At 70.9% G+C, this 112846-nt stretch carries 107 protein-coding genes and 4 pseudogenes (2 of these 111 running past the window's edge); 62 read left to right on the forward strand and 49 right to left on the reverse strand.

Features of this window, described 5'->3' with window-relative positions; all coding sequences use genetic code 11:
• The 4 genes from OG870_RS43575 to OG870_RS43590 form a co-directional block, all read left to right on the forward strand.
• Positions 1-741, forward strand: the 3' portion of a protein-coding gene (locus OG870_RS43575; protein ID WP_266587385.1) for a branched-chain amino acid ABC transporter permease. 141 nt of this gene lie to the left of the window's left edge; 741 of the gene's 882 nt are visible here — the last part of the coding sequence; the start codon falls outside the window, past its left edge; it ends in the stop codon at positions 739-741.
• Positions 738-1904: a branched-chain amino acid ABC transporter permease gene (locus tag OG870_RS43580; protein WP_266526179.1), complete on the forward strand. Its 1167-nt coding sequence runs from the start codon at positions 738-740 to the stop codon at positions 1902-1904. Before OG870_RS43575 ends, OG870_RS43580 begins: the two co-directional genes overlap by 4 nt.
• Positions 1905-1909: 5 nt before the next feature.
• A complete protein-coding gene (locus OG870_RS43585; RefSeq protein ID WP_266526177.1) occupies positions 1910-3187 on the forward strand; it encodes an ABC transporter substrate-binding protein in 1278 nt (425 codons plus the stop codon).
• 645 nt (positions 3188-3832) lie between these two features.
• A complete protein-coding gene (locus tag OG870_RS43590; protein ID WP_266841840.1) occupies positions 3833-6253 on the forward strand; it encodes a SpoIIE family protein phosphatase in 2421 nt (806 codons plus the stop codon).
• A gap of 73 nt (positions 6254-6326) precedes the next feature.
• Here OG870_RS43590 and OG870_RS43595 read toward each other — a convergent pair whose 3' ends face one another.
• Entirely contained in the window at positions 6327-6551 is a 225-nt protein-coding gene (locus OG870_RS43595; RefSeq protein ID WP_266842315.1) for a hypothetical protein, read from the reverse strand.
• Between OG870_RS43595 and OG870_RS43600 the strand changes: the two genes are divergently transcribed.
• A complete protein-coding gene (locus OG870_RS43600) occupies positions 6474-7544 on the forward strand; it encodes an NADP-dependent oxidoreductase (RefSeq protein ID WP_266841841.1) in 1071 nt (356 codons plus the stop codon). The genes OG870_RS43595 and OG870_RS43600 overlap by 78 nt on opposite strands.
• Positions 7545-7916: 372 nt before the next feature.
• On the opposite strand, the pseudogene OG870_RS43605 reads toward OG870_RS43600, so the two are convergent.
• The 3 genes and pseudogenes from OG870_RS43605 to OG870_RS43615 all read right to left on the reverse strand — a co-directional run.
• Positions 7917-8358 (reverse strand): annotated as a pseudogene (locus OG870_RS43605) (phosphatase); the annotation flags it as partial.
• Between the two features lie 22 nt (positions 8359-8380).
• Entirely contained in the window at positions 8381-9115 is a 735-nt protein-coding gene (locus OG870_RS43610; RefSeq protein WP_266587393.1) for a TetR/AcrR family transcriptional regulator, read from the reverse strand.
• A gap of 25 nt (positions 9116-9140) precedes the next feature.
• Entirely contained in the window at positions 9141-10346 is a 1206-nt protein-coding gene (locus tag OG870_RS43615) for a serine hydrolase domain-containing protein (RefSeq protein ID WP_327692097.1), read from the reverse strand.
• 196 nt (positions 10347-10542) lie between these two features.
• On the opposite strand from OG870_RS43615, the gene OG870_RS43620 reads away from it, so the two are divergent.
• Positions 10543-11388, forward strand: coding sequence for an SDR family NAD(P)-dependent oxidoreductase (locus OG870_RS43620; RefSeq protein ID WP_266841843.1), 846 nt, complete (start codon positions 10543-10545; stop codon positions 11386-11388).
• Positions 11389-11816: 428 nt separating this feature from the next.
• Positions 11817-13061 carry an MFS transporter gene (locus OG870_RS43625; RefSeq protein ID WP_327692098.1) on the forward strand — a complete coding sequence of 415 codons (1245 nt, stop codon included), beginning with the start codon at positions 11817-11819 and terminating at the stop codon, positions 13059-13061.
• Between the two features lie 291 nt (positions 13062-13352).
• Here the strand turns inward: OG870_RS43625 and dctA are convergent, their stop codons facing one another.
• The gene (gene dctA / locus OG870_RS43630; RefSeq protein WP_266526163.1) at positions 13353-14795 is read right to left on the reverse strand and encodes a C4-dicarboxylate transporter DctA; all 1443 of its coding nucleotides are present in this window, start codon (positions 14793-14795) and stop codon (positions 13353-13355) included.
• Complete coding sequence (locus OG870_RS43635; RefSeq protein WP_327692099.1) at positions 14792-15910, reverse strand: PrpF domain-containing protein; 1119 nt, start codon at positions 15908-15910, stop codon at positions 14792-14794. Before OG870_RS43635 ends, dctA begins: the two co-directional genes overlap by 4 nt.
• Before the next feature lie 132 nt (positions 15911-16042).
• Between OG870_RS43635 and OG870_RS43640 the strand changes: the two genes are divergently transcribed.
• On the forward strand, positions 16043-16951 hold the full coding sequence (locus OG870_RS43640) for a LysR family transcriptional regulator (protein WP_266526159.1): 909 nt from the start codon (positions 16043-16045) through the stop codon (positions 16949-16951).
• 740 nt (positions 16952-17691) lie between these two features.
• Here OG870_RS43640 and OG870_RS43645 read toward each other — a convergent pair.
• The 4 genes from OG870_RS43645 to OG870_RS43660 all read right to left on the reverse strand — a co-directional run bounded on the left by OG870_RS43645 (position 17692) and on the right by OG870_RS43660 (position 22658).
• Positions 17692-18471: a polysaccharide deacetylase family protein gene (locus tag OG870_RS43645; protein WP_266923106.1), complete on the reverse strand. Its 780-nt coding sequence runs from the start codon at positions 18469-18471 to the stop codon at positions 17692-17694.
• A gap of 317 nt (positions 18472-18788) precedes the next feature.
• A complete protein-coding gene (locus OG870_RS43650; RefSeq protein WP_266587405.1) occupies positions 18789-19490 on the reverse strand; it encodes a LuxR C-terminal-related transcriptional regulator in 702 nt (233 codons plus the stop codon).
• A gap of 166 nt (positions 19491-19656) precedes the next feature.
• A complete protein-coding gene (locus OG870_RS43655) occupies positions 19657-21108 on the reverse strand; it encodes a purine-cytosine permease family protein (protein WP_266841846.1) in 1452 nt (483 codons plus the stop codon).
• 104 nt (positions 21109-21212) lie between these two features.
• Entirely contained in the window at positions 21213-22658 is a 1446-nt protein-coding gene (locus tag OG870_RS43660) for a glyceraldehyde-3-phosphate dehydrogenase (RefSeq protein WP_266587409.1), read from the reverse strand.
• A 205-nt stretch (positions 22659-22863) separates the two neighbouring features.
• Between OG870_RS43660 and gndA the strand changes: the two genes are divergently transcribed.
• Positions 22864-24303, forward strand: a complete 1440-nt coding sequence (gene gndA / locus OG870_RS43665; protein ID WP_266526149.1) for an NADP-dependent phosphogluconate dehydrogenase — start codon at positions 22864-22866, stop codon at positions 24301-24303.
• Between the two features lie 95 nt (positions 24304-24398).
• The gene (locus OG870_RS43670; protein WP_266526147.1) at positions 24399-24881 is read left to right on the forward strand and encodes a hypothetical protein; all 483 of its coding nucleotides are present in this window, start codon (positions 24399-24401) and stop codon (positions 24879-24881) included.
• On the opposite strand, the gene OG870_RS43675 is transcribed toward OG870_RS43670, so the two are convergent.
• Positions 24833-25090, reverse strand: a complete 258-nt coding sequence (locus tag OG870_RS43675; RefSeq protein ID WP_266526145.1) for a PLDc N-terminal domain-containing protein — start codon at positions 25088-25090, stop codon at positions 24833-24835. The genes OG870_RS43670 and OG870_RS43675 overlap by 49 nt on opposite strands.
• A gap of 264 nt (positions 25091-25354) precedes the next feature.
• Here OG870_RS43675 and OG870_RS43680 point away from each other — a divergent pair, with 264 nt between their 5' ends.
• The 4 genes from OG870_RS43680 (at position 25355) to OG870_RS43695 (ending at position 28649) form a co-directional block, all read left to right on the forward strand.
• Complete coding sequence (locus OG870_RS43680) at positions 25355-26854, forward strand: purine-cytosine permease family protein (protein WP_266587411.1); 1500 nt, start codon at positions 25355-25357, stop codon at positions 26852-26854.
• Positions 26851-27420 (forward strand): cysteine hydrolase family protein, encoded by a 570-nt coding sequence (locus tag OG870_RS43685; protein WP_266587413.1) that lies wholly within the window; start codon positions 26851-26853, stop codon positions 27418-27420. Before OG870_RS43680 ends, OG870_RS43685 begins: the two co-directional genes overlap by 4 nt.
• Positions 27421-27626: 206 nt before the next feature.
• Positions 27627-28028: an SseB family protein gene (locus OG870_RS43690; protein WP_266526139.1), complete on the forward strand. Its 402-nt coding sequence runs from the start codon at positions 27627-27629 to the stop codon at positions 28026-28028.
• 186 nt (positions 28029-28214) lie between these two features.
• Positions 28215-28649 (forward strand): VOC family protein, encoded by a 435-nt coding sequence (locus OG870_RS43695; protein WP_266526137.1) that lies wholly within the window; start codon positions 28215-28217, stop codon positions 28647-28649.
• Positions 28650-28738: 89 nt separating this feature from the next.
• Here OG870_RS43695 and OG870_RS43700 read toward each other — a convergent pair whose 3' ends face one another.
• Positions 28739-28990: a hypothetical protein gene (locus OG870_RS43700; RefSeq protein ID WP_266526135.1), complete on the reverse strand. Its 252-nt coding sequence runs from the start codon at positions 28988-28990 to the stop codon at positions 28739-28741.
• Positions 28991-29014: 24 nt separating this feature from the next.
• Here OG870_RS43700 and OG870_RS43705 point away from each other — a divergent pair, with 24 nt between their 5' ends.
• The gene (locus OG870_RS43705; protein WP_266526133.1) at positions 29015-29428 is read left to right on the forward strand and encodes a nitroreductase family deazaflavin-dependent oxidoreductase; all 414 of its coding nucleotides are present in this window, start codon (positions 29015-29017) and stop codon (positions 29426-29428) included.
• A 33-nt stretch (positions 29429-29461) separates the two neighbouring features.
• Complete coding sequence (locus OG870_RS43710; protein ID WP_266526131.1) at positions 29462-30574, forward strand: hypothetical protein; 1113 nt, start codon at positions 29462-29464, stop codon at positions 30572-30574.
• 25 nt (positions 30575-30599) lie between these two features.
• On the opposite strand, the gene OG870_RS43715 is transcribed toward OG870_RS43710, so the two are convergent.
• Positions 30600-31517, reverse strand: a complete 918-nt coding sequence (locus OG870_RS43715) for an oxidoreductase (protein ID WP_266526129.1) — start codon at positions 31515-31517, stop codon at positions 30600-30602.
• 100 nt (positions 31518-31617) lie between these two features.
• Here OG870_RS43715 and OG870_RS43720 point away from each other — a divergent pair, with 100 nt between their 5' ends.
• Positions 31618-32226 (forward strand): TetR/AcrR family transcriptional regulator, encoded by a 609-nt coding sequence (locus OG870_RS43720; RefSeq protein ID WP_266526127.1) that lies wholly within the window; start codon positions 31618-31620, stop codon positions 32224-32226.
• A 122-nt stretch (positions 32227-32348) separates the two neighbouring features.
• Here the strand turns inward: OG870_RS43720 and OG870_RS43725 are convergent, their stop codons facing one another.
• Both OG870_RS43725 and OG870_RS43730 read right to left on the reverse strand, forming a co-directional pair.
• Positions 32349-32768, reverse strand: coding sequence for a MarR family winged helix-turn-helix transcriptional regulator (locus OG870_RS43725; RefSeq protein ID WP_266587416.1), 420 nt, complete (start codon positions 32766-32768; stop codon positions 32349-32351).
• A gap of 91 nt (positions 32769-32859) precedes the next feature.
• A complete protein-coding gene (locus OG870_RS43730; RefSeq protein WP_266587418.1) occupies positions 32860-33210 on the reverse strand; it encodes a VOC family protein in 351 nt (116 codons plus the stop codon).
• Between the two features lie 429 nt (positions 33211-33639).
• Between OG870_RS43730 and OG870_RS43735 the strand changes: the two genes are divergently transcribed.
• On the forward strand, positions 33640-33927 hold the full coding sequence (locus OG870_RS43735; RefSeq protein ID WP_266526123.1) for an ArsR/SmtB family transcription factor: 288 nt from the start codon (positions 33640-33642) through the stop codon (positions 33925-33927).
• A gap of 59 nt (positions 33928-33986) precedes the next feature.
• On the opposite strand, the gene OG870_RS43740 is transcribed toward OG870_RS43735, so the two are convergent.
• Positions 33987-34832, reverse strand: a complete 846-nt coding sequence (locus OG870_RS43740) for a ribonuclease BN (RefSeq protein ID WP_266526121.1) — start codon at positions 34830-34832, stop codon at positions 33987-33989.
• Positions 34833-35005: 173 nt separating this feature from the next.
• Between OG870_RS43740 and OG870_RS43745 the strand changes: the two genes are divergently transcribed.
• The 10 genes from OG870_RS43745 (at position 35006) to OG870_RS43790 (ending at position 44297) form a co-directional block, all read left to right on the forward strand.
• Complete coding sequence (locus OG870_RS43745; protein ID WP_266588595.1) at positions 35006-35965, forward strand: SMP-30/gluconolactonase/LRE family protein; 960 nt, start codon at positions 35006-35008, stop codon at positions 35963-35965.
• Positions 35966-36115: 150 nt separating this feature from the next.
• Positions 36116-36577 carry a fluoride efflux transporter CrcB gene (crcB, locus tag OG870_RS43750; RefSeq protein ID WP_266587420.1) on the forward strand — a complete coding sequence of 154 codons (462 nt, stop codon included), beginning with the start codon at positions 36116-36118 and terminating at the stop codon, positions 36575-36577.
• Positions 36574-36954: a DUF190 domain-containing protein gene (locus OG870_RS43755; RefSeq protein ID WP_266526117.1), complete on the forward strand. Its 381-nt coding sequence runs from the start codon at positions 36574-36576 to the stop codon at positions 36952-36954. The genes crcB (OG870_RS43750) and OG870_RS43755 overlap by 4 nt, the downstream gene beginning before the upstream one ends.
• On the forward strand, positions 36951-37328 hold the full coding sequence (crcB, locus tag OG870_RS43760; RefSeq protein ID WP_266526115.1) for a fluoride efflux transporter CrcB: 378 nt from the start codon (positions 36951-36953) through the stop codon (positions 37326-37328). Before OG870_RS43755 ends, crcB (OG870_RS43760) begins: the two co-directional genes overlap by 4 nt.
• 68 nt (positions 37329-37396) lie before the next feature.
• Positions 37397-38233, forward strand: a complete 837-nt coding sequence (locus OG870_RS43765; protein ID WP_266526113.1) for an undecaprenyl-diphosphate phosphatase — start codon at positions 37397-37399, stop codon at positions 38231-38233.
• Positions 38234-38610: 377 nt separating this feature from the next.
• Positions 38611-39288, forward strand: a complete 678-nt coding sequence (locus OG870_RS43770; protein ID WP_266588597.1) for a FadR/GntR family transcriptional regulator — start codon at positions 38611-38613, stop codon at positions 39286-39288.
• Positions 39285-40742, forward strand: a complete 1458-nt coding sequence (locus OG870_RS43775; protein ID WP_266587422.1) for an amino acid permease — start codon at positions 39285-39287, stop codon at positions 40740-40742. Before OG870_RS43770 ends, OG870_RS43775 begins: the two co-directional genes overlap by 4 nt.
• A 31-nt stretch (positions 40743-40773) precedes the next feature.
• On the forward strand, positions 40774-41790 hold the full coding sequence (locus tag OG870_RS43780) for an asparaginase (protein WP_266587424.1): 1017 nt from the start codon (positions 40774-40776) through the stop codon (positions 41788-41790).
• Positions 41791-41906: 116 nt separating this feature from the next.
• The gene (aspA, locus tag OG870_RS43785) at positions 41907-43319 is read left to right on the forward strand and encodes an aspartate ammonia-lyase (RefSeq protein WP_266526107.1); all 1413 of its coding nucleotides are present in this window, start codon (positions 41907-41909) and stop codon (positions 43317-43319) included.
• A 36-nt stretch (positions 43320-43355) separates the two neighbouring features.
• The gene (locus tag OG870_RS43790; protein WP_266587426.1) at positions 43356-44297 is read left to right on the forward strand and encodes a glutaminase; all 942 of its coding nucleotides are present in this window, start codon (positions 43356-43358) and stop codon (positions 44295-44297) included.
• Between the two features lie 23 nt (positions 44298-44320).
• On the opposite strand, the gene OG870_RS43795 is transcribed toward OG870_RS43790, so the two are convergent.
• A complete protein-coding gene (locus OG870_RS43795) occupies positions 44321-45091 on the reverse strand; it encodes an alpha/beta fold hydrolase (protein WP_266587428.1) in 771 nt (256 codons plus the stop codon).
• 189 nt (positions 45092-45280) lie between these two features.
• Between OG870_RS43795 and mptB the strand changes: the two genes are divergently transcribed.
• Complete coding sequence (mptB, locus tag OG870_RS43800; protein ID WP_266526101.1) at positions 45281-46675, forward strand: polyprenol phosphomannose-dependent alpha 1,6 mannosyltransferase MptB; 1395 nt, start codon at positions 45281-45283, stop codon at positions 46673-46675.
• An 8-nt stretch (positions 46676-46683) separates the two neighbouring features.
• Complete coding sequence (locus tag OG870_RS43805; protein WP_266588599.1) at positions 46684-48033, forward strand: glycosyltransferase 87 family protein; 1350 nt, start codon at positions 46684-46686, stop codon at positions 48031-48033.
• Between the two features lie 83 nt (positions 48034-48116).
• Here the strand turns inward: OG870_RS43805 and OG870_RS43810 are convergent.
• The 5 genes and pseudogenes from OG870_RS43810 to OG870_RS43830 all read right to left on the reverse strand — a co-directional run.
• A pseudogene (locus OG870_RS43810) lies at positions 48117-48947 on the reverse strand (D-alanyl-D-alanine carboxypeptidase family protein); the annotation flags it as partial.
• 381 nt (positions 48948-49328) lie between these two features.
• Positions 49329-51029, reverse strand: a complete 1701-nt coding sequence (locus OG870_RS43815; protein WP_266588601.1) for an L-aspartate oxidase — start codon at positions 51027-51029, stop codon at positions 49329-49331.
• Positions 51030-51183: 154 nt separating this feature from the next.
• Entirely contained in the window at positions 51184-51693 is a 510-nt protein-coding gene (locus OG870_RS43820; protein WP_266526099.1) for an Ohr family peroxiredoxin, read from the reverse strand.
• Between the two features lie 90 nt (positions 51694-51783).
• The gene (locus tag OG870_RS43825; protein WP_327692366.1) at positions 51784-52680 is read right to left on the reverse strand and encodes an RNA polymerase sigma-70 factor; all 897 of its coding nucleotides are present in this window, start codon (positions 52678-52680) and stop codon (positions 51784-51786) included.
• A 182-nt stretch (positions 52681-52862) separates the two neighbouring features.
• Positions 52863-53336, reverse strand: a complete 474-nt coding sequence (locus OG870_RS43830) for a carboxymuconolactone decarboxylase family protein (protein WP_266526095.1) — start codon at positions 53334-53336, stop codon at positions 52863-52865.
• A 270-nt stretch (positions 53337-53606) separates the two neighbouring features.
• On the opposite strand from OG870_RS43830, the gene OG870_RS43835 reads away from it, so the two are divergent.
• From OG870_RS43835 to OG870_RS43865, 7 genes are all read left to right on the forward strand, one after another.
• Positions 53607-56291: a helix-turn-helix transcriptional regulator gene (locus OG870_RS43835; protein ID WP_405662960.1), complete on the forward strand. Its 2685-nt coding sequence runs from the start codon at positions 53607-53609 to the stop codon at positions 56289-56291.
• 113 nt (positions 56292-56404) lie between these two features.
• Positions 56405-58021 carry an MFS transporter gene (locus OG870_RS43840; RefSeq protein ID WP_327692100.1) on the forward strand — a complete coding sequence of 539 codons (1617 nt, stop codon included), beginning with the start codon at positions 56405-56407 and terminating at the stop codon, positions 58019-58021.
• A 30-nt stretch (positions 58022-58051) separates the two neighbouring features.
• Positions 58052-58570 (forward strand): hypothetical protein, encoded by a 519-nt coding sequence (locus tag OG870_RS43845; RefSeq protein WP_266526089.1) that lies wholly within the window; start codon positions 58052-58054, stop codon positions 58568-58570.
• 27 nt (positions 58571-58597) lie between these two features.
• Entirely contained in the window at positions 58598-58795 is a 198-nt protein-coding gene (locus OG870_RS43850) for a hypothetical protein (RefSeq protein ID WP_266526087.1), read from the forward strand.
• Positions 58796-59075: 280 nt separating this feature from the next.
• Positions 59076-59738: an HdeD family acid-resistance protein gene (locus OG870_RS43855; RefSeq protein WP_266526085.1), complete on the forward strand. Its 663-nt coding sequence runs from the start codon at positions 59076-59078 to the stop codon at positions 59736-59738.
• A gap of 471 nt (positions 59739-60209) precedes the next feature.
• Positions 60210-60677 carry an SHOCT domain-containing protein gene (locus OG870_RS43860; RefSeq protein WP_266526083.1) on the forward strand — a complete coding sequence of 156 codons (468 nt, stop codon included), beginning with the start codon at positions 60210-60212 and terminating at the stop codon, positions 60675-60677.
• Between the two features lie 32 nt (positions 60678-60709).
• Positions 60710-61156, forward strand: a complete 447-nt coding sequence (locus OG870_RS43865; protein WP_266526082.1) for a DUF7144 family membrane protein — start codon at positions 60710-60712, stop codon at positions 61154-61156.
• 43 nt (positions 61157-61199) lie between these two features.
• Here the strand turns inward: OG870_RS43865 and rho are convergent, their stop codons facing one another.
• Both rho and OG870_RS43875 read right to left on the reverse strand, forming a co-directional pair.
• Positions 61200-62342: a transcription termination factor Rho gene (gene rho / locus OG870_RS43870; protein WP_266587440.1), complete on the reverse strand. Its 1143-nt coding sequence runs from the start codon at positions 62340-62342 to the stop codon at positions 61200-61202.
• 280 nt (positions 62343-62622) lie between these two features.
• Positions 62623-63450, reverse strand: coding sequence for a class I SAM-dependent methyltransferase (locus OG870_RS43875; RefSeq protein WP_266587442.1), 828 nt, complete (start codon positions 63448-63450; stop codon positions 62623-62625).
• A gap of 231 nt (positions 63451-63681) precedes the next feature.
• Here OG870_RS43875 and OG870_RS43880 point away from each other — a divergent pair, with 231 nt between their 5' ends.
• The 6 genes from OG870_RS43880 (at position 63682) to OG870_RS43905 (ending at position 68309) form a co-directional block, all read left to right on the forward strand.
• Positions 63682-64191: an SRPBCC family protein gene (locus OG870_RS43880; protein ID WP_266526076.1), complete on the forward strand. Its 510-nt coding sequence runs from the start codon at positions 63682-63684 to the stop codon at positions 64189-64191.
• Positions 64192-64372: 181 nt separating this feature from the next.
• On the forward strand, positions 64373-65095 hold the full coding sequence (locus OG870_RS43885) for a YciI family protein (protein WP_266526074.1): 723 nt from the start codon (positions 64373-64375) through the stop codon (positions 65093-65095).
• A complete protein-coding gene (locus OG870_RS43890) occupies positions 65095-65430 on the forward strand; it encodes a YciI family protein (RefSeq protein WP_327692101.1) in 336 nt (111 codons plus the stop codon). Before OG870_RS43885 ends, OG870_RS43890 begins: the two co-directional genes overlap by 1 nt.
• Positions 65427-66683: an RNA polymerase sigma factor gene (locus OG870_RS43895; RefSeq protein WP_327692102.1), complete on the forward strand. Its 1257-nt coding sequence runs from the start codon at positions 65427-65429 to the stop codon at positions 66681-66683. Before OG870_RS43890 ends, OG870_RS43895 begins: the two co-directional genes overlap by 4 nt.
• A gap of 49 nt (positions 66684-66732) precedes the next feature.
• Positions 66733-66867 (forward strand): hypothetical protein, encoded by a 135-nt coding sequence (locus tag OG870_RS43900; RefSeq protein WP_266526068.1) that lies wholly within the window; start codon positions 66733-66735, stop codon positions 66865-66867.
• 2 nt (positions 66868-66869) lie between these two features.
• A complete protein-coding gene (locus tag OG870_RS43905) occupies positions 66870-68309 on the forward strand; it encodes an MFS transporter (RefSeq protein WP_327692103.1) in 1440 nt (479 codons plus the stop codon).
• Between the two features lie 6 nt (positions 68310-68315).
• On the opposite strand, the gene OG870_RS43910 is transcribed toward OG870_RS43905, so the two are convergent.
• Entirely contained in the window at positions 68316-68723 is a 408-nt protein-coding gene (locus OG870_RS43910) for a nuclear transport factor 2 family protein (RefSeq protein WP_266526064.1), read from the reverse strand.
• An 83-nt stretch (positions 68724-68806) separates the two neighbouring features.
• Here OG870_RS43910 and OG870_RS43915 point away from each other — a divergent pair, with 83 nt between their 5' ends.
• Positions 68807-69532 (forward strand): class I SAM-dependent methyltransferase, encoded by a 726-nt coding sequence (locus OG870_RS43915; RefSeq protein ID WP_327692104.1) that lies wholly within the window; start codon positions 68807-68809, stop codon positions 69530-69532.
• Positions 69533-69550: 18 nt separating this feature from the next.
• Here OG870_RS43915 and OG870_RS43920 read toward each other — a convergent pair whose 3' ends face one another.
• Positions 69551-71635, reverse strand: a complete 2085-nt coding sequence (locus OG870_RS43920; RefSeq protein WP_266526060.1) for an ATP-binding protein — start codon at positions 71633-71635, stop codon at positions 69551-69553.
• Between the two features lie 105 nt (positions 71636-71740).
• On the opposite strand from OG870_RS43920, the gene OG870_RS43925 reads away from it, so the two are divergent.
• Positions 71741-72670, forward strand: coding sequence for an MEDS domain-containing protein (locus OG870_RS43925; protein ID WP_327692105.1), 930 nt, complete (start codon positions 71741-71743; stop codon positions 72668-72670).
• Positions 72667-73140, forward strand: coding sequence for an ATP-binding protein (locus tag OG870_RS43930; RefSeq protein ID WP_327692106.1), 474 nt, complete (start codon positions 72667-72669; stop codon positions 73138-73140). The genes OG870_RS43925 and OG870_RS43930 overlap by 4 nt, the downstream gene beginning before the upstream one ends.
• Here the strand turns inward: OG870_RS43930 and OG870_RS43935 are convergent.
• The 7 genes from OG870_RS43935 to OG870_RS43965 form a co-directional block, all read right to left on the reverse strand.
• Complete coding sequence (locus OG870_RS43935) at positions 73110-73853, reverse strand: GntR family transcriptional regulator (RefSeq protein WP_266526054.1); 744 nt, start codon at positions 73851-73853, stop codon at positions 73110-73112. The genes OG870_RS43930 and OG870_RS43935 overlap by 31 nt on opposite strands.
• A gap of 130 nt (positions 73854-73983) precedes the next feature.
• A complete protein-coding gene (locus tag OG870_RS43940) occupies positions 73984-75141 on the reverse strand; it encodes a serine hydrolase domain-containing protein (RefSeq protein WP_327692107.1) in 1158 nt (385 codons plus the stop codon).
• A 136-nt stretch (positions 75142-75277) separates the two neighbouring features.
• Positions 75278-76246 carry an acetylxylan esterase gene (locus OG870_RS43945; protein ID WP_266526051.1) on the reverse strand — a complete coding sequence of 323 codons (969 nt, stop codon included), beginning with the start codon at positions 76244-76246 and terminating at the stop codon, positions 75278-75280.
• A 119-nt stretch (positions 76247-76365) separates the two neighbouring features.
• Positions 76366-76743 (reverse strand): dihydrofolate reductase family protein, encoded by a 378-nt coding sequence (locus tag OG870_RS48340; RefSeq protein WP_443063452.1) that lies wholly within the window; start codon positions 76741-76743, stop codon positions 76366-76368.
• A gap of 97 nt (positions 76744-76840) precedes the next feature.
• Positions 76841-77425 carry an Rv1733c family protein gene (locus OG870_RS43955; RefSeq protein WP_266526050.1) on the reverse strand — a complete coding sequence of 195 codons (585 nt, stop codon included), beginning with the start codon at positions 77423-77425 and terminating at the stop codon, positions 76841-76843.
• Positions 77426-77590: 165 nt separating this feature from the next.
• Positions 77591-78370, reverse strand: a complete 780-nt coding sequence (locus OG870_RS43960; protein ID WP_266587450.1) for a ferredoxin reductase — start codon at positions 78368-78370, stop codon at positions 77591-77593.
• Positions 78363-78968, reverse strand: a complete 606-nt coding sequence (locus OG870_RS43965; protein WP_266526043.1) for a sulfite oxidase-like oxidoreductase — start codon at positions 78966-78968, stop codon at positions 78363-78365. Before OG870_RS43965 ends, OG870_RS43960 begins: the two co-directional genes overlap by 8 nt.
• Positions 78969-79184: 216 nt before the next feature.
• Here OG870_RS43965 and OG870_RS43970 point away from each other — a divergent pair, with 216 nt between their 5' ends.
• On the forward strand, positions 79185-80099 hold the full coding sequence (locus OG870_RS43970) for an NADP-dependent oxidoreductase (protein WP_327692108.1): 915 nt from the start codon (positions 79185-79187) through the stop codon (positions 80097-80099).
• Positions 80096-80818, forward strand: a complete 723-nt coding sequence (locus OG870_RS43975; protein ID WP_266526039.1) for a GNAT family N-acetyltransferase — start codon at positions 80096-80098, stop codon at positions 80816-80818. The genes OG870_RS43970 and OG870_RS43975 overlap by 4 nt, the downstream gene beginning before the upstream one ends.
• A gap of 203 nt (positions 80819-81021) precedes the next feature.
• Here OG870_RS43975 and OG870_RS43980 read toward each other — a convergent pair whose 3' ends face one another.
• The gene (locus OG870_RS43980) at positions 81022-81420 is read right to left on the reverse strand and encodes a MarR family winged helix-turn-helix transcriptional regulator (protein ID WP_405626693.1); all 399 of its coding nucleotides are present in this window, start codon (positions 81418-81420) and stop codon (positions 81022-81024) included.
• A gap of 150 nt (positions 81421-81570) precedes the next feature.
• Here OG870_RS43980 and OG870_RS43985 point away from each other — a divergent pair, with 150 nt between their 5' ends.
• Both OG870_RS43985 and OG870_RS43990 read left to right on the forward strand, forming a co-directional pair.
• Positions 81571-82632 carry a hypothetical protein gene (locus OG870_RS43985; protein ID WP_266587453.1) on the forward strand — a complete coding sequence of 354 codons (1062 nt, stop codon included), beginning with the start codon at positions 81571-81573 and terminating at the stop codon, positions 82630-82632.
• 172 nt (positions 82633-82804) lie between these two features.
• On the forward strand, positions 82805-83689 hold the full coding sequence (locus tag OG870_RS43990; RefSeq protein ID WP_443063453.1) for a putative protein N(5)-glutamine methyltransferase: 885 nt from the start codon (positions 82805-82807) through the stop codon (positions 83687-83689).
• A 35-nt stretch (positions 83690-83724) separates the two neighbouring features.
• Here OG870_RS43990 and OG870_RS43995 read toward each other — a convergent pair whose 3' ends face one another.
• Positions 83725-84399: a hypothetical protein gene (locus OG870_RS43995; RefSeq protein WP_266526032.1), complete on the reverse strand. Its 675-nt coding sequence runs from the start codon at positions 84397-84399 to the stop codon at positions 83725-83727.
• Positions 84400-84517: 118 nt separating this feature from the next.
• Positions 84518-86584 carry a SpoIIE family protein phosphatase gene (locus OG870_RS44000; RefSeq protein ID WP_266526029.1) on the reverse strand — a complete coding sequence of 689 codons (2067 nt, stop codon included), beginning with the start codon at positions 86582-86584 and terminating at the stop codon, positions 84518-84520.
• A 300-nt stretch (positions 86585-86884) separates the two neighbouring features.
• Here OG870_RS44000 and OG870_RS44005 point away from each other — a divergent pair, with 300 nt between their 5' ends.
• Both OG870_RS44005 and OG870_RS44010 read left to right on the forward strand, forming a co-directional pair.
• Positions 86885-87760, forward strand: a complete 876-nt coding sequence (locus OG870_RS44005) for a hypothetical protein (RefSeq protein WP_327692110.1) — start codon at positions 86885-86887, stop codon at positions 87758-87760.
• A gap of 104 nt (positions 87761-87864) precedes the next feature.
• Positions 87865-88233, forward strand: a complete 369-nt coding sequence (locus OG870_RS44010; RefSeq protein ID WP_266526025.1) for a hypothetical protein — start codon at positions 87865-87867, stop codon at positions 88231-88233.
• Positions 88234-88275: 42 nt separating this feature from the next.
• On the opposite strand, the gene OG870_RS44015 is transcribed toward OG870_RS44010, so the two are convergent.
• Positions 88276-89436, reverse strand: a complete 1161-nt coding sequence (locus OG870_RS44015) for a M20 family metallopeptidase (RefSeq protein ID WP_327692111.1) — start codon at positions 89434-89436, stop codon at positions 88276-88278.
• A gap of 116 nt (positions 89437-89552) precedes the next feature.
• On the opposite strand from OG870_RS44015, the gene OG870_RS44020 reads away from it, so the two are divergent.
• Together OG870_RS44020 and OG870_RS44025 are read left to right on the forward strand one after the other, a co-directional pair.
• Positions 89553-91568 (forward strand): NADPH-dependent 2,4-dienoyl-CoA reductase, encoded by a 2016-nt coding sequence (locus OG870_RS44020; protein ID WP_266526021.1) that lies wholly within the window; start codon positions 89553-89555, stop codon positions 91566-91568.
• A 185-nt stretch (positions 91569-91753) separates the two neighbouring features.
• On the forward strand, positions 91754-92305 hold the full coding sequence (locus OG870_RS44025; protein ID WP_266526019.1) for a PadR family transcriptional regulator: 552 nt from the start codon (positions 91754-91756) through the stop codon (positions 92303-92305).
• A gap of 12 nt (positions 92306-92317) precedes the next feature.
• Here OG870_RS44025 and OG870_RS44030 read toward each other — a convergent pair whose 3' ends face one another.
• Positions 92318-92872 (reverse strand): hypothetical protein, encoded by a 555-nt coding sequence (locus OG870_RS44030; RefSeq protein WP_266526017.1) that lies wholly within the window; start codon positions 92870-92872, stop codon positions 92318-92320.
• 169 nt (positions 92873-93041) lie between these two features.
• Positions 93042-94034: a fibronectin type III domain-containing protein gene (locus tag OG870_RS44035; RefSeq protein WP_327692368.1), complete on the reverse strand. Its 993-nt coding sequence runs from the start codon at positions 94032-94034 to the stop codon at positions 93042-93044.
• Positions 94035-94522: 488 nt separating this feature from the next.
• Between OG870_RS44035 and OG870_RS44040 the strand changes: the two genes are divergently transcribed.
• Complete coding sequence (locus OG870_RS44040; RefSeq protein WP_327692112.1) at positions 94523-95218, forward strand: glycoside hydrolase family 75 protein; 696 nt, start codon at positions 94523-94525, stop codon at positions 95216-95218.
• Between the two features lie 556 nt (positions 95219-95774).
• Here the strand turns inward: OG870_RS44040 and OG870_RS44045 are convergent.
• The 3 genes from OG870_RS44045 to dhaK all read right to left on the reverse strand — a co-directional run bounded on the left by OG870_RS44045 (position 95775) and on the right by dhaK (position 97841).
• A complete protein-coding gene (locus tag OG870_RS44045; protein WP_266526012.1) occupies positions 95775-96185 on the reverse strand; it encodes a PTS-dependent dihydroxyacetone kinase phosphotransferase subunit DhaM in 411 nt (136 codons plus the stop codon).
• Positions 96178-96780 carry a dihydroxyacetone kinase subunit DhaL gene (gene dhaL / locus OG870_RS44050; RefSeq protein WP_266526010.1) on the reverse strand — a complete coding sequence of 201 codons (603 nt, stop codon included), beginning with the start codon at positions 96778-96780 and terminating at the stop codon, positions 96178-96180. Before dhaL ends, OG870_RS44045 begins: the two co-directional genes overlap by 8 nt.
• A gap of 68 nt (positions 96781-96848) precedes the next feature.
• Positions 96849-97841 carry a dihydroxyacetone kinase subunit DhaK gene (dhaK, locus tag OG870_RS44055; RefSeq protein WP_266526008.1) on the reverse strand — a complete coding sequence of 331 codons (993 nt, stop codon included), beginning with the start codon at positions 97839-97841 and terminating at the stop codon, positions 96849-96851.
• Between the two features lie 180 nt (positions 97842-98021).
• Here dhaK and OG870_RS44060 point away from each other — a divergent pair, with 180 nt between their 5' ends.
• Entirely contained in the window at positions 98022-98609 is a 588-nt protein-coding gene (locus tag OG870_RS44060; protein ID WP_266526006.1) for an Rv1733c family protein, read from the forward strand.
• 168 nt (positions 98610-98777) lie between these two features.
• On the opposite strand, the gene OG870_RS44065 is transcribed toward OG870_RS44060, so the two are convergent.
• On the reverse strand, positions 98778-99143 hold the full coding sequence (locus OG870_RS44065) for a DUF6479 family protein (protein ID WP_327692113.1): 366 nt from the start codon (positions 99141-99143) through the stop codon (positions 98778-98780).
• 122 nt (positions 99144-99265) lie between these two features.
• Between OG870_RS44065 and OG870_RS44070 the strand changes: the two genes are divergently transcribed.
• The 6 genes and pseudogenes from OG870_RS44070 to OG870_RS44095 all read left to right on the forward strand — a co-directional run.
• Positions 99266-99637 carry a ferredoxin gene (locus OG870_RS44070; RefSeq protein WP_266588605.1) on the forward strand — a complete coding sequence of 124 codons (372 nt, stop codon included), beginning with the start codon at positions 99266-99268 and terminating at the stop codon, positions 99635-99637.
• A gap of 249 nt (positions 99638-99886) precedes the next feature.
• Complete coding sequence (locus OG870_RS44075; RefSeq protein ID WP_327692114.1) at positions 99887-101065, forward strand: acyl-CoA dehydrogenase family protein; 1179 nt, start codon at positions 99887-99889, stop codon at positions 101063-101065.
• A 1475-nt stretch (positions 101066-102540) separates the two neighbouring features.
• On the forward strand, positions 102541-102810 hold the full coding sequence (locus OG870_RS44080) for a helix-turn-helix transcriptional regulator (protein ID WP_327692115.1): 270 nt from the start codon (positions 102541-102543) through the stop codon (positions 102808-102810).
• Positions 102811-102962: 152 nt separating this feature from the next.
• Positions 102963-103841 carry a DUF6083 domain-containing protein gene (locus OG870_RS44085; RefSeq protein ID WP_327692116.1) on the forward strand — a complete coding sequence of 293 codons (879 nt, stop codon included), beginning with the start codon at positions 102963-102965 and terminating at the stop codon, positions 103839-103841.
• Positions 103838-104215, forward strand: coding sequence for a hypothetical protein (locus OG870_RS44090; protein WP_327692117.1), 378 nt, complete (start codon positions 103838-103840; stop codon positions 104213-104215). Before OG870_RS44085 ends, OG870_RS44090 begins: the two co-directional genes overlap by 4 nt.
• 174 nt (positions 104216-104389) lie before the next feature.
• Positions 104390-104899 (forward strand): annotated as a pseudogene (locus OG870_RS44095) (DNA helicase); the annotation flags it as partial.
• A gap of 4 nt (positions 104900-104903) precedes the next feature.
• On the opposite strand, the pseudogene OG870_RS44100 reads toward OG870_RS44095, so the two are convergent.
• The 6 genes and pseudogenes from OG870_RS44100 to hpaD all read right to left on the reverse strand — a co-directional run.
• Positions 104904-105527 (reverse strand): annotated as a pseudogene (locus tag OG870_RS44100) (carboxylesterase family protein); the annotation flags it as partial.
• 256 nt (positions 105528-105783) lie between these two features.
• Positions 105784-107220 (reverse strand): aldehyde dehydrogenase family protein, encoded by a 1437-nt coding sequence (locus OG870_RS44105; protein ID WP_327692118.1) that lies wholly within the window; start codon positions 107218-107220, stop codon positions 105784-105786.
• Positions 107217-108749, reverse strand: coding sequence for a GMC family oxidoreductase (locus tag OG870_RS44110; protein ID WP_327692119.1), 1533 nt, complete (start codon positions 108747-108749; stop codon positions 107217-107219). The genes OG870_RS44105 and OG870_RS44110 overlap by 4 nt, the downstream gene beginning before the upstream one ends.
• A 271-nt stretch (positions 108750-109020) precedes the next feature.
• On the reverse strand, positions 109021-110352 hold the full coding sequence (locus tag OG870_RS44115; protein WP_327692120.1) for an MFS transporter: 1332 nt from the start codon (positions 110350-110352) through the stop codon (positions 109021-109023).
• A 374-nt stretch (positions 110353-110726) separates the two neighbouring features.
• A complete protein-coding gene (locus OG870_RS44120) occupies positions 110727-111683 on the reverse strand; it encodes a helix-turn-helix domain-containing protein (RefSeq protein WP_327692121.1) in 957 nt (318 codons plus the stop codon).
• Positions 111684-111879: 196 nt separating this feature from the next.
• Positions 111880-112846, reverse strand: the 3' portion of a protein-coding gene (gene hpaD / locus OG870_RS44125; protein WP_327692122.1) for a 3,4-dihydroxyphenylacetate 2,3-dioxygenase. The gene runs 35 nt beyond the window's last position; 967 of the gene's 1002 nt are visible here — the last part of the coding sequence; the start codon falls outside the window, past its right edge; the stop codon is at positions 111880-111882.

Raw genomic sequence — 112846 nt, forward strand, 5'->3', positions numbered from 1 at the left:
TACGTCGCCTGGCAGCTGGTGGCGTCCGGGATGCCGTTCTGGCAGGCGCTGCCGGTCACCCTCGCGGTGTCCTTCGCCGGCGGCATGCTGGTCGAGCGGATCGTCATCCGCCCCGTGCAGGGCGCGCCCGAGCTGACGGTGGTCATCGTCACGGTCGGCCTGTTCATCTTCGTCAACGCGCTGGCCGGCCTGATCTGGTCGTTCACCGTGAAGGACTTCCCGCAGCCCTTCCCCGACGGCGGGCTCGACCTGGCCGGGGTGCGGGTCGACTGGTCGACGCTCGGGATCATCGGCGTGGTGGCCGTCGTGATGGGCCTGCTGTATCTGCTGTTCCAGCACACTTCCGTCGGCCTGGTGATGCGGGCGGTCGCCTGCAACCCGGCCTCCGCCCGGCTGTCGGGCATCCCGGTGGGCCGAGTGCTGATGCTCGGCTGGGGGCTGGCCGCGACGGTCGGCGCCGTGTCGGGCGTGCTCGTCGCCCCGCTGCTGTTCCTGGAGCCCAACATGATGGGCGGAGTGCTGATCTACGCGTTCGCCGCGGCCACCCTCGGGGGCTTCGACAGCCCCCTGGGTGCGGTCGTCGGCGGCCTGTTCGTGGGCGTCGCCGAGACGCTGACCGGGGCGTACATCGATGTGATCGGCGCCGACCTGAAGGTGGGCGTTCCCCTGGTGATCATCCTGGCGGTGCTGCTGGTACGACCCCAGGGCCTCTTCGGACGGGCGGCGGTGGAACGCGCATGAGCACGATCATCGCCACACCCGGCACGGACCGCGCACGGCGCCTGCGCGCCGCGCTCACCGTGCTGCTCGCGGCGGCGGTCGCCGTCGGCGCACCGTTCTACTTCGCCCCCTTCCAGGTCTTCCAGCTGACCATGGTGCTGTTGTACGCCGTGGCGCTGGCCGGTCTGAACCTACTGGTCGGCTTCGGCGGGCAGATCTCGCTCGGGCACGGCGCGTTCTTCGCGGCGGGTGCCTACACGGCGGCGGTGATGCTCGACCGGTACGACACCGGACACCTGGCCACGCTGCCGGTCGCAGCCGCCGGATGCTTCCTGCTGGGCCTCGGGTTCGGAGTGCCCGCGCTGCGGCTGCGCGGGCTGTACCTGGCCCTGGTCACCCTCTCGTTCGCGGTGTTCCTGCCGCCCCTGCTCAAGCGGCTGGAACCGCTGACGGGCGGCTCCATGGGCCTGACCGTGGACAAGCTGCAGCCGCCCGCGTGGAGCGGGCTGGCCGAGGACCAGTGGATGTACTTCGTCGTCCTCGGCGTCACCGCGGTGGCCCTGCTGCTCGCCCGCAACCTGCTGCGCTCCCGGGTCGGCAGGGCACTGCTCGCCGCGCGGGACAACGAGAGCGCCGCCGAGGTCATGGGCGTACGGCTGTCGCTGCACAAGACCCTCGCCTTCGCATGGAGCGCGATGTTCGCGGGTGTCGCCGGGTGTCTGTACACCTGGGTGATCGGCTTCGTCTCGCCCGACTCCTTCAACTTCGTTCTGTCCATCACGCTGCTGGCCGGCCTGGTGGTCGGGGGGCTCGCCTCGCTGTACGGGCCCCTGCTGGGGGCGGCGTTCGTGATGTACGTGCCGAGCGTCTCCCAGGACCTCAGCGAGGCGGCACCGGGAGTGGTGTTCGGCCTGCTGATCATCGTGCTGATGTTCGTGGCCCCGACGGGACTGGCCGGTCTGCCGGGCCGTGTCCGGGCCGGTGTCACCCGTCGCCCGCCCCGCACCACCGACGCCCTCGACCGGACGCCCGAGGCCGTATCCGTGCCCGAGGCAGAACCCGCGCCCGACGCAGAGCCGAAGTCCCAGGCCGCATCCGGCCCCTCCGCGCCCCACGCCGCCGCGGACCCCGCAGTTGTCGACGCCGAACCCGTGGGCGCACCGCCCCGCACGGAAAAGGAATGAATCACATGCGCAAGACCACTGCTCTGCAGGCAGCCGCTGCCGCTGCCGCCGCCCTGCTCACCGCGACCGCGTGCGCCAGCCAGCGAGGCGAGGACGACCAGGGCACCGCCGCCGACGGTGCCTGCAAGGGCCAGCAGACCACCGGCATCACCGACACGACCATCAAGCTGGGCGGGATCTACCCGCTGTCGGGACCGGCCTCCGCGTACGGCACGATCAGCAAGGGCGTGGCCGCCTACTTCAAGTACGTCAACGCCCAGGGCGGCATAGACGGCCGCAAGATCGAGTTCGTCGTCCGCGACGACGGCTACCAGCCTCCCAAGGCGGTCGAGGAGGCCCGCAGACTGGTCGAGCAGGAGAAGGTCTTCGCCGTGTTCCAGACACTGGGCACCCCGTCGACGGCAGCCGTGTGGGACTACCTCAACAAGCAGAAGGTGCCGCAGCCCTTCGTCGCGACGGGCGCCTCCGTCTGGGGCACGGACGACAAGCACCCCTGGACCATCGGGTGGCAGCCCAACTACGTGGCCGAGGCACGGGTGTACGCCAAGTACCTCAAGGACGCTAAGCCGAAGGCCAAGGTCGCAGTCCTCTACCAGAACGACGACTTCGGCAAGGACCTGCTCGGCGGATTCCAGAAGGCCGTCGCCGGCAGCGGCATCAAGGTGGTCGCCAAGGAGAGCTACGAGGTCACCGCCCCCTCCGTCTCCGCACAGATGACCAACCTCGCCCGCTCCAAGGCGGACGTACTGCTCAACATCACCACGCCCAAGTTCGGCAGCCAGGCCCTCGCCGCCGATGCCAAGAACACCAAGTGGAACCCGCTGCACATCGTGAACAACGTGGCCTCGTCCGCCGCCGTGCTCCAGCCCGTCGGGTTCAAGAACGTTCAGGGCGTGGTCTCGGCGACCTACTTCAAGGACCCTGCCGACCCGCAGTGGGCGAACGACCCCGAGATGAAGACGTACACGAACGCCATGCACAAGTACGCCCCCGACGCCGACCCGGCCAACCAGTTCAACGCCTACGGCTGGGCCGCCGCATCCAGCCTGCACCAGGCCCTGGACGCGATGAAGTGCCCGACCAGGGAGGGGCTGCGGGACGCGGTGCGCAACCTCAAGGAGGTGAAGGTGAACATGCTGCTGCCCGGAGTCACCCTGTCCACGGGCCACGGCGACGCCTTCCCGATCGAGACGATGCAGCTGATGCGGTTCAAGGGCGAGCGGTGGCAGCTGTTCGGCAAGCCGGTCGACACCCGCGAGGAGTTCGGCCCACTGGCGAAGTGAGCCGGCGGGGGCGGTCCCGGTCGATGCCCTGACCCCTGGGGACCGTCCCCGCCCTGTCACCGGCACCCGGAGCATTGCGCGGGTGCCGGTACACCGACGACCGGAGGCTTGCCTGGCCCATCGGGGGACGTCTCCACCAGGCGGTTCCCCGCCCGGGATCACTCGACGTGGCACACCGTGCGCGCGTCGGCTCCCTTGCGGCCCGGAGGTGCGCTGAGCGGCTGTACGCCGCGCGCACGCCCACGGTCACCGACCGTCGTGATCACGGGACGAGGACATCTGTCCCGCCCGGCCGGCGGGACGCGCTGGGCCGGCAGCGTGCATCCTCGGGGGTCACGGGGCACCGCACAGCATCCGGTGGAGGTGGTCGCTGCCCAGCCGGCGCGGAGGAGCCACACCGCGAGCGGTGTCCGCCGCGTCCGGGCCATCGCGCGCTGAGCGCCACGCGAGTCTCAATGGGCCAGAAGGCCTGCCGTCGGCCCACCCATGCCCGCCACACTGTGCCCCACGGCGAGCGAGGCCGCGGCCCCACCGGGTTCAATAGGCTTACTGGCATCTGCAGGTCGGCGTTGCATGGTGGAACGCTCGGCCACCGCAGATCAGCGGCGACCGAGGACAAGGTGGTGTCCAGCGGTGGAGAAGCGGATGACGGAGCTCAGCGGAAGCCACGACGATCCGTTCGCCCTGCACCTCGCCGCTTTGGCGGTGCTCGACGACCGGGGAACCGTGATCGGATGGAACCGGCGGGCTCAGGAACTGCTCGGCTATCCGGACACAGCCGTGATCGGTCGTCCGGCGTCCGAGATCCTTGTCGATCCCCGCGATCTGCCGACTGCCAGGGAGGCCGCGGCGAGCTGCAGGAGAGCCGGCGGCTGGGCCGGGATGCTCACGGTGCGGCACCGCAACGGGCGGCTCGTGGAGATGGGGCTCAGGGCCGATGCGCTCGCACGCGACGGCCGGGTCCGCGAGTGGGTTCTTGCCGGGGCACTCGAGGCTGACGTCCTGGAGTGGCAAAGGGACCGCGCGGTCCTCGACGGGTTGTACCGCCGCTGCCCGATCGGCCTGGTCATCCACGGCCCCGACCTGAGGATTCTCCGGGTCAACCGGGCCATCGAACGCTTCAGCGGCGTCCCGGCAGCGGACTTTCGGGGGCTGCCCACCGGCTGTTTCCTCCTCCCCGATGACGCACGCAGGGCCGTGGACCGGGTGCGCCAGGTGATCGACACCGGAAGGCCATCGGTCTACTCAGAGCAGTTCGTCCGTCTGGAGCAGGACCCTGCGCGAGAGCGGGTGGCGATGGTCTCGTCCTTCCCGATGGAGGATCCTTCCGGTCGCATTCTGGGTGTGGCCGAGATGATCGAGGACATCACCGAACGCCATCGGGCCCAGCGCCGGCTCGCGCTTCTCGACCAGGCCGGCAGCCGTATCGGAACCACCCTTGACGTGGCGGAGACCGCCCGGGAACTCGCCGAGGTGATGGTGCCTCACCTCGCCGACCATGCGTCAGTGGACCTGCTTCAGCCCGTGACGCGCGGTGAGGAACTGGCGGGGACCTTGACCGGGCCGGTGGTACGAGTGGGAGTCAGCGGTGTCGGTGCCCAGCAGGCCGGCCCGTCCCACCCGCAGGGCGAGCCGGTGGAGTTCGCGCCGGACACCCCCCAGGCCAGATGCCTCGCTGAAGGGCGACCCGTCCTGGAACCGGTTCTCCCGCCCGACTGGTTCTCGACGCGAGGCCACCAGGGGGCCCACGCTCCGGACCTGGGCGCCCACTCGCTGATCGTGGTACCCCTGGCCGCACGTGGCCTGGTGCTGGGCGTGATGACCCTGTGGCGTTCGCGCCGTCCCGATCCCTTCGAGGCGGACGATCTCACCCTCGCCCAGGAACTCGCCGCGCGCGCCGCTGTCGCCATCGACAACGCCCGGCGCTTCACCCAGCAGCAGCAGACCGCGTTCACCTTGCAGAGCAGCCTTCTGCCCCGGGCGGTTCCGGACCAGTCGGCCGTCGAGGTGGCCCTGCGCTACCTGCCGGCCAGCGCGGCTCCGGGCCTGGGCGGTGACTGGTTCGACGTCATTCCCCTGTCCGGGGCCCGGGTCGCCCTCGTCGTCGGCGACGTGGTCGGACGCGGCATCCACGCCGCCGCCACCATGGGCCGGTTGCGGACCGCCGTGCACACGCTCGCCAGCCTCGACCTGGAACCGGACGAGGTCCTCTCCCGCCTGGACGACCTGGTCATCCTGCTGGCGGCGGAACAGGAAGCAGCCGGTGAACGGCCCGTGGGCGAGCAGGTCGTCGGTGCCACCTGCCTGTACGCCGTGTACGACCCGGTCTCCGGGCGGTGCTCCGTCGCCCGCGCCGGCCACCCGCCGCCGGTGGTGACCGCTCCGGACGGACACGTGACTCTGCTGGACCTGCCCGCCGGCCCACCGCTCGGCCTGGGCGGCCTGCCGTTCGAGGCCCGGGACGTCGAACTGGCCGAGGGAAGCCTGCTGTGCCTGTACACCAACGGACTCATCGGCGAACGCAACATCGATGCCGACGTCGGCCTGACCAAGCTGTGCGACGCGCTCGCCCGCCCCGCGGACGCGCTGGAACTGACATGCCAAGCGGTGGTCGACTCGCTTGTGCCGTCGAGCCCCAGCGACGATGTCGCATTGCTGGTCGCCCGCACCCGCATGCTGCCACCGGACAATGTCGCCTCCTGGCATTTGCCGCTGGAGCCTGCCGGCGCCGCCCGGGCCCGGGCACTGACCTCGGCCAAGTTGAGCGAATGGGGCCTGGAGCACTTGGCGTTCACGACCGAGTTGATCGCCAGCGAACTGGCCACCAACGTCTACCGGTACGCCAGCGGTCCTGCGACTCTGCGGCTGATCCGTGAACGGCGTCTGGTGTGCGAGGTCAGCGACACCAGCCATACCTCACCCCACCTGCGCCGCGCCCGTACCACAGACGAGGGCGGGCGCGGCCTGTTTCTAGTGGCCCAGATGGCCGAACGCTGGGGTACCCGTTACACCCGCGAGGGCAAGACCGTGTGGACCGAACAACCACTGGCCGGCACGTTCACCTGACCGGGCCGCCGGCCGCGCCGGACCACCGCGGCGGCACCGAGGCCGCTAGCGCAGCCCGCCCACGCCGTCGTGGTCATTCGGCTGCGGCGAGCAGTCGTGCCTCGCTCTCCTCGTACAGCCGCCGGTTCTCCAGGCTGTTTGCGGCCTGGCGCCGGTGGTCCAGAGAGTTGCCCAGCCAGCCCGCCAGGTAGCCGAACGGGACGGAGACCAGTCCAGTGGATTGCATGGGGAACAGGTCGAAGTCGGCGTTCGGGAAGAGGGCGGACGGCGTGCCCGAAACGGCCTTGGAGAAGATCATCAGAAGCAGCGCGCAGGCCGCGCCGCCGTAGAGGGAAGCGAGCAGGCCGACTGGGAGCGCTGTTCTGGGCCCGTCGAGGAGCCGGGCCCCGGCCGGTTCGCGGGCCGCACGCGGGTCCTCTCCCTTGACCCTGCCATGCGGGGCTGGCTGGACGACCGTCCCTCCTACCTGCCGCCGGTGGGTATCGGTGAGGTGATGCGCGCCGGATCGGTCGTCGAGGTCACCGCCTCCAACCACCCCGACTTCCAGCCGGGTGATCACGTGGTCGGCACCTTCGGCGTCCAGGAGTACGTGGTCTCCGACGGCAGGGGCGCCATGAAGATCGACACCTCCCTCGCCCCGCCCTCGACGTATCTGGGCGCACTGGGCATGCCCGGCATGACCGCCTACTTCGGCCTGCTGGACGTCGGGGCGCTGAAGGACGGCGAGACCGTCGTGGTGTCGGGGGCGGCCGGAGCGGTCGGCACCATCGTGGGCCAGATCGCGAAAGCCAAGGGCTGTCGGGTGGTGGGCATCGCAGGAGGACCGGAGAAGTGCGCGTTGCTCACCGACGAACTGGGATTCGACGCGGCGATCGACTACCGCGCCGAGGACGTCAGGAAAGCGCTGCGCCGGCAGGCCCCCGACGGAATCGACGTCTACTTCGACAACGTGGGAGGAGAAATCCTCGACGCCGCCCTGACCCGGCTGGCGATGCATGCGCGGGTCGTGGTGTGCGGTGCGATCAGCCAGTACAACAACGCCAGTCCGGTCAAGGGACCCTCCAACTACCTCTCCCTGCTGGTGCGCCGCGCCCGTATGGAGGGCTTCGTCGTCTTCGACTACGCCAAGCGCTACGCGGAGGCTGCGCAGGACATCTCGGCCTGGATCGGTGCCGGCCGCATCAGGGTCAAGGAACATGTGGTGAGGGGCAGCGTGGACGACTTCCCCGAGACGTTGCAGATGCTCTTCCGCGGAGAGAACGTCGGCAAGCTCGTCCTGGAGCTTGAATGACCGCACTCGTGAGCGGGGGCGCCGCCCACGCGTGACAGCCGGACGGCGCCGCGCTCCGGTGTTGACGGATCGTCACGGGCTGCGGCATCCGGCGGTGCTGGTTCTTCCGGGGCGGCCGCGGCCGCCCGGCCGTGCAGGTCAGCCATGTCGCCGCGTGCAGCGCGGTCCGCGACGGAGCCGTCCAGCGCGGTGCGCCGAGCCGGACGTCGAAGACGGTCATCCCGTGCTCAGTCGGGCGGCCGGCGGCCGTCCTGGTGGAACATCCACCTTGCTCGCGGCCGAGGAGAGCAGTGCCGGCCGGGCGAGGCCGCGACCCTGGCTCACCTGCGGAGCGGAGGGCTCCTCGTCGAGTGCGGTGGCCGCTATCGTGCGCTGACGAGCCAGGTCGACGTGATGAGAGGTCCTGGCCACCAGTTCCTGCAGTCGAATATCTCTCTGTCGGCGAAGGGGTGGTCCGTCCGCCGCCAGACCTCCGCCGCGCCCAGGACGACGGGCGGCGCGCTGTCCAGGAGCGGCGGTATGCATGCCACACTCGCCGACCGGTCACCGTGCACCAGGGGACGGATCACTCGTGGGCTGCCGAGTAGCCCCTCGATCGCCTCCCGGTCGGGTATGACGATGGGCTGCGGGGCATCGTCCAGCTGTACCGCCCGTGCCGGCAGGCGACTCGCGTCGCCGGGAAGATCGTCGATCGGGTCAGCCGCGCCTGCGCGGTGATTCCCTCGCCCTTCCACACGGCGAAGTCGAGGTCGGTGGCGACCGCGTCTCCCCGGGCCGGCAGAGACTGGGCCAGCGCCTGCGCGGTCTCGCCGATTGCCCTGTTGCCCGACGAGGCGTCAGTTCCCCGTGTGTTCGCTTCCTTCTCCGCGGGCGCGCTGCGCGCGGAGTTCCACGGCGTCGAGGAGCAGGCCGAGCGCGGTCTCGAACTGGTCCTCTTCGTCGATTTCCGCGAGATAGGGGGCGACCTGTGCCAGGTTCGGGTACCGCTGTGGCGAGGCCGTGAGGTACTCGCGGCGCCAGGCCAGCCGGTCGCCTTCCTGAGCGGCCTCGTCCAGCACGTTGAAGGAAGCCTCGAAGGCGCTGACGGCGAGTGCCATTTCGGCCAGGACCCGGTAGTACGAGGCCGCTTCGCGTCCCTGGAGGCCGGCGTCGAGCAGGGCGCCGATGACCACGTCGGCACCCTGGAACTCCGGCTCGCGCCGCGAGGTGCGGGACGCGACCAGGACGGCCACGCCCGGGTGCCGCAGGCATGCGGCACGGATCCGTCGAGCGAGCGAGGCGAGGGTCTCGCGCCAGTTTTCCGAGGGTGCGAAGTCGTGCAGGGCATCGCCGACCAGCCGGGCGGCCAGGCCGAGCAGCAGGTCGTCCTTGCTGCGGAAGTGCCGCAGGACGGCTGTGTGGTCGGCGCCCAGATCAGTGCCCAGCCGGCGGAAGGTGAGCGCCTCCGGACCGTCCCTCTCGATCACGGCCACTGCGGTGTCCAGGATCAGATCCGGGGTGAGGAAGGATGCCGGACGCCGCTTCCGCCGCGCGGGAGTCGCTCCCGCCGAGTTGGTCTTCGCGCGTGTCATGGCCGTCATCTTATCGACGGCGTTGTCAACGGTGGTCCTCGTGCAGGTGGTCGGCCACCGCCCGCAGTGCCGTGATGGTCTCCGCGTCACGCGAGGGGTCGTCCGCCGTCGGCCACGCGCTGGTCTTGACGATCACCACGTCGGCGTCCGGGTCCACATACAGGTACTGGCCGTGGATGCCCACCGCGGTGAACGGACGTCGCTCGCCGCCGAGTGTCCACCACTTGTTGCTGTACCCGTAGTGCGGGTAGCCGCTGGGGCCCAGAGAGCCGACCTCCAGGTGCGGCACCCCGCGACCCCGGCTGCGTACCACCCATTCCTCGGGCACGATGCGCTGCCCGTCCAGCTCTCCGCCCCGGGACATCAGCAGCCCCAGCCGGGCCATGTCGCGGGCGGTGGCATTGAGCGAGCCGCCGCCGATCGCGGTACGCGGATGCTTGCGGGTGAGCCAGTAGTACGCGTCGTGCTCGGCGCCGATGCGGCTCCAGAGGCGCTCCGAGGCGTACTGCGCGAGGGAGCGGCCGGTGGCGGACTCCAGCGCCCATCCCAGGACCTGGGTGTCGATCGTCGAGTAGCTGAACTGTGTGCCGGCCTCGGTCGAACGCTCGGCCGAGGAAACGACCTCGTGCAGGGAGCCGCCCCCTGTGGCGGCCTTGGTGAACCGGCTGATCAGACTGTCCTGAACGGTGTGGTCCTCCACCAGGTCACCCACGCCACTGCTCATGTCGAGCAGGTGCTCGATGGTCACCCCTTCGAAGGCGGAGCCCACCAGTTCCCTGCAGTACACCGTCACCGGGTCGGTCACGTCCTTGATCGCGCCCTCGTCGAGGGCGATCCCGATCAGCATCGACGTCACCGACTTGGTCATCGAGAACAGCTGGAACCGTACGTCGTCCCCGGCGAAGTACCCCGGATACGACTCGTGGACGATCTCGCCGCCCTGCAGCACGACGAAGGAGGTGGTGTTCGTTCGAGCGTGCAGTTCGGCAAGGCTCCGCTCCCGCCTCTCGAAGCCGTAGGTCACTTCCAGGGGGCGCGGTCGCCGAGGCAGGGGGAACACGTCCCCGCCGCGGCGGACGTCTTCGGTCGGCATGAGGAGATTCATGTGAGTGAACGTCCATTCATTGACCGGGCGGCGGGTCATCACCTCGTCCTGGTGGCGCCACAGCCACACCGCCCCGGCGCCCGCCGCGGCGGCGCCCAGCAGCCACCCACCCGCTTCAATCTGCATTACTGAACCCCTTCATCGCACGGACATGCCGAGCTTCGGCGCCCTCACTCTGGCTTGCCGTTCCATCGGTGTCAACAGTGGTGCTAACCCTGGTGTCAAAATTGGTGTCACCAGCGTTGACATGCTTGGGGTGAGTGGTCATGATGACGGCGGGGTCGTCGGACCCCCCTCTCCCACATTCCGCGAAGGACAGCGCATGACAGCCATCCAAGAGATGAACGGCACTGAACTGTCCACCGCGCGCCGCCTGCTCGGGAAGCTGCCCTTCGTCGACCCGGGCCGGCCCCCGCTGCCCGCGAGAACCGCGTTCCTGACCGGTGCCAGCTCGGGCATCGGCAAGGCGCTGGCAGCCGAGCTGTGCGCCCGCGGCTACGACGTGTACCTCACCGCGCGCAGGATCGAGCTCCTGGAAGAACTGCGGGCACAGCTCACGGCCGCGTTCCCGCAGCGTTCCGTGACCGTGGCCGCCCTCGATGTGACCGAGCACGAGGCCGTGGCGCGGACGATCGACGACGCGGCCCGGCAACTCGGCGGACTCGGAATGGTCATCGCCAACGCGGGGGTCGACGTAGGGGGCAACATCGGGGAGGGCCACTTCGAGGCGCACCGCGCGGCGGTCGACGTCAATCTGCTGGGTGCGATGGCGACCATCGACGCGGCCGTCGCACACTTCCGCAGCAAGGGCGGCGGGCAGGTGGTGGGCTTCAGCTCCGTCGTGGCCGGGGCGGGCCTGCCCGGCGGGGCGCCGTACTGCGCCTCCAAGGCAGGGCTCACGAGGTACCTTCAGTCGCTGCGAGGGGAGCTGTGGAACAGCGGCATCACCGTGACCACGGTCGCCCCCGGCTACATCGACACCCCGATCAACGCATCCCTGGGCGACAAACGACCGTTCCTCATCGACACCCGCACGGGCGCCCGCAAGATCATGGACCGCATCGAGTCCGGCGCCGTCCACGCGACAGTGCCCCGAGTGCCCTGGACCGTCGTCGAATACCTGCTGCCCCGGATCCCGATCCGTTTGCTGCGGAAGCTCGATACCTGACCGCCGCCCAGGCCCGGGGAGGCACCGACGCGCCGGTGGCAAGCCGTCATCAACCGGTGACCGTCGGGCCGAAGCCTTCGGCGCACACCGAGTACCCGGCCCTGGTGCCACCTGGCACCTGCCCGCTCCCGAGCCCCGGCCGGTTGCCTCACCTGCCGCAGCGCGTGCCAGAGCGCCCCGCACGCCCTGAGTACTACGTCGAAGACATCTGGGCTCTGGGCCGGCTGACCGCCAGCCGCCGGCCTGCGCCCCCGAACGCGTCCGGGCCGAATCTGCCCTCTCTGCCCGGAGGCTCCCTTCGCCGCTCCAGTACTGGACACGGCACCCGATCGCCTACCAGTTCTGAGGTTCGTCACGATGCTCCTCTTCCCTCCCGCGTTCGCGCCCGCGCCCGCCTTCCAGGCGGCCCTCCGCGCAAGGGGCATTCAGTGAAAACGAACAGCGACACCGCGCTGACGTTCACCGTCGCCGCTGCCCTGATCGCCGGAGTCACGCTCGGCAGCAGCGGCAGTAACGTGATGCCCGTCTTCGTGGACGACTTCGCCGACCGCTTCGACCTGTCCAGCACCAGCGCCGGACTCGTCGCCGCCAGCCAGCTGACGGCGGTCGCGATCACCACTCTCCTGCTCGCCAACCGTGCCGCCCGCCCCGGACGCGTCCGGATGGCCCGAGGCGGGCTGGCCCTGGCCGCCGCGGGATTCATCGGCGCCGCCATCGCTTTCGACATCCTGACGCTGATCGTGGCCGGCCTGCTGCTCGGCGCCGGACTCGGAGCCGTCTACGCCGCCTCCACCGCCGCCCTGGCCGGCGCCGGCGACGACGCCGACAAGACCTCCTCGATCGTCATCACCGGCGCGCTGTTCGCGAGTGCCCTGCTGCTCCTCGCCTTCCCGGCCGTCAACGAGTCCGCAGGCGGGGGAACGGGCTTCTTCCTGCTGGCCGTGTGCTGCCTGCCCGGCTGGTTCCTGGTGGGCCACCTCCCCGACGGCCCGGGCCCGGCGAGCAGTCCTTCCGCGACCGCCCCCAACGCGGCCTCCCGGTCGGCCCGTCCCTCCGCCGTGCTGCTGGTCGGCGCGGGCCTCCTGATGGCCGTCACGCAGGGAGTCTGGTCCTACGCCTCCGTCCTGGGGCGCGGCCACACCGGCATGTCTGCCTCTGTGCTCTCCGCCGTCCTGGCCGTCTCCAGCGTCGTCGCACTCGCCGGAGCCGTAGCCGGACCGCTCGCCGTGAAGCGTTTCGGCCGCCTGCGCTCGATGACCGGGTTCGTCGTCGTCGAAGCGTTCAGCTCGGGGCTTCTCATCGTCACCCACAGCCCCACCCTGTTCATCGCCACCGCCGTCATCTGGCAGACGTGCCAGCTGGCCGTCCTGGTACAGATACTCGCCGCCGCCTCGGTCATCGACTCCACCGGACGGTGGGTGGCCGCCCTCAGCGGCGCCGGAGCACTCGGCGGTGGCATCGGCCCCCTTGCCGTCGGCGCGATCATGGACAACATGGGCGTCGGCGTCCTGAGCGTCCTCCTCACCGCCGGAACACTCATCGCCGCGCTCCCTCTCCTCAAGATGACCGTGGCCGGCGACGCGGCAGCAGACACCGCATCCGTCACACCCCACCCGCAGGCCACGCCCGTCGCGAGGACGACCACCGAGAAGCCAGCCTCACCAGCGGAATGAAACACCCGCCCCACGATGTGTCGGCGGCGGCCGAATCCTGACCGTTGTGCTTCAACGGCAGGAAGGCGAACGCAACCTGCCCGGCCTTCGCAGCGGCCGCGAGATGGTGCTCGATCATCCCCGTTGCTGTTGCTGTTGCTGTTGCTGTTGCTCCTGCTGCTGCCGACGACACCGAGGTCCTGTGCGGCCCGTTCGAGATCACGTCCCAGGGTGCTGCCATGAGTGGGGGTGCTCCTGAACACGAGAAGGGGCCGGTCCGGAGCGCACGCTCCGGACCGGCGGTGAGGGGTGTCAGCCGGCGGCGGGCACCGGTTCACGGTCCGCCCCGGTCGCCGCCTTCGGGTCAGCCTCCTCGACCGCCTCCGGTTTCGTATCGGGCGTCGGTTCTGCCTGCGGCTCGGCGGTGTGGTCGCCCTCGGGCGCGGAGGTGTATGGGAGGTCCCCACGGAGGACGGCCTTGGCGCGCTCCTCGTCCAGCTGTCCCTCCCACTTGGCCACCGCGAGAGTGGCGACGCCGTTGCCGACCACGCTGGTCAGGGCGCGGGCCTCGGACATGAAGCGGTCGATGCCGAAGATCAGGGCCAGGGCGGCGACGGGCACGTGCGGTACGGCGCTGAGGGTGGCCGCCAGGGCGATGAAGCCGGAGCCGGTGACACCAGCCGCGCCCTTGGAGGTGAGCAGCATGACGGCGAGCATGGACAGCTGCTGGGTGAGGCTGAGGTCGATGCCGAGCGCCTGGGCCAGGAAGACCGAGCCCATGGTCAGGTAGATGGCGGTGCCGTCGAGGTTGAAGGAGTACCCGGCGGGCAGCGTGATCCCCACGACCGGCTTCGAGGCGCCCGCATGCTGGAGCTTGGCCATCATGCGCGGCAGCACCGGCTCGGAGGACGAGGTGCCCAGGACGATCAGCAGCTCCTCCTTGATGTAGCGGAGGAAGGGCAGCAGGCGCAGGCCGTTGACGCGCATGACGGCGCCGAGGACGACCAGGACGAAGAACAGGGCGGTGAGCCAGAAGGAGCCGACCAGCAGGAAGAGGTGACGCAGGGTGTCCAGGCCGTAGTTGCCGATGGTGAAGGCCATGGAGCCGAAGGCGCCGATCGGGGCCAGCCGCATGATCCAGCGGATGAGTGTGAACAGGATCGTGGAGAGCTTCTCGATGCCCTGGGTGATCCCCGCACCCGCCTCGCCGCTGGCGTTCAGGCCGAAGCCGAACAGTACGGAGATGAGCAGCACGGGCAGGATCTCGTGGCCGGTCAGCGCGCTGAGCAGGGTGTCCGGGATCATGGCGAGTATGAACGCGGAGAAGCTCTCGTGGCTCGCGGTCGCCTCCGGCGGCAGTCCCTTGGCCGACAGGGTTGAGGGGTCGACGTGCAGTCCGCTGCCGGGCTGGACGACGTTAACGACGACCAGACCGATCACCATGGCGACGGTCGTCAGGACCTCGAAGTAGATCAGCGCCTTGAGACTGACCCGGCCGACGGCGCGCGCGTTGCCCATGGAGGCGATGCCGTGGACGACGGTACAGAAGATGAGGGGCGCGATCATCATGCGGACCAGCGCGATGAAACCGTCGCCCAGGGGTTTGAGATCGGCTCCGAAGGAGGGCCACAGCCAGCCGACGGCTGCCCCGGCCAGGACGCCGACCAGGCACTGGACGTAGAGCAGGGACAGCAGTCGGCGGATGCGGCTCGGGGGAGCGGTGACGGTACCCGGGGCGGCGTCGTTGCGGCTCATGCGGGGCGTCCTTCCAGGACGGGAACGAGGAGTTCGGCTCGGGCGATGCGGCGGGCGGCGCGGTGCAGCAGCACCGTGGGGGACGCACCGTCGGCTGCGGGGACGGCTCGGGTGGTGATGACTCCGGCCGGGGTGCCCAGGCGCAGCGTCCCGTCGGCGGTCTGCCGGGCGACGCGGTGGGCGAGGGTGCCGGGGATGGCGGCTGCGGTGGCCAGGGCGACGGCCGAGGTGAGACCGATCGCCGGGTGGGGTGCGTGCATGGAGACCATGCGGACGGCCAGGTCGTACTCGTCCTGTTGGACGAGGGTGCCATCGGTGGTGCGGTAGGCGACAGGACGGGCGACCACGCCGGCCTTCGGGACGGCGTGGCTGACGGGGTCGGTCTCCTCGGCCAGTCCCATGGCCAGGGCGGCCTGCCGGCGCAGCACGGTGAGGGCGGGCACCGCCGTGGCGAAGTCGGCGAGGGACTCGCTGCCGTCGAGTCCGAACGCCTTGGCCTCGAACAGCGCCGCCGGGGCGCCGGCGTCGACCAGGGACGCCTCGACGGTGCCCGTGGGCCCGGTCAGTGTGTCCAGGGCGTGGCCGGTAGGCAGGACCCGGCCGGTCGACGTACCAGCAGGGTCCTCGAAGCCGAGGAGCACCGGCACGCCGAGCGCTGCGGTGCCCGGCACCCGGGCCGTCCCGGCATCGGGGGCGGCCCGCCCCGGGGTGGGGATGGTGCCGCTGAGCCGGGCACCGGTGTTGACGTTGAACATCCGCACCCTGGTCGAGTCCGACGTGACCGGCACCAGGCCGTTGTGGACGGCGTACAGGGCGACGGCGGTGGCGCAGTTGCCGCAGTTGCTGGTCCACTCCACCTGCTCGTCGCCGATGCCGACCTGCGCGAAGGCGTACTCGACGTCGACGTCCGGCTTCGTCGAGGTCTGGACGATCGCCGCCTTGGAGGTGGTGGAGGAGGCACCGCCGACGCCGTCGATCTGGCGGGGGTCGGCGGCGTTGTAGGCGGCGAGCAGCAGGGTGTCGGCGTCCACGCCGGTCGCCACCACGTCGTGGTGGTCGAAGATCCAGCACTTGCTGGTACCTCCGCGGATCATCTCGCCCTGCAGACGCAACACAACAGCCTCCTCATGGAAACCCCGACGGCACTTCCGTGCGTGGTGCGATCCACAGTGGGCGCGGACAGCGTGAAGTACAATCTCGGAAATCTGCATGGGTATTAAGCTGGAGTGAATGCTGGAGGTGGCGAGATGCTCGACGTCCGGCGCATCCTGCTCTTCACCGAGGTCGCCCGCCGGGGCTCGGTCACGGCGACCGCACGAGCCCTCAACTACACGCCGTCAGCGGTGTCGCAGCAGGTCAGCCGCCTGGAGGCGGAGGCCGGGCAACCGCTCCTCGAGCGTCATGCGCGGGGCGTCACACTCACGGACGCGGGGCGCGCGCTGGCCGAGCGGGGAGAGCGGATCGAGCGCGAACTGACGGCCGCGGAGAACGAACTCGCCGACTTCGCGGGATTGCGAGCGGGCACGCTCCGGGTCGGAACCTTCCCCACAGTCGGCGCCTCCCTCCTCCCGCGGGCAGTTATCGCCTTCCGTCAGACGCACCCCGACGTGCGGCTGACGGTGCGCAGCGCCCGTATCGCGGGGCTGTGGGCGATGCTGGAGAACCGCGAGATCGAGATGTCCCTGATGTGGGACTACGACTGGAACCGCATCGACCGCGAGGACATCGTCGTCACCTCGCTCGTCGACGACCCTCCGGCACTCCTCGTCGGCAAGGACCACCCCCTCGCCGGGCGCTCTTCGGCCGCTCTCGCCGACTTCGCCGACGACGCCTGGATCACCCGTGCCGACCACCACCCGGTGGCCGAGGCCCTCGCCCGCAGTTGCCGCGCGGCCGGTTTCGAGCCGCAGATCGCCTATGAGGCCCACGACTACCAGGAGGCCCAGGCCATGGTCGCCGCCGGCATCGGTGTCGCCCTCGCCCCCACCCTGGCCCTGGAGGGTATCCGGGGAGGCGTCAGCGTCCTGCCGCTCCTGCCTCCCGCCCCGGTGCGCCGCATCCTCCTGGTACGCATGAGCGACCACGCCCTGACTCCGGCCGCCGAGGCCTTCGCGGGCTTCCTGCGTGACAGCGCGGCGGTCGCCGGGGTTCGATGAAACTCCGACTGCTTCAGCGATCCGCATGGCGTTGTCCCTCATCGGGCGGTTGGTTCATCTGTGTCGGCTCAGGCTGTTCGTGACACTGAGCAACCATGCGCGGATGCCGTCGGGGTCAAGGGAGTGTGCTGCGACGCAGTCGGCCGACACTGAGTCGGCACGCTGTCGCACCCGTGCTGATTCCGTGCTGACTTCGGCGGCCGGGATCATGGAAAACCGCAGGTCCTAGCCCCGATCGAATGGGTTGTCGTACCACTCGATGGTGGTTCCGATGAGGCTGGCGGCGACGATGCGCTTGAGGTTGGCGGATGTCGGGGGAGCGGATGCTGCTGAGGCCATGTGCGCCACTTCCTCGTGTGCGGTGGGGACGGGTACGTGTCCGGACACCGTAGAAACGCGCACGTCGAGCGCACATGTGGCGGGGCACCATACTTCGGGGGGTGGCTATGCGTGCGGCCACCATGCCCGCTAAGGAGCCCGATGGCCGTCACAGCATCACGTGCTTGACCTGTGTGTAGTCGAGCAGGCCGGTGAGGGAGAGGTCGCTGCCGTGGCCGGAGTGGCGTACGCCGCCATGGGGCCTACGGCATCCGCCTCATGCTGCGCGATGCCACGGTCACGCTCGACATGGCGCTCGCCGCCGTCTGGCGCCATGTGTCCGCGGCGCTCGGCCTGCCGGACACGATCCCGACGGACTGAGTCACCGTCAGAGATGCTCAGTCCACCGGGAGTTGGGTGGGTCAGCGGACCGGGAAACCGAAGGAGTATCCCTGCTGCTTCAGTGACGGCAGGATCTCGCGCAGGGCGGCCACGGTCTGGGAGCGGTCCCCGCCGGCGTCGTGGAAGAGGATCGTCGGACCGTTGGACAGCTCGTTCTTGACGGTGGCGACGATGGCTTCGGTGCCGGGGCGCTCGAAGTCCTTGGAGTCCACGTTCCATCCCAGCGGGCGCATGCCCTGCGAGGCGGCGAGGTGCCTGCTGTAGGGCGTGAAGGCACCGCCCGGGGCCCGGTAGTACATCGGCCGGACGCCCCCGGAGGCCTTGGTGATCATGCCGGCGGCGTCCAGGATCTCCTTGGACTGGTAGGAGTTGGCCTTCTTGTCCATGGTGGTGTCGTGCGACACCGTGTGGTCGCACAGCCGGTGCCCCGCCGCCACCACGGCCTTGACCAGGTCCGGGTGCGCCTGGGCCTGCGTGCCGACCATGCAGAAGGTGGCCTTCACGCCGTAGTCCTTCAGCACCTGCAGGACCTGGGGCGTCCAGACCGGGTCCGGTCCGTCGTCGATCGTGATGTTGACTCCGCGGGCGCCCTTGTCCGAGGCGTGGGCGATGGTCACGGACACCGGGGCCCGGCCGGGACCCGCAGCCCCCGTGGACGGGTGTGCCGCGGCTCCCGCGTGCGCCCCGCCGATGGGGCCGGCCTGCGCCGTCCATACCGAAGTGGCCGCCGCCACCGCCGTCACCCCGACCGCCGCCGCGAGTACCCGGCCGTGCCATCCCCGCCCGCCATGCCGCGCCATGTCCGCCCTGTTTCCTGTCGTCCCGGTGGTTCTTGTGCACCTGTCAGGACGGCGAAGAGGTGCCGCAGGATCCGTCTGTTACGGATCACGGACAATTCCGCGTGGCTACCGAGACGCAACTCAATCGGAGAGCCGGTTTTCGAACGTACGGGCTTGAAGGGGGCCTTCGGCGTCCGCACGGTCGCCGTCGCCTCCGGGCCGGCCGTCGGCCGGCCGCCTGCCACCGTCAACGGGCCTTGCGCGTAACGGAGTTCCTCTGCCTCCCTCTCCGCCAGCGGTGCTTCACCGGCCGGCTCGCCCGGTCCCCGCCGCTGAGGTCAGGCCGCCGGTTGGATCAGCCCGGATTCGTAGGCGAAGGCGACCGCCTGGACGCGGGCGCGGGCGCCGATCTTGGCGAGGATGTGGCTGACGTGGGACTTGACGGTGGTCGGGGCGATGGAGAGCCGAACGGCGATCTCGGTGTTGGACCAGCCGGCGGCGACGGCCGCGAGGACGTCGCGTTCGCGTTCGGTGAGGGTGTCCAGGCCGACCTCCAGGCGGAGGGGGAGGGAGGCCGCCTGTTCGTCGCGGACGGTGTCGATGAGTGCGCGGGTCAGCGCGGGAGTGATCACGGCGTCACCGGCGGCCACGACGCGGATGGCCGCGATCAGTTCGTCCGGGGCCGCGTCCGTGAGAAGGAAGCCGCCGGCCCCGGCGCGCAGAGCGGCGTAGGCGTGCCCCTCGTGACGGGTCGAGGTCAGCACCAGGACGCGGGGAGGCGGTCCACCGGCCGGGACGGAGCCGCTGGCCGGGGCGAGACGCGGGGGCCGTGCGATACGGCGGATCGCCTCGATGTCGTCGGTTTCGGCGAGCCGGATGTCCATCAGTACGACGTCCGGACGGAGCGCGGCACTCATGCCGACCGCCTCGGCACCGCTCACCGCCTCTCCGACGACGCTCAGATCGGGCTCGACGGCCAGCAGCATCCGCAGGCCGACACGCTGCAGGGACTGGTCGTTGACGATGAGTACGGAGACCATGTCCGTCCTTCCTCACCCTCTAAACGAAACTGTTTCGTTCACTTGATGGCCACCGTAGTCCCGCGCCTATCGAAACGACATCGTTCTCCTTATGGTGTGGGTCACATCTCGCGACGGAGATCGCATCTCGCGACGAACGTGAACGCGCGGTCTTGCCGCGCTGCCGTCACCGCTCGCGGTGCTCGTGCGCCGCCCGCTCCAGTTCCTCCGCCTCGGCCTCCGCGAGCCGCTGTTCGGCCTCCACGTCGATGGAGCGGGTCAGCAGCCAGTAGAGCGCCGCGGCGACCGGCAGTCCGACGAACAGGGAGATGTCGGCTCCGCCGAGCGCGTCGGCCACGGGGCCGGTGTAGAGGGTGCCGACGGAGAAGAAGGGGATCATGACGCCGAATCCCACCAGGTAGGCGATGATGCCGTGCCAGCCCCAACGCCCGTAGATTCCCCGCGGGTTGAAGATCTCGGCGATGGCGTAGTGCCCGCGACGCACGACGTAGTAGTCCATGAGGTTCACCGCGGTCCACGGGATGAACAGATAGAGCACCAGCAGCAGGAAGTTGTTGAAGTTCTCCAGGAAGTTGGAGGTCGCGGCCAGCGCGCCGACCAGGGAGAGCGCCGCAGTGAGCCCGATGGTCACCAGCCGCACGCCGAGCGTCGGCCGTACCCGCCTGATCGAGTCGATGGCACTGATCAGGGTCAGCGAACCGCCGTACATGTTCAGTGCCGTGACGGAGACCAGGCCCAGGACGGCGAAGAGCAGCACGATCGCGCCGAACCCGCTGAACACCTTGTCGCCGGCCGCGTTGATGGACTTGACCGTCTCGAAGTCCTTGCCCGCCCAGGCCGCGAGCAGCGAGCCGAGGACCATCAGCCAGATGCCGCCGAGGGCCGAGCCGAAGTAGGTCCAGTAGAAGGTCTTGCGGACCGTCACGCCCGGCGGGAGGTAGCGCGAGTAGTCGGAGACGTAGATGGCCCAACTGATCTGGTAGCCGGCCACCACCCCGAACTGTGCCAGGAACGGTGTGGCCTTGAAGGCGCCGAGGTCGAAGGAGCCCGCCGGGTAGTGCAGCGTGACCAGGACGCCCACGGTGAAGAGCCCGAAGACGACCAGGAAGGAGTACGTCAGGAACTGCTCGGCCTTGTGGATGACGTCGTAGCCCACCAGCGCGATGACGAGGGCGACCACGGTGACCACGGCAACCCACAGCTTGACGCCGCCGTGAACCGTGGTGTGCATCGCCTCACCGGCGAGGATGGTGTTGAAGACGTTGAAGCCCGCGTACTGCACATAGGCGAACAGCCACACCAGCAGGGCGCCGACGTAGCCGAACTGGGGCCGCGACTGGATCATCTGCGGCAGCCCGAGCTGCGGTCCCTGCGCCGAGTGGAAGGCCATGAAGAAGGTGCCGAGGACGGTGCCCGCCACGATCGCGATGAGCGACCAGACGAGGTTGCCGCCCTCGGTGATGCTGATCAGGCCCACGGCGAGGGTGGCGATCTGCGCGTTCGACATGAACCACAGGGGCCCCAGGTGCCAGAGCTTGCCGTGGCGCTCGTCCAGGGGGACGTAGTCGATGGACCGGATCTCCAGACCCGACACCCGCGGTTGTGATGATGTGGTCACGGCGCCTCCAGAGCGCTGATCCGCCCCTGTGGCCGCATTCATGCCCCACGAACGCCCGGTCAAGTGGTCACATTGCCGACCCTTGACCGGACGTTTCGCCGACGTCAGACCGCCGGGCTCGGGAACGTCGGGTACTCCACCCCGGAGACGTGCTGGACGACGCGGATGACCTGGCAGGAGTAGCCGAACTCGTTGTCGTACCAGAGGTAGAGGATGGCGTTGTCGCCGTCGACCTTGGTGGCGCCCGCGTCGACGATCGAGGCGTGACGCGAGCCGATGAAGTCGCTGGAGACCGCGTCCGGTGCGGTGGTGAAGTCGATCTGGCGCTTGAGCGGCGAGGTCAGCGACACGTTGCGGAGGTAGTCGAGGACCTCCTCGCGGTCGGTCTCACGGCCCAGCCGCAGGCTGAGGATCGCGATCGAGACGTCCGGCACCGGGACACGGATCGAGCTGCCGGTGATGGGTGCCTTCAGGTCGGGCAGCGCCTTGGCCACCGCGGACGCGGCACCGGTCTCGGTGATGACCATGTTCAGCGGCGCGGAACGGCCGCGGCGGTCAGCCTTGTGGTAATTGTCCAGCAGGTTCTGGTCGTTGGTGAACGAGTGGACGGTCTCCACGTGGCCGCGCTGCACACCGAACTCGTCCGCCATCGCCTTCAGCGGCGGCACGATCGCGTTGGTGGTGCAGGACGCGCAGGACAGGATCTGCTCGTCCGGCTTGATGGTGTCGTGGTTGACGCCGTGCACGATGTTCGGGACGTCGCCCTTGCCGGGCGCGGTCAGCACGACCTTGTCGATACCGGGGCGCAGATGCTGCGAAAGGCCCTCACGGTCGCGCCACTTGCCGGTGTTGTCGATCAGGATGGCGTTCCTGATGCCGTACGCCGTGTAGTCGACCTCGGAAGGGTCGTTCGCGTAGATCACCTTGATCGCGTTGCCGTTGGCGAAGATCGTGCCGCTTTCCTCGTCCACGGTGATGGTGCCCTGGAACTGCCCGTGGATGGAGTCACGGCGCAGCAGCGAGGCGCGCTTGATGATGTCCTGGTCGCCGCCGCCGCGTACCACGATCGCGCGCAGCCGCAGGCCGTTGCCGGAACCGGCCTTCTCGATCAGCAGGCGGGCCACCAGGCGGCCGATACGTCCGAAGCCGTAGAGGACGACGTCGCGTCCCTCGCCGCCCTCGATCTTGTTCGCCCCCGTGGCGCCCGCGACGGCCTCCGCGGTGAACTCCTCCACGGACAGACCGCGGTCGTCGCTCGTGTACGTCGCCGCGAGCATGCCGATGTCGATCTGCGACGGCCCGAGGTCGAGCGCGGTGAGCGCCTGCAGGAACGGCAGGGTGTCGACGACCGACAGCTCCTCGCCCGCGATCTGCCGGGCGAACCGGTGGGTCTTGAGGATGCTGACCACCGACTTGTTCACCAAGGAGCGGCTGTGCAGCAGGACGGTGACGTCCCGCTCGCGGTGCAGCTTCCCGATGATCGGGATCATCGACTCCGCGATCTCCTCGCGGGTCTTCCAGTTGGTGAACGAGTCGTCGTTGACAGTCACAGATCCATCTTTCGAGCTAGGCGGCGCTCATATGTTAAACCCAGTTTGATCGATCGTTTGAGCGGGGTTCGTCACACGCGTCCGTACGCGCGTCCTGCACGCGCCGGTGCCCGCAATCGAGACGATCCCGCCCCCCGTCCGTACCTGACGGGCATGGGGCACGCCCGCCCCGCGACGCCACCGCACCGATCGAGGGACGTACACCATGAACGCAACCGCAGCCATCGGCGTGACCGGCCTGGGCGTGATGGGCCGCAATCTGGCGCGGAACTTCGCCCGCAACGGCTACACCGTCGCCGTCCACAACCGCACGGCGGGCCGCACGCGCGCGCTCATGGAGGTGTACGGCGACGAGGGCACCTTCGTCCCCGCCGAGACGCCCGAGGAGTTCGTGGCCGCCCTCGTCCGCCCCCGCCGCCTGATGATCATGGTGCAGGCGGGTGCGGCCACCGACGCGGTCATCGACGAGTTCGCCCCGCTGCTGGAGCCCGGCGACATGATCATCGACGGCGGCAACGCCCACTTCGCCGACACCCGCCGCCGTGAGGCCGCCCTGCGCGAGCGCGGCCTGCACTTCGTCGGCACCGGAGTCTCCGGCGGCGAGGAGGGCGCGCTGGAGGGCCCGTCCATCATGGTCGGCGGCTCGGCGGAGTCGTACGACGTCCTCGGCCCCATGTTCGAGACCATCAGCGCGAAGGTCGGCGGCGAGCCGTGCGCCGCCCACATCGGCAGCGACGGCGCCGGGCACTTCGTCAAGATGGTCCACAACGGCATCGAGTACGCCGACATGCAGCTCATCGCGGAGGCGTACGACCTGCTGCGCCAGGTCGCCGGCTACACACCGGCCGAGATCGCCGAGGTGTTCCGCCACTGGAACCAGGGCCGCCTCGGCTCCTACCTGATCGAGATCACCGCCGAGGTGCTGGCCCACACCGACCCGGACACCGGGGCCCCCTTCGTCGACGTCGTCCAGGACGCCGCGGGACAGAAGGGCACCGGCCGCTGGACCGTGCAGACCGCCCTGGACCTGGCCTCCCCGGTCACCGCCATCGCCCAGGCCACCTTCGCCCGCGCCGCCTCCGGCCAGCACGACCTGCGCGCCGCCTACGCGGGCCTGCCCGGCGGCACCCGCTCCCCGCTCAGCCGCACCGAGGCCGACCGCTTCACCTCACAGGTCGAGCACGCCCTGTACGCCTCGAAGGTCATCGCCTACGACCAGGGCTGGAAGATGATCCAGGACGCGGCCGCCGAATACGGCTGGAAGATCGACCTCGGCACGGTCGCCCGGATCTGGCGCGGCGGCTGCATCATCCGCGCCTCCTTCCTCGACCGCATTCGCGCCGCCTACGCCGCCGACCGCGAGCTGGTGAGCCTGCTCGGCGAGATGGAGTTCGCGATGGAGATCACCGACGCTCAGGTCCCCTGGCGGGAGATCATCGCCTCCGCCGCCCGCCGGGGCATCCCCGTCCCCGCCTTCTCCGCCGCGCTCGCCCACTACGACACCCTGCGCGCCGAGCGCCTGCCCGCCGCCCTCCTCCAGGGCCAGCGCGACTACTTCGGCGCCCACACCTACCGGCGCACCGACCGCCCCGGCGCCTTCCACACCCACTGGGCCGCACCGAACCGGCCCGAAACGACCGCCTGACCCGCACCGGACCGGCCCGAAACGACGGCCTGGCCGCCCCGTCCGGACGGGCGCCGGGCCGTGACCAACTCCGCCGACGCCTCGTTTCCGACAGCATGATCCACATCAAGCGCGGACTCGTCACGGCCGCCGTCGCACTCACCGGCCTCGCGGGCCTGGTCGCTCCCACCGCCCACGCGACCGACAACGTCCCCTGTCACGGCACCACCAAGAGGGACCTCACCGACCCCGGCACCGGGCGCGTGTGGCCGGGGACGGACGTCAAGTTCTGCAACCTCACCCGCGGCCAAGTGCCGGTGTACGCCACCCGTTCGCCGGGCGCCGGGGTCGTCGGATACCTCGAACAGGGCGGCGCCGCCAACTGGTTCGTCACCGAGATGAAGGGCCAGACCTTCCGGGACGGTTCCTCGGAGAACTACTGGTGGGCCAGCACCAAGGCGGACAACGGTCGTTGGGGCTGGGTCCCCGAGGTCTACTTCGCGGGCGGCGACAACAACGAGGACGACGCCGGCCTGCTGATGCCCGGCAACTACACCTGCGCCAACGTCTGCCCGCCGCTGCCGTTCTGGGCGCGCTGAGCGGGCGGTCCGGAAGGCCGGGCGGGCCGCTTGCCCAGGTTGCGCCAGGCGATGCCGCCCAGCACCGGCGCCATGAGCATCAGCAGGAGCCAGACGGGCTTCGGCAGGTGGCGCACGCGTGAGTCCGGCGTCCTGGCGCAGTCCACGAGGGCGTGCAGACACAGCACGACCACCACGGCGTACAGGGGGAAGAGGACGAGGGCGGTCATGGGTCGGGTTCCTTCCTGACGGTCCCGGTGCCCGCACGGCACCGGGATCCTGCTTGTTCACCCCTTCATCGGCCGAGGCCGCCCGGCCGGTTCACGCGGACGGCACCCGTTCCCGCCGACCACGCTGGGCGAGCCGTCCGGCAGCCGGCGCCGCGCCGGCCCCGGTGGCCCTTGACGGCTTGACGGCTTGACGGCTTGACGGCTTGACCAGCGCGGACCAGGCTTCAGGCCTTGGCGGAACGCACCTGGACAGATAGGTCGACGATGGCAGAGTCCCCGGACACCCCCGGCAAGAGAGCCACGGGGCGACAGCTCCAGGTGGAGACGCACGGCCTCGACGTCATCGCCGACGCCGAGCGCAAGGGCACTCCGCGGACCCTGTTCTGGCCCTGGTTCGGCGCCAACGTCTCCGTCCTTGGGCTGAGTTACGGCTCCTTCGCGCTCGGCTTCGGGATCTCCTTCTGGCAGGCGCTGGCCGCGGGCGTCATCGGTATCGTCTTCTCGTTCCTGCTCTGCGGCTTCGTCGCGGTGGCCGGCAAGCGCGGCTCCGCGCCGACCATGGTCCTCAGCCGGGCCGCGTACGGCGTGCGCGGCAACCGCCTTCCCTCGGTGGTCTCCTGGGTCCTCACCGTCGGCTGGGAGACCGTGCTGTGCGCGCTCGCCACCATGGCCACCGCCACCGTCTTCGGCCGGCTCGGCTGGGGCGGCGGCACCGGGACCCAGGTCGTCGCCCTGATCCTGGTCGGCGCCCTCACCGTCGTCGGCGGAGTGATGGGCTTCGACCTCATCATGCGGCTGCAGACCGTGATCACCGTGGTGACCGGCGTCCTGACCGTCGTGTACATCGCGCTCGTCGCCGACCACATCCACTGGGGCACCGTCAGCGCCCTCCCGGCGGGCTCCGCCCAGGAGTTCATCGGAGCCCTGGTGTTCATGATGACCGGCTTCGGTCTGGGCTGGGTCAACGCCGCCGCCGACTACTCCCGCTATCTGCCCCGTAGTTCGTCCGGCCGGGGCGTGATCGGCTGGACCACCTTCGGCGCGTCCGTGGCACCGCTGCTCCTGCTGGTCTTCGGACTGCTGCTGGCGGGCTCCTCCAGCAAGCTCAACACGGCAGTCGCCGCCGACCCGATCGGCGCGCTCACGACCATCCTGCCCACCTGGTTCCTGGTCCCGTTCGCCGTCGTCGCGGTGCTCGGCCTGGTCGGCGGCGCGGTCCTCGACATCTACTCCTCCGGCCTCGCCCTGCTCTCCGCGGGCCTGCGCATCCCCCGCTACCTGGCCGCCTTCGTCGACGGCGTCCTGATGATCGCGGGCTCGATCTACATCGTCTTCTTCGCCGACGACTTCCTCGGCCAGTTCATGGGTTTCCTGACCACCCTTGGCGTCCCCATCGCCGCCTGGTGCGGCATCATGCTCGCCGACCTGGTCCTGCGCCGTCGTGACTACGACGAGGGCGACCTCTACCGCCCCACCGGCCGCTACGGCGACGTGGCGGTCACGCCTGTGCTGCTAACCCTCGCCGCCACGGCCCTCGGGTGGGGCCTGGTCACCAACTCGGCCGCAGGCTGGCTGGACTGGCAGGGCTACCTCCTCGACCCCTTCGGCCTCGGTGGCAGGTCCGGCGCCTGGGCCTACGCCAACCTCGGCGTCCTCGGCGCGCTCGCACTCGGCTTCCTCGGCACCCTCGCCCTGAGCCGCACCCGCGTCCACGCACAGGAGGCGCAGGCCGCGAGCCCATCGGACGCGGGAGCGGTCGCATGACGACCGGCCTGCTCGCCGTCATCGACATGCAGCGCGTCTTTGCCGAGCCCGACAGCCCCTGGGCCACTCCGCGCTTCGCCCAGGCCGCGGCAGGAGTACGACGCCTGCTGCCGGCGTACGCAGAACGAGTCGCCTTCACCCGCTTCCTGGCCCCGGCCGAACCCGACGGCGCCTGGCGGGCCTACTACGAACAGTGGCCCTTCGCCCTCCAGCCGCCCGACGCCCGACTCTGGGAACTGGCCGACGAGTTCACCGACCGCGCCCAACACGTCGTCGACGCGGCCACCTTCGGCAAGTGGACCCCCGAACTCGCCCGGCATGTAGGCCCCGAGCGCCGCCTGGTCCTGGCCGGCGTCAGCACCGACTGCTGCGTCCTGTCCACCGCGCTCGCCGCCGCCGACGCCGGAGTCGAGGTGCTGGTCGCCGCCGACGCATGCGCCGGCGCGGACGACGACTCGCACGCCAAGGCCCTGCACGTGATGAACCTGTACCGCCCCCTGATCCGCGTGACCACGGTCGCCGAACTACTGGACGGGCCGAGTCCACCGTCGTCGAGGATCCCCTGATCCCCTGATCCCCTGATCCCTTGATCCCCTGATCCCTTGATCTCCTGAGGCGATTCACCAGGTGACTTCTCTCGGTTACCTCCCCCGGTGATTCCTCACGGAGAGGAGGAATGGGCCCGTCCGGATCGGGTACGCGAGCAGAACCGCGCCCGGGACCGATCTTGTCCCGGCCGGCCCGTACGACCGCCGCTACCAGGGGATCCGCCATGGAGATACCTGCCAACGACCACACCGTCACCCCGGCTCGGCAGGCGCTGGACGCGCTGGCCGTGAACACCGAGGACATTCAGGCGCTGGACACGCTCGCCGGCAGCGAGGTGCTGGTTCCCGTGCCCGACGACGCGAACCAGGAGGATGCCAGGGACCCCGGCGCCGTGGCGCTGCCGGTGCTGGAGCAGCCGGACGGCGACCCGGTGGTGCCCGTGTTCACCTCCGAGGGGGAGATGGCCGGGATGCTGCCGTTCGTCTCCCGTTACCGCCTGGTGCCGCTGGGCGCGCTCGCCTCGCAGTGGCCTGCCGACGATCTGTCGCTCACCATCGACGCCGGATCCGAGCATCCGCTTACGCTCACCTCGGAGGGCGTGCGGACCCTGCTGGCCCGGCCCTGACGCGGCAGCCGAGCCCGGGAAAGGGGGCGGGTGGTGGCCTCCCGCTCCCGCACCCCGGATCCCACACGGCCCGGAACACAGCGGATTCCGGCATTTATGTCGCGTAGGCAGCCCGGCGCCTTTGGACCGCAGCGGTCCCGGTCCCGATCTCGGTCCTGGCCCGGCCGTGCGCAGTACCGTGATCGTATGGAACAGCGCATCACACTGATCACGCTGGGAGTCTCCGATCTCGCGCGCGCCAAGGCCTTCTACGAGGCCCTGGGCTGGCGCGGACAGGAAGTCGAGGAGACCGTCTTCTTCCAGGCGGGCGGGCTGGGGCTGGTGCTGTGGAGCCGTGACGCGCTCGCCCGGGACTGTGGTCTGGAGCCCGCTCCGGCGAGTGGTTTCGGCGGGATCGTCCTCGCGCACAACGTCCGGTCCGAGGCAGAGGTCGACGCTCTGCTGGCGGCCGTGCGGCGGGCCGGCGGGACCATCACCAAGCCCGCGGCCACCAACGCCATCGGCTTCTACTCCAGCGCCTTCGTCGATCCGGACGGCCATGCCTGGGAGATCGCCCACAACCCCGGATTCCCCCTCGCCGAGGACGGCTCGGTCACTCTCCCCGACTTCGGCAACCCGTAGCCGCGGGCGTCGCGCCGCAGGGTGACGTAGCGGCATCGTGCCGCGCGTTCCTCCAACTCCGGCTGACTGCAAGGAAGTTGGACGTGGCATCAGGCGACGGTCGGCGCACCGTCTCGCCCCTTCGCGCCGTACGCACGCAGCCCGCCCTCCAACAGGGCGAAGCCGCGCTCGGCCAGCCGGTGGACGTCGGTCGCGAGCCGGGACGGTTCACCGTCGGAGTCGTCGGAGAGGACGTGCTGCCGGACGTGGGCGATCAGGGCCCGGTGGACCCCGAAGAGGGCGTCCGCCGCGACCCGGGCGCAATGGATCCGCCGAACGCCGCAAGGGACGACGGAACTCACGATCAAACAGGCGAGTGGAGACCGATGAACGACCGCACCTACCTCAAACCGCCCTGGATGCAACGGCACGTCGGGAACCGTCTGGCGCCGCTGTTCGGGAGGTCCCTCGTGTCCCGGCTCTCGGTGCGCGGCCGCCGCAGCGGGCAGTGGCGCACCGTGCCCGTCGCCGTCCTGGAGCACGAGGGCGAGCGCTACCTCGTCTCCTACCGCGGCCTGAGCGACTGGGCACTGAACCTGCGCACCTCGCCCGACTGCCGGCTGACCGTCCGAGGCCGCGCCGAGGATCTCACCGCGGAGGAGGTGCCCGAGGCCGACCGTCCGCCCCTGATGACGGCCTATAGGGAGAAGTACGGCACCATGCCCACGGTCTCCGCGGTCCTGACCGCGCTGCCCGACCCTGCCGACCATCCGGTCTTCCGCCTCCGCGGCCGACGCTGATCACCCCACCCCGAAGCGGTTCACAATGGCCGCATGGAATGGATCTCCGGCGTGGCGGGCGGGCTGCTCCTGGCGGTCCTGTTCGTCAACGTACTGCGCACCCTCGTGGTGCCCCGCGGTCTCTACTCGGTCCTGGTGTTCCGGCTGTGGTGGCTGCTGCGCCGACTACTGCGGCTCGCGGCACCGCGCGGCGGCTACGACGCCATCGACCGCGCGCAGACCTGGCTCGCCCCGCTGATCCTGATCGGCATGCTCGCGACCTGGCTCGGCGGAGCACTGGTGGGCTACGGGCTGCTCTTCCACGCCGTGCCCGGGCTCGCCTGGGGCAACTCCTTCCGGGAAGCGGGCTCCAGCCTGCTCACCCTCGGCTTCGCCAGCGGCGACAGGCTGCGCCTGTCCGCACTCGACTTCCTCGCCGCGGCCACCGGGCCCGTCCTCATCGCCCTGCAGATCGCCTACCTGCCCACCCTGTACGCCGCCTACAACCGCCGCGAGCTGGAGGTGACCCTGCTGCAGTCACGGGCCGGTGAGCCCGCCTGGGGCCCTGAGATCCTGGCCAGGCAGTGGCTGGTCGACACCGAGTCCGCGCTGCCCGAGCTGTACCGGGCCTGGGAGCGGCTGGCCTCCGACATGGGGGAGAGCCACTCGACGTATCCCGTCCTCATCGCGTTTCGCTCGCCTCGTCCGTACCGCCACTGGCTGGTCGGCCTGGTCGCCGTCATGGACGCGGCGGCCATGCAGCTCGCGCTCACCCCGCACACCGCCCCGCCGGAGGCGCGCCTCGTGCTGCGGGCCGGCTTCATCGCGCTGCGCGACATCGCCCGCGCCCTGCGCCTGCCCTTCGACCCCGACCCCGCCCCGGACGCACCCATCCGGCTCACCTGCGCCGAGTTCGACGAGGCGGTCGCGATGCTGGAGGCGGCGGGCTTCGGCGCCGACCGCACCACCCTTCAGGCATGGCCGCACTTCCACGGCTGGCGGGTCAACTACGAGGCGATCGCCTACGAACTCTGCCGCCGCTGCGACGCGGTACCCGCCCTGTGGACCGGCCCACGCGACTTCGCCTCGACTCCGATTCCGCCGCGCAGACCGGCCGACCGGCGACCTGGCGAAGGGCGTGCGGGGCTGCCGCCGGGGAGCGGGTGAGGGGAGAGCGGCGGGGTGTGCGGCGTCATGCCGTCGTGGCCGGGACCGGGTGGGGGAAGGTGACGCCGGTCAGTTCCTCCGAGAGGGTCCACAAGCGGCGGGCGGCCGCCGGGTCGCTGGCTGCCTGCGAGCGGCCGACCAGGGTCGGGGCGCCGCGCATCTCGCCGAGGCCGTCCGGACCGACGTAGCTCGCGCCGGGCAGGTCCTGGACGGCGGCGTACAGCGTGGGCAGTGCGCCCGCCTTGCTGTCCTGGGCCACGAAGCGGTTGGTCATCTGCATGAGAGCACGCCGCAGCGCACTGCCGTCGTGGCTCTGAAGGCTGGTCGCGGCGTACCCCGGGTGCGCCGCGAGGGCACGTACGGACGAGCCCGACTCGGCGAGGCGGCGCTGGAGTTCGAGAGTGAAGAGCAGGTTGGCCAGCTTGGACTGGCTGTACGCCTTCATGGGCGCGTACTCGCCGGTGAGGTTGAGGTTGTCGAAGTGGATCCGTGGGCTGCCCGGGAACTTGTGCGCGCCGGACGCCACCGTCACCACCCGGTCGGTGACATGGTGCAGCAGCAGGTTCGTCAGGGCGAAGTGGCCCAGGTGATTCGTGCCGAACTGCGTCTCGAAGCCGTCCTTCGTGGCGGACTCCGGGATGTTCATGATGCCGGCGTTGTTGACGAGCAGATCCAGGTCGCCCTGCCAGCCCGCGGCGAACTCGCGCACGGAGGTGAGATCGGCGAGGTCGAGCCTGCGCACCTCCACGCTCCCGTTCACCCGCGCGGCCGCGGCCTCGCCGCGCTTGGGGTCCCGTACGGCGAGCACCACATGCGCGCCCGCACCGGCCAGTGCCTCGACGGTCGCGATGCCGAGCCCGCTGTTGGCGCCGGTCACGACCGCGGTGCGGCCGGTCTGGTCAGCGATGTCGGTGATGTTCCACTTGCTGGGTTGAGTAGCCATGACCGCTAATGTAGGCGGCGCCAACAATGCTGTCAATGACAACAATGGTGACGCTGTCAACAATGTGGGCGGCATAAACATGACCGATACACTGACGCCCATGCACACCCGCACTCGCCGCTACCACCACGGAGATCTCCGTGCCGCCCTGCTCACCCGTGCCGAGGAGACGCTCCGGGAGAAGGGGCCGGCCGCGCTGTCGCTGCGTGAACTCGCCCGCGACCTCGGCGTCAGCCATGCCGCGCCGAGCCGTCACTTCAAGGACAAGCAGGCACTGCTGGACGCGCTGGCGCTGACCGGGTTCGAGCGGCTGACCGCTGTCCTGGAAGCGTCACAGGACGGTGCCGGAGAGACGTTCGCCAAGCGGCTGGACGCGATGGTCCGCACGTATGTGGGCTTCGCAAGGGACAACGCCGAACTGCTCGACCTGATGTACTCGATCAAGCACGACCCGGCAGCCTCCGATGCGCTGGTGGAGGCCACGCACCGCTGGTCCGACCTGGTCGTCCGGCTGATCGGCGACGGGCAGGTCCGGGGAGAGGTGCGGGAGGGGCCGGTGGAGCGCGTCGGCCTCCCGGTGTTCGCTGCCCTCCATGGCTACGCCGACCTCGCGGCCACCGGCATGCTGCCCTCGGAGGTGGACGAGCACGGGCTGGACGAGGTGATCGCGTTCATGCTCCGAGGGTGTGTGCCTCGGGACGTCCTGTAACCCGCCGCGAGGAGCTGGACGATCTCGTCCCCCGGCACCGCCTGGGGGCCGCCCTCGTCGGCCGTCCGTACGCGAGGGCGGAGTGCGTGGTCCCGGAGGGCGGGAAGTGCGGTACGTCGGCCCTAACGACCCGGCGAATCCTGGGGCGCGGGCCGGTCGCCCAGCAGCCGGGCCAGCACCTCACGCTGCAGCGGCAGCGCCTCGGCGTGCAGGTCGCGGCCCTTGCCGGTCAGGGCGACCCACACGCCGCGCCGGTCCTCCACGCAGACGGAACGCTCCACCAGGCCGTCCTTCTCCAGTCGGCCGATGAGCCGGGATAGTGCGCTCTGGCTGAGATGGACCCGTCCCGCGAGGTTCTGCACCCGGCAGTGGTCACCCGCGGCGGGCGTCTCGGACGCCAGGATGTCGAGCACCTCGAAGTCGCTCGCGCCCAGGCCGTGCGGGTGCAGGGCTCGGTCGATCTCGCACATCGTGCGCGCGTGGACGGAGAGGATGTCCCGCCACACGTCCTCCAGCCGTCCATCTGCCGTCGTCGCTGCCATACCCGCACGGTAACACCGAAACAAGCGTTTATTGAGCATGCAATCAATGCGGGTGCATGCGGATTGAGGGCCGGAGGCGCCGGACGTGGCGTCAGGCGGAGGGATCCTGGAGCAGTCCGACGAGGTTGCCGTCCGCGTCCTTGACGAAGGCGATCAGCCTCCCGCCACCGACGTCCTGCACGTCCTGCAGCATCTCGGCGCCGGCGTCGACCAGTGCGGCGAGCCGCCCCCGGATGTCGGAGACGTGCCAGTACGGCACCGGGCCGGTCATGCCCTTCGCGTGCCCGTTGGGGTCGAGGCCGACGTCCTGGCCGGCGTCCTTGAAGCCGACGTAGTACGGCTCGTCGGCGTACGGCTCCACCTCCAGCAGGGCGCTGAACAGGGCCTTCGCTCGGGCGATGTCCTTGACGGGGTAGATGATCGTCTTGAGGCCAGCGGTCATGGCGTGCTCCTCGGCAGTGGGTGAACCGGCGGATTTCGTCGGTGGTTTCACGCTAGGGCCCAAGGGCGGGGCATGGCTTCTTCGATCCTGACCGGTTGCGCACGATCGGGCGTCCGTCACCCGCAGTCGGCAGCAGGTAGCCGAATCTGTCCGCGCTGCCGTACCGGTACGGGGAAGGTCGGCGCGGTCCCGAGAGCGCGCTGCCGGCGATGGCGCGGTTCAGTCATCGCTGAGCCAGAAAGTGAGGTGCCGGGTGCGGGGGAGCGGCCTGGCTCCCGCCCGTGTTCCTGGAGGTGGGGCCGCACAGCCCTGTGCCGGATGGGCCGTACGTTCCCGGACAAGGGCGGTCGAATGCCCTACGCGGCGGTGCGGGCTGCGGGACAGTGTGAAGACGCGGTATGTGGTGGTCCGTCCGGAGAGGGGGACGACGTGTTGAGGACTTCCGTCAGTGAGAAGCGGCTGGTCATCCTGGAGTGGCTGAAGGATCCGGTCGTGCATTTTCCGCCGCAGCCGCACGGTGACCCCGTCGAGGACGGCGTCACCGCGGACGCCGTGGCCGCCAGGCTCGGCGTGCCCCGGGCGGTCGCCACCACTCATCTCGACCTGCTCGCGGACGTCGGCCTGCTGCAGACCCGCAGGATCCGGTGGCGCACCTACTACCGGCGGGACGAGGTGCGGATCGCCGAGGTCGCGCGCATGTTCGAGAAGGGTTGGTAGGCGGCGACAGGGCGAGAGGAACCGACGCATGCTCGGCTCCCGGAGTCTGCGGCCTCACCTCACTCGGAACGCATGGATGACGGCCCCTGCCCGCGGCCCGTCGGGTCCTGGGCGGTCGGGTCCGCCGGGTCGGGAGGCTCGTCGAGGTGCCCGAGCCACTCGCACAGGATCCGGCCCAGCAGCGCACCACCGAAGACCACGAATCCGACACCGACGAGCCACGACTCCACCACCACAACCGTGCCGACAGGGCCGTAACTGATCGCGTTGGTGACCAGGAGCGGGGTGAACACCAGATACGAGAATCCGCGCAGGCCCACCAGACCCGCCATCGTGGCGAGCGCACCCGGCAGCAGATACCGCCAGGGCACCTGGCGGTGGAGCAGGAAGTGCGGCCCCCACCAGAAGAACAGCAGGCCGACCCCCATGCTGAGCAGGATGCGGGGCGGGCCCTCCAGCACCTTCCGGGTCTGCACCTGGGCGTACAGGTACACCATCAGCATGGTCAGCCAGACCGCCTGCCGCCAGATCCGGTGCCACGGCACGGAGGCCGCCTTCCAGATGCGCTCGTAGCCGTTCTGCACGCTCGAGGCGAAGGACATGCCGAACAGCGCGAGCAGCGCCACGCTCAGCACGCTGGTGGTGCTGATCACCTTGCGGGTCGGGCCGAAGACATGCGCGAGCGCGTCCGCGGACCGGCCGGACAGGGCCATGCCGTCCACCAGCCACAGCGCGAACCCGCCGTGCCCCAGCGGATCCGCGGCCGCGACCACGATCAGCAGCGGCGCCAGCGTGACCAGGGCGAGCGTCGCGAACCCCATGGACCGGTGCATCAACTCCAGCTCCGTACCGCGCCGGTGCAGCTCGGCGAACCCCAGACGGTGCCAGGCGGCCAGCCGCGACATGGGGACCACCCCTTCCTCCGGTCCGGAGCCACCGGTGGTGGTGTGCTGAGTGGCCAGGAACACATCCCCATAAACCTGATCGGGTGACGCGGCACCCGGCGGGCACCCCTACACATGCCAGCATGAACTGTCCCGACCTCAACGAGGAGGTTTTCATGGACCGTCCCAGTGAAATGGACCGTGCCAGTGAACTGGTCCCGCTCCGATACGTCGCCATCGGCGGCCGCGGCCCCGAGGACGTCGTCGCAGACGCTCGCGGCCGGGTGCTGACCGGAGTGGAGGACGGCCGCATCCTGCGTATCGACGGACTGGCGGAGCCCGCGACCCCCCGTGTCGAGGTGCTCGCCGAAACGGGCGGCCGCCCGCTCGGACTCGAACTCCTCCCGGACGACGCCCTGTTGGTGTGCGATGCCGAACTCGGCCTGCTGCGCGTCGACCTCGATGAGGGTGTCGTCCGCATTCTCGCCGACTCGGTGGCGGGGGAGCGGCTCAGTTTCTGCAGCAACGTGGTCGCCCTGTCCGACGGAAGCGTCTGTTTCACCGTCTCCAGCCGCCGCTACCCCCTGAACCAGTGGATCGGCGACCTCGTCGAACACACCGGAACCGGCCGTCTGCTGCGCCTCGCCCCCGGCAGCGAGCAGCCCGAAGTCCTGCTGGAGGGGCTTCAGTTCGCCAACGGCCTCGCCCCGAGCGCCGACGAGTCCTTCCTGGTCGTCGCCGAGACCGGAGCCTGCCGGCTGACCCGCTACTGGCTCACCGGAGCCAAGGCGGGGCGCAGCGAACCCTTCGCCGAGAACCTCCCCGGTATGCCCGACAACCTCTGGCGGGCACCCGACGGCCCGATCTGGGTGTCCCTGGCAGGCCCTCGCGTCCCCCCGCTCGACCTGCTGCACCGCGCCGCTTCCGCCGTCCGCGGCGCCGCCGCCCGCATCGCCGTCCGCGCCCCCTTCCGCCCGACGGGCACCGTCGGTGCCCTCGCGTTCGACGACCAGGGCGCCATCGTCCACCATCTCGCCCGCCGCCGCTCCGGCTATCGCATGGTGACCAGCGTCTGCGAGGCCGCGGGGCACCTGGTCCTGGGCAGCCTGTGGGAGCGGGGCGTCGCGGTCTGCGAGCGGCCCGTCCCGAAGTGACCCGGGTCCGGCCCGGGCGATACCCTGTTGCCCGGCCGCGACCACGACTCGCGGCGCCCGAACCGCGGCAGTGCCGCCGCCAACGGTCCCTACTTGCGAAGGAGCGGCGCCCGCATGTCCCGGGCCCCGGCGAGTAGGAGACGTACGACCATGACAGCCCCGGAAGCCGAGAGCGTCCGCGCCCGACCCCGCACCGAGCGACCGCCCGCCTGGCGCGCCCAGGCGCCCGTCGTCGCGGTGGTCGCGCTCGGCGGGGCCCTCGGCGCGACGGCCCGCTACGCGTTCTCGCTGTGGTGGCCCATCCAGGCCGGCGGATTCCCCTGGGCGACCTTCTGGACCAACGTCGTCGGCTGTGCCGTCATCGGCGTGTTCATGGTGGTCATCTCCGACGTGTGGGCCGCCCACCGGCTCGTACGCCCCTTCTTCGGCACCGGTGTGCTCGGCGGCTTCACTACTTTCTCCACCTACGCCGTCGACATCCAGAAGCTGGTCGACGCCGGTCATCCCCGCACCGCACTGGCCTACCTCGCCGCGACCCTGCTCGCGGCGCTCGCGGCGGTGTGGCTCGCGGTGATCGCGACCCGCCGCGTCCTGAAGTGGAGGCAGCCGTGACGAGGCTGACAGGCAGCGCCCTGCGTGTGACCGTCTTCATCGGCGAGAACGACACCTGGCACCACAAGCCGCTCTACTCCGAGATCGTCCACCGAGCGCACGCGGCCGGCCTCGCCGGCGCGAGCGTCTTCCGCGGCATCGAGGGCTTCGGAGCCTCCTCCCTGATTCACACCTCGCGGCTGCTGTCGCTGAGCGAGGACCTGCCCGTCGCGATCGTCATCGTCGACTCCCAGGAGCGGGTGCGCGCCTTCCTCCCGCAGCTCGACGAGCTCGTCGGCGAGGGCCTGGTGATCCTCGACGACTGCGAGGTCATCAGGTACGTCGGCCGCGAGGACAGCTCCGGCGAAACGCACGCGAAGGGTAAGAAGTCGTTGTGAACTGGCTGTTGGTCGTGGCGGGAGCCGTGGTCGGTGCCCCCCTGCGCTACCTCACCGACCGCGCGGTGCAGTCGCGGCACGACGCGGTCTTCCCCTGGGGCACCTTCCTGGTGAACGTCTCCGGCTGCCTGATCCTCGGCCTGCTGACCGGTGCGGTGGCCGAGGGGGCCGCCGGTTCGCACATCCAGCTGCTGATCGGCACCGGCCTGTGCGGGGCCCTGACGACATACTCGACCTTCTCGTACGAGACCCTCAGGCTGACCGAGACCGGGGCGGGGCTCTACGCTGCCGCCAACGTCGTCGGAAGCGTGGCGGCGGGCCTTGGCGCGGCATTTGTCGGGGTGTCGGTAGCCCAGGCCCTGTGGGGTAAGTGACCGGCTCCCTCACGCGCGTAGTAAGACTGTCTACAGCACTGTCGACCAACTCCTCAGAACTGGATCCCATGAGCGTCATTAACGTCGGTCAGGCCGTCGTCCTCGGAGCCGTCGAGGGGGTGACCGAGTTCCTTCCGGTCTCCTCCACCGGCCATCTGAAGATCACCGAGGGGCTGATGGGCATCCCCGTGGACAACGACGCCGTCGTCGGGTTCTCCGCCGTCATCCAGGTCGGTGCGATCGCCGCCGTGCTCGTGTACTTCTTCAAGGACATCGTGCGGATCGTCTCCGCGTGGGGCCGTGGCCTGGCCAACAAGGAGGAGCGCTACCACCACGACTACAAGTTCGCCTGGTGGGTGATCTACGCGACCATCCCGATCGTGATCGTGGGCCTGGCCGCCAAGCCGCTCATCGAGGGCCCCCTCGCCTCACTCTGGGTGGTCGCCGCCTCGCTGATCGTCGGCAGTGGCGTGATGTGGGCGGCGGACCAGATGGGGCGGCACAAGCGCGGGGAGGACGACACCACGTTCAAGGACGCGATGCTGGTCGGCAGCTCCCAGATCCTCGCCCTGCTCTTCCCCGGCTTCTCCCGCTCCGGCGCCACCATGTCCACGGCCCTCATCCTCGACCTGGACCGCGTCGCCGCCACCCGCCTCTCCTTCTTCCTCGGCATCCCCGCCCTGACCGGCGCCGGCCTGTACGAGCTCAAGGACGCGCTGGGTACGGGGGTGGGCGCCGCCCCGCTGGCCGTCGGCACGCTCGTCTCCTTCGTCGTCGCCTACGGCTCCATCGCCTGGCTGCTGAAGTTCGTCGCCAAGCACTCCTTCAACGCCTTCGTCGTCTACCGGATCATCGTCGGCGTACTGCTGCTGGGCCTGCTCAGCACGGGCGCCCTCAGCAGCTGACGGCAATCGGCCCGCCTTTTCGGCCGCAGGACTCCACCGCTGCCCGAGGTCTGCGGGTGGCGGAAGTCCGCCGCTCTTCCGGCGGGTATCGGACGCCGGAAGAGCGGGCCGGTCGTAGATGAACCGCGGCCGGCCTTCGTGAGGAGTGCGGAGCTGGGGACTTGGCTCTGAGGACGGGTATCAGCAGCATTCCCCTGGGGGCTGCTCCCCGGCAAGAACCGGCAGGAGCACCCGCGCAAGTCGGCTTTCAGACTTCCCGCACCATGAATTTCCACATTCGCCACCCTTGACAGCTCCCGCCCGGCACCCGCAGGATCACTCTCGTGAACCTGTCAGACAGCCAGACAGCCAGTCAGGGCCCGCGGCGTATCAGCGCCATGGAAGCGGTGCTCGGGCATCTGCGTGCCGCCATTGAGCGCGGCGAGTACACGGTGGGCGACAAGCTGCCCTCCGAGGCGGAGCTCTGCCGCACTCTCGAGGTGAGCCGGCCGGTGCTGCGCGAGGCCCTCAGGGCCTTGCAGACGATGGGCCTGACCGTCTCCAGGACGGGCAAGGGCACCTTCGTCGTCGCCAACACCGTGGAGGACCCCACGTTCGGCGACTACGCGGCCAGCGACCTGCTGGAAGTGCGCCGTCACGTCGAGATCCCGGTGGCGGGCTACGCGGCCGTGCGCCGCACCTCCGAGGACCTCGACCACCTCACGCACCTGCTGGAGCGCATGGAGCGGGAGACCGACACCACCTCGTGGGTCGCCCTCGACACGCTGTTCCACCTGGCCGTCGCCCAGGCCGCCCAGAACCCGGTCTTCCGCCGGGTGATCGAGGAGATCCGCGACGCGCTGGCGCGTCAGTCGGCCTTCCTCAACCAGCTGGGCGGACGCCGCGAGCAGTCCAACCGCGAGCACCGGGCGATCGTCGAGGCACTGATGGACGGTTCCGAACTCGACGCCGTGGACGCCATGGCGCACCACCTCGACCGCGTCGAGACGACCCTCACCGACATCGTGCGCCCCGCGCGCACGGACAGCCCAACGGAAGGCGGACCCGAGGCGTGAGCGAGCAACACCTGAGGGACGAGACGCGCACACCGGCCGCACACGTCGACGCAGGAGACGCCGGCTACAGCAAGTCCCTGAAGTCCCGGCACGTCAACATGATCGCCATCGGCGGCGCGATAGGCACCGGCCTCTTCCTCGGCGCCGGTGGCCGCCTCGCCGACGCCGGACCCTCCCTCTTCATCGCCTACGCGGTCTGCGGCGTCTTCGCCTTCCTCGTCGTGCGCGCCCTCGGCGAACTCGTCCTGTACCGGCCCTCGTCCGGTGCCTTCGTGTCGTACGCCCGGGAGTTCCTCGGCGAGAAGGGCGCGTTCACCGCAGGCTGGATGTACTTCCTCAACTGGGCCACCACCGGCATCGCCGACATCACCGCGGTGGCCACGTACACCCACTACTGGGGCATGTTCTCCGACATCCCGCAGTGGGTGATCGCACTGATAGCCCTGGCCGTGGTGCTCACCGTGAACCTGATCTCGGTGAAGATCTTCGGTGAGCTGGAGTTCTGGTTCGCCATCGTCAAGGTCAGCGCGCTGGTGATCTTCATGTGCATCGGCATCTACCTGCTGGTCACCCAGCACCCCGTCGACGGGACCACCCCCGGCCCCGCGCTGATCACCGACAACGGCGGCATCTTCCCCAACGGCCTGCTGCCCATGCTGCTGATCATCCAGGGCGTCGTCTTCGCCTACGCCTCGGTCGAGCTGGTCGGCGTGACGGCCGGCGAGACCGAGAACCCCGAGAAGATCATGCCCAAGGCGATCAACTCGATCATGTGGCGCGTGGGCGTGTTCTACGTCGGCTCGGTCGTCCTGCTGTCGATGCTGCTGCCCTGGAACAAGTACAGCTCCGGCGAGAGCCCCTTCGTGACGGTGCTGTCCAACATCGGCATCCCGGCTGCCGGCGGCGTGATGAACCTCGTCGTCCTCACCGCGGCGATGTCCTCGCTCAACTCGGGCCTGTACTCCACCGGCCGCATCCTGCGCTCCATGGCGATGTCCGGCTCCGCACCCAGGTTCACGTCCGTGATGAGCCGCAGCCAGGTCCCCTACGGCGGCATCCTGCTCACCAGCGGCATCTGCGTCCTGGGCGTCGGCCTCAACTTCGTGGTCCCGGCGGACGCCTTCGAGATCGTCCTCAACTTCGCGGCGATCGGAATCCTCTCCACCTGGGGCATGATCATGATCTGTCACCTCCTCTTCTGGCAGAAGACCCAGAAGGGCGAGCTGACCCGCCCGGACTACCGACTGCCGGGCTCCCCCTGGACCGAACTCGTGACGCTGGCCTTCCTCGCCTCCGTCCTGGTCCTCATGTACGCCGACGGAGGCGCCGGCCGCACCACCGTGCTGTGCCTGCCGCTGATCGTCGGAGCCCTGGTCGTCGGATGGTTCGGCATCCGCGGCCGTGTCGCACGCCGGTCCACCGGGACTGGTCCCACCACCGGAGCCGACGCGTGACCCACGCGCCGCTTCCTGACAAGAGGCAGTGATGTTCAGCAGTTCCGTCGCGGACGCACCCCTGATCCGCGAGCCCCTCCACGCCCCCGTCGCCCACCTGATACGCGGCGGGGTCGTGGAGGGCATCCACTACGGCTCCGTCGTCGTCCTCGGCACCGACGGACACCTCCAGCTTCAACTCGGCGACATCGAGGCCGCGTTCTACCCCCGGTCGGCACTCAAGCCCGTCCAGGCCGTCGCCATGGTCCGGGCCGGTCTCCCGCTCGACGGCGAGCTCCTCTCGCTCACGGCGGCCAGCCACTCCGGCGAGGAACGTCACCTCGCCGGGACGCGGAAGATCCTGGAACGCGCCGGGCTGACCGAGGAGCATCTGCGCAACGTCACGGACATGCCGTTCGATCCGGCCGTCCGGGACGAGTGGATCCGGCAGGGCCGCTCGCCCTCCCGGCTCGCCCAGAACTGCTCCGGCAAGCACGCGGCCATGCTCTACACCTGCGTGCTCAACGGCTGGTCCCTCGACGACTACCTCGACCCCGGCCACCCCCTCCAGCAGGCGATCGCGGAGATCGTCGAGGACCTCACCGGACAGCGCATCGCCCAGGTGACCGTCGACGGCTGCGGCGCTCCGCTGTTCTCGGTCTCGCTGCACGGGCTCGCTCGTGCCGCCGCCCGGATCACCACGGCGCCGGCCGGTACACCCGAGGCGCGTGTCGCCGACGCGATGCGCGAGCACGCCGAGATGGCCTCCGGCTCGGGCCGGGACGTGGCCGCGCTGATGCGGGCCGTGCCGGGGCTGCTGGCCAAGGACGGGTTCGAGGGCGTTCAGGTTGCCGCGTTGCCGGATGGCCGCGCTGTTGCCGTGAAGATCGCCGACGGGGCGAACCGGGCACGTGTGCCGGTCGCTGCGGCTGGGCTCGCCCGGGCGGGCGTGGATCCTTCGCTGCTCGTGGAGTTCGCGGGGGAGCCGCTGCTCGGGGGCGGGGAGGCGGTCGGCTGTGTCCGGCCCGTGCGTGCGCTGGATCCGGTCCCGCTGAGGGCTTGCGGGTAGCGCTTCGCCGGTCAGGTCGTAATGGATCTGCAGGCCCGTTGTGGCTGGTCGCGCAGTTCCCCGCGCCCCTGAAGGGGCGCTTGTACTCACCCCTTGGAAAGAGGAACCGCACCCTCATGACGACCGTCGTCACCCGTAGTGAACACGACCTGCTCGGCGACCGTGACGTTCCCGCCGACGCGTACTGGGGTGTGCACACCCTGCGTGCCACGGAGAACTTTCCCATCACCGGCACTCCCATCTCCGCCTACCCGCACCTGATCGACGCGCTCGCGGCGGTCAAGGAGGCCGCCGCCCTCGCGAACGAGGAACTCGGTCTGCTGGAGTCCGGGAAGGCCGCCGCGATCGTCGAGGCGTGCCGGGAGATCCGGGACGGCAAGCTGCACGACCAGTTCGTCGTCGACGTCATCCAGGGCGGCGCCGGCACCTCGACCAACATGAACGCCAACGAGGTGATCGCCAACCGGGCGCTGGAGCTGCTGGGGTTCGAGAAGGGCCACTACCGGCACCTGCACCCCAACGAGGACGTCAACCTCGGCCAGTCGACCAACGACGTCTACCCGACCGCCGTCAAGATCGCGACGGTGTTCGCGGTGCGCGGGCTGCTCAAGGCGATGGCTGTCCTGCAGGACTCCTTCGCCCGCAAGGCCGTCGAGTTCCGCGACGTGCTCAAGATGGGCCGTACGCAGTTGCAGGACGCGGTACCGATGACGCTCGGCCAGGAGTTCTCCGCGTATGCCGTCATGATTGACGAGGACCGGTGCCGTCTTGACGAGGCCGCCGAGTTGATCCATGAGATCAACCTGGGTGCCACGGCCATCGGCACCGGACTCAACGCCCCCGCCGGATACGCCGAGTCGGCCCGCCGCCACCTCGCCGACATCACCGGGCTGCCGCTGGTCACCGCCGCCAACCTGGTCGAGGCCACGCAGGACTGCGGCGCGTTCGTGCAGATGTCCGGCGTGCTCAAGCGGATCGCCGTCAAGCTCTCCAAGAGCTGCAACGACCTGCGGCTGCTGTCCTCGGGGCCGCGCGCGGGGCTCGGCGAGATCAACCTACCGCCGGTACAGGCCGGTTCGAGCATCATGCCGGGCAAGGTCAACCCCGTCATCCCCGAGGTCGTCAACCAGGTCGCCTTCGAGGTGATCGGCAACGACGTCACCATCACCATGGCCGCCGAGGCCGGACAGCTCCAGCTCAACGCCTTCGAGCCGATCATCCTGCACTCCCTGTCGGAGTCCATCACGCACCTGCGCAGCGCCTGCCTGACGCTCGCGGAGCGGTGCGTGGACGGGATCACCGCCAACACCGAGGCGCTGCGCGCGAGCGTGGAGAACTCCATCGGCCTGGTCACGGCCCTGAACCCGCACATCGGGTACACGGCCGCCACCGATATCGCCAAGGAGGCCCTCGCCACCGGCCGCGGGGTGGCCGAACTCGTCCTGGAGAAGGGCCTGTTGCCCGCCGAGACCCTCGCCGACCTGCTGCGGCCCGAGGTCCTGGCCGGCAGCGGCTCCGTCATCGCCTGATCCACGGCCGCGCGCCAGGACCGACCCGGAGGCACAATGGTGATCATGGCAGTTCCCCCATCCGCCCCCACCTTCGAACCGGTCCTGGCGCGCATCGCCGAGGAGATCGAGCGCACTCCCGGCCGTGGTCGGCCCGCCGACTACATCCCGGCGCTCGCGGCCTGCGACCCGCGCCGCTTCGGCATGGCCGTCGCCGAGCCGGACGGCACGGTGTACGGGGTGGGGGACTGGCGTGAGCCGTTCTCCGCGCAGTCCCTCACCAAGGTCTTCACCCTCGCCCTCGACCTGGCCCGCGAGGGCGACGAACTCTGGGAGCACGTGGGCCGCGAGCCCTCCGGCAATCCCTTCAACTCCCTGATCCAGCTGGAGTACGAGAGCGGCATCCCGCGCAACCCGTTCATCAACGCTGGTGCCCTCGTCGTCACCGACCGCCTCCAGACCCGTACCGGAGACGCGGCGGGAGAGCTGCTCGCCTTCCTGCGTACCGAGAGCGGCAACCCGGGCCTGGACTTCGACCTGGACGTCGCCGCCTCCGAGTCCGCTCACGGCGACCGCAACGCCGCCCTCGCCCACTTCATGGCGTCGTACGGCAACATCGACAACCCCGTCCCGGCGCTGCTGGACGAGTACTTCCGTCAGTGCTCCATCACGGCGTCCTGCGCCGACCTCGCCCTCGCCACCGGCTTCCTTGCCCGGCACGGCGTTCGCGCCGACGGCAGCAGGCTGCTCACCGGCAGCCAGGCCAAACAGGTCAACGCGGTGATGCTGACCTGCGGGACGTACGACGCGGCGGGCGAGTTCGCCTACCGCGTCGGACTGCCCGGCAAGAGCGGCGTCGGCGGCGGCATCATCGCGGTCGTACCCGGACGCTGCACGCTGTGCGTGTGGAGCCCCGGGCTCGACGAGCGCGGCAACTCGGTGGCGGGTGTCGCGGCCCTGGACCGCTTCACCACCCTGACCGGCCTGTCGGTGTTCTGAGAGCCGGCGTTCGAACGGCCGGCTCAGTCCAGGAACTCGGTCAGCAGCGGCACGAGCAGGGACGTGCGCCGCATCAGGGCCACATGCGTGGTGGCCGGCAGGACGGCCAGCCGCGCCCCGGGGATCAGCGCCTGCATCTCGGCCGCGTGCTCCACGCGTACGAAGTCGGTATCGCCGACGACCAGCAGCGTGGGCGCGGCAAGGCCGCGCAGGTCGTCGGCCGTCCAGGGCAGCGGGGAGTGGGCCGCGCCCGTGACCTTCGCGAGGAAGTCCTGGAAGTGCTCGGGATGGGGCGCGACAGCGGCGTAGGCCTCGGCCATCTCCTGGAAGTCCGCCTCGCTGGGCAACCGGGGAGAGGTGTAGTCGGGTGCGCGGACCTCGTCGTGGTAGCCGTCCTGTTGGTACTGGGTGGCGGCGAGCACCAGCCGTCCGACGCGCTCGGGGTGGCGCACCGCGATCTCCAGCGCGGTCAGCCCGCCGAGGCTGAAGCCGATGAAGTCGGCCTGCTCGAGGCCGAGTTCGTCGAGCAGCGCCACGACGTCCGAGGCCAGGTTCGCCACCGTCATCTCGCGGTCGGTGTCGGCCGTGTGGCCGTGTGCCTGCAACTCGGGCGCCACGACACGGCGGTCCGCGGCCAGGGCGGGCAGCACGGCGGCGAAGGACAGGCCGATGGTATGGACCCCGCCGTGCAGCAGCACCAGCGGGCGCCGGGCGGCCTCTGCGGAGCCGTGGGTCTCGTAGTACATCTCCAGGCCGTTGACCTTGGCGTGGGCGGAAGTGTTCGGCACGGTCATCACGTCCGTTCTGTGGCCGACGGGCAAAGGGCGGGGAAGGAAGGTCGGACGCAGGGGAGACCGGCCGGCCGAACAGAAATCATCGTTCCCGGCGCCCGATCACACGCCGGACACACGCAGGCCCCCGCCCGGCAGGCGGCGCGTCAATTTCCGGCCACCCGGCGTTGACACGCTTACCGAGTGTTGGCCATGGCTTTTCCCGTCGATCTCCGTCGCTGTCAGGTCCTGGGCCTGGCCGGCACCGCCTTCCTCGCCCTCGGAGGTGAGACGTCCGGTGCCCTGCCCGTCCGGGACCTCCTGGCCCCGGCCAACGCCCGCGCGGCCCTGGGCCTGGTCGGGGTGTACTTCGGTGTCGTCCTGCTGATAGCCGCCTGGGTGCTGCTCGGGCGGCTCGTGCGCAGCGCCGAGCCGCCCACCCCGCGCGAGCTGCTGCTGGTGCTCGCCGTCTGGGCCGCACCGCTGCTCCTCGCCCCACCCCTGTTCAGCCGCGACGTCTACAGCTACCTCGCGCAGGGCGCGATGGTCGACGCCCACATGGACGTCTACGCGCACGGGCCCGCCCAGCTCGGCGGCCCGCTCGCCGACGAGGTCGCCCCGCTGTGGCGGCAGACCGGTGCCCCGTACGGTCCTGTGTTCCTCGCCGTCGCCTCCGCGCTGTCCGGACTGACCCGCGGTGAACTTCCCGCCGGTCTGGTCGGGATGCGGCTGGTCGCCCTGCTCGGCGTGGCGCTGATGGCGGCCGCGCTGCCCCGGCTCGCCCGGCACAGCGGCGCCGATCCGGCCGCCGCGCTCTGGCTCGGCGCCCTCAACCCGCTGGTCCTGCTCCACCTGGTCGCGGGCGCCCACAACGACGCCATCATGCTCGGCCTGCTCGGCGTCGGCCTGGTCGCTGCCCTCGGCCGCTGGCCGGTGCTGGGTGCCGTACTCGTCACACTCGCCGCGCTGGTCAAGGCGCCCGCCGTGCTCGGGCTCGCCGCGGTCGTCGTCCTCCAGGTGCGCGCCGGGCGACATCCGGCGAAGGCCGTCCTGTCGACCGCCGTCGCAGCCGCGGCCACCACGGTCGCCGCGACGGCCCTCGCCGGAACGGGCTACGGCTGGATAGGCGCCCTCGACACCCCGGTCTCCTCGCACAACTGGGCCCTCACCAGCCTCCTCGGACGTGCCACCGGAGCCATGCTGGAAGACCTCGGCAGCGACTTCGCGCCCCTCGCCCTCCCGGCCTGGCACATGCTCGGCCTCGCGGTCACCGCTCTGCTGGTGGCGGCCATATGGTGGCGACTGCGCCCCCGCCCGGTGTACGCGCTGGGCCTGAGCCTCGCCGCCGTGGCCGCCTTCGGCCCGGCGATCCGCCCCTGGTACGCCCTGTGGGGCCTGTTCCTCATCGCCGCCGCGGCACCCACCACCTCGGTACGGCAACGTGTGGCGGCCGTGACGGGAGTGCTCGCGCTCGCCACCCTGCCGAGCGGCGGACCGGCCGACAGCGGGCAGTTGATGCTGGCCGTCTCCGGCGGTGCGCTGGCCGTGGTCGTCCTGTGGCAGGTCCACCAGGCGGCCCAGGCACCCGCGCTGGAGAGGACCGCATGAAGGACCGCATGACCCCTCCCCGCACCGACCGCGGCCGGCTGCTCCTGGTCCTCGCCGTCGCCGCCGCCGTCACCGTCTTCACCGCGACCGTGCCGCTGCTGCGCGACTGGTTCGACCTGCGCGTCTACTACGGGGCCGTCAACAGCTGGATCCACCACGGCGGACGGATCTACGACTACCAGGTGCCGGGGACGACGTACGGGTTCACGTACCCGCCGTTCGCCGCCGTCAGCATGCTGCCCATGGCCCTCGTCGGTCTGCGCACCGCGATCGTCGGCTCCCTGCTGCTCAACCTGGCGGCCCTGGCACTGGTGCTGCACGTCCTGACCGACGGGGCATGGCGCCGCTACGGCTGGTTCGGCTGCGCCCTGGGCGCCAGTCTGCTCGCCCTGTTCGAACCACTCCGCGACACCTTCAGCTTCGGGCAGGTCAACCTTCTGCTGCTGGCCCTCGTGCTGGCCGACGCCTGGCTGCTCAGCACAGGGCGGGAACGACGGGCGGGCCTCGGCATCGGCCTCGCGGCCGCGATCAAACTGACCCCCGCTGTCTTCATCGGACTGCTCCTGCTCGCCCGCCGATGGCGTGCCGCCGCCGTCGCGACGGCCGTCGCGGCCGCGGCGACCGCGCTCGCCGGCTGGGTCGCGCCGGACGCCTCCCGCTTCTACTGGACCGAGGCCCTGTGGGACACCAGCCGTGTGGGCCGCCTCGACTACGTCTCCAACCAGTCGCTGCAGGGCATCCTGGCCCGCCTCGGTGATGCGGACCGCAAGGTCTGGGCCGCGGCCGTCCTGGTGGTCCTCGGCATCTGGGCCTGGCGGACCCGCCGGGCGGTCGCGGCGGCGGACTGGCCGGCCGCGTTCGCCCTCACCGGCCTGACCGCCTGCCTCGTCAGCCCCATCACCTGGGTGCACCACCTCGTGTGGCTGCTGCCGTCGTTCGCCGTGCTGATCCGCACCGGGCACGCGCGCGTGGCGGGCGCCCTGTACGCCGTGCTGTGCACCAGCGTGGTGTGGCTGTGGTTCCACGACGCGTCCGGCATCGACGGGTTCCTCGGCAGCAACACCTACACCTGGATCACCCTGGGCCTGCTGCTGTGGCTCCCGGTGGGTCAACTCCGCGGCGACACACCGCCCTTGCCCCGCAGCACCAGCGCCACGGCCCCGGCGCCCAGCACGGCGGCACCCGAGATGATGCCCGCCGCGGGCCATCCCGGCCCGCCGTCCGGGACGACGACGGCCACGGGAGTGGCCTGGGGCCCCGGCCGCGGTCTGACCCGCGACCCGTCCAGCGAGCCCACCGGTTCGACCCGGCCGGCGGCCTCGAACCCCCAGTCGAGCAGTTCGCGTGCCTCCTCGTAGACCGTGAACCCGCCGCCCGCCTGAGGGTTCATGACCGTGACCAGGAGGGTGCGCCCGCCGCGACGGGCCGCGGCGACCAGGGTGTTGCCCGCGCTGCTGGTGTAGCCGTTCTTGACACCGATCAGCCCCGGGTACGGCTCCACGCCGTCCGCGCCGGTCAGCAGCCGATTGGTGTTCCGGATGTCGTACGACCATCCGCTGCCGCCCGGGAACTTCGCCAGGGCCGTGCCGCAGTACCGCGCAAAGTCCGGGTTGCGCAGCCCCTCCCGGCCGAACACCGCCAGGTCGTACGCCGATGACACCTGGCCGGGTGTGTCGTATCCGTCGGGCGACCGCACGTGTGTGTCGAGCGCGCCCAGGGAACGGGCCTTGGCCTGCATCCGCGTGGCCGTCGTACGCCAGCCGCCGTTCAGCGAGGCCAGGACGTCCACGGCGTCGTTCCCGGAGTTGAGGAAGACTCCGCGCCACAGATCGTCGATCCGGTACGTCTGCCCCTCGGCGACCCCGACCTTGCTGCTGCCCGGTCCGATGTCCTCCAACTCCCGCTCCTTCACCGTGTGTTCGATGCCGGTGGGCAGGGCGGGCAGCACCGTGAGGGCGAACAGCGTCTTGAGCGTGCTGGCCGGCGGCAGCGCGCGATGCGCGTCGTGCGCGGCCAGCACCTCGCCGGTGCCGGCGTCGGCCACCAGCCAGGACAACGCGGAGACGTCCGGTACCCCGGGCACCCCACGATGGGTCCGGACCTGGATGCCCTCGCGGTACAGGAACGACGGCGGCGGCGCCGCCACCCGCGGCGCACCGGGCGGGGTGGGCTCGGCACCGGCGGCGGCCGCGACGGGCGCGAGCGCCAGGACACCGGCCACGCAGAGGGCGCAGGTGGCGACGGCTGTCCGGGACCTGAATTCGGTGATCATATGATCAACGTAGGAATCTGCCCGAGGTGCATGCCGGTGACCGGGCCATGACGCGGCTTGCTAGCACCCGGATGTCGCAACGTTGGGGCGGACGGCACCGTGGGGCGGACGGCGAAGGTCTGCGACGGGACTCGTCAACGCATCGGCATCTCGCGACACGCGCAACATGGCGAGTGCGACAAACAACGTTTTGATAAGTTGATCACAGTATTCCGGGCGGCTCACCCCCGTTGAGGAGCCCGGAATGCACACCTGCGCATAGACCCCGTAGGTGCGGGTCCCGGGCTCCACGCACTCCCCCCGATGAGTGGCGCCCGGGACCACGAACCCGGCTGTTCCGGCACAGGCCGTGGGCGGCCGTGAGGTCCTGGTGGCACGGGCCTATTCGGCGAGTTTTCCTTCGGTCGAGACCTCTTCCATCAGAGTGGCGATCTCGTCCGGGACGGCCGGAATGCTCTCGCGGGTGATGCCCGTCGACGGGGACCACACGAGGTTGACCCGCAGCGCGGGATCCATCCCGGGATAGTCGCTGCGGTTGTGACAGCCACGCGTCTCACGACGCTCCAGTGCCGCTTCGAGGGTGGCGCGGGCGGCAAGCGCGGCGGACTTGAGGTCAAAGGCGTGCGCGAGGTCCTGATAGCCCGCGATGTCCGGGTGCACACCGACGTCGTCCATCCTCTTCTCGATCACCGTGAGCTCCGCCAGCCCGGCGCGCAGGCCCTCTTCGTCGCGTACGACTCCGGCGTGCTCCGTCATGGTGTCGCGGATGGCACGCTGCAGGGCACGGACGTTCTCCGGCCCGTCGGCGGCGAGGAGGTCGTCCATCTCGGCGCGGGCCTCGGCGATGGCCGACGCCGACCGTGGCTGCGCGGTCAGGGACTCCGAATAGGCGGCCGCCGCCCGGCCCGTGAGGCGGCCGAAGACGAGCAGTTCGATGAGGCTGTTCCCGCCGAGGCGGTTGGCGCCGTGCAGCCCGCTCGACGCCTCGCCGATGGCGTACAGGCCACGCACATCGGTGCTGTGGTCCTCGGGACGCACCCACACCCCGCCCATCGAGTAGTGGGCGGTGGGAGCGATCTCGATCGGTTCGCGCGTGATGTCCAGCATCTGCAGGTCCAGCAGAGTCTGGTAGACGCGGGGGAGCCGCGTCATGATCGTCCGCCGTGGCAGGTGCGAGACGTCGAGCCACACGCCTCCCTTGGGGGTCCCACGCCCTTCCTTGATCTCCGTGTAGGAGGCCAGGGCCACGCGGTCGCGGGTGGACAGCTCCATGCGTGCGGGGTCGTAGCGGGACATGAACCGCTCCCCGAGGGCATTGCGCAGGATCCCGCCCTCACCCCGGGCGGCCTCGCTCACCAGCGTGCCGGCCGCGTTCTCCGGCTCGATGATCCCGGAAGGATGGAACTGGACCAGTTCGGCGTCGCGCAGCCGGGCACCGGCCTCCACGGCCAGGCGGAAGGAGTCGCCCGTGTTCTCGTCGCGCCGTGAGGAGGTGCGCCGCCAGATCCGGGTGTGGCCGCCCGCAGCGAGAATGACCGCGTCGGCGTGGATCAGGTAGCGCCTGCCGCTCGTGAGGTCGAAGCCGTAGGCACCGAAGACCGCTCCGTCGTGCACCAGGAGCCTGGTGATGTACACGCCCTCGAGTACGGGGATGTCGAGCTGTTCCGCGCGCCTGATCAGCGTGCGCTGGATCTCCAGGCCGGTGTAGTCGCCCGCGAAGGCGGTCCGCCGGAACTTGTGCGCGCCGAAGAATCGCTGCGAGATACGGCCGTCCTCTTCCCTGGCGAAGGCCATCCCGTAGCGTTCCAGGTCGTCGATGCCGCGGGCGGCGCCCTGCGTGACGATCTCGACGGTGCGAGGGTCGGCCAGCAGATAGCTCTCCTTGAGGGTGTCCGCCGCGTGCTGCTGCCAGCTGTCCTCGGGATCCATGGTGGCGAGGGCCGCGTTGATGCCACCGGCGGCAAGTGCCGTGTGGGCGTCGTCCTTGGGGCGCTTGCCGACCGCGAGGACGTCGACGCCGGCCTCGGCCAGCTCGATCGCTGCTCGCAGTCCGGCTCCGCCGGTACCGATCACCAGCACCATGGTGGAAAGACGTTGTTCGGTGATAGCCACGGTCTTCTCCGATCGACAAGGTTGTCATTCACTAGGACCGGACCGGCGGGGTTTCTGTGACAGTGATCGGCGCTGTGGCTCGCTCATGCCTTCCGGTTTGCGGCTGGTTCAAGGGCCCGAAGTCCTATCGCCGTCCATGGGAATCAAGCGTGATGGTTGTCGGCGTTCCTCGCGAGGCCATCCGCGCGTAGGGACACAGCGCACCGGCCTGCTCCAGGAGTGGAGCGGCGATATCTGGATCGATACCCGGCCAGTTGACCACCAGATCGACCTGCAGCAGATAACCGCCGTCTTCCGGATCCCGCCCGAATGCCACGGTCGTCTCAATGGAGATCGCGGCGGGATCGAGCGCCTCCTGCCGTGCCACCAGACTCAGTGCGCCGTGGAAGCAGGCCGCGAAGCCGGCGGCGAGAAGCTGCTCGGGATTGGTTCCCCGTCCGTCTCCTCCCAGTTCTGCCGGCATGCGCAGGTCGATGTCCAGGACACCGTCGTCCGAGCGAGCTTTTCCCGAGGCGCGCCCGTGAGCCGCCTCCCCGCCGCTCACGGTCACCGTGGTCGTGTAGATGGGCGCGAAGGATTCGCCGGCGACGTCCTTGTCGGTCGACAATTCGGGCAACGGAAACTGCTCGTTCAACGCGTCACTCCGACAGCACTCGGGGACCCGGGATTCCGGACAACGAGTTGTCCGGCAAGTGCCGCCTTCTGTGACACCGGCCGGACCGCCTCAGCTGGCCTGCGAAGCCACGTAGGTCGCCAGTTTCTCCGGATTCATGACCCACATAAGGCGTTCGATGCCGCGCGTCGACACCTCGGCGGACAAAAGAGCCACAGCGTTTCCGTCGGCCGAGACCAGAACGGCCGGCCTGCCGTTCGCCTCGACCCAGCGGACGTCCGACTGCGGCCAGAAGCGCGGGGCGAAGGCGGCAAGGTATTTGGCGACACGCAGACGTCCGACGACCGGAATTCGGGATGCTCCGCGCGCCCCACCGCCGTCAGCGTAGCTGACCACGTCCGCCGTGAGAACGCCTTCGAGCACCGACAGATCGCCGGTCTGCGCCGCGGCCAGGAACACCTCCAGCAGCCTCCGGTGAGCTTCGGGGCTCGCGGGCTCCCGGCGTTCCGCCGCCAGATGTTTGCGGGCGCGGCTCACCAGCTGTCGCGTATTGGCCTCGTTCGTCTCCAGCATGTCCGCGATCTGCCGGTAGGGATAGTCGAAGGCTTCCCTCAGCACATACGCGGCCCGTTCCACGGGATTCAGCTTTTCGAGGAGGAACAGGACGGCCAGGTCGAGCGCCTCCGCCCGTTCCGCGCCCAGTTGCGGGTCTGCCGTGGTGTCGACCGGTTCCGGCAGCCAGGGTCCGGTGTACGACTCACGTCGCTTGCGTGCGGACTGGGCCAGGTTGATCGCCAGCCGCGAGGTGATCGTGGCCAGGAACGCGGTCGGGTCGAGAACCTCGGCGCGGTCGGTCCTCTGCCAGCGCAGCCACGCGTCCTGCACGATGTCCTCGGCTTCCGCGGCGCTGCCCAGCACGCGGTAGGCGATGCCGAAGAGCTGGGGACGCGCCGCCATGAAATCCCTCGTTGCCTTGTCGAGAGAGTCAGCGTCATCCCGGGCGCGCATAGGTGTCCTCCAGTTGTGGATCACCATGCTACAAGCAGGCTCATCACCGCACTCGAAGCCCGGTGGCGACGTGATCCACAGCCGTGACGGTGCGGGCCCGGTGATGCCGATGGCCTGCTTCCACGCCGTGGATCGGGGCGGCGTGGAGACAGGCCGTGGGCGGCGGGCAGGGTGGGCGCCGATCAGCCGAACATGCCGGGCTGGTAGTCGCCGGCGGGCTGCTGGACGATGATGTTCACACGGTTGTACGCGTTGATGACCGCGATGAGGGAGACCAGCGCTGCGAGCTGGTCCTCGTCGAAGTGCTTCGCGGCGTTCTCCCAGGCCTCGTCGGTGACACCGCCTGCCGCATCGGCGGTGCGGGTGCCCTGCTCGGCCAGCTCCAGGGCGGCGCGCTCGGCCTCGGTGAACACCTTGGCCTCACGCCAGGCCGCGACCAGGTTGAGGCGCTGCGCCGTCTCGCCTTCGGCTGTGGCGTCCTTGGTGTGCATGTCCGTGCAGAAACCACAGCCGTTGATCTGGCTTGCGCGGATCTTCACCAGTTCCTGCGTCGTGGTCGGGAGGGTCGAGTCCCACACCACCTTGTTGGCAGAGTTGATGTGCTTCAGGACCTTTCCCGCGAGGGGGTGGCCGAAGAAGTTGAGACGCGGTTCCATGGGGATCTCCTTGCCCTGTTGCGGATACACACCTACTGACAGGGGTGGCCCGTGACGTGTGACAGCTCCCCGGGTGTGACCTGCGTCTCGGCGTTTCGAAGGTGTGGGCCGCTTTCACCCACGACGGGGGAAGCCTTCGCGATCGGGCGATGCCGGTCGTCTGGGGCCGTCCGGCCCTGCGAAGGGAGCTTGGGGCCGTTTGTGCCAGGCGTATGTTCCGAAAGAATGGGATCCTGAAGCGAGGGAGCGCTGCCCATGAGATGACGGACAGTGGTGGTGAGCGCCGTGTCTGCATTCGAGGAGTACGCGCCTCCGTCGGCCGATGGAGGCGTCGATCCGCTGGGGGACCCCTTCCTGCGCACCCGGTTCGCTCTGCCGACCAGGCCTGGCGCGTTCCTGCGGCGGCAGCGGCTGAACCGGCACCTCGACCAGGCTCTGGGCGCTCCGTTGACCATGGTCAACGGCTCGGCCGGCGCGGGCAAGACCCTGCTGGTCGCCGACTGGGCCGCACACCTGGACCGGCCGGTCGCCTGGCTCACCATCGAGTCGGACGAGCAGCGGCCCGGCATGTTCTGGGCGTATCTCCTGCAGGCCCTGCGCGTCTGCGGGATGCCGTTGTCCGACCCCGCCGCCCGCCCGGCGGACGCCGGCCGCGTGGACCACAGGGTGCTGTCGGCGATCGCCGGTGAACTCAACGACCGTGACCAGGCGGCGACCGTCGTGCTCGACGAGTACGACCGCGTGAGCGCGCCCGAGGTCGCGGAGCAGCTGGAGTTCGTGCTGAACCACGCCAGGGAAGGGCTGCGGCTGATCCTCGTCACCCGCACCGAACCCATGCTCCCGTTGCACCGCTACCGGGTGGCCGGCGCGCTGACGGAGATCCGGGGTGCCGAGCTGGCCTTCACCCCGGAGGAGGCCCTCGACCTGCTGGAGGTGCACGGTCTGCGTCTTCCCCTGGACGCGGCGCGCGCTCTGGTGGACCGCACCCGGGGCTGGGCCGCCGGCCTGCGCCTGTGCGCCCTGGCCGCGCTGGAGAGCCCGGACCCGGAGACGTATCTCAAGGAGTTCGAGGCGGACCGGAGCACGGTCGCCGACTTTCTGCTGGCCGAGGTGCTCAAGCGGCAGACGGAACAGACCGAGGACCTCCTGCTGCGGGTCAGCGTGCTGGAGCGCTTCTGCCCCGATCTGGTGAACGCGCTGACGCAGCGGACCGATGCCGAACGCATCCTGGCCCGGCTGCACAGCGAGAACGCCTTCGTGGAGGATCTCGGACACTGCTGGTACCGCCTGCACCCCCTGTTCGGGGAGATACTCCGCGCCCATCTGCGCGTGCGCTGCCCCGGACTGGAGCCCGAACTGCACCGGCGGGCCGCCCTGTGGCTGCAACGCTCCGGCTCCCTCCCGGAGACCCTCGCCCACGGCGCCGCCGCGGGCGACTGGGACTTCACCGCCGGAGCCCTCGTGGACGACCTGGCGATCGGACAGTTCTTCACCGGTCTGCGCTCCGACGACCTGACCCGGCTCTTCTCCCGGATGGGGCCCGATGCCACGGGCCCCGCTACGGAACTCGTGCGCGCCGCACGTGACCTGTCCCACAGCGACCTCGACCGGGGACTGGCCCACCTCCACCACGCCGAGGAGCGGCTGACCGGCGACCTGTCAGACCCGGCGGCCGCGCAGCTCAGCTGTGCGCTGCTCGAAGCCCTGGCAGCCCGCCTGGCCGGGTCCCCCGCACAGGCGGAACAGGCCGCCGAAACCGCCGAGGAGGCGCAACAGGACGTTCCCGCACACCTGCTGGACAAGCATCCCGAGTTGCCTGCCCTCCTGATGGCCCACCTGGGCACCACGCGACTGTGGGCGGGGCGGTTCGAGGAGGCGCAGGCCGCGCTGTCCACGGTGGTCCGCTCGCCGGGGGGAGCCTCGACCCTGGTCCCCCGGGAGGAGTCGATGGGCCACCTGGCGCTGATCGACTACCTCAACGGCTGGCCCGGCAGAGCGGAGGACAAGGCCCTGGAGGCGGTGACCGAGACGGAGCGCTTCAGCCTCGACCACCCCTCCGGCTCCGGCATCGAGCGACTGGTGCTGGCCGCCGTCGCCGTCGACCGCAACGAACTGGGCCGGGCCCAGGCCCTCCTCGATGAGGCCGCCGAACTGCCCGCCGCGATACGGGACCCGGTGACGGCCGCCGGACGGGCCATCGCCACGGCGCGGCTCCAGCTGGCCCGGGGCGACCCGCGAGCCGCCGTCGAGGCGGCTGCCCAGGCGGTCTCCACCGCCGCGGCCTCACCGTGGGCGGAGAGCCACGAGGTGCTGGTCGTCTCCGCCGCGCACCTCGCCGAAGGACGGTCCGAAACCGCCGCCGAGCTGCTCCGAGCCGTTCCCGGCAGCCAACCGGCGTGCGCCGTGGAGGCCGCGCGCCTCCACCTCGTCGCAGGCTGTCCGGATGCCGCGATCGACCTCCTGGACAGCATCCGGGCCGACAGCCGCACCGGTCCCGGGGTGACCGTCCGGGCGGCACTGGTGAGAGCACAGGCCGCGCACGGCGCGGGGGACTCGGCCACCGCCCGCGCACTCGTCGCGCAGTCGCTCGTTCAGGCCCGGCACGAGCGGTTGCGCCGGCCCTTCCTCGAAGCCGGACAGTGGATCCGCCCTCTCCTGGCCACCGCACCCCTCCAGCAGTTGGCCGAGGGCTGGCTCGTGCCCGGCACCCGGCGACATGACGAACCGGCCGGACCCGGAATGCCCCTCTGGCCGCTCGTCGTGGAGGAACTGAGCCGCCGTGAGCACGATGTGCTGGAGCGGCTGGCCCAGATGATGTCGACGGACGAGATCGCCGCCGACCTGTACGTGTCGGTGAACACGGTGAAGACACACCTCAAGAGCCTGTACCGGAAGCTGGGCGTGAACCGCCGCAGCGCCGCGGTACACCGTGCGCGGGACCTGCGGCTGCTGTGAGCACGGCTCGCCTTCGCCCGCGGCGGGTGAGGCGCCGAACGACCTCCTCGGCTGCGATGGAGATGGCGGCCGGCTCCACCGCCGCTCCGGGCCGACTCGGCGAGGTGGACACCGTGACACGATGGCGAGCTCTGATCGTGCTGGGCACGGCCCAGTTCCTGATGGTCCTGGACACCTCCGTCATGAACGTCTCGATCAGTCAGCTCGTCGAGGACTTCGACACCGAGGTCACCGCCATCCAGACCGTGATCACGCTGTACGCGCTGGTCATGGCCGCGTTCATGATCATCGGTGGCCGGCTCGGCGACATCGTGGGGCGCCGCCGTCTCTTCTTCCTCGGAATGATCGTGTACGGCACGGGATCGGCCCTGACCGCCGCGGCCCCCACGGTGTGGGTGCTCGCGCTGGGCTGGTCGGTCATCGAGGGGCTCGGCGCCGCGATGGTGTTGCCGTCCATGGCCGCGCTCGTCGCGGAGACCTACCGCGGGCGGGACCGTGCCGTCGCCTACGGCGTCATCGGCGGACTCGCCGGTGCCGGAATCGCGGTCGGCCCGCTGCTGGGCGGCTGGGTGACGACGTACCTCACCTGGCGGCTCGTCTTCGCCGGTGAGGTCGTGGTCGTCGCGGCCGTCCTGTGCTGCCACCGGATGATCACCGAACCCGTCCGGACCGGGCCCCGCCACCGGATGGACGGAGTCGGCGCCGTACTGTCGGCGGGCGGACTGGCCCTGGGCGTCCTCGGCGTGCTGCAGAGCAGCACCTGGGGATGGCTGCAGCCCCGCAACCCTCCCTTCACCGTCCTGGGCTTCTCCCCGACGCTGTTCGTCGTCGGCGCAGGGGCGGTCGTCCTCGCCCTGTTCGTCCACTGGGAGCGGCGGCGGGAGACTCAGGGCGCCGAGCCCCTCGTACACCTGGCCCTGCTGCGCAAGCGGGCACTGCGCTCCGGCCTGATGACGCTGCTGAGCCAGAACCTCATCCTGCTGGGACTGTTCTTCGTCATCCCGCTGTATCTGCAGGTGGTGCAGGGCTTCGACGCGTTCCAGACCGGACTGCGGCTGCTCCCGGTGTCCATCACGATGCTCGCGGCCTCCGTGCTCGCCTCCTCGCTGGGCCGGGCCATGGGGCCGCGCCGGGTGGTCCGGCTGGCCCTGCTGACGCTGGCGGGAGCGATCGTGTGGCTGCTGGCCACCATCGACCCGGTCATCGACGACGCGCAGTTCGCCGGAGCCATGGCGCTGCTGGGCGTGGGCACCGGCCTGCTCGCCTCGCAGTTGGGCAACGTCGTCCAGTCCAGCGTCGGCGAGGCGGAGCGCAGCGAGGTCGGAGGGCTGCAGTTCACGGCGCAGAACCTGGGCTCCGCGCTGGGCACGGCACTCATCGGGTCCATCCTCGTCGGCGCACTGGCCCACGCGTTCACCACGCAGGTGGCCGACGATCCCCGGCTGTCCGAGGAGGCCCGCACACAGACCGGCGTGGCCCTGGAGTCGGGGATCTCCTTCGTCAGCACCGAGCAGGTGCGTTCGGCGGCCGAGAGCGCCGGCCTGCCCTCGTCCGAGGTCGACGCCGTCGTGGACTCCTACGCCTCGGCACAGCTCGACGGCCTGAAGGCGGCGATCCTCGCCACCGGCGGCGTGACGCTGGCCAGTTTCCTCGTCACCTCGAGCCTGCCGGCCGGCCAGAAGAGACGTGCGGAGAAGTCCGGTGCCGACGCACCGTCCGGAGCCGTCTGATCGACGCACTGAACCCCCAGGGAGGCCCCGATGTCCAGCAGCGACGGCACCGCGGTCCGCGTGCGCGATGCCGAGCGCCGAGCCCACGCGGACTACACGGGCGGCGTCTACGGATCGATGCTCGCGGCCTCCGTGGTGATCGGGGCCGGCACCCTGGGCTCGTTCCCGCGCGCCGAACTGGTGGTGCTGTTGCTGCTCACCGGCGTGGTGTTCTGGATCGCGCACGTCCACGCCCAGCTGTTCGGGGCGCGGCTGGCACAACAGTCCCTGAACCGCCAGGTCGTGCTGCACGTCTGCCGCGAGGAGTGGCCCATCGTCAAGGCCGCCGTCCCACCTGCCGCCGCGGTGGCCCTCAGCCCGCTCCTGGGCCTTGACGTACAGGGCGCCCTCTGGCTGGCCCTGTCCGTCGCCGTGGCCGGGCAGGTGGGCTGGTCCGCGGCCGCGGCTCGCCGCGCCGGCGCCACCTGGCGCCTGGTCGTGACCACTGCCTCGGTGAATCTGCTGCTGGGCCTGGTGATCATCTCATTCAAGATCGTTCTGAAACACTGACCGAGGCCGTCCGCGGGAGTACGACCCATGCGCTACGAGATCCGAGTCGACGGACACCTGTCGAAGGCGCTTGCCGAGGCCTTCCCGGAGCTGGAGCACGTGGTGATGTCCGGTCAGACCGTCCTGTTCGGTCCCGTCATCGACGAGGCGCAGCTGTTCGGACTGCTGGCCCGCTGCCGGTCACTGGGCCTGCGCGTCGTGGAGATGCGTCAACTGCCGGAGTGACTCACGCCGTGGCGCTCAGAGATCCTGCGCGGTGATCCGGCCCGAGCGGGAGGCGGCATCGCGGTCTCCACGGTCCGTCGCGTCCGTCTCTACGGTCCGTCGCGCCGTCAGCGCGGTGAGCGGCTCCGGATCCCACCCCACCCCGGCACGAGGGGGCCGCCGGATCACCCGTGGAGGGTGACCCGTTCCGCGACGACGCGCGGGATCCTGCTCAGGCGAGGTCCCGCACACCGCCCCGTCGGCGGTACGCAACGTCCGCTCGATCACGCGAGGAGGAGCCATGACCGTGTCGCGTGGTCCGGCACCGCGTACCGGACCGGAGCACAGTCCCGACGGGGCGGTCCCGGACCAGGCGGGCACTTCCGCGGAAGTGCTGGAGCGCCTCGGACGTTCCTGGACCTGGATCCTCGGCTCCGCGGTCGCGACGCTCGTGCCCGGCGTCCTGGTCCTGGTCTGGCCGGACGAGACCCTGCACGTGCTGGCGGTCCTCATCGGCCTGTACCTGCTGGTGATCGGGTCGTTCCGGTTCGTCGCCGTCTTCGCCCGCGACGGGCACGGCGAGCGGCTCCCCGGGCTGCTCATCGCCGTCCTGTACGTCCTGGCCGGAGTGCTGTGCCTGCGCAACCCGCTGCAGACCATCGCCGCGCTCTCGCTCATCGTCGGTGTCGTCTGGCTCGTGTCGGGCATCCTGACGCTCTACACGGCCATCGCCGCCGACGAATTGCCGCACCGCGGCGTCGTCCTGGGTCTCGCGGTGCTCGCCATCGTCGCCGGGATCGTCGTCCTCGCCCTGCCCGCCGAGTCGGCCCGGGCACTGACCCGGCTGCTCGGCCTGTGGCTCGTGCTGCTCGGCCTGGCCGAGGCGGCCCTCGCCCTCGCCTGGCGGGCGGCACTGCGCAAGTCCGGCATCACGGGGCGGCCCGAGACCGACCCGAGCGTCTGAACCGGCTCCGCGTCGGGATGCGCACCGGCTCGACGGGCCGCCGGCTGACCACGCACCGGACGTGGACCACTGGCATCGCCATCGGGGCCGGTGCCTCGGCGCTCCTGCTGTGGAACCACCCCGCGGTCTCGTAGTGATCGTGACCGTGATCGTGGTCCTGGCCGTGCTGGCCATCCTGGCGGTCCTCGCCGCGGCGGAGCGCGCCCCGGGCACCGCCGACGAACCGGGGCGCGCGGTCCCGTGAACCGCGCCACGCCTTCGCGCCACTGCTCCGGCGCAGGTCCGGTCAGTGGGCTCCCGCCTCTTCCCGCCCACCGCCGTGCACCGAAGCAGGGCCTGCCCCGGGCGGGAACATCTCGTCCCGTGCACGACGCTCACCCGTGCCGGGTGAGGCCGCCTCGCCCTTGCCGTGGGCACGCTGAGACGGCAGAGACAGGCGGGCGGCCGAACGCCCGGGACCGGAGGAGAGACATGAGCGCGTCGACGTACCTCGCGTACGACTTTCCGCTGCTGGGCGCCTTCTGGACGATGCTGTGGTTCTTCCTGTGGATCATGTGGTTCGTGCTGCTCTTCCGGGTCGTCGTCGATATCTTCCGTGACGACGACATGAGTGGCTGGGCCAAGACCGGCTGGCTGGTGTTCGTCATCGTGCTGCCCTTCCTGGGCGTCTTCGTCTACGTGATCGCCCGCGGCAAGAACATGGGCCACCGGGAGATCTCCCAGGCACGGGCGCAGCAGCAGGCGTTCGACTCGTACATCCGCGACACCGCCAAGGGCGGAGAAAAGTCCAGCAGCGTCGACGAACTCGCCAAGCTCTCCGAGATCCGCGCCCGCGGTGACATCACGGACGAGGAGTTCGCCAGGGCCAAGGACCTGGTCCTGACCGGCCACGGTTCCACGACGCACTCCGGTGCCACAGCCGCCTCCCACGGGCGCTGAGCACGCCGGACCGATCGAAACGAGGCATCAGGATGACTGCCACACACACCGCACACGCGCCGACGACGAGGCAGAACTGGGCCGCCGGTCTGATGGTCTTCGGGGCCGTCCTGCTGATGATCGCCGGACTGCTCGACATCTTCCGCGGCATCATGGCGATCGCCAAGGACGACGTGTTCGTGAACACACGCAACTACGTCTTCCAGTTCAACCTGACCGGGTGGGGCTGGGTCCACCTCGCCCTGGGCGCGGTCGCCGTGCTCGTCAGCTTCGGTCTGTTCCAGGCGGCGACGTGGGCGCGCGTCGCGGGCGTGGCCATCGCCGGACTCATCATCATCGCCAACTTCCTCTCCCTGCCGTACTACCCGGTCTGGTCGGTCGTGGTGATCGCGATGTCGGCGTTCATCATCTGGGCCCTGTGCGTGGTCCGGCGCGACGAGTCCTTCGAGCCGTTCGAGCGCCCGCCGCACGACGTCTGAGGCGGTTCCGGCAGGGGCACCCGCGAGTGACATGAGGTTCGTGTCACTCGGCAGGGAGCGTCGGCTGGATGCGGCGCACGAACGTCGCGTTGTCCGGGGTGTCCCGCATACGCTCCAGCAGGGTCTCCAGACCGGACTGGCCGTCCCGGGTCTGCAGGGCGCGGCGCAGACCGCGTACGGCGGTCAACTCGGTGGCGGAGAGGAGGAGTTCCTCGCGGCGGGTGCCGGACGGGTTGATGTCGACGGCCGGGAACACGCGGCGCGAGGCCAGCTCGCGGCTGAGGCGGAGTTCCATGTTGCCGGTGCTCTTGAGTTCCTCGAAGAAGTAGTCGTCGGCGCGGGAACCCGTCTCCACCAGCGCGGTGGCGAGGATCGTGAGCGAGCCGCCCTCCTCGGCCAGCCGGGCCGCCCCGAAGAACCGCTTCGGCCCGAGCAGCGCGGTCGCGTCGACACCGCCGCTCAGTGTGCGGCCACCGGCGGCGGCCGCGTTGTTGTGCGCCCGGCACAGCCGGGTCAGCGAGTCGAGCAGGATGACGACGTCCTCGCCCGCCTCGACGAGCCGCTTGGCCCGCTCGATGACGAGATCGGCGAGCGCGATGTGCTGCTTGGCGGCCCGGTCGAAGGTCGAGGCGTACACCTCGCCGCGCACGGAACGCCGCATCTCGGTGACCTCCTCGGGGCGCTCGTCGAGCAGTACCACCATCAGGTGGCACTCGGGGTGGTTGCCGGCGACGGCAGCCGCGATCTGCTGGAGCACCACGGTCTTGCCGGTCTTGGGCGGGGCGACGAGCAGCCCGCGCTGGCCCTTGCCGACCGGTGTGATCAGGTCGGCGACGCGCCCGGTCAGGCCGGCCGCCGGGTGTTCGAGACGGAGCCGGCCGCGCGGGTGCAGCGGCGTGAGGTCGCGGAAGTGACGGCGGCCGCGCAGTTCGTCGGGCGTGCGCCCGTTGATCCGTACGACCTCGGTCAGGGCGCGCCGGCCGTCGCGTACGCCGTCGACGAGGTCGCCCTTGCGCAGGCCGTGACGGCGGATCAGCGCGGGGGAGACCGGGAGGTCGGAGGGCGAGGGCAGCAGGCTCGCGGCGCGCAGGTGCCCCTTCCCGCTCGCGTCGATGTCGAGGACACCGGTGGCGACCTGGGTCGTGGGCTCCTGCTTGACTGGGGGGTGTTCGAGTGTGGTGGTCATGGTGGTCGGTCCTTTCGAGGACGGATGGCATGAGACATGCGGAAGGAAGGTGTGACGCCGCGAAGAGACGAAGGCGGACTGAGCGCCTTCGGCGGCAGGAACATCACCTCGGGTACGGCACAGCGGTGCCGGTCACGAGGTGGTGCGGGAAAGCCGGTGCGCCGGCCGCGCAACGGCGGGCGATTCGGCGAACTGAAAGGGAACTGGCACCGGCGCCCTCAACGGGGGCGTACACAAGTGCTAGCAAGACCGTACCACAAGGGGTACGGCGGCAAACCGCTCAGCGGGTGGCGAGCAGGCCGTAGAGAAGTGGGATCCGTGGCTCCGGAAGGCGCCACCAGCCGGAGGGGGTCCGGACCATCTGCGGCCACCGTGGCCAGGGCAGCTCGTCGCTCTCGCGCAGGCCCCGGATAACCATTCCCGCACCGATCAACGCGTTGACGACCTCGCTTATTCCGTGCATCCACTCGTAACTGTCGGTGGCGCCCTCGACGGCAGGGCCGTCGGTGTAGGTGTGCGTGGCGTCCCGGTGCACGGCGCCGTCGCCGGCCAGGTAGTCGTGGCGCAGCAGCAGTTCGGAGCCCTCGCCCTCAGCGGGTTTGGGACCCAGCGAGTTGAGCAGCGGGTGGAACTCGACCAGGTACAACCGGCCGCCGGGGCGCAGGAGTTGGGCGACGACGGCCGCCCAGCGGTCCAGGTCCGGCAGATAGCACAGCGCACCCTTGCCGGTGTAGACGACGTCGAACTGCCGCCCGTCCAGGGCCTGTACGGCGTCGTGGACATCGGACTCGACGTAGTCGACGTCCAGGCCGGCCTTCGCCGCGATGTCCCTCGCGGCGGCCACTGACGCTCCGGAGAAGTCGAGGCCGACGGCCCGGGCGCCGCGCCGGGCGAAGGCGATCGTCTCGGTCCCGAGGTGGCACTGCAGGTGGAGCACGTCGCGTCCGGCCAGCTCGCCCAGGTCGTCCCACTCGAAGGAGGCGAACCAGCGTGCCGGGTCGAGGTCCTGGTCGAGACCGTAGAACCGGCTGGCGAGGTGGACGGGTGTGCGGGCGTCCCAGTTCGCCCGGTTGGCCCGCATGAACCGTGCGTGCTCGTCGGTGGTCATGAGGACATCCAACCGCGGACGCGCTCCGTACGGCGGGAGGAACCGCGTATCGGCCAGGGTTGGCGCGGGACAGGTGTCCGACGAGGGCCAGGGCGGGCGAACCGGTCCAGGCCATGGCAGGTGCCGGTGAGATGCGTCAACATTCAGGGAAGGGACGACAAGGACGACGGATCTGCTCGGCGAGGCAGTTCCGGAGCTCGGACCCCGTTGACGGCGAGGAGGCCGGCCGGTGTGAGGTGGACGGGCGCGCGGTACACGGACAAACCCACGGTCGAGGTGCGGACCTGGATGGACGCCCCGCCGGAGCGAGTGTGGGCGCTGGTGTCCGACGTCGGACTGATGCCGGGCACGAGCGGCGAACTCCAGTCGGTGGAATGGCTCGACGGCGCCACCGGACCGGCCGTCGGCACCCGCTTCCTCGGCCGCGGCAGACACGAGGCATTGGGCGAGTGGACCACCACCTCGTACGTCATCGAGTGCGAACCGTGCCGTGTCCTCGCCTGGGCCGTACAGGACCCCGCCGAGCCGTCGACGGTCTGGCGCTTCCGGCTCCATGCCGGCGACGGCGGCACCGAACTGTCGGAATGGGTGCAGCTGGGCCCCGGCCGCTCCGCACTGTCAGCGGCGATCGACCGGATGCCGGAGAAGGAGGAGGAGATCGTCTTCGTACGGCAGCGGGAGTTCGAGCACACCATGACCGCGACGCTGAAGCACATCAAGAACCTGGCGGAGACCGCCTGATGCGCACCGCGACCAGGGTCGAGGCCTCCGGCGGGTGAACACTGATCGCAGCGGGCCGACTGCGTCGTCGCGGTACGGCGGGTGGCGGACCCGTTCAGGGGATGGCTCGCCCGGGGTGTCGATTCGGGCTGTCCCCGTTCGTCGGTGGGGTGTAGGAAGCTCATGACGACCGGGAGGACCCATGAAGTACATGCTGCTCGTCTGCGGAGACGACACCGCCGACGCCTCGGGCATGGCACCCGTAGAGCCCTGGGTGGAGGAACTGGGCGACCGCAGTGTCCGGCTGCACGGTCACCGGCTGGCACTGCCCGCCGAGGCGGTCACCGTGCGGGTCCGCGGCGGCGAGGTGCTGCGCACCGACGGACCGTTCGCCGAGACCAAGGAGTACGTCGCCGGCTACGACATCCTGGAGTGCGACAGCCTGGAGGAGGCCGTCGAGGCCGCCGCCGGGCACCCGGTCGCCACCATCGGCGCGATGGAGGTGCGCCCCTTCTGGCCGATGTGGGACGAGGAGGACGCCGAGACCGCGATCCGCGGCATCGACACGGAACTCACCCAGGCCGCGAGGGAACGGGACCTGGAGCGGACGCTGGCCTGCTACGCGCCGGACGCGGAGGTCTTCCACCTCGCCGACGGCCACGAACGGCAGGGCCTGGACGCCCACCGCAAGGCACTGCAGGACCTGTTCGCGGCGGCCGACGGCCCCGTGACCCGCGAGGTGCTGGACTTCCGTGTCCAGGTCGACGAGAGCGTCGGTTTCGCACACTCCCTCGTCCGGCTGACCGGCACCCGCACCGACGGCACAGCGCTCGACGACACGCTGCGCGTGACCACCGGCTACCGAGACATCGGCCTGCGCCGGCTGATCACCCTTGAGCACGCCGTGTCCCTGAAGGGGGCGTGATGAAGTACGCCCTGCTGTTCTGCTCGCCGGTCGGCGACGAGGAGCAGAGCCCGGCACGGCACGCCGACGACCCGCGTTTCGCCGCATACCTGGCGGAGGTGCGGGCCGGCCGGGTCACCGGCGGGGCACGGCTGCGGCCGGTCACCGACGCGACCACGGTGCGCGTCCGGGGCGACGAGGTCCTGCTCAGCGACGGGCCGTTCGCGGAGACCAAGGAGTATCTCGCCGGGATCGCCTTCATCGACGTCGCCGATCTCGACGAGGCCATCGCCCTGGCCGCCAGGCATCCGGCCGCCACCGGCGGTTCGGTCGAGGTGCGGCCGGTCTGGGAGTGACGGTGCCCGATGTCGAGAAGGCCGTCGCCGCCGCGTTCCGTGAGGAGTGGGGCCAGGTCGTCGCCACCCTGATCCGGGTGACCGGCGACTGGGACCTCGCCGAGGAGTGCGCGCAGGACGCCTTCGCCCAGGCCCTGGACCGGTGGCGGCGCGACGGTGTACCGCGCCGCCCCGGGGCCTGGCTGACCACGACCGCCCGCAACCGCGCCCTCGACGTGCTGCGCAGGGAGGCGGTGGGGGCGGCGAAACTGCGGGAGGCGGCAGTGCTGGTGCGGGACGAGGGACCGTACGACCCGGAGTACGACGGCGACGACAGCGGGGTCCAGGACGACCGGCTGCGGCTGATCTTCACCTGCTGCCATCCGGCCCTGCCCATCGAGGCCCGGGTCGCGCTGACCCTGCGCACCCTCGCGGGGCTGACCACACCGGAGATCGCCCGCGCCTTCCTGGTCCCCGAGGCGACCATGGCGCAACGTCTGGTGCGCGCCAAGAAGAAGATCCGCAACGCCGGCATCCCCTACCGGGTGCCGCCCGCACACCTCCTGCCCGAACGCACGACGGGCGTGCTCGGAGTCGTCTACCTCCTGTTCAACGAGGGGTACGCCGCCACGTCCGGCGCCGACCTCGTCCGCACCAACCTGTGCGCGGAGGCGATCCGACTGGCCCGTGTCCTGGCCCGCCTGATGCCGGACGAGCCCGAGGTGACCGGCCTGCTCGCCCTCCTGCTGCTGCACGACGCCCGCCGGCTCACGCGCGTGGACGCGGCCGGAGAACTCGTGACGCTGGAGGACCAGGACCGCGGCGCATGGGACCGCACGGAGATCGACGAGGGCGCCTTGCTGCTGGAGGCGGCGCTGCGCCGCGGCCGCCCCGGGCCCTACCAGATCCAGGCCGCCATCGCCGCCTGCCACGCCACCGCCGCCACGGCGGACGACACCGACTGGGCCGACATCGCCGCGCTGTACGGGGAGTTGACCCGGTTCGTGCCCTCACCCGTGGTCCGCCTCAACCGTGCGGTGGCCGTCGGCATGTCGGAGGGCCCCGACGCGGGACTCGCCCTGGTCGCGGAACTGGAACACGAGGGCGATCTGGCCGACTACCACCTCCTGCCGGCCACCCGCGCGGACCTGCTGCGCCGCGGCGGACGTACGAAGGAAGCGGTCGCGGCGTACGAGCGGGCGCTGGAGCTGGTCGAGAACGACGCGGAGCGACGGTTTCTGCAAAAGCGGCTCGCGGAGTGTCGATCCGCGTAGGAGCCGTTCGTCGGTGGGGTGAAAACACCCTGAGACACCGGAGGCTCCGATGACCGCTCAGCCGCACACCCGCCGCACCACCACGCTCCGCCGGGCCCTCGCCTCGCTCCTGCGGGCGCGCCGCACGTCCGACGCGCCGGGCACCCCGGACGTCTGGCTCGCCGGCCTGCGCCTGGGAGGCTGATCATGCCGACCGCCGACTCCCGCCGCTGGTACGCCCTCGCCCTTCTGTGCGTCGCCGGGTTCATGGTGATCCTCGACGCGCAGATCGTCGTCCTCGCCCTGCCGTCCATCGCCGACGGCCTCGGCTTCTCGGCGAGCGGCGCCCAGTGGGTGATGAGCGCCTATCTGCTGAGCTTCGGCGGTCTGCTGCTCCTCGGCGGCCGCACCGCCGACCTGCTGGGCCGCCGCCGTGTCTTCATGACCGGCACGCTGCTGTTCGGGCTGTCCTCGCTGCTGTGCGGGTTCGCCTGGTCGGCGGGAGCGCTGGTGGCGGCCCGTACCGTGCAGGGCGTCTCGGCCGCCGTGATGGCGCCGACCGCGCTGTCGATCCTCCTGAACACCTTCGACGAGGGCCGCGAACGCAACAAGGCGCTCGCCATCTGGTCCGGCAGCGGCGGCTTCGGCGCCACGGCCGCCTTGCTGATCGGCGGCCCTCTGACCGAGGGCCTCGGCTGGGAATGGGTCTTCTTCCTGAACGTCCCCGTCGCGCTGCTCCTGCTGGTTCTGAGCCCGCTCCTGCTGCGCGAGAGCCGCGCCGAGGCCCGGTCGCTCTCCTACGATCCGGTCGGCGCGCTCACCGCCACCGCCGCACTCGTCGTCTGCGTGTACGCCGTCGTCGAGGCACCCGGCGCCGGCTGGCTGTCGATGCGCACGACCGGCCTGCTGGCCGCAGCCGTACTCATCGCCGTTCTCTTCATCCGTGTCGAAGCACGCTCCGCCGCACCCCTCGTGCCGCTGCGGCTGCTGCGTGCCCGGACCGTCAGCGGTGGCAACCTGGTCGTGTTCCTGCTCGGCGCCTGCGCGTTCGGGATGTCGTACACCCTGTCCCGGTACGGGCAGGGCGTGCTCGGCTACTCGCCGCTGTGGTTCGGCCTGTACAACGTCGTGATGCCGGTCGGAGCCGTCGTCGGCTCCTACGCGGGACAGGCCCTGGTCACCCGCCTCGGCCCGCGCCCCGTCGCCGTCGCCGGACTGGCCATGGTCGGCGCGGGCAGCCTGCTGCTGGCCGGAGTGCCGGTGGACGGCGGATTCGTCCGCGACCTGCTGCCCGGGCTGCTGCTCTTCGGGCCCGGCCTCGGCGCCTGCGCGGTCGCCGGTTCCATCGCCGCCCTGACCGGAGTGGGGGAGCGGGAGTCCGGGGTGGCCTCAGGGATCAACACCGCGGCCTTCCAGATCGGCGGCGCCTTCGGGGTCGCCGTGGTCACCTCCGTCGCCCTCTCCCACAGCGGCGGCCCGAACCGGCTCGCGTCCCTGACCGAGGGCTACCAGGCAGCGTTCACCGCATGCGCCGCCCTCGCGACGGCCGGACTGGCCTGCGCCCTGGTGCTGCTGCGTGCACCGCGCCCGCGGACGCCACAGCCCCGACCGGCCGGAACGGTCACGAGGCGTCGAGTCCGTACGTGATCGCCTTCAGGAGGCGGAGGCGGACCGCGCCCCCGCCTCCTTGGCGATGTCCTCGAACCGTGCCCCCATGGCCGCCGCGAGGGCCTGAGCGCCCGACAACGGCCGCACCATGACGGTGAGTTCGTCGATCAGGCCGTCCTCGTCGACGTGGATGAAGTCGCAGCCCGTCAGCTCGCGGTCGCCCACCCGCGCGGCGAACACCAGCGCGTGGTCGCGGCCGTCGGCGCCGGTCAGTTCACGCTCGTACCGGAAGTCCTCGAAGACCTGCGACACCGCGCGCAGGATCGCCGCCGTGATCGCCTTGCCCGGATACGGCTTGAAGACGACCGGGCTGGTGAAGACGACGTCCTTCGCCAGCAGGGCCTCGACGGCGTCCATGTCTCCGGCCTCGACCGCCTCGCGGAACGCTCGCATCACGCCACCTCATAATCAACTTTTTGAGTAGGTGAGGATGAGAGTAATCAGTCGGCGTGCGGCTGTCCACTAGGCTGACGTGGGTGTTCAGCCCCGAAGGCCCCAGCCTGCGTGAACTCGCCGTCCAGGCGTTGTCGTCCGTCGAGCACGGCTACGACCTGCTCGCTCCGAAGTTCGACCGCACGCCCTTCCGGACGCCCGACCCGGTATTGGACGCCGTCGCCTCGGCGCTGGCCCGGACGGGGCCCTTCCACAGCGGCCTCGACCTGTGCTGCGGCACGGGCGCGGGCGTCGACGTGCTGGCGCGGCTGTGTCGGGAGAGCGTCACCGGGGTCGACTTCAGCGGGGGCATGCTCGCCGTGGCCCAGGAGGCCGTACGGCCGCCGGGGCCGACGATCTCCTGGGTCCGGGGCGATGCCCGCGCCCTTCCGTTCGGCCCAGGCGCCTTCGACCTCGTGGTGAGTTTCGGGGCGTTCGGCCACTTCCTGCCCGCCGAGCTGCCCGGCCTGTTCGCCCAGGTCCACTCCGTGCTGCGGCCGGGTGGCAGCTTCGCCTTCCCCATCCTCGCCCCGCCCCGGCCCACGTCGCCCGCGTTCTGGACGCTGCTCGGCTTCGACGCGGTCATGCGGGTGCGCAACGCCGTGTGGCGGCCGCCGTTCGTCATGTACTACCGGGCGTTCAAGCTCGGGGACGTACGACGGGTCCTGGAGCTGGCCGGGTTCCGCGTGGGCCTGGAGGCCCTGCCGGAGTTCGGCCGGCGCGCCGACGGCAGCCCACGCGTACGGATGGTCGTGGCCGTCCGCTCCTGATGAAGCCGCCGCGGCCGATCAGAGGTCGGACACATCGGACAGGTCGAGTACGCCGCCCAGCGCCAGCGCGATGGCCGCGTCCGGCCCCAACTCCCTTCCCTCAAGGACCACTTCGGTGAAGCGGTCGTCCCCGAGGGAGGCGCGCAGCCGACGCTCGTACTCGCGGTGGAAGACCGTCCTGTCGGGCCTGCCGAGCTGGGGCAGGCCCGCGACGTGCCACAGGCGTCTGCTGATGCCGAGCAGGCGCGCGGCCAGTTCGTCCTCGCCCAGGGCGGCCTGAGCGGCGACGAGGAGGTCGGCGACCGCGGCGGCGCCGAGCCGGTCGTGCACCCGCAACTTGGCGGTCAGTGCCTCGCGCGCCGAGCGCACCGCCTCGTCCGGGTGACCGAGGCCGATCCCGGCGAGCGAGACGAAGAAGTCGCCCCATGCCCGCATCCACAGCTCGCCCCGCTTGGCGCAGTCCGCGCGCAGCCGCTCGGCGACCGCGGCGCACCGCTCGAACGCGGCCTGGCTCGCCAGCAGATACGACTGCACGGCGAGTGTCAGCAGCTGGAAGAACTCGGCGGCGCCGTCCCCGGCCGGCGCCTGCCGGACACTTCCGTACAGCACCGCCGAGCGCGCCGACTCGCCCCGCACGGCCAGACTCGCCCCCGTCAACGGCAGGGCGGGCACCGGGAGTTGACGCTCCGCGGCGAGCCACACATAGGCCGCGCTCACCGACTCGGCCGCCTCCACGTCGTCCGGGACGACGGTGACCAGACGGTGGGCCCAGACCGCCAGGGTGTGCTCGGAGCCGCCGGACCCGGGGCCGTGGCGCAGTGCGCGCTCCAGGTAGCTGCGGCCCTCCTCGGCGAACCCGCAGGCGAACCAGAAGAACCAGAGCGAGCCGGTGAGTTCGAGGGCCGTCTCCGGCTCGGCTGCGGTCAGGCACTCCTCGATCGCCAGGCGCAGATTGGCGTGCTCCACGGTCAGCCGCTCCGCCCACATCCGCTGGCCGGGCCCGAGCCACTCCGCCTCCCCCTGCCGGGCGATCCAGCGGAAGTAGTCCCGGTGGCGGCGCCGGACGGCCTCCGTCTCGCCCAGCCCGGTCAGCCAGTCGGCGCCGAACGAGCGGACCGTGTCCAGCATCCGGTAGCGCACCGCCGCCTCCTCGCCGTCCCGGGTGACGATCGACTTCTCCGTCAGCGACGCGAGCAGCGGAAGGATCTCCTCCGCGTCCAAGGGTCCGCCGTGGCAAACGAATTCGGCCGCCTCCACGTCCCAGCCGCCCGCGAACACCGAGAGCCGGGCCCACAGCAGCCGCTCCAGCGGCGTGCACAGCTCATGGCTCCAGCCGATCGCGGTGCGCAGCGTCTGATGCCGGGCGAGCCGGGGCCGTGCGGGGGAGACGAGCAGGTCGAAACGGGAGTCGAGACCCTCCAGGAGCCGGTCCAGTGGGAAGCCGCGCAGGCGTACGGCGGCCAGCTCCAGCGCCAGCGGGATCCCGTCCAGGCGGGCGCAGACCGCCGCCACATGCGCCCGGTTGGCATCGGTGAGCGTGAACGACGGCACCGCGGCCGCGGCCCGGGCGGCGAACAGCGCCACCGCGTCGTCGCGTTCCCCCAGCGGCAGCGGCGCCACCGTCAGGAGGTGCTCGCCCGGCACGCCCAGGGGTTGCCGGCTGGTGGCCAGAACCCGTAACTCCGGGACGTTCGCCAGGAGTTCCTGCACGACCCGTGCGCACTCGTCCAGCACGTGCTCGCAGGTGTCCAGGACGAGCAGTAGCGGCGCACCCGCGAGGTGTTCGCAGACGGCCTGCAGCAGGGGGTGCAGCGTCTGCTCGGTCAGCCGGGTCGCCTGCGCCACCGTGTTCGTCAGCAGGTCCGGGTCCCTCAGCTCCGACAACTCCACCAGCCAGGCCCCGCCCGGGAACCCGGCTCTCGCGGCGTGCGCGGCCCGCAGCGCCAGCCGGGACTTGCCCACACCTGCGGGCCCCGTCAGTGTCACCAGTCGCTCGGTCCCCAACAGCCCCGCGATTACCGCGAGTTCGAGCCGACGGCCGACGAACGCGTTCGCCTCGGCGGGAAGGTTGCCGATCCTGCCGCCCTGTACAGAGGCCGCCATCGTCCCCCCCCTCACCGGAACCGATGGCGGACACCATAACCCCTCACGGCAGGCCTGCTTCCGGCGTAGCGTGGAAGCGGTCCGTCCACCCAGGGAGGTGCTGGGATGGCCGTCATACCCACCCTGAAAACCGTGGGACAGATGCGCCAGGGAGACCACCTGTTCCTCGGCTACGACACCGACGAGGAACGCGAGACCGTCCTCGCCGTGTTCCTGCTCGACGGGCTGGCCAGCGGGCAGCGCGGACTCCTGCTGCCGCCCGCCGACATCCCCGGCGGGGTCGCCCTGTCCTTCCTGGAGGCGCACGGCTGCCGGGTCGACGAGGAACTCGCGGACGGCCGGCTGTGCGTAGACCCGCACCTCGCCGGGCCCGAGGGGCTGTGGGACCTGGACGAGCTGATCCGCCGCGAGGCGCGCCGCGCCGTCGGTGACGGCTTCCTCGGCCTGCGCGTGTGCACGGAGATCCTGCGCGCGCAGGCCGGCAAGGAACTCAAGACGCTGCACGACAGCGAGCTGCTGCTCGACCCCGTGTTCTCCTCGCTGCCGGTCCTCGGCATCTGCCAGTACGACCGCCGGATCTTCGACGAGACGGAACTCGTCCCGCTCGCCGGCCTGCACCACGGCCGGGTGGGCGCCGACGACGTGTGGCGCGACGACCTCCTCACCATCACCCGCACCTTCGCACCCCCCGGCCTCGCCCTGGCGGGAGAGGTCGACGACACGAACGTCACCGCCGTCGCCCGCGCCCTGCACGCCGAGACGTCCCGCGCCCGGGCCCGCACCGCCAACGGCGCCCGCACCCACCTCGACCTGCACGAGCTGCGGTTCATCGACGTAGGCGCACTGCGCCTGCTGGTGTTCACGGCGCTCAGCTTGTACGCGGCGGGCGGCACCCTCGAACTGTCGGGCGTCGCCCCGCACGTCCAGCGGGTGATGCGGGTGACCGGCTGGGACCGCGTCCCGGGCCTGCACATCGAGCCGGAAGGACCGGAAGCACCGGACGGCCCGGCAGGACCGGAAGGAGAAAGGCCGTGACCGGGCTCGTCCACCAGGCGCTGCGCTACGGCGCGGACGACCAGTTCCTCGACCCGGCCGCCCCATTCACCAGCGGCCGCACGGCCGCTGTCCGCCGCGCCCTCACCGCGTACGCCCGCCGCCTGGGGCTGCCCGAGCAGCGGACGTACGACCTGGTGGCAGCCGTGCAGGAGACCGTCGTCAACGTCGTGCGCCACGGCGGCGGACACGGTGTCGTACGGCTGCACAGCGACCGCGAGCACGTGATCTGCGAGGTCCTCGACGACGGCGCGCGCTCCTTGGCGGCCCACCCGTCGTTCCCAGGCCACCTGCCGCCCAAGCCGGATGCCGCCGGCGGTCACGGACTGTGGCTGGTACGGCAGTTGAGCGGCCTGGCCGCCGACGACCTCGACTCGTCGGGCTTCGTCGTACGGCTGTACTTCCGGCGGCCGGGACACGGTCAGCCCGCCGCGGGCAGCGTGAACTCATAGACCAGGGCGCCCGGTTGGGCGTCCACGACCAGGTCGGTGATCTCCAGCGGCCGCGCGTACTGGTCGTGCACGCGCCGGGTGACCCGCACCGAGGGCGTGTCGGCGAGGCGGGTGATGGAATCCCGGTGATGCAGGGTCAGGCCCGCCTTGCGCATCCAGTCGTAGGCGCGGCTCAGCTGCGCCGAGGCGGCGCCGTCGGCCCGGTCACGGTAACGGGCCAGCTCCTCGACCTCGGAGAGCGCCACGGCGGAGAAGGACGTGACCGCGCTACGGCGCCCCCGGCCGTCGGCACCGGCCGACTCGTAGCGGTGCACGAGGGTCGGGCGGTGCGGGGCGAGCCCGAGGGCCTCGGCGTGCTCCGGCGGGGGAGTCTCCCAGGTCACCCTGGTCCGGTCGACGGCACCGGGGTCCGCGGCCCGGGCGCCGACCGGGAAGGTCGACGAGGGGGCGGTCTCGACCGGCAGCCCGGGCAGCGTGGCGTGACTGCCCCGCCGGTCGGTGGCGACCAGACCGTCCCGGCGCAGCACCTCCAGCGCCTGTCGGACCGTCTCCCTGCTGACACCGAAATGACCGGCCAACTGCCGTTCGCCCGGCAGCCGTTCACCCGGCGGGACGGAGCCGTCGCGCAGCTCGCCGAGCAGCTGCTGCGCGACGCGCCAGTACAGCGGCTCTCCATCGGTGCGGGTGTGGTCGTGCGGGGTGGTGCGGGCCATGCCGCGCCTCCTGTTGGTGACGTACCGTAGCCGTGCGGGCTCGTTGCGCCACCAGATCTAGCATTGGTCTAAACCACGAGGGAAGGCCGGCCTGCGGGTTCGGCCGAAACCGGCCCGCCCCGATCGCCGCTCACAGCGCGCTGTACAGGGCGTCGACGAGGGCCATCTTCCGTGGGTCGTCCGCGATATGAGGCCCCATACGGTTCATCACATAGCCCAGGGACACTCCCGCCTCCGGGTCGGCGAGGCCGCAGGAGCCGCCGAAGCCGTCGTGTCCGAAAGCCCGCGGGTTGGGGCCGTACGAGCCGTTGGGGCCGCTCAGCCACAGGCCGAGCCCGACCTCCGTCTCGTGCTCGAAACCGGCGCCGAGCACCAGGTCCCGGCAGCTGCCCTGCCCCTCACGTACCCGCTCGGCCGCCGCGGCGGACAGGATGCGGTGGCCGTCGTACGAACCCCGGCCCGCGAAGATCCCGTAGAGCGCGGCGACCGCCCGCGCCGTGCCGTGCCCGTTCGCGGCCGGGATCTCGGCGGCCCGCCATCCGGGCGTGTTGGCCTCGGTCGCGCCCACCAGCGGATTGGCCAGCGCCAGGGGAGTCAACTGGCTGAAGATCGCCGCCTGTTCGCTGCTCGACGCGGCAGGCGGATGCACCAGTTCGGCCGCCCGCCCGGCCTCCTTCTCCGGCAGCCCGACGGTGAAGTCGATCCCGAGCGGCCCGGTCACCTCCCGTTCGAGGAACGCCCCCGGCAGCAGCCCCGAGATGCGCCGCACGACCTCCCCGACCAGGAAGCCATAGGTGATCGCGTGATAGCCGGACCGTGTCCCCGGCTCCCACCAGGGCTCCGTCGCCGCTAGCCGCCGCGTCGTCAACTCCCAGTCGTAGAGCTGCTCCAGCGAGTGCGGCTCCCGCGGCCCGGACAGCCCCGCCCGGTGCGACAGCAGATGGCGTACGAGGATCCCGTCCTTGCCGGCCGCGGCGAACTCGGGCCAGTACGCGGCCACCGGCGCGTCGAGGTCGAGCAGCCCCCGGTCGGCGAGGATGTGCGCGCACAGCGCGACCGGGCCCTTCGTGGTCGACCACACGTTGACGAGCGTGTCCCGCTCCCAGGGTCGGGTGCGGGCCGCGTCGGCCCACCCGCCCCACAGATCGACCACGACCTCGCCGCCGACGCTCACGGCGACCGCGGCACCCAGCTCAGCCCGCTCCCGGAAGTTCTCCTCCAGTGCCGTGCGCACCGCCGCGAACCGCTCGTCGCAGTAACCGTGCACCTCTGGCTCGCGCTCCGCCATGGGGTCCTCCGTCGTCCGCCCGAAACCCGGGCCGCGACGCTGCGACCCGGGCAGTCCCGAACGTACCGACTGGTCGGACTGGAGGGAAGTCCGGAGGCGGAAGAGCTTCCGGACCTCCGGCTTCGCGCGGAGCCCGTCAGACGTACGACCGCAGCCAGTCCAGCTTGGCCGCCTCCTGGTAGGGGCCGCCGCCCTCGTGGTCGTTGAAGTCGTACACCTCGATCGTCTTGTCGTCGTGCGCCCAGGCGTTGAAAGCCGCGAAGACGGTCGACGGCGGGCAGGTCTGGTCCTCCAGGGCCGCCGAGAACAAGGCGGGGGCGCGGCCGCGCGAGGCGAAGTGCACCCCGTCGAAGTAGGACAGGGTGCGCAGGGCGTCCGCGGTCCGGCCGCGGTGGGTCTTGAGGTAGAGGCCGATCTCGCGGTACGGGTGGCGGTCCGTGCTGGTTGCGGCGCGCGGGTAGTCGCACAGGAACGGCACGTCCGGCGCGATCGCCGTCAGGTCCGGGACCAGACCGCCCACGGCGATGGTGATGCCGCCGCCCTGGCTGGCGCCGAGGGCGACCGTGCGGGAGGCGTCGGTCAGCGGGTGCGAGCGGGCCGCCTCGACGGCACGCACCGCGTCCGTGAACACCCGGCGGTAGTAGTAGTTCTCGGGCGCGTCGATGCCGCGGGTCATGAAACCGGGGTAGGCGGGCGCGCCGCCCACCGGGTCCGCCGTGCCGCCGCCCCCGCCCCACGCGCTGCCCTGCCCGCGCGTGTCCATCACGAAGTGCGCCCGGCCGGTGGACGCCCACAGCAGATGCTCGTGCGGCAGGCCGCGCCCGCCGCCGTAGCCGACGAACTCCACGACCAGCGGTATCGGCTCCTCGGCCGAGGCGGGCAGCGTCAGCCAGCCCTTCACCGGGTGCCCGCCGAAGCCTGCGAACGTCACGTCGAACACCCGGACCGTCGTGAGGCCGGTGTCGACCGGTTCGAAACGGGCGTCCAGGTCGTGCTCGCGGGCCTCCTGGAGGGTCTTGGACCAGAACGCGTCGAAACCCTCGGGTTCGGTGGACTCGCTGCGGTACTCGCGCAGCTCGTCGAGAGGGAGGTCGAACAGGGCCATGTAGGACCGCCTTTGCGATGGGACGAAGGATCAGGTACGGATGATCACACCGTACGTGGGTCCTCCGACGAATCGCCAGGTCTTTCCAGCCGTACCTGTCTACGATACGGCCCATGTCGTCACCCGTGGATCTGCTGGTCAAGGACGCCGGAGTGCTGGTCGTGGCAGGGGACCACGAGATCCCCGGCGGCTGGGTGGCCGTAACGAATGGTCGGGTCACCGCCGTGGGCGCCGCCGGGACCGAGCCCGAGGCCCTTACGACCGTCTCCGCGGCCGGACGGCTGGTCACCCCGGGCCTGGACGTCACGCCGCCCCGCGCCGAGGCCGTCGAGGAGCCGCAGTCCGGCTCCGAGGAGTGCGGGCACCACATGCAGCTGCAGCTGCAGCTCGTCGACGAGTCCCTCCCTGAGGTACTGCCGCACCGTCCTCGCCCCGCCGGCGATGTCGACGTTCCCGCCGCCGGCGACGGCTCTCGCCAGGTCCGCGGTCACGGTCACGATGGGGTGCTCCGGGGTCGTGGGATGTGCTGCCTTCAGCCTCACGTCGATCGGGAGGCGGCGCATTCGACATCCCGCCCCGGATCCCCGTCCCGGTTCACGCCTTACGTCGTGTCCACTGCGGCTCGGTCCGCGCCCATTCCCGCTCCCACTCCACCAGCCGGCGGCCGGTGGACACGCGGCGCACTACGGCGTTCGCGAGGAGCACCACGCCCACCGCGCCGCCCGTGGCGGTGATGCCGATGGTCACCGTGTGCTGCCAGACCGCCGTCTCGCCCGGCGGTGGGGCTACGGTCCTGCCCCGGGAGTCGAGCCAGACGTCCACCGTGTCGCCGTGCTGCGTGCCCGCCGGGACGCGCGCGTTCGTGGTGTGCGTGCCGGTCACGGGATCCTTCCACCGCACGTCCACGCGGTACGAGTGCTCCCGGCCACCCTCCACCGTGGGCAGCGTGTCGGGGGTCTTGCCGACGACCTCGGCCCGGACGCGGTGGCGTTCGGCGCGCTCCGCCGTGGCGCTGCCCCGCGCCTCGTCATGGGCCCACGAACCCGCGAGGGCCCCCGCCAGCGGGGCGCCCACCAACAGCAGGACGGCGACGATCAGCGCCGTCCACGCCTCCACCACATCCGAGTGGCGCCGCAGCGGATTGCGCCGCCAGCGCCAGCCGTGCACTCGGGTTCGCATCCCGACCTCCTCGCCGTCACCGGAGCCGGAGGGGCCGTACCGTGTTTGCTTCGTATTGTCCCTCCCCACCACCTGTGCGCGCGAGTGCCCAGGAAAAGCGCATACCCAGCAAGCCGCCGCGAGGACATCGGAACGAGGCCGCGAGGAGGCCGTGACGCCCGCTCGTCAGCCGAAGCGTTCGATCCGGATCCGCTGCACGGGCTGGCCGGCCTCGACGAGCAGGCGCGAGGCATGCTCGGCGAAGGCGTTCGAGCCGCACACATAGGCCTCCCACCCACCGGGAGGCTGCTCGGCCAGGAGTGGCGCCACATGTGCGGCCGCCATACGTCCTACGGGCACACCCGCCGGTGCGCTCCGCGTGTACACGGGCGTCGTCTCCGCGCCGAACTCCCGTGCGTAGATCAGCTCTTCGGGACTGCGCGCGGACACCACGAGCCGAAGCGGAACGTCGAGATCCCGTGCCCGGTGGTGGCGCACCATCGACATCAGCGGCACGACACCCGAGCCGGCGCCGATCAGCAGCGCGGGACGGTCGCCCGGCCAGGCGAAGAAGCCGCTCAGCGGGCCACGCACCTCCACCTGGTCGCCCGGCTCGGCCACGTCGTGGAACCAGCCCGAGACCTCGCCGCCCTCGACGTGATCCAGAGTCAGCTCGATGTGACCCGGGTCGTCGGGAGCGGACGCGATCGAATAGTGGCGCTGGGCCACATATCCGTCCTCCGCGGTCAGCCGCAGCATCAGGTGCTGACCGGGCAGATGCCCCGCCCAGGCGGGCACCGAGAACCGGAAGGTGGAGGCGTACGCGGTCTCGCGGCGGACCTCGGTCAGTGTGGCCGTCTGCCACACCGCGGCGGTCCGGTTGCTCACGGCGATCCGGCCGGGCACGGCGAAGCGCGTCGGGGGAGTGGCTGGAGGAGTGGCCGGGGGAGTGAACGTCTCAGTCACCGGAGTACCGCTGTTCCTGCCAGGGGTTGCCGCGCGCGTGGTAGCCGTTCTGCTCCCAGAAGCCCGGCTCGTCGTGGTCGAGGAGCCTCAGGCCCGCGATCCACTTGGCGCTCTTCCAGAAGTACAGGTGCGGCACCAGCAGCCGGGCGGGGCCGCCGTGCTCGGGTGCGAGGGGCTGCCCGTCGTACTCCCAGGCGATCCAGGCACGCCCGCCGGTCAGGTCCGTGAGCGGCAGGTTCGTGGTGTACCCGGTGTGTGAATAGGCGACGGCATGGGTGGCGGACCCATGGGGTCGCACCACATTGAGAAAGGCGTCCAGGGAGACACCCCCGAAGCGCACCCCGAACTTCGACCAACTCGTCACACAGTGGATGTCGCCCTCGTACGCCGACTCCGGCAGCTCGTGCGCCTGCTCCCAGTCCCAGGTCCGCGGCCGCTCCACGAGCCCGTCGACGCGGAAGGTCCAGTCGGCGGGCGCCAGTTCGGGCGTGACCTCCGCGGACAGGACGGGCCATTCGTCGCCCGCGTCGTACTGGCCGGGCGGCAGGCCGGGATGGTTGACGCGGGCGCGTCCGGTGAAGCCTCGGGTGACGTTCATGTGGATCCAGCGGGACGGAAGTGATTGCCTACGCATTCAACCGTACGTGCTCGTCGGCGGTGCTCCCGCCCCGGGCCGGCCCGCGATCATTAAGGGCGTATGAAGGCTCCGGCGACCGGGGAATAGCCGGACCTCGATCCTCCTTGCCGTCTGTTGCCGGAACCGGTGCCCCGTACAACCGGTGAGCGGCGCGGCAGCGAAGGAGAGTGGGAGCAGATGCCCAAGGCGTACGTCTTCACGCGCTACGGCGGACCGGAGGCCGAGGCCCTTGTCGACGTGGACCGGCCGAGCCCCGGCCCCGGTCAGGTGCTCGTCGCGGTGCGTGCCGCGGGCGTGAACCCCGTCGACTGGAAACAGCGCACTGGCTACCGCCGCCCGGGCGAGAGCGGCGAACGCGACTTCCCGGCCTACTTCGGCAACGAGGTCTCCGGTGTGGTGGAGGAGATCGGTGAGGGAGTCGAGGGATTCTCCGTCGGGGACGCCGTCTTCGGCCACCCCGTCGTCGGCGGGTACTCCGAGTACGCGCTGCTGTCGGTCGACCTGATCGCCTCCAAGCCGGCCGCGCTGTCCTTCGCCGACGCCGCGACCCTGCCCGTCGCGGCCGTGACGGCGTACGACGGAATCCGCCAGCTGGATCTGCCGGCAGACGCGACCGTGCTGGTGACCGGCGCGGGCGGCGGGGTCGGTGTCGCGGCCGTACAGATCGCCCGCGCCCGCGGCCTGCGCGTCGTCGGGGTGGCCGGTGCCGCCAAGCAGGACCTCGTCGAATCGCTCGGCGGGGTGCACGTCCTGTCCGGCCCGGGCTGGACCGAGCGGGTACCGGGCGGTGTCGACGGCGTGTACGACCTGGTGGGCGGCGACGTCCTCCAGGAGGCGGCGACGCTGCTCACCGACCGCACCAGACTCATCACGGCCGGGGCCCCGCCCGAGGTGGTGGAGAAGCTGGGCGGCGCCCGCGTCGCACGGGTGCGCAGCTCCGACCGGCTCGCCGCGGTTGCCGAGCTAGTGGTGAACGGCGACCTGGACCCGCAGGTGACGCAGACCTTCCCGCTGGCGCGGGCCGGCGAGGCGCTGCGTACCGTCGAGGAGGGCCATGCCCGCGGCAAGATCGTGATCGAGGTCGCGATATGAGCGACAGCACACCCCACGTCCTCGACAACCCCGCCCGCGCCGCGCTGACCGGCCCGCACGCCCACTTCGCCGAGCGGCGCGGCCGGGTGCTGCGCTACCCCGTCGACGTGACGCCGTGGCTGGCGCTGCCCGACGAGCTCGACGACGAGGACTGGGCCGATCTCGCGGCACTCGCCGGCCCCGGCGCCGAGGTCCCGCTCCTCGGATTCCGGGGCGAGCTTCCTGCGGGCTGGGAGATCACCTTCCGGATCGAGGGCGTGCAGTTCGTCGACGACGGCCTGGCCGCCGCGCCGGACCCGGAGGCCGTCGTTCTCGGCCCCGCCGACGTCCCCGAGATGCTCGGCCTGGTCGCGCGGACCCAGCCCGGCCCCTTTCTGCCACGCACCGTCGAACTCGGCACCTACCTGGGTATTCGCCGCGGCGGCGCCCTCGTCGCCATGGCGGGGGAGCGGCTGCACCCGCCCGGCTGGACCGAGATCAGCGCCGTCTGCACCGACCCCGCCGCCCGCGGCGAGGGCCTTGCGACCCGGCTGATCCTCGCCGTCGCCCACGGCATCCGCGAGCGCGGCGAAACGCCGTTCCTGCACACCGGCGCAGGCAACACCAACGCCATCCGCCTCTACGAGTCCCTCGGCTTCCGCCTGCGCCGCACCACGGTGTTCGGCGCGGCCCGCGTCCCCGAACACCACGCGGACGAGCGGGCGGTGGCCGTCCACTAGCCAATCCTCGTCCTGTCGTAGCGTCGTCCCCTCGTTGGCTAGTGCCGCAACAGGCAACGTTCGCCCCGTCGCGACGCCCGGCACGCACTCTCACCGCACCGGCCGAAAGCCCAAGTACGTCCAGTACGAGGACTTCCGGCCGGCACGCCGAGAGCACGCACCGGACGCCGCTCCTTGACGGGCAAACGTTCCCTGCCGCGGCTCTAGTCCTCGTCCGAGGGGCGCGCCCACGCGTTGTAGCGCACGAGACAGTCGGCGAACCGCTCCAGATCCTCGCTGGGCCAGTCCGCCAGCCGCTCGCGGAAGGCCGCCCGGCGGCTGTCGGTGACCTGGGCGAGGATCTGGCGCCCGGCGTCGGTCAGGTGCAGGACCTGGACGCGATGGTCGTCCGGGTCCAGGCGCCGCTCGATGAGCCGGGCCCGTTCGAGCGCCGACACCTGACGGCTGACCGTGGACTTGTCCAGGGCGTAGTGCGCCGCCAGATCGGTCGCCCGGCAGCCACCGCTCTCCTCCAGGTGCCCGAGCAGCGTGTACGAGACCAGCGACAGCTCGGGGTGCATACGGCCCGCCGAGGCGCGGGCGCGCCGCGCGAAGACCGTCATCTCCCGCTGGATCGTCTCCACGGCCTCGTCTTCCTCCACCAGACCTCCCTCACGTCCCACCGGACCTCCCTGTGGTTCCACCGACGGTTTGGTTGTATAGTACAACTTGAGTGAGAGTTGTATAAGCCAACCATCTGGAGGTTGTGAGCGATGAGGTCGCCGTCCCTGCGCCATGTGATCACGCACCTGATCACCCCACTGCTGATGTGCCTCGGCATGGGACTCGCGTACATGGGGGCGTTCGTGACGCCGGAGCCCCACCACCTGCCGGTCGCCGTCGTCGGTTCCGGCCCGCAGGCGAAGGTGTTCGCGCAGACCGTCAAGGACGAGGCGGGGGACAAGCTCGACGTGCGTACGGTCGCCACCCGCTCCGAGGCCGTCGACCTCCTCAATTCCCGTGACATCACGGGCGCCTACGTGCCCGGCGCGAGGGCGCCGGAGCTCGTGGTCGCCTCCGCCGCCTCCGACATGGACGCCACGGCGGTCGAAAAGGTCTTCACGCCCGTCGCCGCCGCGCAGGGCGTCGCGCTGAAGGTCACCGACGTGGCCGCACCGGTCGACGACGACCCCACCGGGCAGGGCCTGTTCTTCCTGCTGATCGCGCTGAGCATCGGCTCCTACGCCTCCGTCGCCGCGCTCGGCGCCGCCGGCGGCACCCTGCCGATGCGTATGCGCGCCCTGCTGGCGCTCGGCGTCTCCGCCGTCGTCAGCGGCATCGGCGCGCTGCTCGCCGGGCCCGTCTTCCACCTCGCCCACCACGACCTCGCGCAGCTGTGGGGCATGGCCTGGCTCTACTCCGCGGGCATCCTCTTCGTCGGCGTGGGCCTGCACACGTTCCTCAAGCGCTGGACCACCCTCGCCATGATGGTGCTGTTCGTGATGCTCAACTTCACCAGCTCCGGCGGGTTGTTCCGCCCCGACCTGCAGAACGGCTTCTTCGGCACCCTCCACGCCTTCTGGAACGGCGCCGGATTCGTCGAGGGCGCCCGCAGCCTCCTGTACTTCGGCAGCGACGGCCTGTCCCGCAACGTGGGGACGCTGGCGGCCTGGCTGCTGCTCGGCCTCGTGATCACGGCGATCGCCGCCGTACGTGAGCGGGCGAAGGTGCCCGCGCCCGCCGCCGCGCCGGTACGCGCGGACCGTCAGGAGGCCGAGGAGGAGCAGGTCGAGGAAGAGGCCGAGGAAGAGGTCGAGGAGACCGTCGGCGTCTGAGCGTTGGGGTAATGTGGCCGTCCGGCCGCGGACTGTCCCGGCCTTCGCAGACCGAGGAGGTGAGACCCATTACCGCTGTGTCAGGTCGGGTGCTCTCTCCTCGAGTCGACGTGGGTCGCCGGTAGGCGACAGCGAGAGCGCCCTTCGCATCACCGAAAGGCTCTCGGCCTCCATGCCCTCACGTTCTCCTGCTTCCTCTGCTTCCTCTGCTTCCTCTGCTTCCTCTGCTTCTCCTTCCTCTCCCTCTGCTCCCCCTGCTCCCTCTTTGTCCTCCTCCCCGGCCACGCCCGACGTCCGTGCCCGCGTCGTCGCCGAGTTGCGCGCCGCGGGCTGTGTCTTCGCGGAGGACGAGGCGGAGTTGATCCTGGCCACCGCCGGCACGCCCGCGGAACTGGCCGCCATGGTCGACCGCCGAGTCACCGGGCTGCCTCTCGAACTCGTCGTCGGCTGGGCCGAGTTCAGAGGGCTGCGCATCGCCGTGGAACCCGGCGTCTTCGTGCCGCGCCGCCGCACCGAGTTCCTCGTCGACCAGGCCCTCGCCCAGGTTCCGGACGCCTCAGTCGTGGTGGACCTGTGCTGCGGCTCGGGCGCGGTCGGCGCCGCTCTGGCCGCCGGGCTCGGCCAGGTGGAACTGCACGCCGCCGACATCGACCCGGCAGCGGTGCGCTGCGCCCGCCGCAATATTGGCGCGGTCGGCGGCCAGGTGCACGAGGGCGACCTGTTCGCGGCGCTGCCCGGCGATCTGCGCGGCCGGATCGCCATCCTCGCGGCCAATGTGCCCTACGTCCCCACGAGCGAGGTCGGCCTGCTGCCCGCGGAAGCCCGCGACCACGAACCGCTGGTCGCGCTCGACGGCGGTGCGGACGGACTCGACGTCCTGCGCCGGGTCGCCGCCGAGGCGCCCCGCTGGCTCGCCCCCGGCGGCTGCCTCCTGGTCGAGACGAGCGAACGGCAGGCCACCGCGGCCCTCGACGCCTTCACCGGCAGTGGGTTGAGGGCACGTCTGGCGGTCTCCGAGGAGCTGTACGCCAACGTCGTGATCGGCGTCGGACCGTAGACCCGTAGGACCGGTCCGCGGTACCGGCAGCGGCGTCAGGTCGTGGCGCCGCTGCCCGACTGGCTCGGCGACGGTGCGTGGTCGCGCCAGTCCCTGTTGCCCGGGCCCGGGAACCTGTTGTGCCGGTGGCCGCCCGGCCCCCAGCCGTCCCAGGTGCCCGAGAGCGCGCGCGTCGCGGTCCTGGTGCCGTCGTCGGAGCGGGTGCCGACGAGGAGAGCCGTCTCGCCCTTCTTGAGGTCGCCGGTGCCGGAACCCTTCGTGCCGTCCCGGAACACGGTGGTGTCGGAGTTCACGGTCCAAGTCCACGCGGCGCCGTCGTCGCTCTTGACGGTGACCTGGTCGCCGGCGACCTTCTCGACGGTGCCGCGCTGCCAGGTCCGTACGATCCACTTGCCCGTGTCCTGGTCCTTGACCGTCGCCTCGCCGTGCACCCCCATGCCGCCGACGCCGAACCCGAACCGGGGGCCGCCACCGTGCCGGCCGCCCGGCCCGTCCGGAGAGGCGGATCCGGACGCGGAGGGCGTGGCGCCCTGGCCCGAGCCGCCCGAGGTGGCGGCGTAGGCGACGGTGCCGCCGAGGGCGAGGACGACGACCGTGGCCGCCGCGATCACGGCGCGCGACCGGCGGGACCGCCGCCGCCAGAGCCCCGGTTCGTGGTCCGTACCGCCCGGACCCGTCATCACTTCCCAGTCGTCCGATTCGTGGGTCACCGCTCGCTCCCATCGGCCACGGCACCGGCATCCTTATGCCACGCCTCACTGTGATTGTCGGGTGTGGACGATAAGGAGCAGGTAATCAATACCTGTGAGAACCGGGCGTCCCGGTTGATCAGCCCGGTTTCTGCACCCGCGCGATGAGAAGCGCCACGTCGTCGGAGTTGTCGGGCTGGTGCAGGGTGCGCAGCAGGAGGTCACAGACCTCCTCCAGGGGGCGGTCGGGGCCTTCGAGGAGGGCCAGGAGTGCGTCCAGGCGCTCGTCGAGGGGATGCTGCCGGGTCTCCACCAGGCCGTCGGTGTAGAACACCAGGCGGTCGCCGGGTTCCAGGTCGACCGCGGTGGTCGAGAAGGCGACCCCGCCCACGCCCAGCGGCACCCCGGTGGGCAGGTCCAGCAGTTCCGGGGGACGCCCGGCGCGCAGCCTGGCCGGCGGCAGGTGCCCCGCGTTGGCGATCCGGCACTGCCGCAGCTCGGGGTCGTGGACGGCGTAGACGCAGGTGGCGATGGAGTGGTCCAGGCCATCGGTGATCTTGTCGAGGTGTTCCAGGAGCCGGGCCGGATCGAGGTCGAGGGAGGCGAGGGTGTTGGTCGCCGTGCGCAGTCGGCCCATCGTCGCGGCGGCGTTGATGCCGCTGCCCATCACGTCGCCCACCACCAGGGCCGTCTTGCCGTCGTCCAGGGGGATCACGTCGAACCAGTCACCGCCGACCTCGGCGGTGGCGCCCGCGGGCTGGTAGCGGGAGGCGACCTCCAGGCCGCCGGTCACTGACGGATGGCTGGGCAGCAGGCTGCGCTGGAGGGTGAGGGCGGTGTCGCGGGCGTTCTGGTACCAGCGGGCGTTGTCGATCTGCACCGCGGCGCGGGCCGCCAGCTCGCGGGCGAGCAGCAGGTCGTCCTCGCTGAACGGCAGCGGGTTGTGCGTGCGCTTGAGGTCGAGGGCGCCGAGCACCTCGCCCCGGGCGGTCAGCGGCACGGCCAGATAGGAGTGGACGCCCGCACGGGCCAGTAGGTCCGCCGCCTCCGGCGAGCGGGCGATGCGGGGCAGGTCCGCGCCCTCGACCTGCGCCACCATGACCGGCCGGCCGGTGCGTACGCACTCGGTGACGAGGCGGTCGGGGCCGTACCGGGCCACCTGCCCGGGTGGGTCGGCCGCCCGCAGCGCCTCCGGGGCACCCTCCGCCTGCACGGCCAGGGCCCGGATCACCGCCGGCTCCGCGGGGCCGAGGCTGCTGCGCCTGCCCGCCACCACCGCGTCCAGCAGATCGACGGCGGCGATGTCGGCGAGCTCCGGTACGGCGACGTCGGCCAGTTCGCGGGCCGTGCGGTCCAGCTCCAGCGTGGTGCCGATGCGGGCGGAGGCGTCCGCGATGACCTGGAGTCGCCGCCGCGCGGCCTCCGCCTCCACGCCCGCCCGGTGCTGTTCGGTGACGTCCACGACCGAACCGGCCAGGCCCAGGACCGTCCCGACCGCGTCGTCCAGGCGGTACAGCGAGATCGACAAGGCGTGCTCGTCGTCCGGGTCTGCCGGGGTGCGGCCGACGGTCTGCTGGTCGACCAGGGGGCGTCCGGTCCGGAGCACCTCCTGCGCGGCAGCCTCCAGGGCGTCGATGTCGAGATGCGGCAGGACCTCGCGGATCGAACGGCCGATGTGGTCCTCGGCCGACAGCCCGTTGATCTCCTCCAGCGCCGGGTTGACCGACACGTACCGCAGATCGGTGTCCAGGACGGCCAGCCCGATGGGGGACTGGGCGATCATCCGGGTGGACAGGGCCACGTCCCGCTCCAGCCGCCGTACGGTCGACCGGTCGGCGCACAGGCCCAGCGCGTAGACGTCGCCGTGGTCGTCCAGCAGCCGCATGTTGCGGAACTCCACGAGACGCGTGGTGCCGTCCTTGCGGCGGATGGGGAAGGCCCCGGCCCAGCTCTGGCCGGTGACCATGACGTCGGCGAACAGCTTGACCACCAGGTCGAGGTGCTGTTCGTGCACCATGATCCGGGCCGCGTACTCGCCGAGTGCCTCTTGGGCCGGATAGCCGAACAGTTCCTCGGCCTGCGGGCTCCACAGCACGATGCGTCCCTCGGCATCCAGGACCACCGAGGCGACGCGGAGCACGTCGAGCAGCCCGCTCGGCCGCACCGACTCCTCGCCGTCGGCCACCGGAAACCCAGGTGCACTCATTCCACGCACCGCCTTCGCCCGCTCGCGCGGCACGCCGTCCCCTGTGCCGACTCCCCATGTTCTACCGCGCTCAACCGTCCCTGTGACGACCCCGTCGCCCACCTCCACCATCCCTCAACACAGCCGGGGCCGTCCCGCCGTCGGAATCGTGACGACACTACCCGGGGCGGAGCGTCGCGGAGCCGAAAGCCTCCGTTAGGGAATTGGTCTGTACATGACCACTTGGTCGCGCCAGACTGTCCGCACTGTTCCGCGCTGTTCGGCCGAGCATGCCCACCCCCCCAACGGAGGAGCCCACCCATGCCCCTGCGCGCCCGGCAACGTTGTCAGGCGGCCCTGACCGCGGCCCTCGCCCTCGCCACCGCCGCCGTCCTGTCCGCCGCCCCGCCCGCGTCGGCCGCCGACACCTGGACCGAAGTGGGCTCCGACCGCGCCGATCCACTGACCGAGAGCCAGGGTCTGACCTCGGTCGAGGTCCCGGCCGGGAGCCCCAACCGCTACACCGGCATCGGCACCGTCCCCGCCGACGTCAGCAGACGTGGCTGGAACCACGTCGGCGACCCCGACGCCTCCTACGACGGTTACTACGTCGAGCCGTACCAGGCCGACTCGGGCAACGCGAAGATGTTCCGCGTCCAGGCGCCGAACGGCACCTGGTCCGAATACGTCCACACGCTCAGCCCCGGCGAGGCGCTGAACAACTCCTGGGTCGCGATCTCGCCCGGCGGCCAGTGGATGCTGTCCGGTGAGTACGGCACCATGAGCCGCCTGCTGGTGTTCCCGACGCCGGGGGCCAACGCGAGCACCTCCCCCTCCGCGAACCTCCCGCAGGCCTCCACCGTCAACCTCGATCACGCGGTACGCGATGTGCAGGGATGCGACTTCTCCGGCCCGACCACGCTCCTGTGCTCCTCCGACGACCCGGAGGGCTCGCTGTTCGGCATGACCAAGCCACTGCTGCAGATCGACCTGTCCGCCGAACCCAACGGCACCTCGGACGTCTTCGGCCATGTCACGGCCCTGCGGCAGCTTCCGCTGCGCAGCTCCTGCTCCGGCACGTTCGAGGTGGAGGGCATCGACTACGACCGCCGGAACGCCACCCTGCGCGTGATCGTCGTGTCGCCGGGCTTCTGCGTGCTGACGGACAGCAAGACGTACCGATTCGCACGGAGCTGAGCCTCTCGCTGGTCTGCCCCGGACGGTGGTGCTTTTCTGGGGATGTGGCGCGGTTCGCGGGGAACCCGCACGGCCGCGCCACCGCCACGAGAGGAGCGATCACGATGGACCGTGTGCGACCGCACGAGGAGCCCGTAGCGCTCGAGATCAGCGGATGCAGCAAGGAGGACGCACGGATCGTCTTCGACACGCTGTGCGCGTGCTTCGAGTCCGACCGTGGCCCCGACGAGGTGCCGCAGCAGCTCCACGAGACCCGTCCGATGGTGTGGCTCGGCACCTTCGAGGTCACCGACGCCCACGAGTGCCCGGCTCCCGCCCGGCTCTCGTCCTCGGTCGAGGTCGACGCCCAGGGCGGCTACTGGGCTGTCGAGCGCCTGCGGACCACGCTGGACCCGCTGTTCTCGGTGCGCGACCTCACCTCGGCCTCGGGCGACCAGGAGCGGGAACTGCACGTACGCCTGGAAAGCCGCTGACCGGCCGAGCTGATCCGACCAGAACGGCTCCGGCGGCAGGGCTCACCTGGTCAGCAGGTCGAGCACCGCGCGCCGGTAGACGGCGTGGACCGCGGGCAGGTCCGTGAGGCGGGCGCGTTCGTCCGCGCCGTGCAGGCCTTCGTAGTGGACGCCGAATCCCGCCGTGGCCGGGATGCCCGCGCTCGCCAGCAGGTTGTCGATGTTCGACGGGCCCGCGGTCTTCGCCCGAACCGTGAGCCCCTCGGCGGCGGCGGCCTCCAGCAGCGCGGCGGCCGGCTGCTCGTCCTCGGCGAGCCGGAAAGGCGGCCACACCGCCACCTCGGTGATGCCGGTCGGCCGGGGAGCGGGCAGCCGCCGGTCCAGCTCGGCCGCCGCGGCGCGGACCAGTTCCTCGGCCGCGCGGGCGTCGAAGCCCGGGGTGGTGCGGACGTCGACGCCCAGCTCGCACAGGTCGGGAACCACCGAGAAGCCCTCGCCGCCGTGGCAGTAGGTCACCGTCAACCTCGGTGGAAGCGGGAACTCCCCCTCGGCGTCCGGGAGTTCGGCCTCCTCCAGTAGCTGCACGAGCCGCGCCGCACGGGAGACCGCTCCGACCGTCGTACGCCTCGACCCCGAGTGGGCGGAGGCCGCGTGCACCGCGATCGTGGCCCGCCACAGCCCCCGCCCGCCGACCACCACCTCCTGCGGCCCGGGATAGCCGATCATCACCCCGGCCGGGCGTACGGCGTCCGGGTCCGCGAGATAGGCCCGCGCACCCCCGAAGCCGCCGGTGTGCTCGTCGACGTCCAGCAGGACCGCGAGCCCGCCGTGCAGGTCAGCGGCCCGGCCGTGCAGGTCCGCCGCGATCCGGCAGAACATCGCCGCCGCCAGCTTGGAGTCGGCCGCTCCCCGCCCCCGCAGCCACCCGTCCACCACTTCCCCGCGGTCCGGCGGGAACGACCAGGCGCCCTCGTCGCCGTACGGGGCGGTGTCCACGCAGGCGTCGAGTGCCCACCAGGGCCCCGGCCGGCCGCCCGCGACCTCCACCAGCAGCGCGACCGGCCGGCCCGTGCCGTCGTGGAGGCGGCGACACGGCAGGTCACGGGCTCCGAGCCAGTCCTCCAGTGCGGCGAGGACCGGCTCGTAGTCGTCGATCCCGGCCCGGCTCGGGCGGCGGATCAACTCCTGGGCGAGCGCGACCACCTCGGCGTCTTCGGGGCTCATGGGGCCACTGTGCCCCCGGGTGGCCCGAGTCACCCCCTCCCGCTTGTGCAACTAGTTGCAAAACATGGTCGGGGTCCTCTACAACAGAGGCACCACACCGTGCACGGAGGACCCCGATGAGCCGTTACCCGCACCTGCTGAACCCGCTCGACCTGGGCTTCACCACGCTGCCCAACCGCGTCCTCATGGGCTCCATGCACGTCGGTCTGGAGGAGGCCGAGCGCGGCTTCGAGCGCATGGCGGAGTTCTACGCCGCCCGGGCACGCGGGGGAGTGGGCCTCATCGTCACCGGCGGCATCGCGCCCAACGACGCCGGGCGGCCGTACGAGGGCGGCGCGAAGCTCACCACCGACGCGGAGGCCGAGCAGCACCGGCAGATCACCGACGCCGTGCACCGCGAGGGCGGCCGGATCGCGATGCAGATCCTGCACTTCGGCCGGTACGCCTACCACCGGGACCTCGTCGCACCGAGCCCCCTCCAGGCCCCGATCAGCCCCTTCCCGCCCCGCGAGCTCACCGACGCCGAGGTCGAGCAGACCATCGACGACTACGCACGCGCCGCCCGCCTGGCCCGGCAGGCCGGCTACGACGGCGTCGAGATCATGGGCTCCGAGGGCTACCTCATCAACGAGTTCATCGCCGCGCAGACCAACCAGCGCTCCGACCGCTGGGGCGGCTCGTACGAGAACCGCATGCGCTTCCCCGTCGAGATCGTCCGCCGCGTCCGTGAGGCCGTCGGCGAGGACTTCATCATCGTCTACCGCCTGTCCATGCTGGACCTGGTCCCGGGCGGCTCCACCCTCGACGAGGTGATCACGCTCGCCAAGGCCGTCGAGGCGTCCGGCGCGACGATCATCAACACCGGCATCGGCTGGCACGAGGCCCGCATCCCCACCATCGCGACCTCCGTGCCGCGCGGCGCCTACACCTGGGTCACGAAGAAGCTCATGGGCGCGGTATCGGTCCCGCTCGTCACCACCAACCGCATCAACACCCCTGAACTGGCCGAGGAGTTGATCGCCGACGGGTACGCGGACATGGTCTCCATGGCCCGCCCGATGCTCGCCGACCCGGACTTCGTAGCCAAGGCCGTCGCCGGGAAGCCGGAGGCCATCAACACCTGCATCGGCTGCAACCAGGCCTGCCTCGACCACACCTTCAGCGGCAAGATCACCTCCTGCCTGGTCAACCCGCGCGCCTGCCACGAGACCGAGCTGGTCCTCTCCCCGACCCGGCTGCGCAAGCGCGTCGCCGTCGTCGGCGCGGGACCGGCCGGACTCGCCTGCGCCGTATCGGCGGCCGAACGCGGCCACGAGGTCACCCTGTACGACGCCGCGAGCGAGATCGGCGGCCAGCTCAACGTCGCGCGCAGGGTTCCCGGCAAGCAGGAGTTCGACGAGACGATCCGCTACTTCCGCCACCAGCTCGACGCGCACGGCGTGGACGTACGCCTCAACACGCCTGTGACAGCAGGGGACTTGGCGGACCACGACGAAGTCGTCGTCGCCACCGGCGTCACCCCGCGCACCCCGGACATCCCGGGCGTCGACCACCCCAGCGTCGTCGGCTACCTCGACGTCCTGCGTGACAACGCACCGGTCGGCGACCGCGTCGCCATCCTCGGCGCGGGCGGCATCGGCTTCGACGTCGCCGAGTTCCTCACCGACGGCGGGGACAAGGCGAGCGAGGACCCGGCGACGTACTTCCGCCAGTGGGGCGTCGACATGGACTACAGCGCGCCCGGCGGTCTCGCCGCTCCCGAGCGTCCCGCGCCGCCGCGCACCGTCCACCTCCTGCAGCGCAAGCCCACCAAGGTCGGCGCGGGCCTCGGCAAGACCACCGGCTGGATCCACCGCACCGAGCTCAAGCACCGCGGCGTGACCATGGTCCCGGGCGTCCGCTACGACCGTATCGACGACGCCGGACTGCACGTCACCGTCGGCGAGGAGAGCACGATCCTGGCCGTCGACACGATCGTGCTGTGCACCGGACAGGAGCCGCGCCGCGGCCTGTACGAGGAGCTGGTCGCCGCGGGCCGCAGCGCGCACCTGATCGGCGGCGCCGACGTGGCCGCCGAACTGGACGCCAAACGTGCCATCAAGCAGGGCACGGAGATCGCGGCCGCCCTTTAGGCCCTGTGGCGAAGGTGGCTCCCCCAGAGGGGGTGCCCCCAGCCGCGCGACGCCCGGCATGCACACTCCCCCAGCCTCCGGCCGGGGGGGACCCCCGGAGCACGCGCCGGACGCCGCGCGGCCGCCCTTCGGGCGACGACGTCACTTGCGCAACAGGCCCTGGTCACCGTCCCTAGGATGAATCCATGTCCCTCCCGCACGCGATCCTCACCGCCCTGCTCGAAAAGCCGTCCTCGGGGCTGGAGCTGACCCGCAGGTTCGACAGGTCGATCGGCTACTTCTGGTCGGCGACGCACCAGCAGATCTATCGCGAGCTGGGAAAACTGGAGGCCGAGGGCCACATCCGGGCCCTGCCGTCCAAGCAGCCGGCCCGGGGGCAGAAGAAGAGCTACGAGGTCCTGCCCGCGGGCCGTGCCGAACTGGCCCGCTGGACCGCCGCGTCCCAGGACCCCAAGCCGCACCGCGATGTGATGCTGCTGAGGCTGCGCGCGGCGGCCGTGGTGGGCACGGACGGTCTGGAGACCGACCTGCGCCGACATCTGGAGCTGCACCGGCTGCAGTTGGCCGAGTACCAGGAGATCGAGAAGCGCGACTTCCCGCCCGGCAAGGACGCTCCCCAGGACCGGCTGCGGCATCTCGTGCTGCGGGCGGGCATCGACCTGGAGACCTTCTGGACGCAGTGGCTCACGCACGCCCTGGAGGAGTTCACCGAACTGCCCGGTCCCGGGACGGCGTGAGCGCGGCCGCCCTCAGAGGCGGTTCGGCTTGGCGCGGCGGCGCAGGTACCAGCCCGTCGCGATGACGCCCGTGCCCACCAGGGCGGCGCCCACTCCGAGCGTGACCGGGCCGTAGTCCTTGACGGCGCCGCCCAGCCCGCCCATCACACCGAGCGAGGGCGAGGGCTTGGCCGTAGCGGAGATGGTGGGGGTGGATGCGGGGGCGACGATGACCGACTGGGTGCCCGCGGTGCTGTTGTTGAACGAGCAGATGACCACCACCGTGTAGGTGCCCGGGCTCACGTTCGACCAGGCCGCCGACTGCAGCGCGGTGGTCCCGGACAGGGACACCTGCCGCCCTTCGGCGAAGTTCGTCTGACTGCTGTTGAGCAGCGAGGCGGTGCCCCAGCTGCCACTGCTGGTGGTCCGGGAGCAGGTGCTGGTCGTCACCGAGACCGTGGTCCCGCTGGTGCTCACCGAGATCCCCGTCCCCTGCGCCGCGGCCGGCACGGCGGCGAGGGCTACGGGGAGCGCGGCGGCGGCTGCCGCGGTCAGGGCGGAGCGGAGGAGTAGCTGGGAGTTGCGCATTGGTCTGCCCTCCGACGGCACGGTTGGCGGTACATCCCTTGCGCCGCCGAGGGTCGGGAATCGCCCGTGCTGCCTCAGGGGCAGCCAACGTCCCCACGGCCCGCTCCGCACGCGGACGGCCCCCGGGCAGGTGACGGATTCCTTCGTCCGGCCCATGCGGGGAGCGCCGTCACGGCCGGGAGCCGCCGCCCGCCCCGGTCGTCACGCTCCGCTGCTCCGAGTAGCCGCCCCAGCTGCCGTCGGGCAGCTTCGCCCGGATCCGCACACGGTGGGTCACGCCGGCTTCCCGGCCGACGTAGAACGAGTACGACGCCCGGTCGCGCGGCGCGTCCCCGCCGTAGACCAGGGAGGTGGCCGTCCGGCCGTCGAGGCGGATCTGGTACTCCGTGACCACGCCGTCCGTGCGCGGCGGGATCCAGCGGAGGTCGAGGTAGTACGCCCCGTCGGCGCGGCGGCTCGTCGCACCGAAGGCGGTGGGCGCCGTGTTCCGCCCGTCGTCTGAACCCGGGGTGGTGAGGCGGACGGTGCCGCTGGGAGGCGAGACGTTGTCGGCCGCGTCGCGGGCTCGGACGGTGAAGGCGTACCGGGTGCCCGGCCGCAGTCCCGTGACCACGGTCGCCGTCTGTGCCCCGCCCACGCTGTGGATCTTGGAGGCGCCCTGGTGGATGTCGTACGACAGCACGGCCCGGTCGTCGCTCGACGCGGACCAGGACAGCTCGACGGCCCTGCTCCCGACCACGCGGCCCCGCGCCTTCCCCGGACGGGTGGGCGCCGTGCCGTCCGCCGCCGCGGCCGCGGGGGTCGTCGCCCGCACCGCACGGCCGGGCGGCCCGAGCCGGCCCTCGGTGTTCCGCGCCCGCACGGTGAAGACGTACACCGTGGAGGGTCTGAGCCGGACGACGTCCACCATGTGCTCGGAAGCGGGCACCTCCTCGACCTTTGTGGTGCCGCGATACACCTCGTAGACGCTGACGCGAGGGTTCGCGGACACCGCGTTCCACATCACGTGCACGCTCGACGAGCTGCCCGCCGCCGCGGTCACGCCCGAGGGCGCGCCTGGAGACCGCCCGTCATCGCCGCTCGCACTCCCGTTCCCGCTCTCGCTTCCAGCGCAGGCGCCGACCAAGGCCAGTGCCGCACAGAGGACGAGGGATCGGTACACGAGAACGGACCGGCGCGCGAGAACGGAGCGGTTCACGAGAACGGTGTCGCGACGCACGGCTCTGCCTCCCGGACGGCATGGCGGCAATGGTCCGTACCAATATGAGGCTCCTGGCGTGGCCGCATCAAGAGGGCGGTGTTCGGTGTCGCCCCCGGAAGCGGCCACGGAGGCGGCTGCCGTGGTGGCCGCCCGCGGGAGTTACGTATGCTGAAGCTCCTCGCGGCTGAACTCTCCTTGAGGGCTTGTGAGTTCACGCCGGTGGCGCGGGCCGCTGTCGTCGCTGTTCCCGCGCCGGACGCGGGTGGCCGGGCGCCCGGAGCCGACGCAGGCTCAGGCGCCCGGCCCCTGCCGGACATTCCGGGGCGCGCCACGCCGTGACCTGCCTGAAGCCGTGCGCCGTCCGGCCCGCCTACGGTGTCCGAATGATCGTTACGGCACCAGATCGGGCCGAATGCCCGTCAGTTTCCCGGAAGAGAGGGTCCCTCATCGTGCGTGTCCAGACGCTGACCCTGGCCGTGGCCGGAGCCGCGCTGCTTGCCCCGGCGATGCTGCCCGACGCCGATCCCGGCGTCCGGGTGGAGCCGGTGTCCTGGCGCGAGGGCGACGTCCCGGCCGCCGACCTGCTGGCCAAGGTGCGTGACTGCACCCAGGTCTCTCACGGCCGGTACCGCAGCGACGCCGGCAAACCGGCCAACATCGCGGTGTGCGGCACCCGGCGCGCCGTCTTCTGGAAGGCCGACATGGACATCGACTGCGACGGACGGTCCGGCCCCCGCTGCAACCGCCGCAACGACCCGCAGTTCTCCCGCGCCACCGCCTACCAGCAGTCCGACGGACGCCACCTGAGCGCCGAACGCCTCCCGTACATCGTCGTGCCCGCCGCGAGCCGCATCTGGGACCACCGCGACTACGGCGTCCGCGGCGGTTCGATCGTCGCCGTCGTCTACCGGGACCGGGTGCAGTACGCGGTGGTCGGCGACATCGGTCCGAGCAACATCATCGGCGAGGCGTCCTACGCCACCGCCAAGGGCCTCGGCATCGCCCCGGGCCCGCGCAGCGGCGGCACGCCCTCGGGCGTCACCTACATCGTCTTCAAGTACTCGCAGGCCAAGCCGATCGAGAGCCATGCCGCCGCCGTCACGGCGGGTCGGCGGCTGGCGAGGCAGTTCGTGCAGAGCGAGTGAGCCCCCGGGCGGCCGTCGGACGGCCGCCCGCCCGTCACCGACCGGCCGGCCCCGCCGTTGACGTCGCTCGCCGCGCCCTGGCCAGGCGAGGAACACGATCGCGGCGCCCCGCTCCGCCGGCTCACCGGTCCGCCCACGGCCGCCTCCCGGAGGCTGGGGCACGCGGCCCCCGTCGCCGAGGTACGGGCCGAGAGCCGTCGGCCCGTACGCGTTCCTGCCCACGTCGGGCCTCATCCCCGTGGCCGTACCGCCCGGGGCGATGGCCTTGGTGCGGATGCCCTGGTCGCGGCACATCACCGCGAGCGACTGGGTCAGGCCCCTGCCCCCGTGCCGGGAGACCGTGCAGGCGGCGCCCGCGGCACAGCCCCGGATGCCGCCTTGGAGGCGGTGTTCACGACCGCGCCCGTGCCCGCCTCCGCGCGCGGCCGTCGAGCACGACACGACGCCTGGCGCATCGCGGACGGGGAGCCCGGCCCCGTGACGGCGGAGGCCGGGCTGATGCCGTCCATGTGCTCGGCCTTGGGCCGCGGCGGACGGGCTCGGCTGGACCGTCCGTTCAGACCTTCCGGTAGCTGTACGCGTCCGCGGCCGCTGCCTCCACCGCCGCCAGGTCGGCGCCCGTGGCCGCCGTGACCACCGCGGCCACCGCTCCCTCCACGAAGGGGGCATCCACCAGCCGGGTGTTGTCGGGGAGTTCGTCGCCCTCGGCGAGCAGCGCCTTCACGGTGAGCACGGCGCTGCCGAGGTCGGTGAGCACGGCGACCCCGGCGCCCCGGTCCACGGCCGCGGCCGCGGCGGCGATCAGCTCCGAGCTCGTGCCGATCCCGCCGCCCTCGGTGCCGCCCGCCGGGGCGACGGGCACCGAAGTCCCGCCGCCCGCAAGCCCCTTCGCCAGCTCGGCCACCGACGCGGCGACCTCGGCGCTGTGCGAGACCAGCACGATCCCGACCTGCTTGTCGTCACTCACCGCCGGCCTCCGTGAGGGCTCCGATGAGCAGCGCCGACGAGGTGGCGCCGGGATCCTGGTGTCCGATGCTGCGCTCCCCGAGATAGCTGGCCCGGCCCTTGCGGGCCTGCAGCGGCGTCGTCGCGAGCGCGCCCTGCTCGGCGGCGGCCGCGGCGGCGGCGAAGCCGCCGTCGTCGAGCGCGTCCACGGCAGGCACCAGCGCGTCGATCATGGTCTTGTCCCCCGGCGCGGCGCCGCCGAGCGCCATGACCGCGTCCACCCCGGCCCGCAGCGCCTCGGTGAACTGCGCTTCGCTGACCTCACCGGCGTCCCCGAGCGCCTTGCCCGTACGGCGCAGCAGCGTGCCGTACAGGGGCCCCGACGCGCCGCCGACGGTCGAGATCAGCTGCCGTCCGGCGAGTGTCAGGACCGCGCCGGGCGTCGAGGGTGCCTCCTTCTCCAGCGTCGCGGTCACGGCCCGGAACCCGCGTTGCAGATTGCTGCCGTGGTCGGCGTCCCCGATGGGCGAGTCGAGGGCGGTGAGCCGTTCCGCCTCGCGGTCCACGGACGCGGCGGCCGCCGTCAGCCAGCGGCGGAAGAAGTCGGCGTCGAGCACTGGATCTCCTTGCGTGGTAGGTACGTTGACCGTTGACACCCGGCCGGCAGGCTGGCTGGCTGGTTTTCCTACATCCCCCAGCGCAGCCCCGGCGTCTTCACCGGTGCGTCCCACAGCCGGAGCATTTCCTCGTCGATCTGGCACAGCGTGACCGAGGCGCCCGCCATGTCGAGCGAGGTGACGTAGTTGCCCACCAGGGTGCGCGCGACGGCGACGCCACGCTCGGTGAGCACGCGCTGCACCTCGGCGTTGAACCCGTACAGCTCCAGCAGGGGCGTCGCGCCCATGCCGTTGACCAGCACGAGGACGGGGTTGCGCGGGGGCATGTCCTCAAGGATCGCGTTCACCGCGAACTCGGCGATCTCACCCGAGGTCATCATCGCCCGCCGCTCCCGGCCGGGCTCGCCGTGGATGCCGATGCCCAGCTCCAGCTCGCCGGTCGGCAGGTCGAAGGTCGGGCTGCCCTTGGCCGGGGTGGTGCAGGCGCTGAGCGCGACGCCGAAGCTGCGGGAGTTCTCGTTGACCTGCCGGCCGATCGCCTGCACCCGCTCCAGTGGCTGTCCCTCGTCCGCCGCGGCACCCGCGATCTTCTCCACGAACAGCGTCGCCCCGGTGCCCCGGCGCCCGGCCGTGTAGAGGCTGTCGGTGACCGCCACGTCATCGTTGACCAGCACCTTGGCGACCTGGATGCCCTCGTCCTCGGCGAGCTCGGCCGCCATGTCGAAGTTGAGCACGTCACCCGTGTAGTTCTTCACGATGAACAGCACGCCCGCCCCGCTGTCCACGGCCGCCGCGGCGCGGGCCATCTGATCGGGAACCGGCGACGTGAACACCTCGCCGGGGCAGGCACCCGACAGCATGCCGGGGCCCACGAATCCGCCGTGCAGCGGCTCGTGCCCCGAGCCGCCCCCCGAGATCAGGGCGACCTTCCCCGCCACGGGGGCGTCCCGCCGTACGATCACCCGGTTCTCCACGTCGACGATCAGCTCGGGATGGGCCGCCGCCATGCCTCGCAGCGCATCCACGACCACGGACTCCGGGACGTTGATCAACATCTTCATGGTTCCTCCTGGTGAGCCTGGCACCTGTGGGCAGTATCGACCTTGCGACCGCGGCGGTCACGTGGACCGGCAGTCCGTTTGTACGACTGCTCCCCACAGGTCGACCCTCCCATTCCGGATCGTGGAGTGAGACCTTTTAGGTGTGTCCGTCCTCATTGCGCCCGTGAGGAGGTGTGACCGATGCGAAAGGTCAGACGGGTGAGGCTCCTGGGGTGGCGCTGGCGGAGCAATCCGCTGCGGCGGCGCAGCGACCTGCTGGAGGCGTGGATCGTGCTGGCCGCCTGGGCCGTCGCGACGCTGGGGGCGGTCGCCGCCGGTGTCGTCGTCGCCCAGGCCGCACAGCGCACGGTGGAACGGGACCGGGCGGAACGCCGGCCCGTGACCGCGGTACTGATCAGGACCGTGCCCGACAGCGGACGGGACGTGGTCACCGGCGCGCGCTACGACCGTGTGCTCGCGAAGGTCCGCTGGACGGACGAGAGGGGCACCGTCCGCACGGGCTCGACGGAGGTGAAGCCCGCGACCAGGTCCGGCAGCGCGGTGGCGGCGTGGACGGACGGGCGCGGCCATCTGGTGACGCCGCCCGTCAGTTCCACGGAGGCGACGACGCGGGCGGTGCTGGCCGGTACCGGCGTAGCCGCGGTCACCGGCGCCCTGGTCCTCGTCGGCGGCCGCCTGATGCGCATACGGGTGGAGCATCGGGCCACCGAACAGTGGGGAGCCGAGTGGGAGCGCGTCGGCCGACGTTGGGGGCACACGACGGGCTGACGGGTCCGTCGGGCTGACGGGTCCGTTGGGGTGACGCGTTCGCCGGGGTGACGGACGTGGGGGCTTCGCGGCAGGTACCCGCACGGCGAACCAGAGGGCGGCCCTGCGGCGAGCGCCAGTGCTTGCCGCAGGGCCGCCCGTCCGGGGCCGACGTGGACGGCGCCGACGTCAGCCTGCGCCGGGACCGCCGCTGCCGAAGGAACCGCTGCCGCCGTCGCGCCAGCGCAGCCGGTCCTGCGACGGACTGGTCCGGGTCGGCGAGTTGCCGTGGCCGGGAATCTCGTGCGGCGTCAGCCGGTGGTCGCTGTGCGGCACCTCGTCGGGCTCGCGGTTCTCCAGTACCTCGCGGACCGGGCCGTCGTCCGGCAGCCGCGGCTGATCCTCGGGGCGCGGCGGACCGGGCTCGCGGCCCCGGATACGTGCGCCCAGCCAGAAGGCGCCGATCAGCAGCGCCACGACCACCACACCCACCACGACCAGGCCGATCCCGAGTGCGCCGCGGCCTGCGGCGATGTCCATCCATGCGGAGCTCATGGGCCGCGGGTACCCGAGCGGCCCGACGTGAACCGGCCCTCCTCGGAGACCCGAGCCGGCGAGCTCAGCAAACCCCGTGCTTCCCGGTGTTTGGCACGATCGACCCCGGCAACCCGGCCGACGTGACTTCGACGACCGAGCAGGAGCTCTTCCGGTTCCTGGAGGACCGCTTCGCCGTCGCTCAGGCGTGCACCGAGTGTGCACGCGCCTGTGCTCTGCGCGCGAGCCTCGTGGACCCGGACGGCACACAGGAGCAGGAACTCGTACGACGCAAGGGCATCATGTGCGCGGAGGTGTGCGACGCGACCTGCCGGGTGCTCTCCGAGCAGAACCGGCTGGACGAGGTCGGCATCCGCATCCAGGTGGAGTGGTGCCGCACCGTGTGCCTGGAGTGCGCGCACGTCTTCGACCGGCTGCCGGGCGCTGAGGACGGCGCGAAGGCCGGCCGGGACTGCGCACGGGCGTGCACGGACTTCCTCGCCACACTGAACTGACGACGCGGGGCGCAGCGCAGCGCCGGGCGGTCGACCTGGGTACCCGTGGACCGTGACCTCGCCGTCCCGAAGGCGGCGCGGGCGGCCGGCGCCGAGCGGACAACTTGCGTCGCGCACTGACCGGTTCGAGACGAAACGGGCCCGCACGGTGACCGCGGGCCCCTTTCCGTACGCCTCGGCATTCCCAATTTCTGAAACACGTTCTACGGTGTGCGCCGTCAGGACCGGCCTGCGAAGCCTGGAGGCGCCGTGCACCTCGAATACACGCCCGAGCAGCTGCGGCTGCGCAGCGAACTGCGCGCCTACTTCGCCGAGTTGGTGCCCGACAACGCGTACGCCCGGCATGGCGAACCGGCCACGCAGAAACGCTTCTACCGCGAGACGATCCGGCGCCTCGGCACGGACGGATGGCTCGGCGTGGGCTGGCCCAAGGAGTACGGCGGGCGCGGACTGACGGCGATGGAGCAGTTCATCTTCTTCGACGAGGCCGCCCAGGCAGGGGTACCGCTGCCCCTGATGGCGCTGAACACGGTCGGACCGACGATCATGCAGTTCGGCACGGACGAGCAGAAGGCGTACTTCCTGCCCAAGGTCCTCTCCGGCGAGATCGACTTCGCGATCGGCTACAGCGAGCCCGACGCGGGCACCGACCTGGCCTCGCTGAAGACGCGCGCGGTGCGCGACGGCGACCAGTACGTCGTCAACGGGCAGAAGATCTGGACGACCAACGGCGACACCGCGGACTGGGTGTGGCTCGCCACGCGCACCGACCCGGACGCCCCGCCCCACAAGGGCATCACCATGCTGCTCGTCCCGACGACCGACCCCGGCTACTCCTGCACGCTCATCAACACCCTCGCCTCGCACGACACCACGGCCAGCTACTACGAGAACGTCCGTGTTCCCGTCTCCCGCCGCGTCGGCGCCGAGAACCAGGGCTGGCGGCTGATCACCAACCAGCTCAACCACGAACGCGTCACCCTCGCAGCCCACGGCACCATGGCGATCCGCGCCCTCCAGGACGTGCAGCGCTGGGCCCTCGAGACCAAGCTCGCCGACGGCCGCCGCGTCGTCGACCTGCCCTGGGTGCGCCGCCGCCTCGCCCAGACACACACCAGGCTCGACGCGATGAAGCTCCTCAACTGGCAGATGGTGAACGCCGTGCACAACGGCACCCTCACCCCACAGGACGCCTCCGCCGTCAAGGTCTACGGCTCCGAGGCCCGCCGGGACGCCTACGCCTGGCTGATGGAGATCGTCGGCGCCGCGGGCGTGCTGAAGGAGGGCTCGGCCGGCGCGGTGCTCCACGGCGAACTGGAGCGCGGCTACCGCTCCGCCGTGATCTTCACCTTCGGCGGCGGCAACAACGAGATCCAGCGGGAGATCATCTCGTGGATCGGTCTGGGGATGCCACGGGTACGGCGTTAGCCTGCTGTGACCACAGACGCTAGTTGTCACATACCGAGGATAGTTGGCACCGGGATCCAGTGGGATCGTGACCCCAGCCGGTTGCCTCCTAGTCAGGCCGGAGCATGGCGGGTGAGCGATACCGGTGCCGAAATGCGTGCCCATCGCCGCAGGCGCCAAACAAGTCTGCTCTCTCGGTTCCCACCGCCATGCCCCATCGCCTGAACAGACGTAGTCCACCGGGCCCTTGCAGCCCCAACCACCGCATCAAGCCACGATTAAAGATCGAGTGTTGACCATCCAACAAGCTGTTCTGCCACAGGCCAGTGCAGATCGTCCGACGCCGATTGCATGTTCCAGGAGCCGATGTGCCCTGTGGTTGTCAATCGGCCAAGTGTTTCAGTGAACTCCGTCGCGGACAGCCCGCACTCGCGTGCCAGTCGATCCGCTTCCGCTACTCCGTGGATACTTTTTGGCGCGGTATGGGCCGCGAGGCACGTGGCAACGAGTTGGGGAAGTGGGTCGCAGTTCGTGCGGACGCGGCAAGCGGTTCGTAGTGCCCAGTCTGCGGCAGCGAGACGGTCAGGGCGCGCCGGGCATTGGGTGAAGAGCCCGACGTCGAGAAGCTGGACGACCGCAGCGCCTGCGATGGAGCGCGACGCGGGCAGGTTTGTGCTTAGCCATTGTGCTTGGCGGAGCTCCCGCCACGATCCGTGGCAGGTTCCAAACGAAGGCTGCGCAGTACCCCGAGCGGCAAGCGGACTTGAGCTGAGTCGTTCATGCGCAAGGCGCATTGCAGGGCGATCATTCGGGCCGCGGGTCCGGTCTCAGCCGGCAGTGCGGAGGCGAGATAGTTGAGCATCTCCCGTACCCGAGTCTGTCTGTCCGGGGCTCTGGGGCTTCGGCGCTTTCGGTAAATGTCCGCATGCGACGGCGACATGTCGCAGCGCTGATGAACGTGTCGGGAACGACGGCCGCCTGTGACGTGGCGGCGGCGCAGGACGTACACGCATCCGCGAGGCGCCACAGTCGTCCGCCTCGCTCGCGTGCGAGCACGAGCCGGATGGGCCCTCCGCAGCCTCTATGACGCGGGTGCCAGTTGCAGCCGCGCTCTTGGCACTGGCAAGTACGGAGGTGCGCGGGGAGGGGATCGCGGCGAGCGTGTCGTGCCAAGTGGGCCAGGAGCTCCGACCGAGCGGATGTCCCGCTGAGTAGTCGCCCACTGTGGGAGCACTGCTGGCATACGAGGATCGGTCCGCCGGGCTGTGGGCGCAGTTCCACGGTCCAGGCGCGCCGGACGCCGGGTCGTGTCGTGTCGTGCAAAGCCTCATGGGGGGCGTGTTCCTCCCGTCATGTCTGCGCCGTACCCGCAGAGGGTGGGGGTGGCCCGCACACGGTAGTGCAGACCCCTGCCCTCCGTCCGATGTCGCCACCTGCAGAAATAGGGCAGGGGTCTGCACTGACAGGGCAGTGGTCTGCACCGTCGGATTGGGCGCGTGACGATCTTCCCGCCCGACCCGGATTTCGAGGCGCTGCGTCTGGAGCTCGCGCGGCTGCGGGCGGCGCGCGGCTGGAGCTATGACGAGCTCGCTGCCCGAAGCGGCCTGGCCAGAAGGACCCTCATCGAGATTGAGCAGGGGCGCACCATCGGCACTCTCAAGACTTGGCACGCCCTCGCACATGCCTTGAGCACTCCACTCGACGAGCTCTTCGGAGCCCTGTGCGAGGGGCACGAGCCCCCGGGGGCGACCGGCACTGACCACTGACCGGGAGGGCTCGCGCCAATCACCCGGACCGGCGACTCGACACGAATCTTTGATCGACAACTAGAACGTGCGATTCATGAAATGGGGCTGTTCGAGGGACCTCCCGGCCTCGGTGTCGTGGATGCGGCGTGTTGCCTGGCACCTTCGCGTGCATGCGTTCTTCATCCACATCGCGGGCTTGGGACGGCAGCCCCGCTGTCGCCTACCCGCGACGCTCACTGCGCATCGAGCACGACAGCCCCAGTCGGCTCCTGCGCTGTGCTCAGCCTGATCGCTGCCGAGAGTGCGGCAACCCCGTCGAGTGGTACGACCGGAGCATTGCGCGGCCCGTCCCTCTGCACCCCCGGGAAGTGCCCGCGGCCGAGGTGCCCACCGCCTATCGATGGCACGTCAGCTCTGGTGTCGCCCATCCGGCCGACGACGGCAGAGCCTGGTGCCGCTTGGCGCACGACCTTGTCTGCCCCGCTCGTGACGCTGCGGCCGTGGCCTCCGCGCTGGACGGGCTGCGCCGGGTGCTGGCGCTGAACACGCGCCGTCTGATCGACACCGGCGCGTTCACCCCGAACACTCCTCCGGGCCGGCCAACGGCACACCCCGACGTCTGCCGACCTGCCAGACCCGTCGTGCAACTCCTGTACGTCCGCTACCTGGCTGCGCACCCCGTGGACGAAATCCAGTGTGTAGCGCAGACACGTCACCGCGATCGCTGCATGGAAAGGCTCCTCACCGCAGACACCCAGGTGGGCGTCTGGAGGCTGGTACCCGCCACGGCCACACGGGGGCAACTCGCCTTGCCCTGTGAGCTCATGGCTGTATTTGACCTCACCGCGCTTCCCTACGCCGAGCAACTGCGCTGGCGCATGCAGCGGGGTTCCACTCACGCCGCGACCCCGTCAGCAGCGGACCTCGCGCTGGCCGACTGGGAGTCCTTCGACCCCATGCTCCACCGAGCGCACATCCACAACCGCCTGCCGAACCATGTCCGTCGTCCGCGGCTGAAGCACCACGAGCATGGAGCGGCTGGGTCGTGACATCGCACCACGCCATTGAAATCCTGCTGACCAGGCCAGCCACCAATGGCGAGCTCCACCGGGCGCGTCGTACCGTGCCCCTCGCAGTGACGGCCGACCGCACCCGGTTGATGGTCGTCCATCCGGCCAAGACGCCCGGCCGCGCCTTGCGGTCACTACGCCGGCGGCTGCACCACCTTCTGCCCGTCGATGCCCTGACCACCCACTATCCCGACCAGCATGGGCAGGTCCTTCTCAACCTCGAGTTCAGCCGTACCGCGCGAGCGGCGATCCGCCAGGCCGCGACCGCCAGGGGACAGCGGCCCGGCGACTTCGTTGCCCGGAGCATGACCGCAGCTCTCGAACGGAACGAGAGGGAACGCTCCGGCAGCTGACGGCGCAACTCGAAGTCCAGCTCGCTCTCCACTCCTCCGAAGACGTACTTGCCTGCACAGCCCACATCCTGCTCCGCCGTCAAGCTCGGCCGTAGCTGACTCGTATGCCGCCGGCCGCGCTCGGCGGAGCCACTCGCACCCGAACCACTAGCCCTTCTCCTCGTGGAGCCCTTGTTGCACACGCCCACAGACGAACAGGCACACGCCGTCGAAGCGTTCCGAGATGGCCATCACCTCGTGCTGCAGGCAGGCGCCGGCACAGGAAAAACCAGCACGCTGAGCCTGCTCGCCGCCAGTACCAAACGCCGAGGGCGTTACCTCGCCTTCAACAAGGACATCGCACGCGACGCCTCCGCACGTTTCCCGCGATCTGTGACGTGTAAAACCGCGCACGCCACGGCCTACGCAGCCCTCGGCCACCGCTTTGCCTACCGACTCAACAGCCCTCGCCAGCCCGCCTGGAAGATCGGCCAGGCCCTCGGCATCACATCCCCCATCCGTATCGGAGATCACGAGATCAGCCACAGAACGTTGTCGCACAGCGTCCTGCGCACGGTGACCCGTTTCTGCCACTCGGCTGACCGGACCCTGGCTTCTCACCACGTACCCGCGCTGCGCGGCTTGAGTGCGCCGGACGAGCAAGCCCGACTTGCCGAGGTCGTAGTGCCGTTCGCCCACAAGGCGTGTGGCCTCGCGCGCTCGGCATCGCCAGCAGCGCGGCGACGGACCCGGCGCCGGCTGATTCGCCGAACACGGTGACCTGGCCGGGGTCGCCACCGAAGGCGGTGATGTTCTCCCGCACCCACGTCAAGGCCGCGACCTGGTCGAGCAGTCCGCGATTCGCCGGCGCCCCCTCGATGTGGGCGAACCCCTCGATGCCGACTCGGTGGTTGAAGGTCACCAGGACGAGATTCCCGTCACGGGCCAGCCGACTGGGATCGTAGGCGGGGTCGTCGACGGAGCCGAACTTGTAGGCCCCGCCGTAGATCCACACCATCATCGGGCGCTTCGTCGCCGGGTCCGGATCCGGTGTCCAGACATTGACGGTGAGCCAGTTCTCTCCTCCGGGCGTGGGAGCGGGTATGGCAGGGCTCAACGGCTCCTGCGGTGGCGGGGGACCGAACATGAACGACTCGCGCGTGCCCTCCCATCGCCGCACCGGCCGGGGCGCGGCGAAACGCAGGCTCCCCACCGGGGGTTCGGCGAAGGGGATGCCCCGGAAGACCACGAGACCGTCCTCGTGGCGGCCGCGCACGGCGCCCCCCACGGTGGCGATGTCGGGAATCGGTTCTGTGGCCACGACACTCCTCATTGAGCTCTACCGACCGCCACGCGGTCGCTGTACGAAAACCAGGCGTCGGCTGCATGGTTCTTCAGGTCCCGGACGGCCGCGCAGGTCTGATCGTGGAGCCGGGGCGACGACGAGATCCTCGTCCGGACGGGCGGACGGGCGGACGGGCGGACGGGCGGATAGGCGGACGGGCGGATAGGCGGAAAGGCCGCGCATCACTTTCAGGATTGTGCGGTCCGAACCCCCGGAGGCTGTCTGTCCGCGATGGGCGGGCACCTCAGGCGAGCGAGGTCCACACGCTCTTGACCTCCGTGTACGCGTCGATGGCTGCGCTGCCCATCTCCCGGCCCCAGCCGCTGGCCTTGAACCCGCCCCAGGGGGCGGAGGCATCCACGGGGTTGGGCATGTTGATGAACACCGTGCCCGCGCGGATGGAGCCCGCCACGCGGTGCGCCGCGCCCACGTCGCGGGTCCATACGGCCGCCGCCAGGCCGTACTCGGTGTCGTTGGCGCGGGCGACGGCCTCGTCCTCGTCGTCGTACGGCAGGACGGACAGCACCGGGCCGAAGATCTCCTCGCGGGCGATGCGCATGTCGTCCCGTACAGCCGTGAACACGGTCGGCTGGTAGAAGAAGCCCGGCAGGTCGTCGACGGGGGCCCCGCCGGCGAGCAGCTGGGCGCCTTCCTGGACCCCGCTGCGCACCAGTGCGTGGACGTGGTCACGGTGTTCGCCGGTGACCAGGGGGCCGAGCTCGCTGTCGGGCGCGCTGCCCGCGCCGAGTCGCATCCCGCTGACGGCCTTGGCACAGCGCTCGGCGAACTCGTCGGCGAGGGAGCGGTGGACGAGGAATCGGGTGTAGGCGGCGCACACCTGGCCGCTGTTGAGGAGCGCGCCCTGAAGACAGCCCGCCACGGCCGCGTCCAGGTCGGCGCCGGGCAGTACGAGGCTCGGTGCCTTCCCGCCGAGTTCGAGCGTGACCCGCTTGAGGTTACCCGCGGAGGCCCGGACGATGTCCCTGCCGGTCTCGGTCGAACCGGTGAAGGAGACCTTGTCCACGCCGGGGTGCTCGACGAGGGCCCGGCCGGCCTCGGGACCACCGGTCAGCAGGTTGATGACGCCGGACGGCACACCGGCCGCCCGGCACAATTCGACGAGCCGCACCGTGGTCATCGGGGTCTGTTCCGCGGGTTTGACGATCACGGTGTTCCCGCAGGCGAGGGCCGGTGCGATCTTCCAACTCGCGATCATGAGCGGGAAGTTCCACGGGGTGATCAGCGCGCACACTCCCACCGGCTCGCGCTTGGTGTACTGCAGCACGCCGGGGAAGGACAGCGGCGCCGTCTCTCCGTAGATCTTGGTGACCCAGCCGGCGTAGTAGCGGAAGTGCTCGGCAGCCGCGGCGACGCTGACCGCCATGGAGATGCCGAGCGGCTGGCCCTGGTCGCGGGTCTCCAACTCGGCCAGTTCCTCGGCGTGTTCCTCGATGAGGTCGCCGATGCGCCACAGGATCCGGGCGCGCCGGGCCGGGGTGAGTCCCGCCCACTCCGGGTTTTCGAGGGCGGCGCGGGCGGCCCGTACGGCTGCGTCGGCGTCCGCTGCTCCGGCGTCGGACACGATGGCGTGCGGGCTGCCCGTCGCCGGGTCCAGGGTCTCGAACTCCGCTCCGGAGGCCGCGGCTTGCCACTCGCCACCGATGAGAAGGGTATTGGTCACAGCTGTGCTCCCAGGATGAAGTCGGCGCAGCGCTCGCCGATCATGACGGCAGGTGCGTGGGTGTTGCCGGAGGTGACGGAGGGCATGACGGAGGCGTCCGCGACGCGCAGTCCGGCCACGCCGTGTACGCGCAGCTGCGGATCGACGACCGCCGTACGGTCGATGCCCATACGGCAGGTGCCCACCTGGTGGTGATAGCTGAGGAGGGTCCGCTTGATGTATGCAGCGACCTCCGCGTCCGTACGCACGTACGGTCCGGGTGCGACCTCGCGGGCCCGCCAGTCGCCCAGCGACTTCTCCTCGCCGATCTCCCGCACTTGCTGCACGGCCCGCACCATGGCCGCGAGGTCCGACGGCTCGGAGAAGTAGCCAGGGTCCAGGGCAGGAGCCTGGGTGGGGTCGGCCGAGCGCAGCCACAGGCGGCCCCGGCTGAGCGGACGGATCGTCCCGGCGAGGACCGAGAAGCCGTGGCCCTCTTCCGGAATGTTCATGTCGGGCACCGGCAGTGGCAGGTGAGACATCAGCGGCTGCAGGTCCGGCACGGCCAGCGCCGGGTCGGACTTGGCGAAGTAGTGGGCCTCCAGTTTGTTGGCCGTACCCTGCGGCACCGGCCGTGCCGACTCCCACACCACCGGAGCGAGGGTGTGGTCGTGCAGGTTCGCGCCCACGCCCGGCAGGTCCGCGGTCGTCCCGATCCCGAGGGCCCGCAGCTCGTCCGCCGGCCCGACCCCGCTGAGCAGGAGCAGCTGGGCCGATCCGATGGTGCCGCCGGACAGGATCACGTCGCCTTCGCAGCGGATCTCCGTCGTACGGCCCTCGCGCAGCAGCTCGACGCCCCGCGCCCGGCCACCGTCCACCAGGACGCGCGTGACCGCAATGCCGGTCATCACTGTCAGCAGCGCACTGTCGAGCACCGGCTGCATGAAGGCGGTCCACGCGCTGACGCGGTTGCCGTCGCGGATGTTGCGGTGCAGCAGGTTCACGCCGAGCTGGTCCTGGCCGTTGCAGTCGTCGTTGTACGCGATCCCGTAGTCCTGGCACGCCTCGATGAAGGCGGTGGTGACCGGGTTGGGAGAGTGGTTCCGGCTGACGGGCAGCGGACCGCCGGCCCCGTGGTAGTACGACGCGCCGTCCTCGAAGTCCTCCGAGCGTTTGAAGTACGGCAGCACCTCGTCGTACGACCAGCCCGCCGCTCCCTGGTAGGCCCAGCTGTCGTAGTCGGCCCGGTTGCCGCGGACGTAGATCATTCCGTTCAGGGCGCTGGAGCCGCCAAGGACCTTGCCGCGCGGCCAGAACACCTGGGTGCCGGAGGCGTGCCGCTGGGGTTCAGTGGTGTACGCGTGGTCCTGCGGGGAGTTCCACAGTTCCCACAGTCGCCCCGGGTCATGGATGGCCGGGTTGTCGTCCCGGTCGCCCACCTCGATCAGCAGGACGCTCCGGCCGGCGTCCACGAGTCTGCGGGTGAGGGCACAGCCGGCGGAGCCGGCGCCCACCACGATGTGGTCGTAAACGGTGTGTGTTGCTCGCATGACGGGAGGGTCACAGGCGGACGGGCTGTGCGCTTGTGCCGTTGTGCACGGGCTGTTGCGGAGGCGGGCACGAACGGCTGTGCACGGGCGGGCGGACCGGCCCTGCTGCCGGGCGCCCATTGCCCCTGCCGGCCTGTGGGCGACCTGGCGGCTGCGGTGGGTGACCGGGCCGGACCGCGTGGGCGAACGGCTGGTCCGAGGCAGCACGCGACGGGCCAGGACCACCGAAGTGGTCCTGGCCCGTCGCGGGAGTCGCAGAAAGGGGGGTCGGTCAGGACACGGCGGATGCGCTCGTGGTTCGCTCCGCAGCGCCGTCGCCGACCGCCGCCGCCTCCTTTCTGCGCAGGACAGCGGGAGCCGTCTCCTTCAGCCCGAGCGCGAGCAGGACGACCAGCCCGGCACCCGCCGCCGAGATGTACATGGCCGTTTGAAGCCCCCAGTTGTCGGAGGCCCACCCGGCGATCACCGGAGCGAGGAAACCGCCGGCGAGCTCACCGATGCCCATGACCAGGCCCAGGGCGGTCGCCAGCGCGCCACGGGGGACGGTCTCCGCGGGGATGGTCGCCATGAACAGGGTGAAGCAACCGAGACCCGTATACGTGAGCACGACCACTGCGCCGAGCACCAGAGGACTGCTCACATACACCACGGCCAGGGGGCAGAGCGCGGCCATCACCGTGAAGACGATCAGTGTGTTCTTGCGGCCGAAACGGTCCGAGATCCCCGGTGTGACGAAGCCCCACAAGACCCACGCCACCCCGAGGCAGGTCACGACGCCGCTCATCGTCGCGGGTGAGAAGCCCTTGACCGAGATCATGTAGACGGGCGCGAACGTGATGATGACGAAGAACCAGGTCATGTACGCGCAGGCGATCAGCACGCAGAGGATGATGTTGCGCTGCCGGAGGATGCTGCCGATGCTCGGCTTGGCCGCGGCATCCGCGGATTCCGCTACGGGCGCCGTCATCACACCGCCACCCGGCGGCTCCTCCCGTACCGACCGCCAGATCCACAGGGCGAGCAGCAGGCCGGGGACGATGGTGATGACGAACGCCAGTCGCCAGCTGTACTGCGTGGCGATCCAGACCACGGCGAGCGGGCAGAGGATGCCGCCCATCAGTCCGGCCGATGAGCCCTGTAGCAGACCCATGTTCAGGCCGCGCCGGTGCTCCTGGGATGCCTCCACCATCAGAGACTGCGACGCCGGCAGTACGGCACCTTCCGCCAGCCCCATCAGCGCCCTGGCTCCCAACAGCGCGACGAAGCCGGTGACCAGCCCGCTCGACGCCGAGAGGCAGGAGAAGAGCACCACCGCGATGATGATCACGGGCTTACGACGGCCGAGCCGGTCGGACAGGCGTCCGGAGATCATTCCGGACAGGGCCCAGGTCAGCGCGAGGACTCCGGCGAGCGTGCCCAGGGCGGTGTTCGAGAGGGGGATGTCCTTACCGATGAAGGGGACGAGGAAGAAAAGTGCCTGCCGGTCGAAGAAGACGAGGCCGAAGCCCAGGAAAAGGATGACGAGCAGCTTGTTCTCGTAGCGGCGGGCGTCGGAGCCGGCGCCACCGAGCGGAGGGGGCGCGGCGGATCGCTTTCTCAGCATGAATGCCTCATTCGTCGGATGAGCGGGAGCCGGAGAGGCAGGAAGGGAGAGCCGTGGGGAGAAGAGACAGCACGGGGCTGTCGATCAGCGCAGTGATGCGCTTCGGCCCTGGGGAGGTCGGGACGTCAGCCCGTTCTTGTGTCGGTGGATGTTCCTGCGTAAGCCGCTCACTGTCGCCCGCGAGGCGGGCCCGTGAGGAGTGTGCGGCTCTCTCTCACGACGGGAGGGTGCACCTCGGCGGCCCGCTCCGGCTTGCGTGATGGTGCACCGGCCCTTGCTGGGGCGGGCACGATCGGCAGATCCGCCGTGTTCGGGACGTACCGCGACAGGCAGCGAAAGGTCGGCGAAACCGCGTGACCGCCGCTGAGCGCTCGCTAGGCGCCCAGCGCCGTGCGCCCGGCCCCGCGTGCCTCCGAGGGGCTCATGCCGTAGGCGCTCTTGAATGCGTGGCTGAAGTGGGCGGGGTCGGGAAAGCCCCAGCGGCTTCCGACGGTGGCGACGGGCATATGGGCGAGCGCGGGATCCGCGAGGTCGCGCAGGCACTCGGCGAGACGACGCTCCCGGAGCCAGCCCGAGACCGTGTATCCCCGCTCGGCCAGCAGCTTGTAGAGGAAGCGCCGCGAGATGTGGTGGGCGGCCGCGATCCGGTCGGGGCCGAGCCCCGGGTCGGAGAGCCGCTGCTCCATGTACGTGAGGATCCGCCGGGCCAGCAGCTCCCGCCCGTCGTCCTGCTGCGTCACGTGCACGGCGCACCGGTCCGAGAGCATCGCGCCGACCAGGTCGACCACGCTGTCCGCGAGCCGCGGCGTGCCGACAGCGTCCAGCTGCCGCACTTGCCCGGCCAGTCCGCGCAGGAACGGGTGCACCACGGGCCCCAGTCCGTCGCTGCACGACACGGTGGTGGCGATCATGCGGGTCAGGTCGCGCTCGGGCAGCCGGAGCAGGACCCGGGGGAACATCAGCACGAGTGTGCGGTACGCCTGGTCGAAGTCGAGTGTGTACGGGTGCCGGGTGTCGTAGATGGCCAGCTCGCCAGGCTTGAGCAGGGCCTGGCGGTCCGCCTGGGTCAGCATGCACTGCCCGGCCAGCTGAAGACTCACCTTGACGAAATCGGCCGGGTCGGAGGCGATGTGCCTTCGGGTGTGGGCGACGCCGTGCGGATCCGCGGCCACGACAGACACCTGCACCGCGCCGAGCTGGGCGGTGTGCAGGGAGGCACGGAAGTCGGGAACCTCGCGCGGCAGCGCCTCCAGCGGCACAAAACTCTGGCCGACCACTTCCCGCCAGAACTCGAAGCGTCCTGCGGAGGTGTCGTCCGACGGAGTCGTCATCGAGGGCATGGGTCTCCTCTGCGGGCCCTTCGGCAAGCCGGCAGGTAGGCGTGCCGCCGGATACTAACTGTCGTATCCGGTTTTTACAAAGTGTGATGAATGGGGTGTATGGGAAGATCCCGAGTCTGTCCAGGGCGCGCTGGGGGGGTCCCGGAAGGGCGCGAAGCACCTCCGGTCCCCCCAACCGCGCGGAGTATCAGCCGAGGCCGTCGGCACCCACCTGAACCGCGGACTCGTCGAGGACGGTGTCGGTCACGGGCTGCGGGCGTCCGTCCAGGTCGAGGACGGGGGCGGCCTCCTTGTACCAGGACTCGATGACGGCGTTGCCCCAGAAGTCGCGGCGGCGGTCGTCGCGGACGTTCCAGCGGTATGTCTCGTGGTCCGGGTCGCCGGTGTAGTAGTCCGAGGTGTAGATCTCCACGCGGTGGCCGTCGGGGTCCCGCAGGTAGAGGTAGAAGGCGTTGGAGACGCCGTGCCGGCCGGGGCCTCGTTCGATGTGGTGCTCTTTGTGCAGCGAGCCGAAGATGTCGGCCGCGCGCAGTACCTGGTGGGACTCGTGGGTTGCCACCCCGAGGTGGTGCAGGCGCGGCCCGGCGCCCCCCGTGAAGGCGACGTCATGGACGGTCTGCTTGCGGTACATCCAGGCCGCGTACAGCTCGTGCTCGTCACCCTCGATCGTTTCCGAGCAGCCGAATCCGAGGGACTGGTAATGGGCGTAGGCGGCCGGGATGTCGGGGGTGCAGATGTTGAAGTGGTCCAGGCGGGCGATCTCGGCGCCGTGGCGGATGTCGTAGCGCTGGATGAGGCGCTCGGCGCGCTCGATCTCGTGGAAGAACTCCACGGGGAAGCCGAGCGGGTCGATGACGCGGACCGCGTCGCCGACACCGTGCGTTCCCTCGCCCTTCTTCAACCGCTTGACCGGGCAGCCGAGTTCGGCGAAGAACTTCTCCGCCTTGTCGACGTCCTCGGCGGTGCGGACGCGATAGGAGATGTGGTCGAGGGCCGCCAGGTCGCCTTTGCGCAGCACCAGCGAGTGGTGGGTGAGTTCGTCCGTGCCGCGCAGATAGAGCGACCCGGCATCCTCGTACTGGACGTGGAAGCCGAGCATGTCGACCCAGAACCAGCGGGCGGCACCGAGGTCGGTGACGGCGAGCTGGGCGTAG

The organism is Streptomyces sp. NBC_00461 (assembly GCF_036013935.1).
GTDB lineage: Bacteria > Actinomycetota > Actinomycetes > Streptomycetales > Streptomycetaceae > Streptomyces.

Excerpts from the sequence above, each read along its gene's own strand:
- OG870_RS43970 (WP_327692108.1), top strand. The coding sequence starts at position 79,185 with ATGCCCAAGGCGTACGTCTTCACGCGCTACGGCGGACCGGAGGCCGAG.
- OG870_RS43940 (WP_327692107.1), bottom strand. The coding sequence starts at position 75,141 with ATGGCGGAGCGCGAGCCAGAGGTGCACGGTTACTGCGACGAGCGGTTC.
- OG870_RS43580 (WP_266526179.1), top strand. The coding sequence starts at position 738 with ATGAGCACGATCATCGCCACACCCGGCACGGACCGCGCACGGCGCCTG.
- OG870_RS43715 (WP_266526129.1), bottom strand. The coding sequence starts at position 31,517 with ATGGCTACTCAACCCAGCAAGTGGAACATCACCGACATCGCTGACCAG.
- OG870_RS43980 (WP_405626693.1), bottom strand. The coding sequence starts at position 81,420 with ATGACGGTCTTCGCGCGGCGCGCCCGCGCCTCGGCGGGCCGTATGCAC.
- OG870_RS44115 (WP_327692120.1), bottom strand. The coding sequence starts at position 110,352 with ATGCTGAGAAAGCGATCCGCCGCGCCCCCTCCGCTCGGTGGCGCCGGC.
- OG870_RS43890 (WP_327692101.1), top strand. The coding sequence starts at position 65,095 with ATGAAGTACGCCCTGCTGTTCTGCTCGCCGGTCGGCGACGAGGAGCAG.
- OG870_RS43695 (WP_266526137.1), top strand. The coding sequence starts at position 28,215 with ATGGAACAGCGCATCACACTGATCACGCTGGGAGTCTCCGATCTCGCG.
- OG870_RS43825 (WP_327692366.1), bottom strand. The coding sequence starts at position 52,680 with ATGCGCGCCCGGGATGACGCTGACTCTCTCGACAAGGCAACGAGGGAT.
- OG870_RS43985 (WP_266587453.1), top strand. The coding sequence starts at position 81,571 with ATGAGGTCGCCGTCCCTGCGCCATGTGATCACGCACCTGATCACCCCA.
- aspA (WP_266526107.1), top strand. The coding sequence starts at position 41,907 with ATGACGACCGTCGTCACCCGTAGTGAACACGACCTGCTCGGCGACCGT.
- OG870_RS43830 (WP_266526095.1), bottom strand. The coding sequence starts at position 53,336 with ATGGAACCGCGTCTCAACTTCTTCGGCCACCCCCTCGCGGGAAAGGTC.
- OG870_RS43745 (WP_266588595.1), top strand. The coding sequence starts at position 35,006 with ATGGACCGTGCCAGTGAACTGGTCCCGCTCCGATACGTCGCCATCGGC.
- OG870_RS43855 (WP_266526085.1), top strand. The coding sequence starts at position 59,076 with ATGACCGTGTCGCGTGGTCCGGCACCGCGTACCGGACCGGAGCACAGT.
- OG870_RS43710 (WP_266526131.1), top strand. The coding sequence starts at position 29,462 with ATGGAATGGATCTCCGGCGTGGCGGGCGGGCTGCTCCTGGCGGTCCTG.
- OG870_RS43675 (WP_266526145.1), bottom strand. The coding sequence starts at position 25,090 with ATGACCGCCCTCGTCCTCTTCCCCCTGTACGCCGTGGTGGTCGTGCTG.
- OG870_RS43990 (WP_443063453.1), top strand. The coding sequence starts at position 82,805 with ATGCCCTCACGTTCTCCTGCTTCCTCTGCTTCCTCTGCTTCCTCTGCT.
- dctA (WP_266526163.1), bottom strand. The coding sequence starts at position 14,795 with ATGAGCCGCAACGACGCCGCCCCGGGTACCGTCACCGCTCCCCCGAGC.
- OG870_RS43905 (WP_327692103.1), top strand. The coding sequence starts at position 66,870 with ATGCCGACCGCCGACTCCCGCCGCTGGTACGCCCTCGCCCTTCTGTGC.
- OG870_RS43900 (WP_266526068.1), top strand. The coding sequence starts at position 66,733 with ATGACCGCTCAGCCGCACACCCGCCGCACCACCACGCTCCGCCGGGCC.
- OG870_RS44085 (WP_327692116.1), top strand. The coding sequence starts at position 102,963 with ATGCGTTCTTCATCCACATCGCGGGCTTGGGACGGCAGCCCCGCTGTC.
- OG870_RS43805 (WP_266588599.1), top strand. The coding sequence starts at position 46,684 with ATGACCCCTCCCCGCACCGACCGCGGCCGGCTGCTCCTGGTCCTCGCC.
- OG870_RS43680 (WP_266587411.1), top strand. The coding sequence starts at position 25,355 with ATGGCAGAGTCCCCGGACACCCCCGGCAAGAGAGCCACGGGGCGACAG.
- OG870_RS43885 (WP_266526074.1), top strand. The coding sequence starts at position 64,373 with ATGAAGTACATGCTGCTCGTCTGCGGAGACGACACCGCCGACGCCTCG.
- rho (WP_266587440.1), bottom strand. The coding sequence starts at position 62,342 with ATGACCACCACACTCGAACACCCCCCAGTCAAGCAGGAGCCCACGACC.
- OG870_RS43770 (WP_266588597.1), top strand. The coding sequence starts at position 38,611 with ATGGAAGCGGTGCTCGGGCATCTGCGTGCCGCCATTGAGCGCGGCGAG.
- OG870_RS43670 (WP_266526147.1), top strand. The coding sequence starts at position 24,399 with ATGATCCACATCAAGCGCGGACTCGTCACGGCCGCCGTCGCACTCACC.
- OG870_RS44060 (WP_266526006.1), top strand. The coding sequence starts at position 98,022 with ATGCGAAAGGTCAGACGGGTGAGGCTCCTGGGGTGGCGCTGGCGGAGC.
- OG870_RS43850 (WP_266526087.1), top strand. The coding sequence starts at position 58,598 with ATGCGCTACGAGATCCGAGTCGACGGACACCTGTCGAAGGCGCTTGCC.
- OG870_RS44010 (WP_266526025.1), top strand. The coding sequence starts at position 87,865 with ATGGACCGTGTGCGACCGCACGAGGAGCCCGTAGCGCTCGAGATCAGC.
- OG870_RS43845 (WP_266526089.1), top strand. The coding sequence starts at position 58,052 with ATGTCCAGCAGCGACGGCACCGCGGTCCGCGTGCGCGATGCCGAGCGC.
- gndA (WP_266526149.1), top strand. The coding sequence starts at position 22,864 with ATGAACGCAACCGCAGCCATCGGCGTGACCGGCCTGGGCGTGATGGGC.
- OG870_RS43795 (WP_266587428.1), bottom strand. The coding sequence starts at position 45,091 with ATGACCGTGCCGAACACTTCCGCCCACGCCAAGGTCAACGGCCTGGAG.
- OG870_RS43955 (WP_266526050.1), bottom strand. The coding sequence starts at position 77,425 with ATGCGAACCCGAGTGCACGGCTGGCGCTGGCGGCGCAATCCGCTGCGG.
- OG870_RS43640 (WP_266526159.1), top strand. The coding sequence starts at position 16,043 with ATGCTCGACGTCCGGCGCATCCTGCTCTTCACCGAGGTCGCCCGCCGG.
- OG870_RS43935 (WP_266526054.1), bottom strand. The coding sequence starts at position 73,853 with ATGGCCCGCACCACCCCGCACGACCACACCCGCACCGATGGAGAGCCG.
- OG870_RS43765 (WP_266526113.1), top strand. The coding sequence starts at position 37,397 with ATGAGCGTCATTAACGTCGGTCAGGCCGTCGTCCTCGGAGCCGTCGAG.
- OG870_RS43730 (WP_266587418.1), bottom strand. The coding sequence starts at position 33,210 with ATGACCGCTGGCCTCAAGACGATCATCTACCCCGTCAAGGACATCGCC.
- OG870_RS43920 (WP_266526060.1), bottom strand. The coding sequence starts at position 71,635 with ATGGCGGCCTCTGTACAGGGCGGCAGGATCGGCAACCTTCCCGCCGAG.
- OG870_RS43865 (WP_266526082.1), top strand. The coding sequence starts at position 60,710 with ATGACTGCCACACACACCGCACACGCGCCGACGACGAGGCAGAACTGG.
- OG870_RS43925 (WP_327692105.1), top strand. The coding sequence starts at position 71,741 with ATGGCCGTCATACCCACCCTGAAAACCGTGGGACAGATGCGCCAGGGA.
- OG870_RS43610 (WP_266587393.1), bottom strand. The coding sequence starts at position 9,115 with ATGACACGCGCGAAGACCAACTCGGCGGGAGCGACTCCCGCGCGGCGG.
- OG870_RS44065 (WP_327692113.1), bottom strand. The coding sequence starts at position 99,143 with ATGAGCTCCGCATGGATGGACATCGCCGCAGGCCGCGGCGCACTCGGG.
- OG870_RS43815 (WP_266588601.1), bottom strand. The coding sequence starts at position 51,029 with ATGGTGCTGGTGATCGGTACCGGCGGAGCCGGACTGCGAGCAGCGATC.
- OG870_RS43975 (WP_266526039.1), top strand. The coding sequence starts at position 80,096 with ATGAGCGACAGCACACCCCACGTCCTCGACAACCCCGCCCGCGCCGCG.
- OG870_RS43595 (WP_266842315.1), bottom strand. The coding sequence starts at position 6,551 with ATGATCTTCTCCAAGGCCGTTTCGGGCACGCCGTCCGCCCTCTTCCCG.
- OG870_RS43780 (WP_266587424.1), top strand. The coding sequence starts at position 40,774 with ATGTTCAGCAGTTCCGTCGCGGACGCACCCCTGATCCGCGAGCCCCTC.
- OG870_RS43740 (WP_266526121.1), bottom strand. The coding sequence starts at position 34,832 with ATGTCGCGGCTGGCCGCCTGGCACCGTCTGGGGTTCGCCGAGCTGCAC.
- OG870_RS44120 (WP_327692121.1), bottom strand. The coding sequence starts at position 111,683 with ATGACGACTCCGTCGGACGACACCTCCGCAGGACGCTTCGAGTTCTGG.
- OG870_RS43790 (WP_266587426.1), top strand. The coding sequence starts at position 43,356 with ATGGTGATCATGGCAGTTCCCCCATCCGCCCCCACCTTCGAACCGGTC.
- OG870_RS43585 (WP_266526177.1), top strand. The coding sequence starts at position 1,910 with ATGCGCAAGACCACTGCTCTGCAGGCAGCCGCTGCCGCTGCCGCCGCC.
- OG870_RS43620 (WP_266841843.1), top strand. The coding sequence starts at position 10,543 with ATGACAGCCATCCAAGAGATGAACGGCACTGAACTGTCCACCGCGCGC.
- OG870_RS43875 (WP_266587442.1), bottom strand. The coding sequence starts at position 63,450 with ATGACCACCGACGAGCACGCACGGTTCATGCGGGCCAACCGGGCGAAC.
- OG870_RS43615 (WP_327692097.1), bottom strand. The coding sequence starts at position 10,346 with ATGCAGATTGAAGCGGGTGGGTGGCTGCTGGGCGCCGCCGCGGCGGGC.
- OG870_RS43705 (WP_266526133.1), top strand. The coding sequence starts at position 29,015 with ATGAACGACCGCACCTACCTCAAACCGCCCTGGATGCAACGGCACGTC.
- OG870_RS43910 (WP_266526064.1), bottom strand. The coding sequence starts at position 68,723 with ATGCGAGCGTTCCGCGAGGCGGTCGAGGCCGGAGACATGGACGCCGTC.
- crcB (WP_266587420.1), top strand. The coding sequence starts at position 36,116 with ATGACAGCCCCGGAAGCCGAGAGCGTCCGCGCCCGACCCCGCACCGAG.
- OG870_RS44015 (WP_327692111.1), bottom strand. The coding sequence starts at position 89,436 with ATGAGCCCCGAAGACGCCGAGGTGGTCGCGCTCGCCCAGGAGTTGATC.
- OG870_RS44110 (WP_327692119.1), bottom strand. The coding sequence starts at position 108,749 with ATGCGAGCAACACACACCGTTTACGACCACATCGTGGTGGGCGCCGGC.
- OG870_RS43650 (WP_266587405.1), bottom strand. The coding sequence starts at position 19,490 with ATGGTCTCCGTACTCATCGTCAACGACCAGTCCCTGCAGCGTGTCGGC.
- OG870_RS43945 (WP_266526051.1), bottom strand. The coding sequence starts at position 76,246 with ATGGCCCTGTTCGACCTCCCTCTCGACGAGCTGCGCGAGTACCGCAGC.
- OG870_RS43690 (WP_266526139.1), top strand. The coding sequence starts at position 27,627 with ATGGAGATACCTGCCAACGACCACACCGTCACCCCGGCTCGGCAGGCG.
- OG870_RS43685 (WP_266587413.1), top strand. The coding sequence starts at position 26,851 with ATGACGACCGGCCTGCTCGCCGTCATCGACATGCAGCGCGTCTTTGCC.
- OG870_RS43590 (WP_266841840.1), top strand. The coding sequence starts at position 3,833 with ATGACGGAGCTCAGCGGAAGCCACGACGATCCGTTCGCCCTGCACCTC.
- OG870_RS43860 (WP_266526083.1), top strand. The coding sequence starts at position 60,210 with ATGAGCGCGTCGACGTACCTCGCGTACGACTTTCCGCTGCTGGGCGCC.
- OG870_RS44025 (WP_266526019.1), top strand. The coding sequence starts at position 91,754 with ATGTCCCTCCCGCACGCGATCCTCACCGCCCTGCTCGAAAAGCCGTCC.
- OG870_RS44000 (WP_266526029.1), bottom strand. The coding sequence starts at position 86,584 with ATGAGTGCACCTGGGTTTCCGGTGGCCGACGGCGAGGAGTCGGTGCGG.
- dhaK (WP_266526008.1), bottom strand. The coding sequence starts at position 97,841 with ATGAAGATGTTGATCAACGTCCCGGAGTCCGTGGTCGTGGATGCGCTG.
- OG870_RS44020 (WP_266526021.1), top strand. The coding sequence starts at position 89,553 with ATGAGCCGTTACCCGCACCTGCTGAACCCGCTCGACCTGGGCTTCACC.
- OG870_RS43965 (WP_266526043.1), bottom strand. The coding sequence starts at position 78,968 with ATGAACGTCACCCGAGGCTTCACCGGACGCGCCCGCGTCAACCATCCC.
- OG870_RS44030 (WP_266526017.1), bottom strand. The coding sequence starts at position 92,872 with ATGCGCAACTCCCAGCTACTCCTCCGCTCCGCCCTGACCGCGGCAGCC.
- OG870_RS43645 (WP_266923106.1), bottom strand. The coding sequence starts at position 18,471 with ATGGCGCGGCATGGCGGGCGGGGATGGCACGGCCGGGTACTCGCGGCG.
- OG870_RS43720 (WP_266526127.1), top strand. The coding sequence starts at position 31,618 with ATGCACACCCGCACTCGCCGCTACCACCACGGAGATCTCCGTGCCGCC.
- mptB (WP_266526101.1), top strand. The coding sequence starts at position 45,281 with ATGGCTTTTCCCGTCGATCTCCGTCGCTGTCAGGTCCTGGGCCTGGCC.
- OG870_RS43725 (WP_266587416.1), bottom strand. The coding sequence starts at position 32,768 with ATGGCAGCGACGACGGCAGATGGACGGCTGGAGGACGTGTGGCGGGAC.
- OG870_RS44005 (WP_327692110.1), top strand. The coding sequence starts at position 86,885 with ATGCCCCTGCGCGCCCGGCAACGTTGTCAGGCGGCCCTGACCGCGGCC.